The organism is Pseudomonas sp. H26/SER47-MNA-CIBAN-0231 (genome assembly GCF_040310465.1).
GTDB classification, from domain to species: Bacteria; Pseudomonadota; Gammaproteobacteria; order Pseudomonadales; family Pseudomonadaceae; genus Aquipseudomonas; species Aquipseudomonas atacamensis.
Genome location: NZ_JBEOPW010000018.1, coordinates 1 through 113,980 on the forward strand (window position 1 = coordinate 1; position 113,980 = coordinate 113,980).

The window sequence follows — 113,980 nt, forward strand, 5'->3', positions numbered from 1 at the left end:
TGCGCTAACAGTCAGAATCGAGCCTTGTCCCTCCTCCTCCCTTCAAGTCCTACCATACAAGCGAGCCTGCTCGCGAAGGCGTCAGTCGCCTAAAACACAAACCGCCCATCAAACACCGGCTTGTCATCCAGCGCCAACACCCCGCCAGAAAAGATCAGATCCAGGTGATGACTGCCCTTGGCGCCACCGCCCAGTCCGAGATGCAGCCCACAATGCCGCTCCTCAAACCCGGCATTACGGGCATACAGATCCTTGACGCCTTCATTGGTGCCAATCCCCAACTCCTCAATCCGTCGGTTCGACGGGTTGGCATCCAGGTACTTGTTGAAATCATGCTCCAGTCCCGGCACGTCGGTGGCGATGCGGCTGATGGTCGAGTTCTCGATCCACAATTCCAGCGGCGATTCCAGCACGCCGTACTTGCGCGCGAACGGGATGGTGCTGAGGAAGGTGCCCTTGAACTTCACATGGCCGTTGATAGCTTCGCTGTGGGTGGCGATTTCGCCGGGGGCGAGGTCGAAGTTGCCGACGCCATTGATGTCGGTCCACTTCTTGATGCTGCTCATCGGCGTTTCGAACCATGAGCCGTGGTCATCCTTGAAACTCAGCGTGGTCGCTTGGGACATGCGCTGGATCAGGTGACTGTTGAGCCCGGCGATGCGCTGCGGGGTGATGCTGAAAGTGTCGTAGAAATAGTCGCCGTAATCCTTGAACAGCAGCGACTTCTTCCAGTTTTCCGCCATGACCGCTTGCAGTGCGCGGACGAACTCCGGGCCATCGGGACGCGGGTTGGGCAGGGTGGAAGAGTCGTAGAAGAAAATGTACAGATCGCTGTCGGCAATTGCCTCGGACAGCGCTGCGGTACTTTCCAGGTCCAGACGCCGGGCGCTGAACTGAAAGCGCGGATGCTCGCCGGCCTGTTCGGCAATGGCGCCGGTCAGGGCTTCGTAGTCGGCAGTATGGCCGAGCATGACCTTCGCCGAGTCGAGGCCGGCGAGGGCTGGGTGATGTTCGAGGTAGTAAAGGAAATGCGAGATGGCGCGGGGCTTGTCCATGAATCCTCCCTGACTGACCGGGAAATGAAGCGGCAGGCACGACCGGCCGGACCGTGCCTGCCCGGGATGTCTTACAAAGGCCACATCGCCGTGCCGAACGGAACCACTGCGTCGGCTTGCATCATTTCCACAGCGGCCTCATGGGTTGGCGCTTCAAACCATTCGTCCAGTTGCAGTTCGGTATCCAAGTCTTTTTCCAGTGCTTGCATGGTCGATCTCCTAGAGAATTTCACGGTTTATGACTGACCGGTCGAGGTGGCCGGTGAGACGTGAAGAACCTAGTTGAGCGTTTTTGTGAATGCAAAAATTTATCCATTTAATTTTTAAATAGACTTTTTGTTCTGTTTTTCGCGATGAATTTTCTTATTTGAAAACAAAAAACTAGGTCGGCGAAATTGATAGCAAGCTAGCGACCGTCAATATGCAGACGTCCTACAGAAATTTCTGCTTCGGAAAATATTCGTTACAGCTTGTAAAGAAAACCTGACGATATTGGCCCGCCAACGCGGTGATTTCCCGTCTCGCCATCCGTTGTAAGGAAAAGCTTCCGTAACCCGACGGAGCGTGCGCCACGCAGGGCTCTGGCGCGCTTGTTTCCAGCCTTCAGGCAGGGTGTGATGCGCCCCATGCCTGTCGTGCAGGCGAATAACAAGAAGGAGGCGCAATGAACGCCGCGACTGATTTCCACTTCTCTCCGTGGGACGGTTTTCTCCTCGTCCCCGTCGATGGCCTGCAAAGGCCTGACTCATATTTTGCAGCCGCTCGGCACTGTCGAGGCGGACACGCGCAATCCCGGCAACCGACACGCTGATCAGGCGGGTCTGGCAGCAGGGGGTTAGCGGTGTACAATGCGCCGCGTTTTAACTGTGACCCTCTGCGTAATCGCAAAAATCTCGAGGCTATCCGCCTTGTTCACTCCGCCGCGCCACAAGCGTGCCGGGTTCGATTTCGTCACAGATAAAAACAAACAGGTGACGCATGACCGTTGTAAATGAGCTGAACTCCTGGTGCCTGCGCTGGGGTTTGATCGGGGCTGCCTGAAATCGCAACCTTGCAGCAACGTCTACTGAACATCATCAAACCTTGCGTGAGACCTTTTTCATGAGTGGACAACCCTCGCAATCAGGCGAGCTTAAACGCGGCCTGAAAAATCGCCATATTCAACTGATCGCCCTCGGTGGCGCGATCGGTACCGGATTGTTCCTCGGTTCTGCCGGGGTACTGAAATCCGCCGGCCCGTCGATGATCCTCGGCTACGCCATTTGCGGCTTCATCGCCTTCATGATCATGCGCCAGCTCGGCGAAATGATCGTCGAAGAGCCGGTGGCCGGTTCCTTCAGCCACTTCGCCCACAAATACTGGGGCGGTTTCGCCGGGTTCCTGTCGGGCTGGAACTGCTGGATTCTGTACATTCTGGTGGGCATGTCCGAGCTGACAGCGGTCGGCAAGTACATCCATTACTGGGCGCCGGACATCCCGACCTGGGTCTCCGCTGCTGCATTCTTCGTGCTGATCAACGCGATCAACCTGGCCAACGTCAAAGTCTTCGGTGAAGCCGAATTCTGGTTTGCGATCATCAAGGTTGTGGCGATTGTCGGCATGATCGCGCTGGGCAGCTACCTGCTGGTCAGCGGCCATGGCGGCCCGCAAGCCTCGGTCTCCAACCTGTGGTCCCACGGCGGTTTCTTCCCCAATGGGGTAAGCGGTCTGGTGATGGCCATGGCGATCATCATGTTCTCTTTCGGCGGTCTGGAAATGCTCGGTTTCACCGCCGCTGAAGCCGACAAGCCGAAAACCGTGATCCCGAAAGCGATCAACCAGGTGATCTACCGCATCCTGATTTTCTACATTGGCGCACTGGTGATCCTGCTGTCGCTGACCCCGTGGGACAGCCTGCTGGAAACCCTCAACGCCTCGGGTGATTCCTACAGCGGCAGCCCGTTCGTACAAGTGTTCTCGATGCTCGGCAGCAACACCGCCGCGCACATCCTCAACTTCGTTGTGCTGACCGCCGCGCTGTCGGTATACAACAGCGGCACCTACTGCAACAGCCGCATGCTGCTGGGCATGGCCGAGCAGGGCGATGCGCCGAAAGGTCTGGCGAAGATCGACAAGCGCGGTGTGCCGGTGCGTTCGATTCTGGCGTCGGCGGCAGTGACGCTGGTTGCCGTGTTGCTCAACTACCTGATTCCGCAGCACGCGCTGGAACTGCTGATGTCGCTGGTGGTTGCGACGCTGGTGATCAACTGGGCGATGATCAGCTACTCGCACTTCAAGTTCCGCCAGCACATGAACCAGACCAAACAGACGCCACTGTTCAAAGCGCTGTGGTACCCGTACGGCAACTTCGTCTGCCTGGCGTTCGTGGTGTTCATCCTCGGCGTGATGCTGCTGATCCCGGGGATTCAGATCTCGGTGTACGCGATTCCGGTGTGGGTGGTGTTCATGTGGGTCTGCTACCTGATCAAGAACAAGCGCAGTGTGCAGCCGGTGGTGGCTGCGACCGCGAAATAACCTCGCAGGCAGAAACGACAAACCCGGCCAGAGTGCCGGGTTTGTTGTTTTGAAATGGAAAAATCTGACATCACACCGAACCCTGTGGGAGCGAGCCTGCTCGCGAAAGCGGTCCATCAGAAACATCTGCATCGACTGACACACCGCCTTCGCGAGCAGGCTCGCTCCCACAGAGGTTGAGTGAATCAGGTTATCCTGCACGCTCTGATTACGGACGCTTTTCCATGCTGGTGATTTCCAACAATGTGCATCTGCCGGATGCCGAGATCGAACTGACCGCCATCCGCGCGCAAGGCGCCGGAGGGCAGAACGTCAACAAGGTCTCCAGCGCCATGCACTTGCGCTTCGACATTCCCAACTCGTCGTTGCCGGAGTTCTACAAGGAACGCCTGCTGGCACTGCGCGACAGCCGTATCACCAGCGACGGAGTGCTGATCATCAAGGCGCAGCAATATCGCACCCAGGAAGCCAACCGCGCCGATGCGCTGGAGCGGCTGGTCGAGTTGATTCTCAGCGCCACCAAAGTGGAAAAGAAACGCCGCCCGACCAAGCCGACCCTCAGTTCGAAGAAGCGTCGGCTGGAGTCGAAAACCAAGCGCGGCAGCATCAAGGCCGGGCGCGGCAAAGTGGATTTTTAAGCCTCGCGGTATTTTGCCGTGTGCCTGTACAGATACACACTCAAGCCAAGTCCGCTCAACGCCGCGAAGGCTGCGAACAGAAAGATCGAAGCAAAACCGAACCCCGCCGCAATCGCCCCGGCCAGCGGCCCGGTGATCCCCAGCGACAAATCAATGAACAGCGAATAGGCACCGACCGCCGCGCCACGGCTGGAGGCCGGCACAAGATTCACTGCTTCCACGCCCAGCGCCGGGAACACCAGCGAGAAGCCGAAACCGCTCAGCGCCGCACCGGCCAGTGCCCAATGCGCATCCGGCGCAATCCACAGCAACAACAAACCCAACGTTTCCACCGACAGGCAGGCAATCGCCACGCGGAAGCCGCCGAGGCGGTTGATCAGGTTGCCGAACAGCAGCCGCGCGCCGATGAAGCTGGCGCCGAACAGGCTCAGGCACAGCACGGCGTTGTCCCAGTGCTGGGTCGCGTAATACAGGGTAATGAACGTGGCGATGGTGCCAAAACCGATCGAGCCCAGCGCCAGTCCGCAGCCGTGGGGGAAGACTTTGCCCAGCACGTGCATGAACGGCAGACGTTCGCCGGCGACGATTGGCGCAGCGGTTTTTGGCCATGCCAGCGCCAGACCGAGCAAAGCGAGGAGGATGATGCTCACGCCCATGCTCCACAGCCCCAACCTGCTTACCAGCCACACACCGAAGGGCGCGCCGATCGCCAGGGCGCCGTAACTGGCGATGCCGTTCCAGGAAATCACTTTCGCCGTATTCGCCGCGCCAACCCGGCCGATGCCCCAGCCAATCGAACCGGAACCGACCAGGCTTTCCGCGCTGCCCAGCACCAGACGGCCAATTAAAAGGCTGATCAGACTGACCAGCGGCAGGTTCGGCGTCCACGCGGAAACCAGCATGAACACACCGCTCAAGCCGCAACCAGCGAGGCCAATCATCACTGCGCGTTTACTGCCCTGGTTGTCGATGATCTTGCCGGCATATGGACGGCTGAGCAGGGTGGCGAGGTATTGCACGCTGATCACCAGCCCGGCGATCACGGCGCCGAAACCCAGGTCACTGTGGACATAGCCCGGCAGCACGGCCAGCGGGATGCCGATGTTCAGGTAACCGATGAAGGTGAAAAGGACGATGGAGACTACTTGCAGCGTAACCGTCAGCGGACGCTGGGGCTCGGGTATAGACGACATGGGTAACGATCCACGGGAGCAGCAGATTAGATAGGCTGCTCATGATACCGGCGTGAACCGCTCAAGGGCGGGGAAAAGTAAAACTATTTGCCGGGCGGCGTTTTCAGGATTTTGCCGGGGCGACCAGTTGCGTGGTGACGAGGGCGGCGAGGGCGTTTTCTTCGCTGCCGAAACGTTCGAGCAGGGCAGCTTGCTTCTCGGGTGAGAGGCGATTCCAGATCTCGATCATCTTCTCGGTGGCGCCGATCAGCACGGCAGCTTGGCTTTCGGAGAATTCGTCGGTCATGGCGGGCTCGGATTTCAGGCAGTGTGGAAAGCGCATGTTAGCGCTTTCCACACGGTCTGTACGGCGGGTCTTACTCTTCGCTGTCGGCTTTGCGGCTGTCAGCGGCTTCTTGCGGCTCGGGCTTTTCGGCGCCGGCGTGTTGCGGGGTCGTCTGCTCAGGTACGTGCAGGCTTGGGAAGGGGAGATTGGGAATCTCGTGCATGGGTGCGCTCCTCGCTAAGTCTGTTGATAGATCAGGTGCTCCGCGCTTTACAAAGCCTGCGCAGGATACAGCAGGAAAAATGACAATCAGACTTTTAATTCAAATTAATGCGACAGATGGCCGCAGGGGAGGCAAGAGCTGGGTTTGCTGATCGTTCCCACGCTCTGCGTGGGAATGCCTCAATGGACGCTCTGCGTCCGCTGTTGGGACGCGGAGCGTCCCGGGCTGCATTCCCACGCAGAGCGTGGGAGCGATCAGTCGGGCGGGGGGATTATTTGCAGGCGTCGGCGATGGCGTCCGCGAGCAATGCGAGGCGGGTGGCGTCGATCCCGGCAACGTTGGCCCGGCCCGAGCTGACCATGTACACGCTGTGCCGCTCGCGCAGGGTTTTCACCTGTTCCGGCGACAGGCCGGTGTAGGAGAACATCCCACGTTGCACACCGATGTGTGCGAAACGCTCGCGCAAACCATGCGGTTCCAGCGCTTCGACCAGACCGCTGCGCAACTGCGCGATCCGCAAGCGCATCGCTTCCACTTCATCGGCCCAGCGCGCCTTCAGCTCTGGGTCGGCGAGGATGGTCGCGACCACTGCCGCGCCGTGATCCGGCGGCGTCGACCACAGGTGGCGGGCGATATTGGCCAGCTGGCTGCGGATGTCGATGAGCTTGTCGGCGCTGGTCGCGCAGACGATCAGCGCACCGGTACGGTCGCGGTACAGGCCGAAGTTCTTCGAGCAGGAACTGGTGATCAGCAGCTCCGGCACCTGCGCCGCGAACAACCGGGTCGACCAGGCGTCCTGCTCCAGACCATCGCCAAAACCCTGATAAGCGAAGTCGATCAGCGGCAGCAGATCGCGGCTGCGCACCACTTCAAGCACGCGCTTCCAGTCGTCATGGCTCAGGTCGAAACCGGTCGGGTTGTGGCAGCACGCATGCAGCAGCACCACGTCGCCCTTCGGCACTTCCCTGAGCACGGCGAGCATCGCTTCGACGTCGAGGCGGTTGTCACTGCCGACGTACGGGTAGTGGCTGACCTTGACCTTGGCAGCGGCGAAAATGGTTTCGTGGATCGGCCAGGTCGGGTTGCTCAACCACACGCCTTTGCCCGGCAGGCATTGCGCAATGAAGTCGGCCGCCAGACGCAGGGCACCGGTGCCTCCCGGGGTCTGGGTGGCGCCGGCGCGTTGTTCGGCGATCAATGCCGAGTCGCTACCGAGCACAAGCTCATTGATGACCTTGCCGAACAGCGGGTTGCCGTGGCCACCGATGTAAGTCTTGGTGTCCTGACTTTCGACCAGTCGCGCTTCGGCGATTTTCACCGCTTCCGGGATCGGCGTCAGGCCCTGGGCATCCTTGTAGACGCCAACGCCGAGGTCGAACTTGCGCGGATTGGCATCCTGCGCATAGGCCTCCATCAAACCGAGAATCGGGTCGCCGGGGACCCGGCCGATGGCGTCGAAGTGCATTACTTGCGTCCTTCTGCGGTCTTGGCCACTTCGTCAGTGCGCGCAGCCATGATGAAGTCGTTGCGGTGCAGGCCTTTGATCGAATGGCTCCACCAGGTCACGGTGACTTTGCCCCACTCGGTCAGCAGGCCCGGGTGGTGACCTTCGGCCTCGGAGATTTCGCCGACGGCGTTGGTGAACGCCAGCGCGTGTTTGAAGTTCTTGAACAGGAAAACTTTTTCCAGCTGCATGATGCCGTCGCGTACTTCGATGTTCCAGTCAGGGATCTGCTTGATCAGGATCGGCAGTTCTTCATCGCTGACTTGTGGCGCATCGGCGCGGCAGGCTTCGCAGTGGGCTTGGTTCAAAGTCGACATGGTGTATTCCTGAAAACGAGTGTGTTTTTTATTAAAGCGCGTGTGCCGCCAATGCCGTCACGCTAAAGCAAAGTGGCGGCGACGGACAGACGCAATTGTCAGCAAAAGTCGCGGTTCAGGCGGCTTTGGGTTTCGGCGGAAATTTCGGCGCGTGCAAGCCCAACTGCATGCCCTGACGAACCATGGCCATGATGTCTTCATGGGCCACGTCGAACAGGCGCTTGAGATTGGGCAGGACGAAGTACAGCGGCTGCAGGATGTCGATGCGATACGGCGTGCGCATGGCTTCCAGGGGATCGAAAACCTGATGCTCGGGCTCGTCCGACAGGCAGTAAACGGTTTCTTTCGGCGAGGACAGAATCCCGCCACCGTAGATGCGCTTGCCTTGCGGGGTGTCGACCAGACCGAATTCGATGGTCATCCAGTACAGCCGCGCCAGATACACGCGCTCTTCCTTGGTCGCTTGCAGGCCGAGCTTGCCGTAGGTGTGGGTGAATTCAGCGAAGTACGGGTTGGTCAGCAACGGGCAATGACCAAAGATCTCGTGAAAGATGTCCGGCTCTTGCAGGTAGTCGAGTTCTTCGCGGGTACGTATGAAGGTGGCGACGGGGAATTGCTTGCTGGCAAGCAACTCGAAAAACGTCTGGAAAGGAATCAGCGCCGGCACCCGGGCAACTTGCCAGCCGGTGGTCTCGCCGAGGACTTTATTGATCTCGGCCAGTTGCGGGATGCGGTCGTGGGGCAGACCGAGTTTTTCGATACCGTCCAGGTATTCCTGGCACGCGCGACCTTCAATCACCTTCAACTGGCGAGTGATCAGCGTGTTCCACACTGCATGTTCTTCGGCGGGGTAGTCGATAAAACCTTGCGCATCGGGCTCGCGAGCCACGTATTGCGTCTGCTTCATGCTGCTCTCCTGCTAGGAAATTCGTTTTTGTTATGTCCAGCGATGGCTAAAGGAATACCCCAGAGCGCGAAGCTGCGCAGCATGTTGAGCGGTGAATGCGTAGGAAAATTCTGCTGGTTTCGTAAACTTATCGTTACGCCTTGTCGGATAATGCGCATTTACGGTGATTGGCGGGTTTGAAAAGGGCAGGGGCTGTCACATAATCTTGACAACTATCTGCGTGCCCCGACGAAAAACAGTTCGGCGCGCAACGCGTTTCCCTGTGGGAGCGAGCTTGCTCGCGAAAGCGGTGGGCCTGACACATCAATGCAAGATGTGCCGCCGCCTTCGCGAGCAAGCTCGCTCCCACACGGGCATTGGTCAATTTCCCAATCTTGTCGGGCCTTTTTCTATGCGCATCAAAGTCCACTGCCAGAACCGCATCGGCATCCTGCGCGACATTCTCAATCTGCTGGTGGCGTACGGGATCAACGTTGCCCGCGGTGAAGTTGGCGGTGAGCATGGCAATGCGATCTATCTGCACTGCCCGAACCTGATCAACATCCAGTTCCAGGCGTTGCGCCCCAAGTTCGAGGCGATCGGCGGGGTGTTTGGGGTCAAGCGCGTCGGGCTGATGCCCAGCGAACGCCGGCACATGGAACTGAATGCGTTGCTCGGCGCGCTGGAGTTTCCGGTGTTGTCGATCGACATGGGCGGCTCGATCGTTGCGGCCAACCGCGCGGCGGCGCAGTTGCTCGGCGTGCGTGTCGATGAAGTGCCGGGGATTCCGCTGTCGCGCTACGCCGAGGATTTCGACCTGCCGGAACTGGTGCGCGCCAACAAGTCGCGGATCAACGGCATGCGGGTCAAGGTCAAGGGCGACATCTTTCTCGCTGACATCGCGCCGCTGCAATCGGAACACGACGACAGCGAGGCCATGGCCGGCGCCGTATTGACTCTGCACCGCGCCGATCGGGTCGGCGAGCGCATCTACAACGTGCGCAAACAGGAGCTGCGCGGCTTCGACAGTATCTTCCAGAGCTCGAAAGTCATGGCCGCTGTGGTCCGCGAAGCGCGACGCATGGCGCCGCTGGATGCACCGCTATTAATAGAAGGCGAAACCGGCACCGGCAAGGAACTGCTGGCGCGCGCCTGTCACCTCGCCAGCCCGCGTGGACAGTCACCGTTGATGGCGCTCAATTGCGCCGGGTTGCCGGAGTCGATGGCCGAGACCGAGTTGTTCGGCTACGGCCCCGGCGCCTTCGAAGGTGCGCGGGCCGAAGGCAAGCTTGGCCTGCTCGAATTGACCGCTGGCGGCACGCTGTTTCTCGATGGCGTCGGCGAGATGAGCCCGCGTTTGCAGGTCAAATTGCTGCGCTTTCTTCAGGACGGTTGCTTCCGTCGCGTCGGCAGTGATGAAGAGGTGTATCTCGATGTGCGGGTGATCTGCGCGACCCAGGTGGACTTGTCCGAATTGTGCGCGCGCGGCGAGTTTCGCCAGGATCTCTATCACCGCTTGAACGTACTGTCGCTGCACATCCCGCCGCTGCGCGAATGCCTCGACGGTCTGACGCCGCTGGTTGAGCACTTTCTCGACCAGGCCAGTCGGCAGATCGGCTGTCCGCTGCCGAAACTGGCCCCGGCGGCGATGGATCGCCTCAGCCATTACCACTGGCCGGGCAACGTGCGGCAGCTGGAGAACGTGCTGTTCCAGGCGGTTTCCCTGTGCGACGGCGGCACGGTCAAGGCCGAACATATTCGCCTGCCGGATTACGGCGTGCGTCAGCCGCTTGGCGATTTCTCCCTCGACGGAAGTCTGGACGAGATCGTCGGGCGTTTCGAGAAAGCGGTGCTGGAGCGCTTGTATTCCGAGCACCCGAGCAGTCGGCAGTTGGGCAAACGGCTGGGGGTTTCGCACACGACGATTGCCAACAAGTTGCGTGAGTATGAGGTTGGCAAAACCTCCGAAAGCTAAGTAGAGCGTTTGTGGCGAGGGGATTTATCCCCGATGGGCGGCGAAGCCGCCCCGCTTTTCCTTCCCAGCGACCTCATTTGCAGGCTTGGCGACTGCTGCGCAGCCGAACGGGGATAAATCCCCTCGCCACAGGATCGCCATCCCCGCCGAACTCAGGATTGCCACTAACCGGCATGACACCGCCGGTTTTTCGTCTTCGACCCATTTCAGATTCCCCCTCCGATCCCCTCAAGTCCCCTGTTTGCCGGGCCTTCGCCCGCCAATAAAAAGTTGGTCTGCAAATTGCTTATGGCTGAGCAGTACAGCGGTGGGCGGCAAACGTCCGGCATGCAGAGGAAACACAGTGGACAAGTACCTTTATGTGGCAATGACCGGCGCCAGCCAGAACGCACTGGCGCAGCGGGCGCATGCCAACAACCTGGCGAACATCTCCACCAACGGCTTCCAGCGCGACCTCGAGCAGGCGCGTTCGATGCCGGTGTTCGGTGACAGCTTTCCGGCGCGTGCGTTTGCCATGAGCGAACGTCCCGCCACCGACTTCACGCCGGGCTCGCTGGTGCAGACCGGACGTGAACTCGACGTCGCGGTATCCGGCAACGGTTTCATCGCCGTGCAAAACCCCAGCGGTGGCGAAAGCTACGTGCGCACCGGCAGCCTCAACATCGACGCCCTCGGCGTGTTGCGCGCCGGCAACGGCATGCCGGTGATCGGTAATGGCGGCCCGATCGCCGTGCCGCCCGAGCAGCAGGTCGAAGTCGGCGAAGACGGCACCATCAGCATTCGCGCAATGGGCGAAGGTCCGCGCGTCATGGCCGAAGTCGACCGGATCAAGCTGGTCAACCCGGACATCAAGAACATGAACAAAGGCCTCGACGGTTCGATTTACACCAAGGACGGCCAGCCGGCGCAAGCCGACGCCAACGTCAAACTGGTCTCGGGTTTCCTCGAGTCGAGCAACGTCAATGCCGTGGAAGAAATGACTTCGGTGCTGGCCCTGGCCAAGCAGTTCGAGTTGCACGTCAAGATGATGAACACCGCCAAAGACGACGACCAGGCCATGGCTCGGGTCTTGCAGATCAGCTAATTATCAGAACGTCGCGCCGTAAAACAGGCGCACGAGGAGAATCGAATGCTTCCGGCTCTATGGGTTGCCAAAACCGGTCTGTCCGCCCAGGACACCAACCTGACCACCATTTCCAACAACCTGGCGAACGTCTCGACCACGGGTTTCAAACGTGACCGTGCCGAGTTCCAGGACTTGCTCTATCAGATCAAGCGTCAGCCAGGCGCCCAGTCGACCCAGGACAGCGAACTGCCGTCGGGTCTGCAAGTGGGTACCGGTGTGCGCATTGTCGGCACCCAGAAAAACTTCACCGCCGGCAGCCTGCAAACCACCGAGCAGCCGCTGGACATGGCCATCGACGGTCGCGGTTTCTTCCAGATCCTGCAGCCGGACGGCACCACGTCCTACACCCGTGACGGTACTTTCCACCTCGACTCCAATGGCCAGATCGTCAACGCCAGCGGTTTCGCGCTGGAGCCGGCGATCATCATTCCGAACGATGCGCAGACCTTCACTGTCGGCCGTGACGGCACCGTGTCGATCACCATCGCCGGCAACCCGGCCTCGCAAGTGATCGGCAACCTGCAGACCGCCGACTTCATCAACCCGGCCGGCCTGCAAGCCGTGGGCAACAACCTGTTCCTGGAAACCGCTGCTTCCGGCGCGCCGCAGATCGGCACCCCGGGCCTCAACGGTTTCGGTACCACGCTGCAGAACACCCTGGAAACCTCGAACGTCAGCACCGTTGAAGAGATGGTCAACATGATCACCACTCAACGCGCCTACGAGATGAACTCCAAGGTGATCTCCACCGCCGACCAGATGCTCTCGTTCGTAACGCAGAATCTGTAATCCAGTCTTTGGGGCGGCCTGAGGTCGCCAGCAACACCGTGAGGTAGGGTCATGAAGCGCTTTGTATCTGTTCTGGCATTGAGTGGGGTCGTCTCGCTCGCGGGCTGCGTCGCCCCGACGCCCAAGCCCAATGACCCTTACTACGCCCCGGTGTTGCCGCGCACACCGTTGCCGGCGGCTGCCAATAACGGCTCGATCTATCAGGCCGGCTTTGAGCAGAACCTGTACAGCGACCGCAAGGCGTTCCGGGTCGGTGACATCATCACCATCACCCTGAACGAGCGCACCCAGGCGAGTAAGAACGCCAACTCGCAGATGGACAAGAACAGCGATAACTCGATCGGTCTGACCTCGTTGTTCGGCTCCAGCCTGACCACCAACAACCCGATCGGTGGTGGCGACCTGAGTCTCAACGCCGGCTATAGCGCCGACCGTTCGACCAAGGGCGACGCCAAGTCCGGGCAGAGCAACAGCCTGACCGGTTCGATCACCGTGACCGTGGCCGACGTGCTGCCCAACGGCATCATCGCCGTGCGTGGCGAGAAGTGGCTGACGCTCAACACCGGTGACGAACTGGTGCGCATCGCCGGCATGGTCCGCGCCGATGACATCGCGACCGACAACACCGTGTCGTCGACCCGCGTCGCCGATGCGCGCATCACCTACTCGGGTACCGGCGCGTTTGCCGATACGAGTCAGCCAGGCTGGTTCGACCGTTTCTTCCTCAGCCCGCTGTTCCCTTTCTAGGTGGCTACGTTGAATCTGAAAAGCCTTATGGTGGCCGCGTTGTTGATGTCTGCGGCGTTCACCGCACACGCCGAGCGGCTGAAAGACATCGCCAGCATTTCCGGCGTGCGCTCCAACCAGTTGATCGGTTACGGCCTGGTGGTCGGGCTTAACGGCACCGGTGACCAGACGACGCAGACTCCGTTCACCCTGCAGACCTTCAACAACATGCTCTCGCAGTTCGGCATCAAGGTGCCGCCGGGATCAGGCAACGTGCAGTTGAAGAACGTCGCGGCGGTATCGGTGAGCGCCGATCTGCCAGCGTTTGCCAAGCCAGGTCAGCAGGTCGACATCACCGTGTCTTCGATCGGTAACTCCAAGAGCCTGCGCGGCGGCACCTTGCTGCTGACGCCGCTCAAGGGTATCGACGGCAACGTCTATGCGATCGCTCAGGGCAATCTCGTGGTTGGCGGTTTCGACGCTGAAGGCCGCGATGGTTCGAAGATCACCGTCAACGTTCCGTCGGCCGGTCGCATCCCTGGCGGTGCGTCGGTGGAACGTGCGGTGCCGAGCGGTTTCAACCAGGGCAACAGCCTGACGCTGAACCTCAACCGCTCCGACTTCACCACCGCCAAGCGCATCGTCGACAAGGTCAACGACATGCTCGGCCCTGGCGTCGCCCAAGCCATCGACGGCGGATCGGTGCGGGTCACTGCGCCACTGGATCCGAGCCAGCGCGTCGACTACCTGTCGATTCTGGAAAACCTCGAAATCGATCCGGGTCAGGCGGTGGCAAAAGTCATCATCAACTCGCGTACCGGCACCATCGTCATCGGCCAGAACGTGAAAGTGTCGCCAGCCGCCGTGACCCACGGCAGCCTGACCGTGACCATCACCGAAGACCCGATCGTCAGCCAGCCGGGCCCGCTGTCCAACGGCCAGACCGCCGTCGTACCGCGCTCGCGGGTGAATGCCGAACAGGAAGCCAAGCCGATGTTCAAGTTCGGCCCGGGCACCACCCTCGACGAGATCGTCCGTGCGGTGAACCAGGTCGGCGCGGCACCGGGTGACCTGATGGCAATTCTCGAAGCTCTGAAGCAGGCCGGCGCATTGCAAGCCGACCTGATCGTGATCTGAGGCCGGCCACCATGGATATGCGCAAAAGCGGTCTGGTCAGCAGCAGCGATTCGGGTTCCTACTCCGACCTCAATCGTCTGAACCAGCTCAAGGTCGGCGACAAGAACAGCGACGAAAACATGCGCAAGGTGGCGCAGGAATTCGAGTCGCTGTTCCTCGGCGAAATGCTCAAGTCGATGCGTTCGGCCACCGAAGCGCTCGGCCAGGACAACCCGCTGAACACGCCGGCGGCCAAGCAGTATCAGGAAATGTACGACCAGCAGCTGGCGGTTTCCATGTCGCGGGAGGGCGGTGGTATCGGCCTGGCCGACGTGCTGATCCGGCAGATGTCGAAGAACAAACCGATGGCGCCGGGCGAGGCTGCGGCCGCGTCCGCCGCCAAGCAGCAGGAAGCGCTGGCCAAGGCCGCCGCCGTGCCGACGCCGATTGCCGCCGGCACCGTCGCCACCGGTCCGCTGTCCCGCGTCAACGGCGAGCGTCCGTTGTGGGCATCGCGCTCGGTGCATGCGCCGAACAACACCGATATTGCCCATCGCAACGACATGGCGCTGATCAACCAGCGGCGTCTGGCATTGCCGCCGAAACTGGCCGATCGCTTGCTCGCCGGTCTGGTGCCGTCGGCGCCGAGCGTGGCCACTGCGACCACTGCAGCAGCGACCAACGCCTTGCCGCAACGTGCTGCGACTACCGCCGTCACAGGCTCCGGCGCTTTGTACAACGGCGACTGGCTGGCCCGTGCCGAAGAGCAGAAAGCCGCTGGCGGGCAGATGCAGGTTTACGGCCGCGCCATGGCGCAGATTCCGTTGGCACCGGCGAAGAAGGCCTTCAGTTCCGCCGACGAATTCGTCAACACCATGCTGCCGATGGCCAAGGAAGCCGCTGACCGCATCGGCGTCGATCCGCGTTATCTGGTGGCGCAAGCGGCGCTGGAAACCGGTTGGGGCAAATCGGTCATGCGCGCCCAGGATGGCAGCAGCAGCCACAACCTGTTCGGCATCAAGGCGAGCAGCAACTGGAAGGGCGATTCGGCCCGCGCGATCACCAGCGAGTTCCGCAATGGCGCGATGGTCAAGGAGACGGCCGAGTTCCGTTCCTACGCCTCGTACAAGGACAGCTTCCACGATCTGGTGACGTTGCTGCAGAGCAACAATCGCTATCAAGAAGTGCTGAAGTCGGCCGATAACCCAGAACAGTTTGTACGCGAGTTGCAGAAGGCCGGTTACGCCACCGACCCGAACTACGCGACGAAGATTTCGCAAATTGCCAAGCAGATGAACAGTTTTGAAAACTACGCTGCGGCGGGTGTCTCCACCACGCCTTTATAAGGCACCAGGTAATAAGGTCTGAACCATGAGTTTGCTCAATATCGGGATGTCGGGACTGTCGGCCAGCCAGTCCTCTCTGGCTACGACAGGCAACAACATTGCCAACGTCGACACCGCCGGTTATTCACGTCAGCAAACCGTGCAGGGCACCAAGTCCTCGCAGCAGTACGGCAGCGTTTTCATCGGCACGGGCACGACCCTGGCTGACGTGCGCCGGGTGTACAACTCGTACCTGGAATCGCAGCTGCACACCGCGACTTCGCTGGACAGCGAATCGGCTGCGTTTCTCAAGCAGGCGACGCCGCTGGACGCCATGCTGTCGGACACCAACACCGGCCTGACCGGTGTGCTGCAGAAATTCTTCACATCGATGCAGGGCGTATCGACGTCGGCCACCGATGACACTTCGCGTCAGTCGGTGCTGACCGGCGCGCAGGCGCTGACCAGCCGTTTCAATACCCTCGCCAAGCAGCTCAACGATCAGAACACCACCATCAACGGCAGCCTCGGCGACATGACCGCCCAGGTGAACAAGCTCGCCACGGCGATCGCCAATCTCAACCAGAAGATCGGTGAAATCTCCACCAGTGGCGGGGCGCCGAACGACCTGCTCGACAGCCGTAACGAAGCCGTGCGTCAGCTCTCCGAACTGACCGGTGCCCAGGTCGTCGAGCGCGGCACCAGCTTCGACATCTATGTCGGCAGCGGTCAGCCGCTGGTCATCGGCAACACCACCAACAGCCTGAGCATGGTTGCGAGCAAGACCGACCCGTCGCGCATGTCGATCCAGATGGATCGCGGTTCGAGCACCATCGACATCACTTCGGTGATCAGCGGTGGTGAAATCGGCGGTCTGCTGACCTATCGCAAGGAAGTCCTCGACCCGTCGCTCAACGAGCTCGGTCGCGTCGCTCTGGTGATTGCCGATCAGATCAACAGCCAGCAAGCCCAGGGCATCGACAAGAACGGTGACTTCGGCGCGGCGATTTTCAACAACATCAACAGTGCCGCCCTGATCAGTCAGCGCAGCATTGCGAAGGACGGCAACAGCGCCGGTTCGGGCAACCTCGATGTGACCATCAAGGACACCGGCAAGCTGACCACCAGCGATTATCAGGTGACCTTCACCAGTGCCACCGATTACACCGTCAAACGTTCCGACGGCACCGATCTGGGCGCATTCAGCACCACGACCAATCCGCCGCCAGTGATCGACGGTTTCACCCTGGCCTTGAATGGCGGCGCGCTGAGCGCGGGTGACTCGTTCAAGATCACGCCGACCCGCAACGCGGCGGCGAGCATTCAGACGGTCCTGACCGATCCGAAGAAAATCGCTGCGGCAGGTCCGCTGACCGGCGTCGCCAGCGCCAACGGTCTGGGCACTTACACCCAGCCGACGCTCAGCGACAAGATCGACATCTACAACCCGACCGCCCAGGCTGACATGCAGGCGGCGCTGAAGAATTCGACACCGGTCAAATTGGTGTTCGGCGCAGCCAGCGGTGGCAGCCAGTCGTACAACCTGGTCGACGCCAAGGGCGCGACCATCGGCACCGGCACCATCGTGCCTGGCCAATCGAACACGCTGAATTTGAAAGTCGGCATCGTCGATGCCAGCGGCAACCCGGTGATGGACACTACCGTCACGCCGAACGTGCAGAAGACCTTCACCGTACAAACCACCGTGGGCGGCACGCCGAAATCCGGCGAGACCTTCACCATGAACCTGACCGGCGCGGCGTCTTCGGACAACCGCAACGCCCAGGCACTGGTCGCATTGCAAACCAAACAGACCGTGGACACCGGTTCGGCGAGCAAGGGCATCAGCCTGACCGACGCCTACAACACCCTGGTGACCAACGTCGGTACCAAGACCGCCCAAGGCAAGTCCGACAGCGCCGCGACCACGGCGATTCTGGAGAACGCCAAGGGTGCCCGCGATTCGCTTTCCGGGGTCAACCTGGACGAAGAAACCGGCAACCTGGTCAAGTACCAGCAGTACTACACAGCGTCTTCGCAGATCATCAAAGCTGCGCAGGAAACTTTCGCCACGCTGATCAACAGCCTTTAAGGAGTCGTAATTCATGCGCATTTCCACCGCCCAGTATTACGGAACGCAAGCTTCGGATTATCAGCGTAACTTCAACAAGGCCGTTGCCACCGCGAGCGAGGCGAGCAGCCTGCAGCGTATCAACACCGCCGCCGATGATCCGATCGGTGCCGGGCGCTTGCTGCAATTGGGCCAGCAGGCAGCGATGCTCGATCAGTACAAGACCAACGTCAACACCACCAAAAGTGCGTTGAACGTGCAGGAGTCCACGCTGGATTCGATCACCACGGCGTTGGCACGGGCCAAGGAACTTGCGCTGGCCGCGAACAACGGCACGATCACCGACAAGGACCGCCAGGCGTACGCCTCGGAGATGGGCGAGATCCAGCAACAAGTGCTGGGCCTGATGAACGCCAAGGATGCCAACGGCAACTATCTGTTCTCCGGTTCGAAAACCGATACCGCACCGTACTCGAAGAATTCTGACGGCACGTTCAGCTACAACGGCGACCAGACCACCATCGATCTGGGCATCGGCGACGGCATGACCGTGGGTACCAACACCACCGGTTGGGACGCGTTCCAGCAGACCATCAACACCGGCCGCACCAACACCAAAATGACCGCGCCAGCCGTCGATGACGGCCGTGTCGTGCTGTCCAACGGCACCGTCGGCACTGCCGCTACCTACGACGCCAAGTTCACTGCCGGGCAGCCGTATACCATCGATTTCGTCAGCAGCACCCAGCTGAAGATCACCGATGCTTTGGGCAACGACGTGACCGCCGAGGCCAGCCAAAATGGCCTGATCAGCAACAGCAGCGGCGCCAACCAGACTGTCAGTTTCCGCGGCGTCGACCTCAAGCTGAACGTCAACCTGAAGGCCGGCGATACCAATCCGGACGCCGTTATCACAGGGCACAGCTTCCAGCTGTCGGCCTCGCCGGACTCGTTCACCACCACGCGTAATCCGGGTAACCCGTCGACCAGCGTGATCACCGGTTCGACCATCACCGATCAGGCAGCCTACACCGCAGCTTTCCCGCAGGGCGGCGCGGTGCTCAAGTTCACCAGCGCCACCGATTTCGATCTGTATGCCGCGCCAGTGACCGCCGACAGCAAGCCGGTTTCCTCGGGCACGGTGGCCGGCGGTAACGCCACCGCTGCCGGTGTGACCTTCGCGCTGGGCAGCACGCCGGCCGCTGGCGATCAGTTCTCGATCCAGCCGAACAATCACCAGACCCAGAACGTGCTCGACACCCTGGGCCAGATGATCACCGCGCTGAATACGCCGGTTGACGGCGACCCGGTTGCCAAGCAGAAATTGCAGGGCGCGATGGAGGCGGGCCTCGGCAACATCGACGCTGCCGCCAATCAGATCGGCACCGCAGTCACCACCATTGGTGCGCGCGGCCAGGCGCTGGACATGCAGGCCATCACCAACGACAGCCTGACCACGGCGAACAGCACGACCCAGGGTTCGATCCGTGATTCCGATCCGGCTGAAGTCATGACCCGTCTGACCCTGCAACAGACCATGCTGCAAGCCGCGCAACTGGCGTTCAGCAAGATCAGTCAGTTGGGTCTGTTCAACAAGATCTGATGATTGGCGGGCGCGAGCGCGCCCGCCAACGTTGTGCCTCTGTTAATGATTTTTTGCGGTATCAAGGGCTCGTTTTTGCGAGCGGGCTCGTACCGCCTGTGAGCCCGCCGTGAATTCACTTCCTCTCGTCAGCATTGCCATCCCTGCGTTCAATCCGCGCTTTTTCGAGCGCACGCTGAACAGTGCCGTCAGCCAGACTTACAGCAATCTCGACATCGTCGTGTGCGATGACAGTCGTGGTGACGAGATCAAGGACATCGTCAGCCTGGTCATGGAGCAGACCGGGGCCCAAGTGCGCTACGTTCGCAATCCACAGACGCTGGGGCTGGTGGGCAACCTGAAAGCCTGCCTCGAACAGGCGCGCGGCGAGTTCATCAAATTCCTGTGTGACGATGACCTGCTGTATTCGGCCTGTATCGAACAGCAAGCCCATGAGTTACAGCGCGAAGAAGTCAGTCTGGTGATCGCTCAGCGGCTGCTGTGGGACGCCAACGACATCATTCTGCCGGCCCGTTTGGAAAACAGCTCGCTATCACCTGTGAGCGCTTTGCTCAAAGGCGACGATGTCCTCAGTATCTTCGAAAAATTTCCGGTCAACGTACTCGGCGGCTTCAGCAGTGCGTTGTTCCGGCGTGCCGATGTCGCCGAACTGTTGCCCGCTCTGACTGAAGCAGGTGCATGCTTCGTCGCGACCTTGGATTTTGCCTTGTACGTGTGTCTGTTGCGGCGCGGCAACATGGTGACGTCGAACAATGTCCTGAGCGCCGAGCGACTTTACCCTGAGCGCCTGAGCGCGCAGCAACCGATGAAGGATGCTGCCGAGGTTGAGCGCGAGTGGCTTTCGCAAATGCTCAAAGTGCGCAGCGGCGAGTCGGCGCCCGCAAAGGGCTGGGTTCGCTACGTGCGACTGACGAGCGCCGACGAGTCGCCTCGCGTTTGGGAAGAACTGCCGCTGAGCCGTACCCTTGGCACCAAGCAAAGCCGCCAGGAGCTGGGTGTGGGTGTCGACAGCTTCAGTTTCGGCGAGCTCTATGCGCAGTGGCTGGCGTGTCGGGTGCTGACCGAGACGCAGCGCCAATGGTTGCCGGAAACGCTTGCTGGCTGGCCGCAGCAGCCGAGGATCGTGCCGATCGTCATCGATGCGCAGGGTAGCCGCGACGGTCTCGAGCGCACCCTGCAAGCGCTCGCTGCACAGGACTATCCACCGGAGCTGGTGCTGGTACTGTCCGTAGCCTGTACCGAAGCAGTGTTGCAGGATCGCGTGTTCCACATGCCGTTGCAGGGTGACGGTCTGGAGCAGATCAATACGCTGTTGCCACAACTCGAAGGCGCCGACTGGTTCTATCTGCTGCAACCGGGAGACCGCCCGGTGGCACCGGCATTGCTGGTGATGGCCGATCGCATCGCGCATTCGCGGTCGCTGACGTGTCTGTACAGTGATGAAGGCAGCGTGCGCGCCGGCGAATCGGCGGAACCGGCGTTCAAACCGGACTTCAACCTCGACCTCATGCGCAGTTATCCATACGTCGGCCGAGCGCTGGCATTCCAGCGCGAACGCTTCCTCGCCCTCGGTGGATTTGCGCCAACGTTCGCCGAACTGGCGCCACACGACATGCTCTGGCGGATGGTCGAAAGCGATGGCCTGCAGGTTGTCGGTCATATCGCCGAGGTATTGCTGGAGTCGAAATTCGACCTGTCGCAATGGCTCACCGAGCCTGGCGTGGTGGAGCAAAGTCGGCGAATTCTCGAGGCGCATCTGCAGCGCCTCGGCATTGCTCATGAAATCCGCCAGAACGGGCTGCTCAATCGTGTCGACTACCGTCACGCGCAGCGCCCTCTGGTGTCGGTGATCATCGTCACTCAGGACCAGACTGCCGCCTTGCAGCGCTGTGTCGAAACGCTGCTGGAGAAAACCGCCTACACCGAGTACGAATTGCTCCTGGTTGATAACGGCAGCGAAAGCGCTGAAGCGCGGGCGTGGCTGGACGGCATGGCGCAGCTGGGCAGCGACCGGATTCGCGTGCTGCGGTATGCGCAAAAGGGCGATGCCGCCGCTGTGCACAACTTCGCCGCGCGCCAGGCGCGCGGTGAGTACGTGCTGATGCTTAACGCCTTTGCGGTAATCACCCAGGCCGACTGGCTCGATGAGCTGCTCAATCATGCACAACGCCCTGAAGTCGGGGTGGTGGGCGCCAAGCTGTTCAACCCGGACGGTGGGGTGCTGCACGCCGGTCTCATCCTGGGGCTGAATGGGCCGGCGGGACTGCCGTTCTACGGCCAGCCGATGCAGGCGGACGGGTATATGCACCGACTGCAAGCTGTGCATGATCTGAGCGCGGTCGGTGGCGACTGCATGATGATTCGCAAATCGGTATTCGAAGCGGCCGGCGGTCTTGATGAGCAGGATTTCAAGCAAACGCTCAGTGTCGTGGATCTGTGCCTGCGCATTGGTCGCGACGGTTATCTGGTGGTGATGAACCCGCACGCCGTGCTGGCGGTGGGTACGCAGCCAGTTATCGCGGCGACGGAGCAAGAGCAAGCGCAGCACGCCGAGGAGAAGGACACCTTCTATCAACGCTGGCTGCCACTGGTTGCGCGCGACCCGGCCTATAACGTCAACCTGACGTTGCAGGGCGTTGGCGCCAGCAACTTCAGCCTTGAACCGGGCCTGCGTACTGGCTGGAGCGCGTTCTCCAAGGCGCAACTGCCGAACGTGCTCGCGGTTCCGATCAATGCTTCTGCCATCGGTCACTACCGCATGAGTCAGCCAATGATCGAGCTGGAAGCGGCCAACCGGGTGGAGGGACGGGTCTGCTACGGCTTACCGTCGATCATCGATATCGAGCGTCAGTCCCCCGATGTGATCGTCCTGCAAGGGCGCTATTCGGAGCATGCCATTGATGAAATTCCGCCGCTGAAGAAGTTCTTCAATGCCCGACGGATTTTCGAACTCGACGACTATGTCATCGACGTTCCCCATCGCAATGCACATATCCGCAACATGCCGGGCAAGTCGGACATGGAGCGTATGGTGCGCCGAGCGATCGGCCTGTGCGATCGCGTGGTCGTTTCAACCGCGCCACTGGCCAACGCGCTGTCGGACATGCACCACGACATACGCGTGGTGCCGAACATGTTGGCTCAGGATTTGTGGGGACACCTGCGCAGCCAGCGTCGCACCTCGAAAAAGCCCCGTGTCGGCTGGGGGGGCGGCACCAGTCACCATGGCGATCTGGCAGTGATCGCCGACGTGGTGCGCGAACTGGCCAACGAAGTCGACTGGGTTTTCTTCGGCATGTGCCCGGATGATTTGCTGCCGTACATGCATGAGTTTCACGGAGTGATCCCGCTGGATGTCTATCCGGCAAAACTGGCCAGCCTGAACCTCGATCTGGCGCTGGCACCGCTGGAGTTCCACATCTTCAACGACTGCAAGAGCAATCTGCGGTTGCTCGAGTATGGCGCCTGCGGTTTTCCGGTGGTCTGCACCGATACCGAGGCCTATCGCGGCTACTTGCCGTGCACCCGGGTCAAGACCAACACGACCGATGAGTGGCTGCAAGCGATCCGCATGCATCTGGCTGACCCGGATGCCAGTTATCGCATGGGCGATGAACTGCGTGAGGTGGTGCTGCGAGACTATGTTCTGCGCGGCGATAACTTGCGCCATTGGGAGTATGGCTGGCTGGCGGATTGATCTTTCAGATGGGCGACCTATCGGGTCGCCTTTTTTTGGAGCCTTGGCGGCCTTTGGGCCGACCAGGCTTGGGGTTGTTTGGTGTGAATGTTCGGATGTTTCTCTGCGGCGGCTGGCGGTTTCGCCCTTACGGCGAGTCACCTTTTTCAAACGCCGGAGTGCCGGCCCAGCAAAAAGGTAACCCAAAACGCTTGCTCCTGCGTTCGGCCCTCGCAGGCTCGGGTCCCTTCGCTGCGGGATCGATCCGGGCGCAGCGGCTACGGTTTGCTTCGCTGCACCTACGTCCGCTGTGTCTGGCTGCGCCAGACGGTCGCTGCGCTCCCACGCCCGGATCAATCCCTCCACTCAGCCTTCCGATGTAGCCGGTGACGCAAGATCAAGAGCACTCGAGCTGGCGCTCATTGTTGAGTGGTTAGAAGCGTCGCATGGCTTGGGATTTCGGTGGATTTGCCCCTCACCCCAGCCCTCTCCCCCTGGAGAGGGAGCCGATCTTTGGGCTTTTCAGAATTTGTGTTCGACTCGGTATTTCAGGTCGGCATAGCGCTCGCATCCACTGCGGTCAGTCCCCTCTCCCTCCGGGAGAGGGCTAGGGTGAGGGGCTTTTTTTTTTGCTCCGGCCTGTTGTTCCTCGTTGTCAATGATTTTGAAGCTGGCGCGTTTCCTGCAAGTCCCCCTCAAATCGCCATAAAACGAGCGCTTGCGGTCATTGCACTTGCGCCCGGAACGGCAAAAAGTGTCGCCGCAAGGCCCGCAACGCTCAACAAAGCCATGCGCAGCCCGGTGAAGAACAAGAGGGGAGACGATGAAGGCAGTAATTTTGGCGGGTGGCCTCGGCACGCGGATCAGTGAAGAGTCGCACCTCAAGCCCAAGCCGATGATCGAGATCGGCGGCAAGCCAATTCTCTGGCACATCATGAAGCAGTATTCCGCCCATGGAATCCACGACTTCGTCATCTGCCTGGGCTACAAGGGCTATGCGATCAAGGACTTCTTCGCCAACTACTTCCTGCACACCTCCGACGTCACCTTCAACATGCGCGAGAACCGCATGGAGGTGCACCAGAATTACAGCGAGCCGTGGAGCGTCACGCTGGTCGACACCGGCGAAGAAACCATGACCGGTGGCCGGCTCTTGCGCACTGCGCCTTATCTCAAGGACGAGAAAGCCTTTTGTTTTACCTACGGCGACGGCGTCTCGGATATCGATATCGGCGCTTTGATCCGTTTTCATGAAGCGCACGGCAAGCTCGCGACCGTTACGGCCGTGCAGCCTCCAGGCCGTTACGGTGCGTTGCAACGCACAGGCCACCAAGTCATGGGCTTCACCGAGAAGCCGCGAGGTGACGGCGGCTGGATCAATGGCGGTTTTTTCGTCCTGTCACCGCAGGTGCTGCCTTACATCGCCGGCGATGCGACCAGTTGGGAAGCCGAGCCGTTGATGCAACTGGCTGAGTTGGAACAGCTGCATGCCTACGAACATTCCGGCTTTTGGCAGCCGATGGACACCCTGCGTGACAAGAACCATCTCGAAGCGCTGTGGCAGAGCGGGGAGGCCCCATGGAAGCAATGGGCTTGAGTGCGGAGTTCTGGCGTGGCAAACGCGTGCTGGTCACCGGACACACTGGATTCAAAGGCAGTTGGCTGACCCTTTGGCTGCAAAGCCTTGGTGCGCAAGTCAGCGGTTTTTCCCTGGATCCGTCGACTGAACCGAGCCTGTTCGAACTGGCGCGCGTACACGAAGGCATCAACGACCAGCGCGGCGATTTGCGTGACCTCGGCGCCTTGCTGGAAATCATCGCCGAGACCGAACCGGAGATCGTCCTGCATCTGGCGGCGCAGCCGTTGGTGCGCGAAGGCTATCGCGATCCGCTCGGCACCTATTCAAGCAATGTCATGGGCACGCTGAACCTGCTCGAAGCGATTCGTCAGGTCGGCGGCGTGCGGGCCTGCGTGCTGGTCACCACCGACAAGGTCTACGCCAACAAGGAATGGCTGTGGCCGTACCGCGAAGATGAAGCCCTCGGTGGCCACGATCCTTACAGCAGCAGCAAAGCTTGCTGCGAATTGCTCGCGCAGTCCTATGCCGCGTCGTTCTTCCCGGTGGACAAACATGCCGAACACGGTCTGGCCCTGGCTACCGCACGCGCCGGCAATGTGCTGGGCGGTGGTGATTTTGCGCCAGAACGACTGATTCCCGACGTACTGAAAGCCTGGACCGCCGACGAGCCAGTGATCCTGCGTTACCCGCAAGCGGTGCGCCCGTGGCAGCACGCGCTGGAGCCGCTGGCCGGATATCTGCAACTGGCTGCTGCTCTCTACGAGTACGGCCCGGAATACGCCGGTGCGTGGAACTTCGGTCCCGGTGAGGCCGACATGTGCAGCGTCGGTGAAGTGGTCGAACTGCTCGCCAACCGTTGGCCGCAGGCCCGCGGTCTGCGCATCGAACCGAGTGAGCTGCACGAAGCCGGTCTGCTGCGTCTGGACAGCAGCCGCGCGCGGCAGATGCTTGGATGGAAACCGCGCTGGACGCTGGAACAATGCCTGACGCAGACGCTTGGCTGGCATCTGGCGTGGCAACACGGCGATGACATGCGCGCCGTTACCTTGAACCAATTGAATCTGTACAGAGAGCGTTCATGAGCGATTACACCCTGCAGAAAACGCCATTGGAGGGCCTGTACCTCATCCAGCAGAAAGTCTTCTGCGATGAGCGCGGGCGGTTCGCCCGGCTGTTCTGCCAGAGTCGTCTGACCGTCCAGGGGCGTCCTTTTGCGATCCGCCAGATCAATCATTCGCGCACGGTCGGCCAAGGTAGCGTACGCGGTCTGCATTTTCAGAAAGCCGGCTATGCCGAATCCAAGCTGATCACTTGTGTGCGCGGCGCGGTCTGGGATGTGGCGGTCGACCTGCGGCCGCAATCGCCAACGTATTTGCAGTGGCATGCGCAAGAACTGCGCGCCGCTGATGGCCTCAGTTTTTTGATTCCTGCCGGTTTTGCCCACGGCTTCCAGTCACTGACCGATGAATCGGAAGTGCTGTACCTCACCGATGCCGATTACGCACCGGAGCATGAAGCGGGTTTGTCGGCCCTTGATCCGGCACTCGCGATCTCATGGCCGCTGCCCGTCAAGAATTTGTCAGCCAAGGATTCCAGTCATCCGCTGCTCGACAAACAGTTTCAGGGAGTCGAGCTTTGACGGCGACCACCACCACTGTGCTGGTCACTGGCGCCACCGGCTTCGTCGGTCGCCACTTGGTCAGCGCTTTGCTTTCCAAAGGCTTCAAAGTGCGTGCGGTTGCGCGCACCCTCGACTCGGCTCGCAGTTTGCCGTGGTTCGCGCAGGTGGAATTTGTCGCCGCCGATCTGCATGCGCCAGACTTTGATGTCGAGCGCTTGGTTGATGGCGTGGATGTCGTCGCGCATCTGGCCTGGAGCGGCTTGCCTAACTATCAGGCGCTGTTTCATTTCGAACGCAACCTGCCGGCCGATTACGCGTTTCTCAAGCGTGCGGTCGTGGCAGGGGTGAGCCAGGTGCTGGTCACCGGGACTTGCTTTGAATACGGCTTGCAAAGCGGCCCGTTGGCCGAGTCGGTCTTGCCCCAGCCTTGCACGCCTTACGGTCTGGCCAAGCACACCTTGCGCCTGTTCCTTGAAGCATTGCAGCGCGAGCAGGCGTTCACCCTGCAATGGGCGCGGTTGTTTTACCTTTATGGCGAAGGGCAGAACAGCAACAGCCTGCTGGCCAGCCTCGACCGCGCCATCGATGGCGGTGAGGCGCAGTTCAATATGTCGATGGGCGACCAGCTGCGTGATTATCTGCAGATTACCGAGGCGGCCGCGCAATTGGCTTCGCTGATCGGCCGGCCTGATGTCGACGGCGTCACCAACTGCTGCAGCGGCCAGCCGATTTCCGTACGCGCGCTGGTTGAACAGCGTGTCCGCGAACGCCACTCGACGATCAAGTTGAACCTGGGCCATTACGGTTATTCCGCCCATGAGCCCATGGCGTTCTGGGGTGATGCTCAGCGAATCTCGCAACTGAAGGGGCAAGAACATGCTGCATGAGCTTTATCGCGCGACCGGACTGCCGGTATTGCAGAACCGCACGTTTGCCAGCGCCGAAGAGGCGCGGGCCTCTGGGTCTGCAGACATTGTTCTGGTACAGGACAGCCAAAGCGGGTTGATCTTCAACCAGGCCTTCGATGCCGACAAGCTGAGCTATGACGCCGACTATCAGAACGAACAGGCGCACTCGGTGCAGTTTCAGGCGCACCTCAATGCCGTCGAAGCGATCCTCGCCCGGCACTTCAAGGGCCAGACCCTGATTGAGGTCGGCTGCGGCAAAGGTTATTTCCTTGAGATGCTGCGGGGCAAAGATTACGCCATTACCGGGATCGACCCTTCGTATGAAGGTGACAATCCTGACGTGATCAAGGCACCGTTCACCCGCGAGCTGGGGTTGGAAGCGGATGCGATTGTGTTGCGCCATGTGTTGGAGCACATCAGCGATCCGTTGGCATTTCTCGCGCAAATGGCTGCAGCCAATCAGGGCGGGCAGATTTATATCGAAGTGCCGTGCTTTGACTGGATCGTCGAGCACAATGCCTGGTTCGACGTGTTCTATGAGCACGTCAATTACTTCCGTCTCGCCGACTTGCGCGCAATGTTCGGCACCGTGCTCGAGGCCGGGCATCTGTTCGGTGGCCAATACCTGTACATCGTTGCCGATCTCTCGACGCTGCAACGGGCGCCGGTCGAGACGCCGTCGTTGCTGAAGCTGTCGAACACCTTTACCGCCAGTCTCGATCGCGCCGTGCAGATCATTCAATCCGCGCCCGCACAGGGCTCGGCCATTTGGGGCGCTTCGTCCAAGGGCGTGATTTATTCATTGGCCTTGCAGCGCGCCGGCGTGGCGGTAGATCGCGTCGTCGACATCAACCCGGCCAAGCAGGGCCGTTACCTGCCGCTCAGTGGCGTGCGGGTGTCCTCGCCGCAAGAGGCCATGGATGCGCTGCCTGCAGGCGCCCATCTGTTTGTGATGAATTCCAACTACCTCGAAGAAATCAAGCGGATGACTGGCGCACGCTACGTCTATCACGCCGTCGACAGCGCTTCGTTTCAGTGACCCTTGAGATTATTAAGATGACCGAAAACAACATCCACAAAGCCTTCGAAGCCGAATGCCAACAAGAGATCGCGCGCCAGGGTGATGACCAGAAAGTGGTAGCACTGGCCCGGGATTTCTTCAACGAATCGGCCCGCCATAAATACAGCTACCACTTCTCGTGGATGGGCCGTCCGATCATCCAGTTGCCGCAAGACATGATGGCGATGCAGGAGATCATCTGGCAGGTCAAACCGGACCTGGTCATTGAATGCGGCATTGCCCATGGCGGTTCGATCATCTATTACGCCTCGCTGTTGGAGCTGCAGGGCCACGGCGAAGTGCTGGGCATCGACCTCGACATTCGCCCGCACAACCGTGAGGCCATCGAAAGCCACCCGATGGCCAAGCGCATCCAGATGATCGAAGGTTCGAGTATCGACGAGGCGACCGCGCAGAAAGTCCGCGCGATTGCCGAGGGCAAGAAAGTGATTCTGGTCCTCGATTCCAACCATACCCACGACCACGTACTCGAGGAGCTGCGCTTGTACGCGCCGCTGGTTTCGGTGGACAGCTACTGCGTGGTGATGGACACCGTGGTTGAAGACATGCCGGCGGACTTTTTTCCGGATCGCCCGTGGGGTCATGGCGATAACCCGAAAACCGCCGTGTGGAAATACCTCGAAGAGAACAAGGATTTCGAGATCGATCGGCAGATGCAGAACAAACTGCTGATCACCGTGGCGCCGGACGGTTATCTGCGCCGCGTTCGTTAATTCGCAACATTACCCAGCGTTGTTTCGGCGAGTCGCCGGTTGTGGAGAGAAGTTATGCAAGGCAAGTACAGTTCTGAACTGACGCTACCGCTCAACGAGTTGTTGACGGTGGTGCTGATTACTCACAACCGGCCGGCGTTCCTGCGCCGTGCGGTGAAGTATTACAGCAGCTTGCCCTGCCGAATCATGGTGCTGGATTCCACGCCGGAACGTCCGGAAGGCGATTTTTCCGCCGTCGATTATCATCATGTACCGCAATTCGCCTACTGGGGGATGCAGGCCAAACTGGCCTATGGCGTCGAGCAACTGAGCACGCCATACATGGTGCTGGCGGCGGATGACGATTTCATCGTGTTCGATTCGCTCTGCGAGTCTGTCGGCTTTCTTCAGGCCAATCGTGACTATGGCATGTGCCACGGCTATTGCCTGATGTACCTGGCGAAGGCCGATGGCGTGAACTACTACCGCCGGGATAAGAAGGTTCAGGAAGACTATTCGTCCGAGCGGGCGCAGGATCGCGTCATTGACTACATGAGTCAGTACATCCCGCCGTTCTACGCGGTGACCCGTACCGACCTGATGAAAACCTGGCACTCGTCATTGCCGCCGGGGACCAATTTCCAATGGCAGGAAATCGGGCACGTGTATTTCCTGCTGGCGAGCGCCAAGGCACGGATCCTGCCGATTCCCTATGTGGTACGCGAGATCAACTACGGCGTATCCGAACACAATACCGACGTGTATCACTCGCTGACCTATGTTGATGGCAAGTCGGTCGCCGAACGAGAGGCGTTTGCCCAATTCCTCGTCTCGCTGCCGACCGGTATCCAGAACCTCGATGCAGGGCAGGCCAAGGCATTTGTTCTGGAGAGCTTTGCGGCGATGGCCGAGAGTCTGGCGGTCCGCCGGGCGCTGACTGCCGAGTTGATTTTCGAGTCGACCTGGAATCAGCAATTGCGGCGGCCTGATCGGCGCTTCGGCCCACTGCAGTACGTTGAGATGCCGTTCTACAACCAGACGTTTTTCGACCTTCTGGAACAGTTTGAATTCATGATGCACACCCTGCCGGCGGGTCGCCTCCAGTTGGAAGGGCTGGAAGGCATTTGGACGCGTCAGGCGCATCTGCTCCAGGCGCGCAATAACGATACGCCGGAGAGCGTGGTCGACCGGTTGTGGCAGGCGCATGATCTGAATGCGTTCAACCAGGTGGTTGCCAAGCGTCTGGCTGCGCAGCTGCAAGTGCTCGGTGACGAGACGGCGGCACAAGCCATGCATGAATGGGTCGCCCGCCTCGAGGCGCTGACGGTCGACGATCATCAGGTCACGTTCGACAAGATGCAATCGGGACGTTTGTTGAATTGGCTGGCTGCACGTGCGCCTGCCATCGAGCAGCTCGAGTCGATCAGCCAACACGTGGCTGCCGAAGGTGGTGGTCAGCAGTTCGGTATCTTCCTGCTTGATCTGGACAACGACATCGACAAGTTGCAGGTGTCGCTCGACAGCCTGGTCGAGGGGCACTGCAAAGCGTTCAGGATTGTCGTGTTCACCACTGGTGAAGCGCCGGCAGCGACCACTGCGCAGAACACCCTGCACTTTGTCCGTGTCACGCCCGGCAATCTCGTCGACAAACTCAACCAGAGCGCTCAGCAGTCGCCAAGCGACTGGTTGATGTTGGCTCAGGCCGGTGATGAGTTCACCGCTAGCGGCCTGTTGCGCGCCAGCCTTGAACTGATGGGTGCCGAGAGTGTGCGTGCGGTCGCCACCGATGAAATCCAGCGCAAGGAAAACGGCGCACTGGTCGACGTATTCCGCCCCGGTTTCAACCTGGATCTGCTGCAAAGCGTGCCGTCGCTGATGGCGCGGCATTGGTTGATCCGTCGCCAGGTGCTGCTTGACGCTGGCGGTTATCAGGCCGACTTCAGCAAGGCGCTGGAATTCGATCTGTTGCTGCGCATCATCGAACAGGGCGGACTTGACGGTCTCGCGCATCTCGACGAGCCGCTGCTGATCACCGAGCAGGCGCCTCTGGAAGAAAACGCCCACGAGCGTCTGGCATTGCTGCGCCATCTTGGCAACCGCGGCTACAAGGCCAAGGTCACTTCGGCGGCGCCGGGCACCTGGCAGATCGATTATCGCCACACTGAGCAGCCACTGGTTTCGATCATTGTGCCGGTCATCGATGATTTGCCGGCGCTGCGCCGGTGCTTGGAAGGTGTGCTGCTACGAACACGTTACAGCCGCTACGAAGTGCTGCTGGCAGCCAACGGCAAGCAGTCGGCAGCGGTCAACGACTGGCTGGGAACGCTGCGCCACGCCAAGGTCAATGTCCTGCGCGCCGACCAGCCGCTGAGCGAAGTCGCCTTGTTCAACGCCGCCAGTGAGCAGGCGCAAGGTGAATACCTGGTGCTGCTGGCCGCGGACAGCGAAGTGGTCAATCCGAACTGGATCGATTCGCTGCTCAACCATGCCCAGCGTCCTGAAGTCGGCATCGTCGGCGCCAAACTCGTCGATCGCGATGGCAAAGTCGCCAATGCCGGTCTGATTCTTGGTCTGAACGAAGGCGTGGGTTCGCCTTTCATCGGCGAGCAACACAAGGCCGTGGGCTACATGCAGCGGCTGGTTGTCGAGCAGAATTATTCGGCCGTCTCCAGGGTGTGCCTGATGGTTGGCAAAGAGCTGTTCAATGCCCTTGGCGGCCTCGACGAAGCGACCTTCGCTGACGGCTATGCCGATGTCGATCTGTGCCTGAAGGCCGGTCAGGCCGGTTACCTCACCGTGTGGACGCCACTGGTGCAGGTGCTGCACACCGGCGAGCTGCCACAGGCGCCAGCGGCATTGGCGGCATTGCGTGAAAAATGGCCCGACGCCTTTGCCCAGGATCCGGCGTACAACGCCAACCTGGCCCTGAGCGGCAAAGGTTTCACTCTGGGCGAAAACGCCTCGATCAATTGGGCGCAGTTGCTCGCCTGAGCAGGCCGACAGGAACTACAACATGTTCAACGGACAATCGATTTTCATCTCCGGCGGCACCGGCTCGTTCGGCCGCAATTTCATCCGTCGCTTGCTGGAGCAATACCAGCCCAAGCGTGTGGTGGTGTTCTCCCGCGACGAGCTCAAGCAATACGAAATGCAGCAGACCTTCAATGCACCGTGCATGCGTTATTTCATCGGTGACGTGCGTGACGCCGAGCGCTTGCGGCAGGCGATGCGCGGCATCGATTACGTGGTGCATGCCGCCGCGTTGAAGCAGGTGCCGGCGGCGGAATACAACCCGACCGAATGCATTCGCACCAACGTCAACGGCGCGGAAAACATCATCGCTGCGGCGATCGATAACGGTGTGAAAAAAGTCGTGGCGCTGTCCACCGACAAGGCGGCCAGCCCGATCAATCTGTACGGCGCGACCAAGTTGCTTTCGGACAAACTGTTCGTCGCAGCCAACAATATTGCCGGCGAGCAGCAGACCCGTTTCGCCGTGGTGCGCTATGGCAATGTCGCCGGTTCGCGCGGCTCTGTAGTGCCGTTTTTCAGCAAGCTGATTGCTGACGGCGCGCAGGAATTGCCGATCACCGACGAGCGCATGACACGGTTCTGGATCACCCTCGACCACGGCGTGCAGTTCGTCCTCGACAGCTTCGCCCGCATGCACGGCGGTGAAGTGTTCGTGCCGAAGATCCCGTCGATCCGCATCGTCGATCTGGCGCGCGGCATGGCCGAGCATCTGCCGCACAAGAACGTCGGCATTCGTCCCGGCGAGAAGCTGCACGAACTGATGGTGCCGCTGGACGATGCGCGCATGACCCTTGAGTTTGACGACCATTACACGATTCAGCCGTCGATTCGTTTTACCAGCGTCGACGTCGATTTCGCCGTCGATAAACTCGGTGAACGTGGCCGTGCCGTGGGCGAGGATTTCGAGTATCGCTCGGACACCAACCCGCATTTCCTTTCAGTGGGGCAGATCGCCGATCTGCACGCGAAGCTGTCGGTATGATTCCTTACGGTCGGCAGAGCCTCGATCAGGCGGACATCGACGCGGTGGTCGGCGTTTTGCAGTCGGACTGGCTGACCCAGGGGCCGACCATCGAACGCTTCGAGCAGGCCATGGCCGAGCGCTGTCAGGCCGATTTCGCCGTGGCGGTTTGCAATGCCACGGCGGCGCTGCACATTGCTTGTCTGGCCGCTGATCTGGGGCCGGGCGATCGCTTGTGGACCTCGCCGAATACGTTTCTGGCTTCGGCCAACTGCGGGCGCTATTGCGGCGCCGAGGTCGATTTTGTCGACATCGATCCGCTGACCTGGAACCTCGACGCGGTGGCGCTGGCCGCGAAGCTGGAACAGGCCGACCGCGACGGCACGCTGCCGAAAGTCCTGGTCGCCGTCGCGTTCTCCGGGCAGAGCTGTGACATGCGGCGCATCGCCGAACTGGCCGAGCGCTACAACTTCACCGTGATCGAAGACGCCTCGCACGCAGTGGGCTCGAGCTACGCCGGGCGCCCGGTTGGTTGTGGCGAATTCGCGGCGATGACGGTGTTCAGTTTTCACCCGGTGAAAATCATCACCAGCGCCGAGGGCGGCATGGTCCTGACCAATCGCCCGGCGCTGGCCGAACGTCTTCGACGCCTGCGCAGCCACGGCATGACCCGCGATCCGCAGCAGATGACCGAGCCCAGCCACGGACCGTGGTATTACCAGCAGATCGAGCTGGGTTTCAACTACCGGATCACCGATCTGCAGGCAGCGCTGGGTCTGTCGCAATTGCGCAAGCTGGATGAGTTTGTCGCGCGTCGCCGGGAATTGGCGGCGCGCTATGATCGCTTGCTGGCGTATTTGCCGGTGACGTTGCCGAGCCCGCAGGAAGAGGCGGAGTCGGCCTGGCACTTGTATGTGATTCGCTTGCAGACCGAGCGCATCAGCCTCAGTCATCGTCAGGTCTTCGAAGGTTTGCGCGCCGCCGGTATTGGCGTGAATCTGCACTACATTCCCGTGCATTTGCAGCCTTACTATCGGGATCTGGGGTTTGCCGAGGGTGATTTTCCCGAGGCCGAGCGCTATTACGCCGAGGCGATCAGCTTGCCGCTGTTCCCCTTGCTGACTGATGAGCAGCAGGATCATGTAGTCGAGCAACTGCGCCGACTGACCGAACGATGACCGCTGCGGCGGTAGACGAGACTGTGTATGCGCGATCTGAGCGAGCAGGAAAGATTCTGGCAGGGTGAGTTCGGCAACCAATACGTTGAGCGCAATGTCGGCCAGGCGCTGGTGGCGGGCAATCTAGGGTTTTTCGCCAAAGCGCTGAGCCGCGCGGGTCGCGTCGACAGTCTGCTGGAGCTGGGTACTAACGCCGGCAACAATTTGCAGGCATTGCGTCAGTTATTGCCGCGTTGCGAACTGTTCGGTGTCGAGATCAACGAAAGCGCGTGCGCGCAGGCGCAGGCGCTGGACATCGCGCAAATCTGGCACGGCTCGTTGTTCGATTTTCCTGTCGAGCGCCGCTACGATCTGACACTGAGCAAAGGCGTGCTGATCCATCTGGCTCCCGAGCTGTTGCCGCGCGCCTATGCGCAGATGTACGAGCTGAGCCAGCGCTACATCCTGATCGCCGAGTACTACAATCCGGCACCGATGGAAATCGCTTACCGCGGTAACAGCGGCAAGCTGTTCAAGCGCGATTTTGCCGGGGAAATGCTTGATCGCTATGCCGATTTGCAACTGCTCGACTATGGCTTCGTCTATCACCGTGATCGGCAATTTCCGGCCGATGACATCACCTGGTTCCTGTTGGAAAAACGCCCTTGAGCAACGTCGCAATCATCCCTGCCCGTGGCGGCAGCAAGCGTATCCCGCGCAAGAATCTCTTGCCGTTCGTGGGCGTGCCGATGATTGTCCGCTCGATCCGCACAGCGCTGGAATCAGGTTTGTTCGAGCAGGTAGTGGTCAGCACCGACGATGCCGAGATTGCCGAACTGGCACTGGCGCACGGTGCTCAAGTTCCGTTCATGCGCCCGGCCGATCTGGCCGATGATTTCACCGGCACTGCGGCGGTCATCGTGCACGCACTGCAGCAGTTGCCGTCCTTCGATTTCGCTTGCTGCATTTACGCCACTGCGCCGCTGTTGCAGGCACGTTATCTGCGTCAGGGTTTGGAGTTGCTGGAGCAGCATCCGCATCGATCATTTGCATTCTCGGTTTGCGATTTCGCGTTTCCGGTACAGCGGGCACTGACAGTCGACGGGGACGGCGCCTTGACGGCGTTGTATCCCGAGTTTCGCAATACTCGTTCGCAGGACTTGCCCGAGGCGTTTCAGGATGCCGGGCAGTTTTACTGGGGCCGCAGCGCAGCGTGGTTGCGCGGTGATGTGCTGTATTCGCCAGCCAGCCTGCCGGTGATTCTGCCGCGATATCTGGTCCAGGATATCGACACCCCCGAAGACTGGCAGCGCGCCGAATACCTTTACGCGGCGCTCAAGGCCGGCGGAGAACTGCAATGAGGGTGCTGATCCGCGCCGACGCCTCGCCAACCATTGGCAGCGGCCACATCGCCCGTTGCCTGACGCTGGCGCGGGTGCTGCGCGGGCAGGGCAGTCATGTCGCATTTGCCTGTCGGCGTTTGCCCGGGCATCGACTCGAAGCCTTGAATGCCGAGGGCTTCGAGATCTTCGCGCTGCCCGAGCGCTATCGTGATGAAGACCCGCTGCAGGCCATCGAATCGATGTTGCCGTGGCAGTTCGATATTGATGCACTGGGCCTGCTGCTGGACGGGCAGGCACCGTTCGACTGGATCATCGTCGACCATTACGGACTCGATCATCACTGGCAAACCGCTGCCCGGCGCTGGTCGCACCGAATCGCCGCCGTGGATGATCTGGCCACGCGGCGCTACAGCGTCGATCTGCTGCTCAATCAGAACCTCTCTGGCTTGAGTGAAAACTACGCGCCGCTGCTGCCCCCAGGCTGTCGCACCTTGCTCGGCCCGCGCTACGCCATGCTGCGCGAAGAATTCAACTGCGAGGCCATCGAGATCAAACCGAAGGCCCGGCGCGTGCTGGTGAATTTCGGCGGTTTCGACGCGGCGAGGCAGACTCACCACGCGATGCTGGCGCTGGCTGATTTCACTGAGTTGCAGGTGGACTTCGTCGCTGGCGCCGACAACCCGGCGTGGACGCAGATGCAAGCGTTGGCCGAGACGCGACCGAACTGGCGCCTGCACAGTTTCGTCAGTGATTTCCATCAACGCATGACTGAAGCGGATCTGTTTATCGGCGCCGGCGGTGGCACCAGTTGGGAGCGCGCGGCGCTGGGTTTGCCGACCATCTGCATCGCCGTGGCGAATAATCAGCAGGCCAACGGCGAAGTCATGGCCGCTGCCGGTGCGCATGTGTTCATGGGCGCTCGCGAGCAGGTCAGCGTCGAGCAGTTGCGTGATGCGGTCGGCTTCGTCGTGAGCAATCTTTTTTTGCGCCGCAGCCTCGCCGAGCGCTCGCGGCAACTGGTCGACGGGCGCGGTGCCGCACGCGTCGCGGCGGCGCTGGCCGGCGCGGTGCTGAAACTGCGCCCGGCGACGCTGGACGATGCGCAGTTGCTGTTCGATGGGCGCAATGCTGAAGCGGTACGGCGCTGGTCGCTGGAAACCGATGTGATCGATTGGACTCAGCATCTGAACTGGCTGACAGCGACCCTGCGCAATCCGCAACGGTTGCTGTTGATCGCCGAGGCGGATGACGGCCCGGTCGGGGTGCTGCGTTACGACTTGCGCGGGTTCGAAGCCGAAGTGTCGATCTATCTGCTGGAAGGGCGTTTCGGCCTCGGTTGGGGCAGGGCAGTGCTCAGCCGTGGCGAAGCGTTTGTCGCTGCGCACTGGCCGCAACTGACACGCATCACTGCCCGGGTCATGCCCGCCAATCAGTCCTCATTGAAAGTTTTTCGCGACGCCGGGTTCATCCAGGAAACCTGCGCGTTCAGCCGTGTTTTGAAGGATCACCCGCATGTCTAGTTTCAAGATTGGCCAGCACACCATCGGTGCCGATGCGCCGCCGTTCATCATTGCCGAAATGAGCGGCAACCATAACCAGTCCCTCGACGTCGCTCTGCAAATCGTCGAGGCGGCGGCCAAGGCTGGAGCGCATGCCTTGAAGCTGCAAACCTACACCGCCGAAACCATGACCCTGGATTTGGCTGAAGGCGAATTCTTCATCAAGGATCCGGGCAGCCTGTGGGCCGGCACGTCGCTCTACGATCTCTACGAAAAAGCTCACACGCCGTGGGAATGGCACGCGCCGATTTTTGCTCGGGCCAAGGAGTTGGGGATGCTCGCGTTCTCGACGCCGTTCGATGACAGCGCGGTGGATTTTCTCGAAGGCCTCGAGGTGCCGGCGTACAAGATCGCCAGTTTCGAAAACACCGATCTGCCGTTGATCCGTCGAGTGGCAGCGACCGGCAAACCACTGATCATCTCCACCGGCATGGCCAGCATCGCCGAACTGGATGAGACCGTGCGTGCCGCACGCGAGGCCGGGTGCAAGAATCTGGTGTTGCTCAAGTGCACCAGCACCTATCCGGCCACGCCCCTCAACAGCAACGTGCGCACGATCCCGCATCTGCGTGAGTTGTTTGGATGCGAGGTGGGGCTGTCAGATCATTCGATGGGCGTTGGCGTGTCGGTGGCAGCGGTGGCGCTGGGCGCGACCGTGGTGGAGAAGCATTTCACCCTCGACCGTTCCGCCGGTGGCGTGGACGCGAGTTTCTCCCTGGAGCCTGCGGAGCTGGCCAGTCTGGTCGTCGAAACCGAACGTGCCTGGCAGGCCATGGGGCATGTTCAGTACGGTCCGACCGAGGCCGAGCGCAAGTCGCTGGTCTATCGCCGCTCGCTGTATGTCACCGCTGACATGGCTGCCGGTGAGGCCTTTACCGGGGACAATCTGCGCGCCATTCGCCCCGGTCTCGGTCTGCCGCCTAAGCACACCGAAGCCGTCCTCGGACGCCGCGCGCGCACCGCGATCAAGCGCGGTACGCCGCTGGACTGGTCGCTGGTCGAATAGGCCAATCTGCCATCGATTCGGCAAAATAGCGTGACCTGCGAGTCATAACGCGCATCTTCACTGTATTGTATTGACCGGGGAGATGGCGCCTGGCCCGTTTTGCGGTTCCAGTGATAGCCCTTTGCGCTTCCCGTGGCTGCCCGTCGTGGCGGCCGTTTTCTGTTTGTCGGCGCCCCTCGAATCCTTGCGAGCGGTGGTTTTGGGCTGTTTTTTATTGGGAAGCCGTAATGATTGGCATAAAAAGCATTGCGAGCTACGTTCCTGTAGCCGGCGTGGACAATTACGCACAAGGTGCAAAATTCGAAAAGGATGAAGAGTTCATCCTTGGCAAGATCGGTTCGGCGTTCCTGCCGCGCAAAGACGCTGAGCAGGAAACTTCCGACCTGTGCGTGGAAGCGGCGAATGCGCTGTTCGCCAGCAATCCTGAACTGAAGCGTGAATCGATCGACGCGTTGATTGTCGTCACGCAAAACGGTGACGAAGAAGGCCTGCCGCACACAGCAGCAATCGTCCAGGACAAACTCGGCCTGCCGACCAATGTCGCAGCGTTCGATATCTCTTTGGGCTGCTCCGGTTACGTCTACGGCATCTACGCGATCAAGGGCTTCATGGAAGCCGCCGGCCTGAAGAACGGCCTGCTGATCACCGCTGACCCGTATTCGAAAATCGTTGACCCTGAAGACCGCAACACCACCATGCTGTTCGGCGATGCCGCCACCGCTACGTGGATGGGCGAAAATCCGACCTGGGCGCTGGGCAAGGCCAAGTTCGGCACCGACGGTTCCGGCGCACCGCACTTGAAAGTCAGCAACGGCGTGTTCTTCATGAACGGTCGTCAGGTGTTCAACTTCGCATTGCTGAAAGTCCCGGCGCACTTGCACGAGCTGCTCGACGATTCCAATCTCAAGGCCGATGACATCGATGCATTCTGCATTCACCAGGGCAGCGCGGCGATTGTCGACGCCGTGGCGCGACGCTTCGAAGGCGAACCGGAGAAGTTCATCAAGGACATGGTCGAGACCGGCAACACCGTGTCGTCGAGCATTCCGCTGCTGCTGGAAAAACACGTGCTTGATTCCGACTGGCAGCGAGTTGCACTGAGCGGTTTTGGCGTGGGCCTGTCATGGGGCTCGGCGATCATTTATCGCCCGTAAGCGCGAGCAAAAAGCACTGATACAAAAATAGCGTTCAAGGTTAACCTTGAACGCTATTTTTTTGCCCGAGAAGGAGCGCGAGGCGCCATGAGCGAGTTTTTCCAAGCCAATGCCGAGGTGTTGCAACGGCGCTGGCCGGCGCTGTTCGAGCGATTGATGGCTGAAGACAGCGCGTCCGTACAGGCCGAACTCGTGCAAGGGCTGGGCTCGACGCTGAGCGTTGACGGCATTCAGTTGACCAGTCGCCATGATCGTCTGCATGAGGCGCAGGTTCAGGCGGCAAGCCTGCCGGCAAAACCGCATCTGCATGTCTATGGCACCGGCCTGGGCGATTTGCCCGGCGTGCTTCTTGAACGTACGGGGCTGGAGCGTCTGTACGTGCATATCCTCAACGGCGCGCTGTTCGCGCTGGTACTGCAACTGCTCGATCAGCGCCAGTGGCTGCAGGATCCCCGGGTCGAACTGTTTTACGCGGGTGATCACCCGGACTTATTCACGCCGTTCTTTGCCTTGCCAGCCGAGATGCTGCTGGCCGATGACTTCAACGCGAAGATCCGCGACCGGCTGATCAATGAAGTGCACCTGACATTCAACAATCGCGATTTCGATCCGCAGTCGCCAGAAATCCAGCAACGCTTGCAGGAATGTCTGCCGGTGCTGCTTGGCGATGACGATGTCGCGCAGCTGTTCGGCAGTTGCGCTGGACGTGAAATCTACGTGATCGCCACCGGCCCGACGCTGGAGCAGCATTTCGAGCGGCTGGCGGCGATTCGTCAGCGTGCCGAGCGGCCGTTGTTCATCTGTGTTGATACCGCTTATCGACCGTTGCGCGAACACGGCATCGTGCCTGATCTGGTGGTGAGCATCGATCAGCGCATCGGCTTTCGGCATCTGCCCTTCGAGACGTCTGACAGCATTACGCTGGTGTACCTGCCGATGAGCGACCCGCAGGTATTGAAGGCATGGAAGGGCAAGCGCTATGGCGGCTATTCGGCCAGCCCGATCTATGCCGAGCTGAAAGAACAGTATCCACGCGGCGAGCTGCACGTCGGCGGCAGCGTGATCCATCCGGCGGTGGATCTCGCGGTGAAGATGGGCTCCGAGCGAATCACCCTGTTTGGCGCTGACTTCGCTTTCCCGATGAACAAGACCCACGCCGGTTGGGACGACGGCGATCTGGGCCCGCCGCTGGCCCAAGCGCGGCACTGGGTGCGCGATGGCCACGGTCAGCGCGTCAGCACTCAGCTGAATTTTCGTGGCTATCTGTGTGTGCTGGAGCGTTATATCGCCGCGCATCCGCAGGTCGAGTTTCTCAACAGCAGCCGCGCCGGTGCATTGATTGCCGGGACCGCTTTCAATTCGGAGTTCGTGCAATGATTGCGCTGAGTCAGTGTCAGGATCAGTGTCGTCAGTGTGCGGCGTTGTTTCGCCTTGGGCGTGACGTTGAGGCGGCACTGACGATGGTCGATGTATTCGAACAGGCCCAGCAATGTCTGGCGTCTGCCTCAGTGGATATCCAGCAGGCGTGGGCACAGGTGCTCACGCAAATGCTCGACTGTCAGGAGCGCCAGGACTGGTTGGGGCTGGCTGACTATATGGAATACGAACTGGTCGAATTGCTGGAAACTGCCAGGCGCTGAGCCGCTGCGCAGCGCTGGCCCGCGGCTTTGCGTTACAGGCGGTTTTATGACGTCATTTTTTCGCGCTGGATGTGCTGCTAAGTCTTTGTTTTCTCGGGGGTGGCGTGGTGATGGCAAAATTTTTTCAAAAAGCCCTCAAGCAACCTGCAATCCCGACGATAACTATTACGAAGGTTCTCTAGGCCATACCCGGCGGTTGCCAGGGCCGGAAGCCGCAGTACCCAACCAACGAGGAATTCGTCATGGCTTTAACAGTAAACACCAACACCACATCGTTGAACGTTCAGAAAAACCTGAACCGCGCTTCCGACGCTCTGTCCACTTCGATGCAGCGCCTGTCTTCCGGCTTGAAAATCAACAGCGCCAAAGACGACGCCGCTGGCCTGCAGATCTCCAACCGTATGTCTTCGCAGATCCGCGGTAACACTCAGGCCATCCAGAACGCCAACGACGGTATCTCCGTTGCCCAGACCGCTGAAGGCGCTCTGCAAGCTACTACCGACATCCTGCAGCGTATGCGTGAACTGGCTGTTAAAGCCCGTAACGGTACCAACGGCACTGCTGACCAGACCGCTACCAACGCTGAATTCGCTCAGATGTCCGACGAGATCACCCGTATCTCGGCTTCGACCAACCTGAACGGCAAAAACCTGCTGGACGGTTCGGCTGGCACTGTGACCCTGCAAGTGGGCGCAAACACCGGTTCGGCTAACCACATCGACCTGGTACTGAGCTCCAAGTTCGACGCCGTCAGCCTGTCGGTTGGCAGCGGCACTGTTGTACTGACTGGCGCCAGCCCTTCTGACGCTGCCGTCGCCATCGACAGCGCGATCACTGCAATCGACGCAGCTATCGCTAACATCGGTGCAACCCGCGCGAGCCTGGGTGCTTCGCAAAACCGTCTGACCAGCACCATCCAGAACCTGCAGAACATCACTGAAAACACCACCGCTGCTCAGGGTCGTGTACAGGACACCGACTTCGCCGCTGAAACTGCTAACCTGACCAAGCAGCAGACTCTGCAGCAAGCTTCGACCTCCGTACTGGCTCAAGCCAACCAACTGCCTTCCGCTGTACTGAAGCTGCTTCAGTAATTTCGGAATGAGTTTAAGCGGGGGAGTGCGCTTGTCGTGCTCTCTCGCTTTTTTACGTTAAGAGGTGATGGGCATGGACATGAGCGTAAAGCTTAACGTGTCTTATCCGGCTCCCAAGCCAGTGACACCGGTTGCTGACAAACCGTCAGAGCTGCCTAAAGTCCAAAAGACTGAAGCGCCGGTCGCTGCCAAGGATCAGGATGCGGACGGCGCCAAGTTGAAACTGGCGGTGCAAGAGATAGAAAAGTTCGTCCAGTCGATCAAGCGCAATCTGGAGTTCTCGATCGACGAGCATTCCGGCAAGGTCATCGTCAAGGTGATCGCGAGCGAGACGGGTGAAGTCGTTCGACAGATTCCTTCCGCCGAAGCCCTCAAACTGGCCGACAGCCTCGCCAATGCAAGTCATGTATTGTTCGACGCCAAAGTCTGATAAATGGCATGAATAGTGTTTGTTCGTTCTCAGGACGCGTGTAACGGTCAAAAGAATGGCAACAATCTGAAGGGAGATGCACATGGCAAGTCCAATTCTACCGGGTTCCGGACTGGGTTCCGGCCTGGACATCGGCGCGATCGTGACCGCGCTGGTCAACGCCGACAAGTCTGCCAAGCAGACGCAGATCGATACTGCGACCAAAACCAACAGCCTGAAGATCTCCGGTGTCGGTTCGCTGAAAAGTGCACTGGCTGCGTATCAGAAAGCCATGGGCGATCTGAACAAAGCTTCGAGTCCGGCGTTTGCCGGTTTTACCGCAACGTCTGACACCCCATCGGTTGTTGGTGCTACCTCGGATAAAACCGCCGTACCGGGTACTTACAGCGTCGTCGTGAAAAACCTGGCCACCGGCTCGAAAGTTGCCAGTGCCGCCTTTGCCGGCGGGGCCGCCAGTGCCATTCCGAGTGGTACTCTGAAAATCAGTCAGAATGGCATTGATTACAATGTCGCGATTCCGGCCAATGCTACCTTGCAGTCCACGCGCGATGCGATCAACACCGCGCAGTCCAGCAATGGCATTTCCGCGAACATCGTGACTGACAGTACCGGCGCCTCGCGTCTGGTACTGAGCTCCAACAAGACGGGCGCCGGCATGGACCTGCAGGTCAGCGGTATCGCTGGTCTGGAGATCGATGGCACCCAGGAAATGGGCAGCAGCCCGGCGGCCGGTGCGTCCGGAGCCGTCGGTAAGCTGGCGATGGATGCCAGTCTGACCATCGACGGCCTGGCCGTTACCAGCAAGACCAATACCGTGACCGGTGCAATCAGCGGCATGACCCTGAATCTGGTCACCGCAAGTCCTGTCGTCGATGGCGTGGCAACGCCGTCTACCGTGTCGGTCGCCACCAATACCGCCGGCATCCAGACATCGCTGCAATCGTTCATCGATTCCTATAACACCCTGAAGAAAACCATCGACACCTTGTCCAAGGCAACGCCGGATGCCGACGGCAATCTGACCGTTTCGGCGGCGTTCACCGGTGACGCTCTGCCGCGTTCGTTGATGGCGGATGTGCGCGCTCAGTTGACAGATCCAGGGGCGGGCGGAGCGGGGCAATTGTCCGTGCTCTCGCAGATGGGCGTATTGACCGATAGCAAAACCGGTTTGCTGACGCTCGACACTGCAGTGTTCAACAAGCGTATGGAAACTCCCGGCATGGCTGGCCAGGTTCAGCAGCTCTTCAGCGGCACCGATTCCAAGAATGGTCTGTTGGCGCGTATGACTGCGGCGGTTGATCCGTACGTCAAGACTGGTGGGCTGCTCGATCAGCGCAGTTCCAACCTGACTAATCTGACATCGAGCCTGCAAAAGCAGCAGGCGGCGCTGGATCTGCGGGTTGCCAACCTGACTACGACGTTGACCGCCAAGTACAACGCCATGGACTTGCTGGTAGGCCAAATGAAGGCAACGGCGAGCAACATCACGTCGTTCTTCAGCTCGCTGAACGCTCAGCAGTCGGCGAAGTAACAGTCAGTAACGACAAAAACCCGGCTACGCTTTATCGGCGTGCGCCGGGTTTTTGTCTTTTGATCTAAAGTTTTCGGACCGGTTGGCGATACACTGGTTATACGAGTCAACGTGGCAATGAGGTAGAACATGAACCCGATGTTAGCCCTTCGGCAGTACCAGAAAGTCGGCGCCCATGCGCAGACGTCCGAAGCGAGCCCGCACCGCCTGGTGCAAATGTTGATGGAAGGTGGCTTGGCCCGTATTGCTCAGGCCAAGGGCGCCATCGAGCGCAAGGACATTCCCGCCAAATGCACGGCGATCAGCAAGGCCATCGGCATTGTCAGTGGCCTGCGTGAAGGCCTCGATCTTGAGAACAACGCCGAGGCGCTGGCCGATCTGGATGGCCTGTACATCTACATGATGAAGCGCCTTGCCGAGGCGAACATCAGCAGCGACCCACGTGTACTCGACGAAGTCGCCGGCCTGCTGACAACGGTCAAAGAAGGTTGGGACGCCATCGCGCCCGTGCCGGCTCCGCAGTTCTGAAGGAGGTCACCATGAGTCTTGTATTGCAGCGAATAGCCGATACCCGTGAAGCGTTGGTCGGAGCATTGGCCGAACGAAACTGGGAAGCCATTGGTGAGTTGGATCTGGCTTGCCGTTCCTGCATGGAAGACGTCATGGCGGAAGCTTCGCTGGACGAAGTAGCACTGCGCGACAACCTTGAGGAGCTGCTATTCGTCTACAAAGAGCTTCTCGAGGTAGCAATGGGCGAGCGGCAGGCGATAGCCAACGAGATGTCGCAGATCACCCAAGCGCAAAAGGCTGCAAAGGTTTACCATCTGTTTGGTTGATTAACCGTCAGTTAAACCAGAGATGTGCGCCATAAATTTGACTGTGCACGGTTTTTTGACTTAACTAGTGGCTATTATCAGGTTTAGGGCGTCTACAGGCACATGGTGTCCTGCAAGCGTCTCGCTTGCCTTATTTTTCGGGCATTGAGTTGACTAGGGAAGTTGCTATTGCATGTGGCGTGAAACCAAAATTCTGCTGATCGATGACGATAGCGTCCGCCGCCGCGACCTGGCGGTGATTCTGAATTTTCTTGGCGAAGAAAATTTACCCTGCGGCAGCCATGACTGGCAGCAGGCAGTCGGCTCTTTGTCGTCTAGTCGTGAAGTCATTTGCGTACTGATCGGGACGGTTAATGCTCCTGGCGCGCTTTTGGGCTTGCTAAAGACACTCGCAACCTGGGATGAGTTCCTTCCGGTTTTGTTAATGGGCGATAATTCTTCCGTTGACCTGCCTGAAGACCAGCGTCGACGCGTCCTGTCGACCCTGGAAATGCCGCCCAGCTACAGCAAATTGCTCGATTCGCTGCACCGCGCCCAGGTCTATCGCGAGATGTACGATCAGGCCCGCGAACGCGGCCGTCATCGCGAACCCAATCTATTCCGCAGCCTCGTCGGCACCAGCCGTGCGATTCAGCACGTGCGGCAGATGATGCAGCAAGTGGCCGACACCGACGCCAGCGTGCTGATCCTCGGCGAGTCCGGCACCGGCAAGGAAGTGGTCGCGCGCAACCTGCACTATCACTCCAAACGCCGCGACGCGCCATTCGTGCCGGTCAACTGCGGGGCGATCCCTGCAGAGCTGCTCGAAAGCGAACTGTTCGGCCACGAGAAGGGCGCTTTCACTGGCGCGATCACCAGCCGTGCCGGGCGCTTTGAGCTGGCCAACGGCGGCACGCTGTTCCTCGACGAAATCGGCGATATGCCGCTGCCGATGCAGGTCAAGCTGCTGCGCGTATTGCAAGAGCGCACCTTCGAACGCGTGGGCAGCAACAAGACCCAGAGCGTCGACGTGCGCATCATTGCCGCAACGCACAAAAATCTCGAAAGCATGATCGAGATCGGCTCGTTCCGCGAAGACCTCTACTATCGCCTGAACGTGTTCCCGATCGAGATGGCGCCACTGCGTGAGCGCGTCGAAGACATTCCGCTGCTGATGAACGAACTGATCTCGCGCATGGAGCACGAGAAGCGCGGTTCGATCCGTTTCAACTCGGCGGCGATCATGTCGCTGTGCCGTCACGGCTGGCCGGGCAACGTCCGCGAGCTGGCCAACCTGGTCGAGCGCATGGCGATCATGCACCCGTACGGGGTGATCGGCGTGGTCGAGTTGCCGAAAAAATTCCGCTACGTCGACGACGAAGACGAGCAGATGGTCGACAGCCTGCGCAGCGATCTGGAAGAGCGCGTGGCGATCAACGGCCATACGCCGGATTTCAGCGCCAGTGCACTGCTGCCGCCGGAAGGCCTCGATCTCAAGGACTACCTCGGTGGTCTGGAGCAGGGCCTGATTCAGCAAGCGCTGGACGATGCCAATGGCATCGTGGCACGGGCCGCTGAACGTCTGCGCATCCGTCGCACCACCCTGGTCGAAAAGATGCGCAAGTACGGCATGAGCCGGGCTGGAGGAGACGAACAGGCGGATGATTGACGCCTGTTTTTCAAGCGCTTCATTTATAAGCAGTTTTTTTTAGGCACGGGTATTGCTATAGCCCTCGCAACGTTCCGTTTCACTGACGGTCAGCCAAGCGAGAGAGCCCAATGCCCCAAGCCGCCCAGATCTCTTCTGCCTCCAATATCGTGGGGCAACCCTCGTCCGTAGAGCAGGCAAGTCGTCAGGGGCTTGAGCAGGCCTTCCAGCTGTTCAACCAGATGTCGAGCCAGCTGACCGATTCCTACAGCCTGCTCGAAGCGCGCGTCACCGAACTCAAAGGGGAGCTGGCCGTGGTCAGCGCTCAGCGCATGCAGGAGCTGGCGGAAAAAGAACGCCTGGCCAATCGCCTGCAAAACCTTCTCGACCTGTTGCCCGGCGGCGTCATCGTCATCGACGGCCACGGTCTGGTGCGCGAAGCCAATCCTGCCGCCATCGATCTGCTCGGCTCGCCACTCGAGGGCGAACTCTGGCGCCATGTGATCGCACGCTGCTTCGCCCCGCGTGAAGACGACGGTCACGAAATCTCCTTGAAAAACGGTCGACGTCTGTCGATTTCCACCCGCTCGCTGGATGCCGAGCCGGGGCAGTTGGTGCTGCTCAACGACTTGACCGAAACCCGGCATCTTCAGGATCAACTGGCACGGCATGAGCGCTTGTCGTCGCTGGGGCGCATGGTTGCCTCGCTGGCCCACCAGATTCGCACACCGCTGTCCGCCGCTTTGCTCTACGCCAGTCATTTGACTGAACAGCAATTGCCGGTGGAAACCCAGCAACGCTTTGCCGGCCGCCTGAAAGAGCGTCTGCACGAACTCGAACATCAAGTGCGCGACATGCTGGTGTTCGCTCGCGGTGAATTGCCGCTGACCGACCGCATTACGCCCAATGCCTTGATGCAATCGCTGCAGGCAGCGGCGCTGACCCATGTGCAGGATCTGCCGATCCGCTGGCAGTGCGACAGCCATGCCGGTGAGCTGCTGTGCAACCGCGATACGCTGGTCGGCGCGCTGCTGAATCTGATTGAAAACGCCATTCAGGCCAGTGCCGGCGAAGCGCGCCTGAAAGTGCATTGCTACACCAGAGGCAACACCCTGCGTCTGTGTGTCAGCGACAGCGGCAGCGGCATTGAGCCGACAGTTTTGGCGCGCCTCGGCGAGCCTTTTTTTACTACCAAAGTCACCGGCACCGGCCTCGGCCTGACCGTGGTCAAAGCGGTGGCCCGTGCGCATCAGGGAGAATTGACCCTGCGTTCGCGAGTCGGGCGCGGCACTTGCGCGCAGGTCAGTCTGCCGCTGTTTTCCGCTGCACAAGGAGTTGAATAAACGTCATGGGCATGAAGGTGTTGCTGGTCGAGGATGACCGTTCGTTGCGCGAAGCGCTGGCCGATACGCTGCTGCTCGCCGGCCACGACTATCACGCCGTCGGCAGCGCCGAAGAAGCGTTGACGGCCGTCGCGCAGCAAGCCTTCAGCCTGGTGGTCAGCGACGTCAATATGCCAGGCATGGATGGCCACCAATTGCTCGCGTTGCTGCGCGCGCGCCAGCCGCAATTGCCGGTGCTGCTGATGACCGCCCACGGCGCCGTCGAGCGTGCGGTCGATGCGATGCGTCAAGGCGCGGCTGATTATCTGGTCAAGCCGTTCGAACCCAAAGCGCTGCTCGATCTGGTGGCGCGCCATGCGCTGGGCAGCATTGACGCTGGCGAGGCGGATGGCCCCGTCGCGGTAGAGCCGGCCAGTGCGCAACTGCTGGAACTGGCGGCACGGGTCGCGCGCAGTGACTCGACTGTGCTGATCTCCGGCGAGTCCGGTACCGGTAAAGAGGTGCTGGCACGCTACATTCACCAGCAATCGCGGCGGGCGAGCCAGCCATTCATTGCGATTAACTGCGCGGCGATCCCCGACAACATGCTCGAAGCGACATTGTTCGGTCATGAGAAGGGTTCGTTCACCGGCGCCATCGCTTCGCAGGCCGGCAAGTTCGAGCAGGCGGACGGCGGCACCATTCTGCTCGATGAAATTTCCGAAATGCCCCTCGGCCTGCAAGCCAAGCTATTGCGCGTTCTGCAAGAGCGTGAAGTGGAGCGAGTGGGCGCGCGCAAGCCGATCAGTCTGGATATTCGCGTGGTCGCCACGACCAACCGCGATCTGGCGGGCGAAGTGGCGGCGGGGCGTTTTCGCGAAGACCTGTTTTACCGCTTGTCGGTTTTCCCTCTGGCCTGGCGTCCACTTCGCGAACGCACTGCCGATATCCTGCCGCTGGCGGAAAAGTTGCTGGCCAAACACGTCAATAAAATGAAGCACGCAGCAGCGAAGCTGTCCCCCGAAGCTCAAGCATGTCTGACCGCGTACCCGTGGCCGGGCAATGTGCGTGAACTGGACAACGCCATTCAGCGCGCGCTGATCCTGCAGCAGGGCGGCTTGATTCAGCCGCAGGATTTTTGCCTGAGCGGTGCGGTGACATTTGCGCCGCTTCCGATCGCGGCACCGGTGATTCGCGAGGTGGAAATCGAGGCGGACTCCTCCGGCGCCCTGGGCGATGACCTTCGCCGCCGGGAGTTTCAGATGATCATCGACACCCTGCGCGCCGAGCGTGGCCGCCGTAAGGAGGCCGCCGAAAAACTCGGCATCAGCCCGCGCACCCTGCGCTACAAACTGGCGCAAATGCGCGATGCCGGGATGGATGTCGAAGGCTATCTGTTCGCCACCTGACCAATGCTGCAAAACATTCCAGATGCTTTTCTCAGAAGGGTGCCCACTAGCTGGCACCCTTGTTGCTAATACCTGTGTACCCGCCGAGTGAGTGTCAAAAAATTGCGGGCCGCCCAAGAGAGTAGACCATGAGCCAAGGTATTGAATTTAATCGGTTGATGATGGACATGCAGGCCATGAAAGTGGATGCCATGTCTGCGCGTAAATCGACTGCCGCTGTCCCTGAAATCGCGGGCAGCAGCTTTTCCGACATGCTCGGTCAGGCGATCAATAAAGTCAGCGATACCCAGCAGGCGTCGACTCAACTGGCCAACGCGTTCGAGATCGGCAAGAGCGGTGTCGACCTGACTGACGTCATGATTGCGTCGCAAAAAGCCAGCGTGTCGTTCCAGGCTCTGACCCAGGTGCGCAACAAGCTGGTCCAGGCTTACCAAGACATCATGCAGATGCCGGTTTAAGGGCGAAATAAGTCATGGCAGAAGCAGTCGCTGATAACGTTCCGGCCAAGGCCACCCCGATCGACGGCAAACCGCCGCTGTTCGGCCTGTCCTTTCTGGAAAACCTTTCCCAGATGACCGTGCTGCGTCAGGTCGGCCTGTTGGTCGGTCTGGCTGCGAGCGTGGCGATTGGCTTTGCCGTGGTGCTGTGGTCGCAGCAGCCGGATTACCGTCCACTGTACGGCAGCCTTGCCGGCATGGACGCCAAGCAGGTCATGGAAACCCTGGCCGCCGCTGACATCCCTTACAACGTAGAACCCAATTCCGGCGCCTTGCTGGTCAAGGCCGACGACCTGTCCCGTGCGCGGATGAAACTCGCTGCCGCTGGTGTCACTCCCAGCGACGGCAACATCGGTTTCGAAATCCTCGACAAGGAACAGGGGCTGGGCACCAGCCAGTTCATGGAAGCGACCCGTTATCGTCGCGGCCTCGAAGGCGAACTGGCGCGGACCATCTCCAGCCTGAACAACGTCAAGGGTGCCCGCGTGCACCTGGCCATTCCGAAGAGTTCGGTGTTCGTCCGTGACGAGCGCAAGCCGAGCGCTTCGGTACTGGTCGAGCTGTACAGCGGGCGTTCGCTGGAGCCGGGTCAGGTGGTGGCGATCATCAACCTGGTGGCGACTTCCGTGCCCGAGTTGAGCAAATCGCAGATCACCGTCGTCGATCAGAAGGGCAACCTGCTCTCCGATCAGGCGGAGAACTCGGAAATGACCATGGCCGGCAAGCAGTTCGATTACAGCCGCCGCATGGAAAGCATGCTCACCCAGCGCGTGCACAACATTCTGCAACCGGTACTGGGCAACGATCGCTACAAGGCTGAAGTCTCCGCCGACGTCGATTTCAGTGCCGTCGAATCGACCGCCGAGCAGTTCAACCCGGACCAACCGGCGTTGCGCAGCGAGCAGTCGGTCAACGAACAACGCACCGCCAGCAATGGCCCGCAAGGTGTGCCGGGTGCCCTGAGCAACCAGCCACCGGCGCCTGCCTCGGCGCCGCAGACCACCGGTGGCACCGCCGCACCGGCCGGGATGATCCAGCCGGGTCAGCCACTGGTTGACGCCAACGGTCAGCAGATCATGGACCCGGCCACGGGCCAGCCGATGCTCGCACCGTACCCGGCGGACAAGCGTCAACAATCGACCAAGAACTTCGAGCTCGACCGTTCGATCAGCCACACCAAGCAGCAGCAGGGCCGTCTCAATCGCCTGTCGGTGTCGGTGGTGGTCGACGATCAGGTCAAGGTCAACCCGGCCAACGGCGAAACCAGCCGTGCGCCGTGGAGCGCCGACGAATTGGCGCGCTTCACCCGTCTGGTGCAGGACGCCGTCGGTTTCGACGCCAGCCGTGGCGACAGCGTCAGCGTGATCAACATGCCGTTCTCCGCCGAACGCGGCGAAGTGATTGCCGATATTCCGTTCTACTCCCAGCCATGGTTCTGGGACATCGTCAAACAAGTGCTGGGTGTGCTGTTCATCCTCGTACTGGTGTTTGGTGTGCTGCGTCCGGTGCTCAACAACATCACCGGCGGTGGCAAAGGCAAGGAGCTGGCCGGTCTGGGCAGCGACGTGGAACTCGGTGGCATGGGCGGCCTGGACGGCGAACTGGCCAACGACCGCGTGAGCCTCGGTGGTCCGCAGAGCATTCTGTTGCCGAGCCCGAGCGAGGGTTATGACGCGCAGCTGAATGCAATCAAGAGTCTGGTAGCTGAAGACCCGGGTCGCGTGGCTCAGGTCGTGAAAGAGTGGATTAACGCAGATGAGTGATAACCGAGCCGCCACCGTCAAACTGACCAAGGTCGACAAAGCCGCGATTCTGCTGCTGTCCCTGGGTTCGACCGATGCTGCGCAAGTGCTGCGCCACATGGGGCCCAAAGAGGTTCAGCGCGTCGGCGTGGCCATGGCGCAGATGGGCAACGTCCATCGCGAACAGGTCGAGCAGGTGATGAGCGAGTTCGTCGACATCGTCGGCGATCAGACCAGCCTCGGCGTCGGATCCGACGACTACGTACGCAAGATGCTCACCCAGGCCCTGGGCGAAGACAAGGCCAACGGCCTGATCGACCGCATCCTGCTCGGTGGCAACACCAGCGGCCTCGACAGCCTGAAATGGATGGAGCCGCGCGCCGTCGCCGACGTCATCCGTTATGAACACCCGCAGATCCAGGCAATCGTGGTCGCGTACCTCGACCCGGATCAGGCCGGTGAAGTGCTCGGCAACTTCGACCATAAAGTGCGTCTGGACATCATCCTGCGCGTTTCGTCGTTGAACACCGTGCAACCGGCCGCCTTGAAAGAACTCAACCAGATTCTCGAGAAACAGTTCTCCGGCAACTCGAACGCCTCGCGCACCACCCTGGGTGGCATCAAGCGTGCGGCCGACATCATGAACTTCCTCGACAGCTCGATCGAAGGCCAGCTCATGGACTCGATCCGCGAAGTCGACGAAGACCTGTCCGGTCAGATCGAAGACCTCATGTTCGTGTTCAACAACCTTGCCGACGTCGACGACCGTGGCATCCAGGCGCTGTTGCGCGAAGTCTCTTCGGACGTGCTGGTACTGGCCCTCAAGGGTTCGGACGAAGGCGTCAAGGAAAAGATCTTCAAGAACATGTCCAAGCGTGCCGCCGAACTGTTGCGCGACGACCTCGAGGCGAAAGGCCCGGTGCGCGTCAGCGACGTCGAAACCGCGCAGAAGGAAATCCTCACCATTGCCCGTCGTATGGCCGAAGCCGGCGAGATCGTGCTCGGTGGCAAGGGCGGCGAGGAAATGATCTAAGCCCATGGATAAGCCTGACGAGTCTGTGACGGATCTGATCCGCGCCCGCGATGTTCGTGGTTTCGAATCCTGGGCGCTGCCCAGCTTCGACCCGCCGAAACCGGAACCCGAGCCTGAGCCGGAGCCTGAACCGCCGGAAATGGAAGAAGTGCCGCTGGAAGAAGTCCAGCCACTGACCCTGGAAGAACTCGAAAGCATCCGTCAGGAGGCTTACAACGAGGGCTTCGCCATCGGCGAAAAAGAAGGTTTTCACAGCACCACGCTGAAGGTGCGTCAGGAAGCTGAAACAGCGCTGGCGGCGAAAATCGCCAGCCTCGAGCTGTTGATGGCCAACCTGTTCGAACCGATCGCCGAGCAAGACACCCAGATTGAAAAGTCGCTGGTTGACCTCGTGCAACACATCACCAAGCAGGTGATCAAGCGCGAACTGGCCATCGATTCAACGCAGATCGAACACGTCATGCGCGATGCCCTCAAGCTATTGCCGCTGGGCGTGGAAAACGTGCGCCTGTACGTCAATCCGCAGGATTTCGCCCAGGTCAAAGCCCTGCGCGAACGCCACGAAGAAACCTGGCGCATCGTTGAAGACGAGTCGCTATTGCCGGGCGGCTGCCGGGTTGAAACCGAGCACAGCCGCATCGACGCCAGTGTCGAATCGCGGGTGACCCAGGTCATGGCCAAGCTGTTCGACCAGTTGCACGAGCAGGCCTTGCATCCGGCAGCGCCTGACTTGAGTCTGGACATTCCCGAAGACACCCCAGCGGCTGTCGACTCTGACGAGCCGCGCGCGGACGCCAGCGATGCGCCTTGAACGCACCAGCTTCGCCAAGCGCCTGAGCACCTACGCCGAGGCCACCGAGATTGCCGGCGCGCCGATCCTTGAAGGTCGGCTGCTGCGCATGGTCGGCCTGACCCTCGAAGCCGAAGGCTTGCGCGCCGCCATGGGCACCCGTTGCATGGTGATCAATGACGACAGCTACCACCCGTCCCAGGTGGAAGCGGAAGTCATGGGTTTTTCCGGCAGCAAAGTCTTTCTGATGCCGGTCGGCAGCGTCGCCGGGATTGCCCCGGGCGCCCGCGTGGTGCCCCTGGCCGATACCGGTCGTTTACCGATGGGCATGAGCATGCTCGGCCGTGTCCTCGACGGCGCCGGTCGCGCGCTGGACGGCAAGGGCGGCATGAAGGCCGAAGACTGGGTGCCGATGGATGGCCCGACAATCAACCCGCTCAACCGTGATCCGATCAGCGTACCGCTGGACGTCGGCATCCGTTGCATCAACGGTTTGCTGACGGTCGGCCGTGGCCAGCGTCTGGGTCTGTTCGCCGGTACCGGTGTCGGTAAATCGGTGCTGTTGGGCATGATGACCCGCTTCACCGAGGCCGACATCATCGTCGTCGGCCTGATCGGTGAGCGTGGTCGCGAAGTTAAAGAATTCATCGAACACATTCTCGGTGAAGAAGGCCTTAAACGTTCGGTAGTGGTCGCCTCGCCAGCAGACGACGCACCGCTGATGCGTATGCGCGCGGCAATGTATTGCACGCGCATCGCCGAGTATTTCCGCGACAAGGGCAAGAACGTTCTGCTGCTGATGGACTCGCTGACCCGTTTCGCCCAGGCCCAGCGGGAAATCGCTCTGGCCATCGGTGAGCCGCCAGCAACCAAGGGTTATCCGCCCTCGGTGTTCGCCAAACTGCCGAAACTGGTGGAGCGCGCCGGTAACGCGGAGAAGGGCGGTGGCTCGATAACGGCGTTCTACACCGTACTGTCCGAAGGCGATGACCAGCAGGACCCGATTGCCGACTCGGCGCGGGGTGTGCTCGACGGCCACATCGTCCTGTCACGGCGCCTGGCCGAGGAAGGCCACTATCCGGCGATCGACATCGAAGCGTCGATCAGCCGGGTGATGCCGGCGGTGGTTTCGCCGGATCACATGCAGCGCGCGCAGTATTTCAAACAGCTTTGGTCGCGCTATCAGCAGAGCCGTGATTTGATCAGCGTCGGTGCCTACGTAGCCGGTGGCGATCGCGAGACCGATCTGGCGATTTCCCTGCAACCACAACTGGTCAGGTATCAGCGCCAGGGCCTCAACGACAAAATAAATCTGGGTGAGAGCCAGGCCTATCTGGAAACCCTGTTCGCCCCTGCGGCGGGCGGGTAACCGGCCATGGCCGTCAGCCGCGCCGCGCGCCTGGCACCGGTGGTGGACATGGCCGAAAAGGCCGAGAAAGCCGCCGTGCAGCGCCTCGCCTACTTTCAGGGCCAGGTCAAAGTTGCCGAAAGCAAACTGGCCGACCTCAATGCCTTTCGTCTGGATTACTCGCAGCAGTGGATCGTGCGCGGCAGCACCGGCGTGACCGGGCAATGGCTGCTGGGCTTTCAGGGGTTTCTGGCGCAACTCGACACCGCCGTCGACCAGCAACGGCAGAGCCTGGTCTGGCACCAGAACAAGCTCGACAAGGCGCGTGAGGAATGGCAGCAGGCGTTTGCCCGCGTCGAGGGTTTGCGCAAACTGGTGCAGCGCTATCGTGATGAAGCGCAACGCCTGGAAGACAAGCGCGAGCAGAAGCTGCTCGATGAATTGTCCCAGCGCTTGCCACGGCGTGATGCCTTCTAAACCACACCGGCAAACCCTGTGGGAGCGAGCCTGCTCGCGAAAGCGCCGTGTCAGTCAACCCTGTAGTCAACTGCCAGAATGCCTTCGCGAGCAGGCTCGCTTCCACACTTGTTCCACTGTTGCGCCTTGCTCCAACCCTATCCAGGTGCTAAACCTTGTACAGGTTCGTCAATGACAAGGAAGCCAGTCAATGTCAGTCGTTACAGAAGTCTCTCCAGACCAGAAAAAGCTCACCATCGCCGTCAAAGGCCGGTTCGATTTCGGTCGCCATCAGGAATTTCGCGAGTCGTATGAACGGCTCCCACACAAACCCGAATCCATCGTGGTCGACCTCAAAGAGGCTACTTATCTCGACAGCTCAGCGCTGGGCATGCTGCTTTTGCTGCGTGATCACGCCGGTGGCGACGAGTCGGATATCCGTGTCGTCAACAGCAGCTCCGATGTGAAGAAAATCCTCGCGATTTCCAACTTCGACAAACTCTTCGACATCAGTTGACGCCCATGCAGGCGCAAGAGCCGCTGACCATTCTTATCGCCGAAGACAGCGCCGCCGACCGGCTGCTGCTGTCAACCATCGTCCGCCGTCAGGGCCATCAGGTGCTGACGGCGGCCAATGGTGCCGAAGCGGTCGAAACGTTCAAAGAGCAGCAGCCCGATCTGGTGTTGATGGACGCGCTGATGCCGGTGATGGACGGCTTCGAAGCGGCGCGGCGGATCAAGGCGCTGGCGGGTGAAGCGCTGGTGCCGCTCATCTTCCTCACCTCGCTGACCGAGAGTGAAGCGCTGGCTCGGTGTCTGGAGGCTGGCGGCGACGACTTTCTGGCGAAGCCGTACAACCAAGTGATACTCGCCGCCAAAATCAAGGCGATGGATCGCTTGCGCCGCCTTCAGGCGACTGTCCTGCAGCAGCGCGACCTGATCGCCAGACATCACGACTATCTACTCAACGAACAACGCGTGGCCAAAGCGGTGTTCGACAAGGTCGCGCATTCCGGTTGCCTGAGCGCGCCGAACATCCGATATCTGCAATCGCCTTACGCGCTGTTCAATGGTGATCTGTTGCTGGCGGCGTACACGCCGGCCGGTGACATGCACGTCATGCTCGGCGATTTCACCGGGCATGGCTTGCCGGCAGCGGTGGGGGCGATGCCGCTGGCCGAAGTGTTTTACGGGATGACCGCCAAAGGCTACGGCCTGGCCGAAACCCTGCGCGAGATGAACGCCAAGCTCAAGCGCATCCTGCCGGTGGACATGTTCTGCTGTGCCACCTTGCTCAGTCTGAGTTTCCAGAGCCGTTCGGTGGAGGTGTGGAACGGCGGCATGCCCGACGGTTACTTGCACCGCATGGCCAGTGGCGAGCGCGTGCCGTTGCCGGCGCGGCATTTGCCCCTGGGGATTCTCAGCGCGCAAGCCTTCGATGACCGTACGGATGTGTATCCGATGGCCGTCGATGATCGAGTGTTTCTGTTATCGGACGGGGTGATCGATACCTGCGATGCCAATGACCAGCTGTTCGGCGTCGAACGCTTGCAGCAGGTGTTTGCGGCGAACCGCGAGCCGGATCGGTTGTTCGAGGATATCGAACAGGCACTGCGCGATTTTCGCGGGCAGGCCCGTGACGATGTGAGCATGGTCGAGGTCAGTCTGCTCGAGTCGGCGCAGACGCACGGCGCGGCGCCGGTGTATTCCGACAGCGGCCAGTCGTGCCCGCTGGACTGGTCGGCCAGTTTCGAATTTCGCGGCGCCACGCTCAGGCGCTTCAATCCGTTGCCGTTCCTCTTGCAGTTGCTGCTTGAGGTGCATGGCCTGCGCGCGCAAAGCGGAGCGCTGTACAGCGTGCTCGCCGAGTTGTATTCCAATGGCCTGGAGCACGGCGTGCTCGGGCTGGATTCCAGCCTTAAACGCGATGCGGCAGGTTTCGCCCGCTACTATGAAATGCGCGCGGCGCGGCTGGAGGCGCTGCAAGACGGTTTCGTGCGCGTGCATCTGCAGGTCCAGCCGCAAGGCGAGGGCGGGCGACTGGTCATTCGCGTCGAGGACAGCGGCAAGGGCTTTGATGTGGCGCGGGTCATGGAGCGGCCCGTGGATAACGTCCGCTTGTCGGGACGCGGCATCGGGCTGGTCCGGCAACTGGGGCGCAACGCCAGTTGGTCGGACCAGGGTCGTAGTGCCAGCGTGGAGTTTTTCTGGGAGATTGAGGCATAATCCGCCCATTCTTGATCAAGGAGTGAGCAAGTGACAGACCCACATGTAGATCGCGAAGTCCTCGATACTTTGCGCGAGGTGATGGAGGACGGCTATACGGAATTGCTGGAGACTTTTCTGGCAGATTCGCAAAGCCGCCTGCACGAGTTGCAGGACAGCACCAGCGCCAAAGCGCTTTCCGATGTAGCCCATAGCTTCAAGGGCAGCGCCAGCAACATGGGCGCGGTTCGACTGGCTGAGTTGTGCCAGGACCTTGAGTCGAATGCCAAGGACAAAAGTCCGGAAGCGCTCGCTCAACTGGTGGCCGATATCCATTCCGAATTCGCCGAAGTACGCCCGGTGTACGAAAGCGAAAAGCACCACGCCCACATCCACTGAAGCTGCCGCCCGGCGCTTTTCGCAAGTGTCTGGCCAAATTGGCCCGGCACTTGCAGTTATCTTGCTCAACTGTACCTACGATCCCAGTGCAGCGGAGACCGTGTCATGCCTGCGACCCCAAACATTCTTCTTCAGACCGCCGCCCAGGCCAAGGCGCAAGCCGCCTCTGCCAAATCGTCGGCAATGGCCGCAGACGCCGGGGACAAGGCTTCCAGCTTCGCCAGAGTGTTTGCCGATCAGGCGCCGACCAAGCCTGCCGTGAGCGCCGATAATTCAGTCAAGCCGGCACGCGACAAGGTCGCAGACAGCAGCGGCAAAAAGGATATCGGCAAAGATCAGTCTGCCGCGCCCGAGCCAGCAGTTGCCGATAGCGGCAAAGCGTTGCCTGCCGACAAAGCGGCGACGAGCGACGACGCGACTGCCACTGCCGATGACACCGCTGAAACGGTACAAATCCCTGTGGCCGATGCCGCGCCAGTAGACCCGACGCTGGATCCGGCCCTGGCGCAAGTCGTTCAGCCATTGGCGGCGCCTGTCGTGCCGACTCCAACAGTCGCAACGCCAGCCCAGCCGGAAACCGAAGCGCCTGCATTGGCGGTCGTGTCGGGCATGGTCAAAGATCCGGCGGCCACCGATAGCGATTTCGATCCATCGGCCGACCCGCTCGACTCGATGCCGGCCGTACGCATGGCGATGGAGCAGGGTGGGCATATTTCCGCCGCCAGTCAGGCGCAACCGAAAGCCACGCCTGCTCAAGCTCAGGCTGACGGCGAATTGACCGCCGCGCAGAACTTTGCCGCCGGCATGGCCAGCATGCTCGACGTGCAGGCCGACAAGGACAGCACCAGTCAGGGCGGCGAACAAGCTTTCAGCGGGCTGATCGACGATGGTCTGAAGGATCTGAAGTCCGCCACCAGCGACACCCGCGTCGATGACTTCGCCAACCGTCTGGCGGCACTGACCCAGGCCGCTACGCCGAAAACCGCCAATGCGCTGCCGGTGAATCAGCCGATCGCCATGCACCAGAGCGGCTGGACCGAAGAAGTGGTCAACCGCGTCATGTACCTGTCCAGCGTCAATCTGAAGGCCGCCGACATTCAGTTGCAGCCGGCGGAGCTTGGGCGTCTGGATATCCGCGTGAACATGGTTCCCGATCAGCAGACCCAGGTCACCTTCATGAGCGCGCACCCGAGCGTGCGTGAAGCGCTCGACAGCCAGATGCACCGCCTGCGCGACATGTTCAACCAGCAGGGCATGGGCCAGGTCGACGTCAACGTCGCCGACCAGAACCGTGGCTGGCAGGGGCAGCAAGGCCAGGAGCAGGCGCAGCAGGGCCACAGTGGCCGGACCAGCGCTGCGGGTGGCCGCCTGGATTCGGCGGATGAGGAATTGGCACCGGCTACTGTCGCTGAAGTGGCGGCGCAGACTACCAGCGTAATTGGCAGCAGCGCGGTCGACTATTACGCCTGAGCAAATCAAGAGCCCCCTCACCCTAGCCCTCTCCCAGAGGGAGAGGGGACCGATTGGGGAATCTTGAAGAACTACGCCGACCTGAACGAGCATCGCTGAATCCGTTCGACATTCGGCGACCTGTTGATTCTCGCCCTGAACTTGCAATCACCTCGGTTGTGCAGGTCGATGTCCAGCCCCATTACATCTCGGTCGGCCCCCTCTCCCTCCGGGAGAGGGCTGGGGTGAGGGTGCTTTTGACTTTAGCGTCGTTCTCGACCTCCGACAGTTCTGGCATAACACTTGCTCTTGCCTTGCCGTGCGACTGTGAAACCCCCGATTAGTGACGGATTATTGGCATGGCGAAGAGCGAAGCTGCAGCAGTAAAAGACCCCGCAACCAAAGGCAAACTCAAGCTGATCATCGTGATCGTGCTGGCGTTGCTGGTGGCCATTGGTGCATCCGTCGGGGCGACCTGGTTCTTCATGCACGGCGCGCAGAGCAAGCCTGCCGAGGCCGCTGAAGCAGCGCCGGTCGGCAAGCAGGCGGCGATTTTCGAGCCGATGGCGCCGGCCTTCGTTGCCAACTACAACCAGAACGGCCGTCAGCGCTACATGCAGGTGAGCATCACCATGCTGGCGCGTAATCAGGCCGATCTGGACGCGCTCAAAGTGCACATGCCGGTTATCCGCAACAACCTGGTAATGCTCTTCTCCGGTCAGGATTTCGCCACACTGGCGACACCGGTCGGACAAGAGATGTTGCGCCAGAAGGCCACCGCCAGCGTCCAGGAAGTGGCGCAGAAAGAACTGGGCAAAGTGGTCATCGAACAGTTGCTTTTCACTAATTTCGTACTGCAGTAGGAACACGACATGGCCGTGCAGGATCTGCTGTCCCAGGATGAAATCGATGCGCTCTTGCATGGCGTCGATGATGGTCTGGTACAGACCGATAATGCTGCCGAACCCGGCAGTGTCAAAAGCTACGACCTGACCAGCCAGGATCGCATCGTCCGTGGACGCATGCCGACGCTGGAAATGATCAACGAGCGTTTCGCACGCTACACCCGCATCAGCATGTTCAACATGCTGCGCCGCTCGGCGGACGTGGCCGTCGGTGGCGTGCAGGTGATGAAGTTCGGCGAATACGTGCACTCGCTGTACGTGCCGACCAGCCTCAACCTGGTCAAGATCAAACCGCTGCGCGGCACCGCGCTGTTCATCCTCGACGCCAAACTGGTGTTCAAGCTGGTGGACAACTTTTTCGGTGGCGACGGCCGTCACGCCAAGATCGAAGGGCGGGAATTCACCCCGACCGAACTGCGCGTAGTGCGCATGGTGCTCGAGCAGGCTTTCGTCGATCTGAAAGAAGCCTGGCAAGCGATCATGGAAGTCAATTTCGAGTACATCAACTCGGAAGTGAACCCGGCCATGGCCAACATCGTCGGCCCGAGCGAAGCGATTGTGGTCTCCACCTTCCACATCGAACTCGATGGCGGTGGCGGCGATCTGCACGTGACCATGCCGTACTCGATGATCGAGCCGGTGCGCGAGATGCTCGACGCCGGTTTCCAGTCCGACCTCGACGATCAGGACGAGCGCTGGGTCAACGCCCTGCGCCAGGACGTGCTCGATGTCGACGTGCCGATCGGTGCCACCGTGGCCCGCCGCCAGTTGAAGCTGCGCGACATCCTGCACATGCAGCCGGGCGATGTGATCCCGGTCGAGATGCCGGAAGACATGATCATGCGCGCCAACGGCGTGCCGGCCTTCAAGGTCAAGATGGGCTCGCACAAAGGCAACCTCGCGTTGCAGGTGATCGAGCCGATCGAACGTCGCTGAGGCGGCGCTTTTCACCCCCGTATTTAACCGAATTGTTGCCCGCCGAGGACACATGATGAACGACGATATGAACGCGCAGGACGACCAGGCACTGGCCGATGAATGGGCTGCGGCCCTGGAAGAAACCGGTGATGCCGGCCAGGCTGACATCGATGCACTGCTGGCTGCCGACGCCGGCACTTCCAGCTCCAACCGTCTGCCGATGGAAGAGTTCGGCAGCGTGCCGAAGAACAACGATCCGGTGACCCTCGACGGTCCGAACCTGGACGTGATCCTCGACATTCCGGTGTCGATCTCGATGGAAGTCGGCAGCACCGACATCAACATCCGCAACCTGCTGCAACTCAACCAGGGTTCGGTGATCGAGCTCGATCGTCTGGCCGGTGAGCCGCTCGACGTGCTGGTCAACGGCACCTTGATCGCCCACGGCGAAGTAGTGGTGGTCAACGAGAAGTTCGGCATCCGCCTGACTGACGTGATCAGCCCAAGCGAACGCATCAAGAAGCTGCGCTGAGTGAAAAGGTTTCTCTGGGTGCTGCTGGCATGGCCGTTGAGCGTGCTGGCTGCCGAACCGGGCGCAACCACTGCCGCGCCTGCCGCCACCGCGCCGATGGTCAACAGCGGCGTGGCCGGTCAGTTGACGCAACTGGTGTTCGGTTTGCTGCTTGTGCTGGGCTTGATCTTCTTCCTCGCCTGGCTGCTGCGCCGCGTGCAGCAGGCGGGGCCGACGGGCAAGGGCCAGGTGATCGAGTTGATCGGTTCACGCGCGCTTGGCCCGCGTGACCGCTTGATGCTGGTGCAGGTCGGCAACGAGCAGATTCTGCTCGGCCTCAGCCCCGGCACCATCACCGCGCTGCACGTGCTCAAAGAGCCGGTCGAAGTCCCCACCGCCAGTGAAAAAGCGACGCCGGAATTTGCTCAGCATCTGCTGAAGATTCTTGGCAAGGACCAAAAGGATACGAAGTAATGGGTGCGCTCCGCATCGTCTTGACGCTGCTCCTGTTGCTGGCCGCGCCGCTGGCGTTCGCCGCCGATCCGTTGTCGATACCGGCGATCACGCTGGGCACCAATGCCGACGGCGCGCAGGAATATTCGGTCAGTCTGCAGATCCTGCTGATCATGACCGCGCTGAGCTTTATTCCGGCGGCGGTCATCCTGATGACCAGCTTCACGCGGATCATCATCGTCTTCTCGATCCTGCGTCAGGCCCTCGGCCTGCAACAGACGCCGTCGAACCAGATCCTCACCGGCATGGCGCTGTTCCTGACGCTGTTCATCATGGCGCCGGTGTTCGACCGGGTGAACAACGACGCGCTGCAACCGTATCTGGCGGAAACCCTCACCGCCCAGCAGGCGGTGGAAAAGGCTCAGGTGCCGATCAAGGACTTCATGCTCGCGCAGACCCGCACCAGCGATCTGGAGTTGTTCATGCGCCTGTCCAAGCGCACCGACATCGCCAGCCCGGATCAGGCGCCGTTGACCATTCTGGTGCCGGCGTTTGTAACCTCCGAGCTTAAAACCGCCTTCCAGATCGGCTTCATGATCTTCATTCCGTTCCTGATCATCGACCTCGTGGTAGCGAGCGTGCTGATGGCCATGGGTATGATGATGCTCTCGCCGCTGATCATTTCGCTGCCGTTCAAGATCATGCTGTTCGTGCTCGTCGATGGCTGGGCGCTGATCATCGGTACTCTGGCCAGCAGTTTTGGAGGTGTTTCGCCATGACGCCGGAAGTCGCGGTCGATATCTTTCGTGAAGCCCTGTGGCTGACCACCATGATGGTTGCCATTCTGGTGGTGCCGAGCCTTCTGGTCGGCCTGCTGGTGTCGATGTTCCAGGCTGCCACGCAGATCAACGAACAGACCCTGAGCTTCCTGCCGCGTCTGCTGGTGATGCTGGTGACCCTGATCATTGGCGGTCCGTGGATCGTGCAGACGTTCATGGAATACATTATCCAGCTGTACAAAAACATTCCGATGGTCATCGGCTAAGCCATGCAATCGCTGCTTCAGCTGACCGACACCCAGATCAGCACCTGGGTGGCGTCGTTCATGTTGCCGCTGTTTCGCGTCGCCTCGATGCTGATGGTCATGCCGGTGTTCGGCACCACCTTGATTCCGCGGCGCGTGCGCCTGTATTTCGCCGTGGCGATCACCGTGGTCATCATCCCGGCGCTGCCGCCGATGCCCGCCGTCAGCCCGCTGGATCTCAGCGGCCTGCTGCTGATCGGCGAGCAGATTCTGGTCGGCGCCGTGCTCGGCTTTTCCCTGCAACTGTTCTTCCAGGCCTTTGCCGTCGCCGGGCAGATTGTCGCGGTGCAGATGGGCATGGGCTTCGCCTCGATGATCGACCCTACCAACGGCGTTTCGGTGGCGGTGATCGGGCAGTTCTTCACCATGCTGGTGACGTTGCTGTTCCTGTCGATGAACGGCCATCTGGTGGTGTTCGAAGTTCTCACTGAAAGCTTCACCACGCTGCCGGTCGGCGGTGGTTTGATGGTTGCGCATTACTGGGAATTGGCCGGCAAACTCGGTTGGGTCCTCGGCGCCGCATTGCTGCTGGTGTTGCCGGCCGTCACCGCACTGTTGGTAGTCAACATCGCCTTCGGCGTGATGACCCGCGCCGCGCCGCAACTGAACATCTTCTCGATCGGTTTTCCGCTGACCCTGGTGCTCGGCCTGTTCATCGTCTGGGTGGGCCTGGCGGACATTCTCAACCAGTATCAACCGCTGGCCAGCGAGGCCTTGCAGTTGCTACGCGAACTGGCACGGGCGCGCTGAGTCATGGCAGAGAGCGAAAGCGGTCAGGACAAAACGGAAGACCCCACGGAGAAACGCAAAAAGGACTCCCGTGAGAAGGGTGAAATCGCCCGTTCCAAAGAGCTCAATACTCTGGCCGTGATGATGGCCGGTGCCTCTGCGCTGCTGATCTTCGGCGGCATGCTCGCGCAAGAAATGATGGACGTGATGCGCCTGAACTTCACCCTGTCCCGCGAAGTGGTCATGGACCAAGGCGCCATGGGCCGGTTCTTGCTGGAGTCGGGCCTGATCGCCTTGCTGGCGATTCAGCCGGTGATGATCACCCTGTTGCTCGCCGCCATCATCGGGCCGATCTCCCTCGGTGGCTGGCTGTTCGCCGCAAAGTCGCTGGCGCCCAAATTCAGCCGGATGAACCCGGCCGCCGGCCTCAAACGCATGTTCTCGTTCAAGGCTGTGGTCGAACTGCTCAAAGCCCTGGCCAAGTTTCTGATTACTCTGGGTGTGGCACTGTTGGTGCTGTCCGCCGACGTCGATGACTTGCTGCGCATCGCCCACGAACCACTGGACATGGCGATCATCCACAGCGTCTTGCTGGTGGGCTGGAGCACGCTGTGGCTGGCCTGCGGCCTGATCATCATCGCAGCCGTCGACGTGCCGGTGCAGCTCTGGGAAGCGCACAAGAAACTGCTGATGACCAAGCAGGAAGTGCGCGACGAACACAAAGACCAGGAAGGCCGCCCCGAGGTCAAGCAACGCATTCGCCAGACCCAGCGCGAAATGTCGCAACGCCGGATGATGGCCGCCATCCCCGAAGCCGACGTGGTCATCACCAACCCGACCCACTACGCCGTCGCACTCAAATACGACTCGGAAAAGGGCGGCGCACCGGTGCTGCTGGCCAAGGGCAGCGACTTCATCGCCCTGAAAATCCGCGAAATCGCAGTGGCCAACAACGTCATGCTGCTTGAATCGCCGGCGCTGGCGCGCTCGATCTATTACTCAACTGAGCTTGAGCAGGAAATTCCTGGCGGGCTGTATCTGGCAGTGGCGCAGGTGCTGGCCTACGTCTACCAGATCCGCCAACACCAGGCGGGCAAGGGCAAGCGCCCGGATCCGCTGAAGGATGATTTGCCGATTCCGCCGGATTTGCGTCGGGATTCTTGATGGTGCTGCGCAGCCATTGGTCTGAGATCTCCCCTTACTGTCAACTCTGACAGGTGCGCTCGTCGTGATTTTGCAGTTTGATGCAAGGTGCTGCCGCGAACCTGGCGCGGTTATGCGGACGAGTGCAGGGAGCAAGGCAATGAAAGGTATTTTCAGCAGCTATGACGAAAAAACTGGAAGAGGCACCATCACGCCGAAGCAATCGGGACGATCGCTTTCCTTTGCCGAAGCCACGGGGTTTTTTCTGACCGCCAAAGAATACCGATTCAACATTCCATTGACCGATGCCCAGCAGGCGAACGTCAAAGTGGGCGGAGAGGTCGAGTTCGAATTATCCAAGAGCAAGAATGGAAAAGTGAAAATCCTTCGGTATTGAACAATTGATTGCAAAACCGCTGAAAACAGGGCGGCGGTTTTTATTATCGTTCCCACGCTCTGCGTGGGAATGCAGCCCGGGACGCTCCGCGTCCCTTCGAAAGCCGAACGCGGAGCGTCCGTTGAGGCATTCCCACGCAGGAGCGTGGGAACGATCATCGCGTGTCGCTACTGCGGCAACTCCAGATTATCCAGCACCCGATTCACCGCCAGCTCACCCAGCATGATCAGTTGCGCAATCCCCATCAGCGTTCGACGCTGGGATGGTTTGACCAGTCCGGCGAATTCCTGGGCGATGGTTTTGGCGGAGGCGAGGGTTTCGCAGGCGTTGGCCAGCAGGTCTTCGTTTTTCGTGTCGGCGGTGACGGCGTACATCGCGCGGGGGCTGAAGGGCGGTGGGGTGGAGCCGGGTGGACAGAGGTACTGGTCGAGGGCGCGGTCGGCGGCTTGGTGGAGTTTTTTTGAGTCGAGGGATTCGTAGGGGGAGGTGGGGTCGGTTTCGGGTGGGTTGGGTGTTGGTTTGATCATGGTGAAGCTCCTTTGAAATGGAGCCGCGACAACCTGTCGCTAAACAGGAGGGTGGCGGCTGTACGCGGCTTAGCGAACCGGTCAAAGGCACCCGGTAGATATAGGCATCCCCTTTATTTCAGGTTATCCAGCCTCCGGTTCATCGCTTGATACTCATAAATGCGAGCACTTTGTCGCCTAGACTTCCATCAGGCGCAGATTAGTCAGGAAATAGTCATTGCCAGCCCCTGTAGCGATGGCGTTCACAAACTCAAAGATCATTTGACTTGACTGCGCTTCGAAATTGCCAGAGTAGCGTGTCCAGCTAAGATTCGGTGGGGTGAATGTGCTGATAATTGTCCCGTAATTAGATCTGAATGTTAATTGTGCTGCCGGCTGCCAGGTTCCATTAGTCGCCAAAAGAGAGAATTCATAGGTTTGACCTATCACAAGATTGCTGTAGACCTTGCGCAATACTACCCCTGCTGAGCTATTTGTATAAGTGCTGTTCGTCAAAGAGGTATATCCGAGAAATGTACTATAGCTCCAGTCTCTCTGATCAATGATTGCCGGCCCATTTTCCCATCCGTTTCGCTGCAGATTGGCAAAGTTTGTGAAGTCATTGAGACGTTCCGGTGCCTGAACCAAATAACTCCTAGGTGGAAATCGCGTGGCATTCACAAGGGTGGGTTCACCAGCGAAATTGACAATGAAAGTTATGTGCAAAGTTGTTCTGTTTCCCAGTGATTTCAATAATATTAACGGTACGGCTCGAGCAAAGCCGGGAGGTGAGGTGTTAAGTTCTGCTTGGGGGGCATAAAGCTCAACTTTTTTGCCGCTCCTGTCAAACCCTTCGAAATGCAACCATAGCCGCTCCTTGGGGGTGTGTGGCCAAGCTGCCACTGTCGTTTGATCAGCAATTTGAATTTGAGTGATGTTCAGAGAGCTACTGTTATTTCCTGCAAGAATGGGCGTCGGCAAGCGTGTGTCACCATCCGTGATTTTCATAACTTCAAACGTGGCCGCTAGTGATTCGCCGGCCACAACTCCGCTACGAATCAAATCCCACCGAAACTCAATCGCCTTGCCATGCCATGCCGCCAGAAACGCAGCGCTCAATGAAATCTCTGCAATCCCACCAACAAAATCCACCACCGGAAACGGTGGCGCACCGGCCGGCGCGTTTACCTGGACGAATTGGGCTTTATCGTCTTTCTCTGCTGCGAAACCTGTTATCTGAAGCTTCACTCCATCCGGATTTGCCAAAACGTCAATCGGCACAGTGGGCGGGGTCAAGGTTGGGGGTGGCAGGACAAGTTGCAGGCCAATGACGGTATACACCTGATCCGGAAACTGCGTGGCGCTGGTGAAGTCATTGCTTTTGTCCTCCGATACCCAAAATTCCAGTTTCAACAGCGATCCTTCTTTCAATGCTTTCAGAAAAGCTATGAGCAGCGGTTTATCCCAGAATCCCTGACTGACCCAGGTCGCATTCACCTTGTGGGTGTCACCATTCCAGAATTGCAGGACGTGCGCCGAGCCGTCGGATTTCTGGCCGGTGAACTTCAACCACACCTGCTGACCGACCTGGATTCCCGTCCAGTCTCGTGCTCGCAGCGTGGCGTCCTGGCCCTTCAGTGCGGCCACATCCAGCATGCCGTCCACGGCCTCAGCGATTATCGGCGAGTTGTACACCTTCTGATTGGCGGTGATAGTGATCGGGGTCTTCGCCGACTCATTGTTGTTGGTCAATTGATCGCGCACCGTGGCGAAGACCGAATGGGTGCCGTCGCCTATCAACTGCAATTCTGCAGCCGTCAGGGTGTGGTTGATCGGGCTTGTGGGGTTGGGAAATGTGATGCTCCAGGTGCCTATGGTGAGCGTCACCGTGTCGTGAGGCCGTGGGTAACCGACGGTGATCGTGATGACTGCCGTCTGCTCGGGTACGACGCTGGCTGGATGGCTGACGGTGACGGTAGGCGCCGGGTTGTTGTAGAGCAGCTTGAGTGTGGGTGAATCTGCGTTGTTGCCGCCGACTCGGGTCACTCTGTAGCGGACATCGTTGACACCGTTTGTGAACCAGCTCGCCGGCACGTGCAAAAGAATGCGTTCCTGCTCCTCACCGGGATAGATGGTTTTGCTGATGCCGGTGCTGACTCCGTTGACAAAAATAGTCACGACGTCATAAGCCGCCATGACCCAGTTCCGCAAGCCTGTTATGGGGTCGATGACAAGTTCTACGCCAGAAGGAGTGAATGCCGAGAGAGGAAGGCCGCCATCGGCAGTACCTGGAGGCAGCACCGGTGTTATCCATTGCGGGGGGTACACGGGATACAAGGCCAGGGCAGCGTTGGCTTCGGTTGAATGGACTTGAACGCTCATTCCGTTCTCCTCGAACACTGGTGATGAACAATGGCAGGCAAGGTTCATCACAACGCAGAAAGAGGCGTCCGTCACCTGTCAGATCTGACAGGTGAGGACGGTTTTCCGACCAATGGTATCGCTGAAGGGGTGGGCGCTCCTGCGCCGCCGAGAGGCCTAGCTCGCGCAAGCTGCACTCGACAGGATCTTCAGCCGCTGCAAGGTTTGCATCCAAGAAGATCAAAATGTGGGAGCGAGCTTGCTCGCGAAAAGGCCGGCTCTCTCACCCGAATCACTCAGCCGAACCGCGTCACCCAGGCAACTCCAGATTATCCAGCACCCGATTCACTGCCAATTCCCCGAGCATGATCAACTGCGCAATCCCCATCAGCGTCCGGCGCTGGGATGGCTTGACGAGCCCGGCGAGATTACCGGGCGATGGTTTTGGCGCAGGCGAGGGTTTCGTAAGCGTCGGCCAACAGACCTTCGCTTTTAGTGTCGGCTGTAACGGCCTACAGGCCTGCGGATTTTGGCTTGGCTGTAGGAGTGGCGCGAGAATTTGTAAGCTGGAGGGCATGTCTGCAGGTATCTTTTAACGCTATCGCTATTGTACAAAACTCCAAACTGAATCTATTTGTCGTAGCGCTGGGTATCAAGAAAAGTCCGATGCCCAGCGATATATGACGGCGTCAGAGCAATGGATCAATAAATCATTGAGAAGTTATCCAGGAATGAGTCACCTCCCCCGTCAGTTATGTCTATGTACTTTATTTTTTTATTCGGCGTTTCTGTGATCTCGACCCAGACTTGATACTGCCCGCCATATGGGGGCGTGAGTTGGGACTTAATTAGCTGTAGATTTTCATCGTAGCATGTGTAGGTTGATGGGATTTTAGAACTGTCCGCGATGCCGAATCTAATACTTCTTGCTGTATTTTTCAGTGTAAATCTTAAAGTTGCGCGCGGGGCAATATATATGTATTTCAATGTTATGGGTGGGGCGTAAGAACTGCCATTTGCGCCTATAGCAACAGTCCCGGCTACGACCGTAACGGTCATGCTTGGAAAATCCATGATTGTGCCAACAGGCTTGGTTCCCACGATGCCTGTCTCGAAATCTTCCATCACAATCAAGGGGTCTTTCAGTAAGTTCAAATTTAACGTGGGGAAGATAATTGGTGTCGAGTTTATGGTGGCGCTCGGTAACGCTTCGAAGAGAATCTCAAATTTAGTGTCGTGCTTGAGTGTTAAAAGCTTTTCCCTAGAAACGCTTTCCTTTAGTCCTGACGCTTTTTCCGTCTCCGTGATGTTGTGGTCAGTTAATATTGGTATGACGCAGTTATCATCATTGTTATCTTTTCCTGCAATCTTCAGGTTTACGAAGTTTTCAGTGCTAATTCCGATCCAAGGTATCACGGTGATTTCGGCGGCTCCTTCAAATGTACGCAAATCTAGCACTTTGTTATCCGGCGCCTGTGACACTCTCGGAGAAGGTAAACGCTCATCGCCATCTATAATCTTTGACACGTTCAGCTTGACCGATTCTGATTGTCCAGCTCTACCCCCATTGCGATTCAAATTCCAGCGCAGCTCAATCACTTTCCCATGCCGGGCTGCCAGAAATGCCGGACTCAATAACGTGTTCACCCGTTTGTTGGCATTGAATTCCACCAATGGAAATTGCGGCGAGCCCGCCGGTGCATTGACTTCCACCAGTCGTGCACGGTCTCCTTTTAAAGCGCCAAGATACTCGATGCGCACCGTCACGCCGTTCGGATAGGCCAGTACATCAATCGGGTCAACGGCCGGTGCCACCAGAAACGGGGGCAGCAACACAATGGTGCTGCCGCCGATTGCATCGGCCGTGGTGGTCTTGGAGGTCGCAATAGTGATGCCGCCGCGCACCAGTTCATATTTCGCCCGCACCACACTACCGGCGATCACTTTGGCATTGGGCACCATCAGTTTGTAGGTGAACGGAATGCGCCCGACATCGGCCTCAACGATGTGCGTCACCACCGGGGCTTCTGGTTTGGTGGCGGTGTAGGTCACGCGGATTTTGTCGTTGGGCTGCCATGTCGGCGCGAAGGCGTGCACCAGGACGGTGAGATCTTTACTGCCAAGTTTGGCCAGATCGATGGTGCTTGGGTCATCACTCGGATCGTTCGGATCTTCGGCCAGATCGGGGGCGACCAGTCGCGGTTCCTTTAGGTGCACATCGATTTCAACCGTGCCCGAGTATGGCGAGTCAGTATCCGGCCCGTTGCCGAGCTGATCGGTGACAGTGTAGGAAAAGACAAACTTCGGGCTGTCGCCCGCTTGCTGAAACACCTCTTCCCCGACCATTACGCAAATCGTTGTCCGCTCGGCAGACGGAGTGGCAGGCGCTTCACCGGGGGCGACAATGCGCACGACATCCTTGCCGTTGCAGTTCAAGCGGATCACGTCATGCGCCCGGCAGTAGGGGTAGGCGAAACACACTTGCACGCCTTCCTTCGCGCGCTCGGCATCAATGCCGTCGTAGCGCACGTCGTCCGGCAGGATCAAATGCAATTCGGAATGTGCGCGGTCGCCGGGCGTCTGATCCTCCATGCCGGGGCGGATGTCGTTATACAACAGGGTCAGCTCGGGTGTTGACGTGTCCTCGTTCTGGCTACCGCGGGTGATGGTGAAAACAAGCGTGTTGAGGCGATTCGTTAGTAATAAACCTTTGGGCAGATACAGGGTATGGATGTCATTTTCCTCGCCCGGCCCGATGGTTTTTGTGGCTTCGGTACGAGCGTTGTTCAGCCACAGGCGAATCACGTCACCTTCTTCCACTGTCCCGGCCAGCGGGGGGTCGACCTTGATGGTCAGGCCCATGGGTTTGAGGTCGTATACGTGTATGGGCACACCATAATCTGCGCCGATCACCGGCCTGGTAGCTTCAGGTGCTCGGGGTGGGTTTAACGTCAGGACGTTGTTGTGCGGTGTCTGGTTTATGGTCATGGGTGAAACTCCTGCGGGGGGGGAAAGGGCAGGAATCATCAGAGCGTTTAATTAGGGATTGCGCACCTGTCAAACCTGACAGGTGTTAGCGGTATTCAGATGAGTGGTCATTGTGGTTCGGTGCCCATGCTCTGTGCGTAGAAGTGCCTAACGGCGCTCCGCGTTGGGCTCGGGATGGGCCGCAGAGCGTCCCGTGCTGCATTCCCACGCAGAGCGTGGGAACGATCATCATGACGCCGCGCTACTGCGGCAACTCCAGATTATCCAGCACCCGATTCACCGCCAGTTCCCCGAGCATGATCAGTTGCGCGATGCCCATCAGCGTTCGGCGCTGGGATGGTTTCACCAGTCCGGCAAATTCCTGGGCGATGGTTTTAGCCGAGGCGAGGGTTTCGCAGGCGTTGGCCAGCAGGTCTTCGTTTTTGGTGTCGGCGGTGACGGCGTACATGGCGCGGGGGCTGAACGGCGGCGGGGTCGAGCCGGGTGGGCAGAGGTAATGATCGAGGGCGCGGTCGGCGGCTTGGTGGAGTTTTTTTGAGTCGAGGGATTCGTAGGGGGAGGTGGGGCCGGATTCGGGCGGGTTGGGTGTTGGTTTGATCATGGTAAAGCTCCTTGAGAGATGGAGCCGTCAGCCTTCGCTGCTAAACGAAGAGGGTGGCGGCTTTACGCGGGTTAGCAGACCAGGCTCAAGGATCCCGGCGCACCGAAGTGCCCCACGCAAGCCGCCATTAAGAGAGGCGGAGCCAGCGTGCCTTGAAAATTTGCCGGGCTGCTAAACCCGATCACTGAACATTCAGCGACCGGACCACGATAGAACTCGACCCCAAAGCGCACAAGCCGGCGGATTCTGGCTTGGCTGTAGGCAATGACGCAAGGATTTGTAGCCTTGAGACCGTGTCTGCAGGTGTCTTTTAAACAGCTTCGTTTAAATCGAAAAAAATGCGCCGCATTCGATGGCCTCTTCGCGAGCAGGCTCGCTCCCACAGGGGCCGTATTCCAAATGTCCGATTGGGAATGCATTTCAAACTGTGGGAGCGAGCCTGCTCGCGAAGGGGTCAGCCCAATCAGCCAATAATCCCAAGTAAAACCGCTCTATTTCATTCCCCGGCAAAAGTTGGAAAGCTTCTTGCAATAGCCGCCCTGCGCCCGTTCGGGGCGTCAAAAGTTTGCTTTAAAGGAACGGGGAAAACCGGTGGATCGCACTCAGTTATTCAATACAGCACGCACCAACGTTGCCGACCTCAGTCGAGGCAATCTGGGCGTGCCGTTGTTGCTGCTGGTCATGCTGGCGATGATGATGTTGCCGGTACCGCCGTTCCTGCTCGACGTCTTCTTTACCTTCAACATTGCCCTGTCCATCGTCGTCCTGCTGGTCTGCGTGTATGCGCTGCGGCCGCTGGATTTCGCCGTGTTCCCGACCATCCTGCTGGTGGCGACGCTGCTGCGACTGGCGCTGAACGTGGCCTCGACGCGGGTGGTGATGCTCCACGGTCAGGACGGCCACGCCGCCGCCGGTAAGGTGATCCAGGCCTTCGGTGAGGTGGTGATCGGCGGTAACTACGTGGTCGGTATCGTGGTCTTCGCGATTCTGATGATCATCAACTTCGTCGTGGTGACCAAGGGTGCCGGGCGGATTTCCGAGGTGAGCGCGCGTTTCACCCTCGATGCGATGCCCGGCAAACAAATGGCGATCGACGCCGACCTCAACGCCGGCCTGATCGACCAGAATCAAGCCAAGTCGCGCCGTCAGGAAGTCGCCCAGGAGGCTGAGTTCTACGGTTCGATGGACGGTGCCAGCAAGTTTGTCCGTGGTGACGCCATTGCCGGCCTGCTGATTCTGTTCATCAACCTCATTGGCGGCATGGCGGTTGGTATCTTCCAGCACGGCATGAGCTTCGGCGATGCGGGCAAGGTCTACGCCTTGCTGACCATCGGTGACGGTTTAGTGGCGCAATTGCCATCACTGTTGTTATCTACAGCAGCGGCGATCATGGTGACCCGTGCTTCCGGCTCGGAAGACATGGGCAAGCAGATCAACCGCCAGATGTTCGCCTCGCCGAAAGCGCTGGCCGTGGCCGCAGGTTTGATGGCGGTGATGGGCCTGGTGCCGGGCATGCCGCACTTCTCCTTCCTGAGCATGGCGGCGCTGGCTGCGGGCGGCGCGTACCTGTTCTGGAAGAAGCAGAACGTCGCCAAGGTCGTGGCGCTGGAAGAGGTCAAGCGTCAGCAGGAACTGCTGCCGTCGCCGGCACGCGCCATGGAAACCAAAGAGCTGGGCTGGGACGACGTGACGCCGATCGACATGATCGGCCTGGAAGTCGGCTATCGCCTGATTCCGCTGGTGGACCGCAATCAGGGTGGGCAATTGCTCGCGCGGATCAAGGGTGTGCGCAAGAAGCTCTCGCAGGATCTGGGCTTTTTGATGCCGACCGTGCACATCCGCGACAACCTCGATCTGGCGCCGAGCGCGTATCGCTTGACGCTGATGGGCGTGATCCTCGCCGAGGCCGAGATCTACCCGGATCGCGAACTGGCGATCAACCCGGGCCAGGTGTACGGCTCGCTCAACGGGATCAACGCCAAAGATCCGGCTTTCGGCCTGGAGGCGGTGTGGATCGAAATCAGCCAGCGCGCCCAGGCGCAATCGCTCGGCTACACCGTGGTCGACGCCAGCACCGTGGTTGCCACCCACTTGAACCAGATTCTGTACAAGCACTCCAGTGAGCTGATCGGCCACGAGGAAGTGCAGCAACTCATGCAATTGCTGGCCAAGAGCTCGCCGAAACTGGCGGAAGAGCTGGTGCCGGGCGTGGTTTCGCTGTCGCAGTTGCTCAAGGTTCTGCAAGCGCTGCTCGCCGAGCACGTGCCGGTGCGCGACATTCGCAGCATTGCCGAGGCGATCGCGAACAACGCTGCCAAGAGTCAAGATACCGCCGCGCTGGTCGCCGCTGTGCGGGTCGGCGTATCCCGTGCAATCGTCCAAAGCATTGTAGGCACTGAGTCCGAGCTGCCTGTAATCACATTGGAACCAAGGTTGGAACAGATATTGCTCAATAGTCTGCAGAAGGCAGGACAAGGCTCGGAAGAGGGCGTTCTGCTGGAGCCGAGCATGGCCGAGAAGCTGCAGCGTTCGTTGATCGAAGCGGCCCAGCGTCAGGAAATGCAAGGCCAACCGGTGATCCTGCTGGTAGCAGGCCCGATTCGCGCGATGCTCTCGCGCTTCGGCCGCCTCGCGGTGCCAGGCCTGCATGTGCTGGCCTACCAGGAAGTACCGGACAACAAGCAAGTGACCATCGTTGCGACAGTAGGGCCCAACGGCTGAGGTAGTGGTTTATGCAAGTTAAGCGTTTTTTCGCCGCCGATATGCGTCAGGCCATGAAGCTGGTTCGCGATGAGCTGGGCGCTGATGCCGCCATCATCGGCAACCGCCGCATTGCCGGCGGCGTCGAGTTGACGGCGGCTCTGGATTACAAATTGTCGGCGCTGGCGCCACGGGTTCCGAACATGGAACTCGAAGACGAGCTGCGCAAGACCCAGTCGCGCATCGTCACCGCCCAGGCCGAGCTGAGCCTGCGGGGCGAAGCCGACGGCAACACCAATCAGCAGTTGTTCGCCGGGCTGCCGTTGACCGCAGGCCTGCCGCTGACCGCTGCCGAACCGTTGAGCGAGCCGACTTACGCCGCACCGACGCGCCCGGCCGCAGCGCCTGCGCAGGCCTCGGCGGGCGTCGATCCGCGTGCGCTGGATTCGATGCGTTTTGAATTGAACAGCCTGCGCGAGCTGATGGAAGTTCAGCTCGGCACCCTGGCCTGGAATCAGCTGCAAGGCAGCCGTCCGGCCCAGGCCAATCTGTATCGCCGTCTGCAGCGCATCGGCCTGTCCGGCCCGCTGTCGCGCGATCTGCTGGCGATGATCACCGATATCGAAGAACCCCGTCAGGCCTGGCGCATGCTGCTGGCGCACCTGGCGCGGATGATTGCCGTACCGGAAGTCGAGCCGCTAGAAGAGGGCGGTGTGATTGCCATGGTCGGCCCCGCCGGCATGGGCAAGACCACCACGCTGGCCAAGCTCGCCGCGCGTTACGTGCTCAAGTACGGCGCGCAGAACGTCGCACTGGTGAGCATGGACAGCTTCCGCATCGGCGCGCAGGAACAACTGAAAACCCTCGGACGCATCCTCAACGTGCCGGTAACGCACGTCGATCCAGGTCAGTCGCTGGTGCAGGCATTGGATCCACTGCTACGCAAACGCGTGGTTTTGATCGATACTGCCGGCCTGCAAGCCAGTGATCCGGCGTTGCGCATGCAGCTTGAGAGCCTGGCCGGGCGTGGCATTCGCTCAAAAAATTATCTGGTCCTGGCAACCACCAGCCAGAAACAGGTTCTAACCGCCGCTTACCACAGTTACAAGCGTTGCGGGCTGGCCGGCTGCATCCTGACTAAACTGGATGAAACGGCCAGTCTCGGCGAAGTGTTGAGCCTGGCGATCAGTCATGAATTGCCGGTCGCGTATCTGACCGATGGCCCACGGATTCCGGATGATCTGCATCTGCCGCGCCGTCATCAACTGGTCAGCCGCGCCGTCAGCGTGCAAATGCAGGAAGAACCCAGCGAAGAAGCCATGGCTGACATGTTCGCTGATATCTATCACAGCCCGACCAAGCAGGTTGGCTGAGGTAATCATGAACAGTTTTTGTACCTACATCGATGGTCTGCCACGCATTGTTCCGATCAGGAACGCGCAGCCAGTAATGTGGCCTCCGTCTATGCAAGACAAGGTAAAGAAATAACATGGGCAGCATGCATCCCGTACAGGTGATCGCGGTGACCGGCGGCAAAGGTGGCGTCGGCAAGACTAACGTGTCAGTGAACTTGTCGCTGGCGCTGGCAGAGCTTGGCCGTCGGGTCATGCTGCTGGACGCCGACCTGGGCCTGGCGAACGTCGACGTTCTGCTGGGGCTGACACCCAAGCGCACACTGGCCGACGTTATCGAAGGCCGTTGCGAACTGCGCGACGTGCTGTTGCAAGGCCCGGGCGGGATTCGCATCGTGCCGGCGGCCTCCGGCACGCAGAGCATGGTGCACCTGAGCCCGGCGCAGCACGCCGGCCTGATCCAGGCGTTCAGCGACATCGGCGACAATCTCGACGTGCTGGTGATCGACACCGCTGCGGGTATTGGTGACTCGGTAGTCAGTTTCGTTCGTGCCGCCCAGGAAGTGTTGCTGGTGGTCTGCGACGAGCCGACTTCGATCACCGATGCTTACGCGCTGATCAAGTTGCTCAACCGCGACTACGGCATGAACCGCTTCCGCGTACTGGCCAACATGGCGCAGAGCCCGCAGGAAGGGCGCAACCTGTTCGCCAAGTTGACCAAGGTCACGGATCGCTTCCTCGACGTCGCCCTACAATACGTCGGCGCCGTGCCGTACGACGAAAGCGTGCGCAAGGCGGTGCAGAAGCAGCGCGCCGTCTACGAAGCCTTTCCCCGTTCCAAGTGCGCGCTGGCCTTCAAGGCCATCGCCCAGAAGGTCGACACCTGGCCGCTGCCCGCCAACCCGCGCGGGCATCTGGAATTTTTCGTCGAGCGTCTCGTGCAGCAAACCGCAGGGCCTGTGATATGACCGCCAGTGGCATGAATCTTTACAAAAAGTCGGCGCGTGACGCGCAATACGAATTGATCGAGCGCTACGCGCCACTGGTCAAGCGCATTGCCTATCACTTGTTGGCGCGCCTGCCGGCCAGCGTGCAGGTCGAAGACCTGATCCAGGCCGGGATGATCGGTTTGCTCGAAGTCTCGACCAAATACGACGCCAGCAAAGGCGCCAGTTTCGAAACGTACGCGGGCATTCGAATCCGCGGCGCGATGCTCGATGAAGTGCGCAAAGGGGATTGGGCGCCACGCTCGGTTCACCGTAATACCAGGATGGTCAGCGACGCGATTCGCTCGATTGAAGCTAAAACCGGCCGTGACGCTAAAGATCACGAGGTTGCGGCCGAACTCCAATTGAGTCTCGACGATTACTACGGGATTCTGAATGACACCTTGGGCAGTCGCCTGTTCAGTTTCGACGACCTGTTGCAGGACGGCGAACACGAAGGGCTGCACGAGGATGGCGCCAGTGCTCATATGGAGCCGTCACGCGATCTGGAAGATGAACGCTTCCAGGCGGCGCTGGCGGACGCGATTGCCAATTTGCCGGAGCGTGAGCGACTGGTGTTGGCGCTGTACTACGACGAAGAGCTGAACCTCAAGGAAATCGGTGAAGTCCTTGGCGTCAGTGAATCGCGGGTCAGCCAGTTACACAGCCAGTGCGCGGCCCGTCTGCGGGGGCGTTTGGGGGAGTGGCGAGCGCGCTGAAGGCAGTGTGGGGACACTGCGAAACGAGGCTGGTGCGGTGATGAACGGCGCCGGTCTCGATCCGTTGTGCTCCAGACAAACTTTAAGTGCTGCGCCGATTGATTGAAGTGGCGCGTCCAGGTGCTGGGCGCGTTTAAGACTGCTTGGAGGTCGAATTGAACAAAGACATGAAAATCCTCATCGTTGATGACTTCTCAACGATGCGGCGGATCATCAAGAACCTGCTGCGCGATCTTGGGTTCACCAACACCGTCGAGGCCGACGATGGCACCACTGCCATTCCGGTGCTCAACAGCGGCAGCATCGACTTTCTGGTAACGGACTGGAACATGCCGGGCATGACCGGTATCGACCTGCTGCGTCACGTGCGCGCCGATGAAAAACTCAAGCACCTCCCGGTGTTGATGGTGACTGCTGAAGCCAAGCGCGAGCAGATCATCGAGGCCGCTCAGGCCGGTGTGAACGGTTACGTGGTCAAACCTTTCACGGCTCAAGCGTTGAAAGACAAAATCGAGAAGATTTTCGAACGCATCGGCTGATGAATGCGCGGGGGAGCTATGGAGCATAACGAATCATCACAGGGCGATTTCGAATCGACCTTGAAAAAACACGCGGTCGAACTGGTCGAGAGCCTTGAAAAAGGCAAGTTCGGCGACGCGGTGCAACTGATCCATGAGCTCAATCAGACCCGTGACCGCGGCCTGTATCAGGAAGTGGGCAAGCTCACACGTGAACTGCACAGTGCGATCGTCAATTTCCAGATCGATCCGCACATGCCGCAGGCCGAGGAAGTGTCGCAAATCACCGACGCCACCGAACGCCTGGGCTATGTGGTCAAGCTGACGGAAGCCGCGGCCAACCGCACCATGGATCTGGTGGAAAGCGCCACGCCGGTGGTCAACAGTCTGGCTGATGAAGCGCAGACGTTGAGCGCCGATTGGGGCCGCTTCATGCGTCGCGAGGTCGGGGCTGAAGAGTTCCGCGAACTGGCGCGCCGGGTCGACGGTTTTCTGTCACGCAGCAGCACGGACAACCGTGCGGTGTCGAGCAACCTCAACGACATCCTGCTCGCTCAGGATTACCAGGACCTCACAGGTCAAGTGATCAAGCGTGTGACCCAACTGGTCACCGAAGTCGAAAGCAATCTGCTCAAACTCGTGCTCATGGCCAGTCAGGTCGACCGCTTTGCGGGCATCGAACATGACCGCGCCGCAATGCTTGCTGAAAAAGATCCACAAAAACATCTCTCGCAGGGTGAAGGTCCGCAGATTCATGCCGATAAACGAGAAGACGTTGTGTCCGGTCAGGACGATGTGGACGATTTGTTATCCAGCCTTGGATTCTAGAGTTTCGGAATTCGGGTTTTTTGGGTTTTTAGACCTGTAGGAGCACCCCATTAATGAGCTTCGGCGCCGATGAAGAGATCCTTCAGGATTTCCTGGTTGAGGCCGGCGAGATTCTTGAGCAACTGTCCGAACAACTGGTCGAGCTGGAAAGCCGTCCGGATGATGCAGATCTGCTCAATGCAATTTTTCGCGGTTTCCACACTGTAAAAGGGGGCGCCGGCTTCCTTCAGCTCAATGAGCTGGTGGAGTGCTGTCACATCGCCGAAAACGTGTTCGACATCCTGCGCAAGGGTGAGCGTCGCGTTGATGCAGAACTGATGGACGTGGTGCTCGAAGCACTGGACGCGGTGAACAGCATGTTCAGCGAAGTCCGTGAACGTGCACCGATCACCGCTGCGACGCCGGAACTGCTGGCCGCGCTGGCGCGTCTGGCCGAACCGCAATCGGCGGATGAAGCCGTTGCCGCACCGGTAGAAGCGGTGGAAGAACCGGTCGCCGAAAGCGCATCGGACGACATCACCGATAACGAATTCGAACAACTGCTGAACTCGCTGAATGCCGTCAAGGCCCAGGCCGAGGCTCCGGCCGCTGTCGCTGCTCCCGCGCAGGTTGCCGATACGGCGGCCAGCGATGAAATCACCGACGCCGAATTTGAATCGCTGCTCGATCAACTGCATGGCAAAGGCCAGTTTGCTGTCGATGCGGTCGCTCCGGCGGCACCAGCAGCGCCGGCCGCACCTGCTGCGGGCGACAGCTCGGACATCACCGACGACGAATTCGAAGCCTTGCTCGATCAGTTGCACGGCAAGGGCAACTTCGCCGTTGACGCGCTCGAATCGGCCATCGCTTCGGCCCCGGCCGCACCTGCTGCACCGGCAGCCGCTGCGGCGGGCAGCGACCTGATCAGCGATCACGAATTCGAATCGCTGCTCGACGAATTGCACGGCAAAGGCAAGTTTGACGCTAGCGCTGCGACTGCCGGCTCTGCGTCGAGCGTCGCCACGCCAGCGGCGAAAGCTGCGGCTGCCGCTGCTGCGCCGAAACCTGCCGCCAAGCCTGAACCGAAAGCCGAGGCGCCGAAACCGGCCGCCGCTGCTGCACCGGCTCCGGCCCGTGCGCCAGCCGCTGCTCCGGCGGAAAAACCGGCCAGCGAAGCGGAAACCACCGTGCGCGTCGATACCGCGCGGCTCGACGAGATCATGAACATGGTCGGCGAGCTGGTGCTGGTGCGTAACCGTCTGGTGCGCCTGGGCCTCAACAGCGGCGACGAAGCCATGTCCAAGGCCGTGTCGAACCTCGACGTGGTCACCGCTGACCTGCAGACCGCCGTGATGAAGACGCGGATGCAGCCGATCAAGAAGGTCTTCGGGCGCTTCCCGCGTCTGGTTCGCGACCTCGCGCGGCAGCTCAAGAAAGAAATCAACCTGGAACTGGTGGGTGAAGAAACCGACCTCGACAAAAACCTTGTCGAGGCTCTGGCCGACCCGCTGGTCCACTTGGTGCGCAACGCTGTCGACCACGGCATCGAGTCGCCGGAAGAACGCGAAGCATCGGGCAAGGCCCGTGGCGGTCGCGTGGTGCTGGCGGCCGAGCAGGAAGGCGACCATATCCTGCTGTCGATCTCCGACGACGGCAAAGGCATGGACCCGAACGTCCTGCGTTCGATCGCGGTAAAACGCGGTGTGATGGACAAGGACGCCGCCGATCGCCTGAGCGATACCGAGTGCTACAACCTGATCTTCGCCCCGGGTTTCTCGACCAAGACCGAGATCTCCGACGTGTCCGGCCGTGGTGTCGGCATGGACGTGGTGAAGACCAAGATTTCCCAGCTCAACGGTTCGATCAACATCTACTCGACCAAGGGCCAGGGTTCGAAGATCGTCATCAAGGTGCCGCTGACCCTGGCGATCATGCCGACGCTGATGGTCATGCTCGGCAATCAGGCGTTTGCGTTCCCGCTGGTCAACGTCAACGAAATCTTCCACCTCGACCTGTCGACCACCAACGTCGTCGACGGTCAGGAAGTGGTGATCGTGCGCGACAAGGCGCTGCCATTGTTCTACCTCAAGCGCTGGCTGGTCAGCTCCGCCGCTCACGAAGAGCAGCGCGAAGGCCATGTGGTGATTCTTTCGGTGGGCACTCAGCGGATCGGCTTCGTCGTCGATCAACTGGTCGGCCAGGAAGAAGTGGTCATCAAGCCATTGGGCAAAATGCTCCAGGGAACTCCGGGCATGTCCGGCGCCACCATCACCGGTGACGGCCGCATTGCGCTGATTCTCGATGTTCCAAGCATGCTCAAGCGTTACGCCACAAAGCGTATTTGAATCCGGGGTGGCGGCGCGATGACGCGCCGCTGCACCTAATGGAGTGTTTATGGCAGTCAAAGTCCTGGTGGTGGACGATTCGGGTTTTTTCCGCCGCCGCGTCTCGGAAATTCTTTCGGCGGATCCGAGCATCCAGGTGGTCGGCACGGCCACCAACGGTAAAGAGGCGATCGATCAGGCCATGGCCCTCAAGCCTGACGTGATCACCATGGACTACGAGATGCCAATGATGGACGGCATCACGGCAGTGCGGCACATCATGCAGCGCTGCCCGACCCCGGTGTTGATGTTCTCCTCGCTGACCCACGAAGGCGCGCGGGTAACCCTCGATGCGCTGGACGCCGGCGCGGTGGATTTCCTGCCGAAGAATTTCGAAGACATTTCGCGCAATCCCGAGAAGGTCAAGCAACTGCTGTGCGAGAAAGTCCACAGCATCTCGCGCAGCAATCGTCGTTTCAGTGCCTACAGCGCGCCGGCTCCCGCCGCTGCGCCAGCGCCGACGCCTGCTCCGGCAGCGTCCAGCTACGGCAGCCACACGAGCCACAGCAGCCCTGTCCCGGCACGTCCGGCGCCTGCGCCAGCGCCTGCCCGTGCAACCGCTGCCAGCGCTTCGTCGCCAGCACCGAAACGCAAAGCCTACAAACTGGTTGCCATCGGCACTTCGACGGGCGGCCCGGTCGCGCTGCAACGCGTACTGACGCAGTTGCCGGCGAACTTCCCGGCGCCGATCGTGCTGATCCAGCACATGCCGGCGGCGTTCACCAAAGCGTTTGCCGAACGTCTCGACAAGCTCTGCCGTATCAGCGTCAAGGAAGCCGAGGATGGCGACATCCTGCGTCCGGGCCTGGCGCTGCTGGCGCCGGGTGGCAAGCAGATGATGATCGACGGCCGTGGCGCGGTGAAGATTTTGCCGGGTGACGAACGTCTGAATTACAAGCCGTGCGTGGACATCACTTTCGGTTCTGCAGCCAAGTCCTACGGCGACAAAGTTCTGGCAGTGGTGCTGACCGGCATGGGCGCCGACGGCCGCGAAGGCGCGCGTCTGCTCAAGCAGGGCGGCAGCTCGGTGTGGGCGCAGGACGAAGCAAGCTGCGTGATCTACGGCATGCCGATGGCCATCGTCAAAGCCGATCTGGCTGACGCGGTGTACGGTCTGGACGACATCGGCAAGCACATCGTCGAGGCGTGTATCTGATGGATGTTCTCAGCCTTATCGGCCTCATCATGGCGTTCGTCGCCATCATCGGCGGCAACTACCTTGAAGGCGGTCACCTCGGCGCGCTGGCCAACGGCCCGGCAGCGCTGATCGTGCTGGGCGGCACGGTCGGTGCTGCGCTGCTGCAATCGCCGATGAGCGCGTTCAAGCGCGCCATGCAGATTCTCGGCTGGATCTTCTTTCCGCCGCGTGTCGACCTGGCCGGCGGCATCGACCGCGTGGTCAATTGGAGCCTGACGGCGCGCAAGGAAGGCTTGCTCGGCCTCGAAGGCGTGGCCGACGCCGAACCTGACAGCTATTCGCGCAAGGGGCTGCAACTGCTGGTCGACGGCGCCGAGCCGGAAGCCATTCGCAGCATTCTCGAAGTGGATTTCTACACTCAGGAATCCCGCGATATCGAAGCGGCCAAGGTGTTCGAAAGCATGGGCGGCTACGCGCCGACCATCGGCATCATCGGTGCGGTGATGGGCCTGATTCACGTGATGGGCAACCTCGCTGATCCGTCGCAATTGGGTAATGGTATCGCCGTGGCGTTTGTCGCGACCATCTATGGCGTGGCCAGTGCCAACCTGATCCTCTTGCCGGTCGCGGCCAAGCTCAAGTCCATCGCGTTGCGGCAGTCGCGTTATCGCGAAATGTTGCTGGAAGGAATTCTGTCGATCGCCGAAGGTGAAAACCCTCGTTCCATTGAGTTGAAGCTGCAAGGCTTCATGGACTAAGGGAATAACCTCATGGCTCGTCGTCGCCACCAGGAAGAACACGTCAATCACGAGCGCTGGCTCGTGTCCTACGCGGATTTCATCACTTTGCTGTTCGCGTTTTTCGTGGTGATGTACTCGATCTCGTCGATCAACGAAGGCAAGTACAAAGTCATTTCCGAAGCGCTGATCGGCGTGTTTACCGACTCCGACCGCTCGCTCAAACCGATTCCGATCGGCGACGAGCGACCGAAAACCGTGACCCCGGCCAAGCCGCTGGTCAAGGATGCCGAGCAGGTCGACGCCGGTATATCCGGGGCCAGCGATCCGCTGAAAAGCATCGCCGATGACATCAGCGCCGCCTTCGGTGATTTGATCAGCTCCAACCAGATGACCGTGCGCGGCAACGAGTTGTGGGTCGAGATCGAGCTCAATTCCAGCCTGTTGTTTGGCAGCGGCGACGCCATGCCGAGCGACATCGCGTTCAACATCATCGACAAGGTCGCGGCGATCCTCAAACCGTTCGACAACCCGATCCACGTCGAAGGCTTCACCGACGATCAACCGATCCGCACCGCGCAGTACCCGACCAACTGGGAACTGTCCTCGGCGCGCTCGGCGAGCATCGTGCGCATGCTCGCCATGCAGGGTGTGAACCCTGGACGACTGGCGTCGGTGGGCTACGGCGAATTCCAGCCAGTGGCCAACAACGCCACGGTCGAAGGCCGGGCGAAGAACCGTCGTGTGGTGCTGGTGGTGTCGCGCAATCTCGATGTGCGCCGCAGCCTCACCGGCACCGGAACCGCCAATGCGCAACCGGACGCGGCGTTGAAGCGCGCTGGCACACAAACTGCACCGACCCCGGTCAAGACGCCGGGACGCGAGAGTGCCGTCAATTCTCCGTCGCCCGCATTAACACGCTGAAGCATGTCTCGGCCAATCAACCTGGCCGGGAGGAACGAACTGAATGAGAGTCTGGGCAGTCGCCAATCAAAAGGGTGGTGTCGGTAAAACCACATCCTCCATCGCTTTAGCCGGATTGCTGGCCGAGGCGGGCAAGCGCGTGGTTGTGGTCGATCTCGACCCGCACGGCTCGATGACCAGCTATTTCGGCTACGACCCCGACAGCCTGGAACACAGCAACTACGACCTGTTTCTGCACAAGGGCAGCGTGCCGCAAGGCCTGCCGGGGCAGTTGCTGTTGTCGACCAGCGACGAACGGATTTCCCTGCTGCCATCGAGCACCGCACTGGCCACCCTTGAGCGGCAGTCGCCGGGGCAGAGTGGCTTGGGTCTGGTGATCGCCAAGAGTCTGGCGCAACTGTGGCAGGACTTCGATTACGCGATCATCGACAGCCCGCCGTTGCTCGGTGTGCTGATGGTCAACGCCCTCGCGGCGAGCCAGCAACTGGTGATTCCGGTGCAGACCGAGCACCTCGCCGTGAAAGGTCTGGAGCGCATGGTCAACACCCTGGCGATGATCAATCGTTCGCGCAAACAGCCGTTGCCGTTCAGCATCGTGCCGACTTTGTTCGACCGCCGCACGCAGGCCTCGATGGGCACCTTGCGCGTGCTGCGTGACAAATTCCCCGACGACATCTGGCACGGCTATATCCCGGTCGATACTCGTCTGCGCGACGCCAGCCGGGCGGGCGTCACGCCTTCGCAATTCGACGGCAAGAGCCGTGGCGTGCTGGCCTACCGCGCGCTGCTCAAGCACCTGCTCGCGCAGCAACTTGTTCCGCAGGTGGCCTGAGATGATTTCGATCTGCTTGCCCGAACCCTGTGGGAGCGAGCCTGCTCGCGAAGCAGACAACGCGGTTTCCCTGTCAGGCGCTGATCACCGATGAACCGCCCAGTGAAACTCACGTCACGTCCGCAACAGGCCTTGCAGTCCTATCTGGAAGACCTGTTGCTCGACCTGCCCGAGGACTTGCCTGCGCCGGTCGAAGCGCCGCCGCCAGTCGTCGAACAGGCGCAGCCTGAAGTGGTGGAAAGCACCGAGGCCATGGACGAGTTCCAGGCAGCGGTGCTGGAGGAGCAGGCCCGCGACGCGCAGAAATCCGTCGCTCCAATTGCCGCGCCCGCTGCTGCCCCCGTGGCCAAAGCGCCAGTTGCGCTGATCGACGAACCGCGCGCGCCGCTGTCGACCTTGGCGCCGCTGCTGCAAACGCAATTATTGACCGTGCCGGAACCCGAGCCGGAGCCAGAACCCGCGCCGCAGATTGCGGAGCCGAAGGTGCTGGTCCCGCCGCTGGTCGAAGTGCACCTGCCACCGAACAACCCGCCGCCACCGGTCGAACCCGATGGCCGTCCGGCCTGGGCCGCCGAAGCCTTCGAATGCTTGCTGTTCGATGTTGCCGGGCTGACCCTGGCGGTGCCGCTGGTGTGCCTTGGCTCGATCTATTCGCTGGCCGGCCACGAGCTGACGCCGCTGTTTGGTCAGCCGGAGTGGTTCCTTGGAATCCTGCCGAGCCAGGCCGGTAATCTGAAAGTCTTGGACACCGCGCGCTGGGTCATGCCGGATCGCTACCGCGATGACTTCCGTCAGGGCCTGCAATACGTGATTTCGGTTCAAGGTTACGAGTGGGGGCTGGCGGTGCATCAGGTCAGCCGCTCGTTGCGCCTGGACCCGAATGAAATCAAATGGAGAAGTCACCGGGGTCAGCGGCCATGGCTCGCCGGCACCGTGATCGAGCACATGTGTGCATTGCTTGACGTATCCGCACTGGCCGAGTTGATCGCCAGCGGCGGGGCAAAGCACTTGAGTGGCAACAAGCCGCTACATAAACCGACATAGCAGCCGACATAACTATCAGGCGATGGCATTTTCCAGTGCCACCACACAGAACACACACCGCCCGGGGCGGTTTTTTCGAGGGGTCAGGGTATGAGTAGTCAGGCGTCGAATGCAAAAGGTTCTGAAGATCCGATCCTGCAATGGGTGACCTTCAAACTGGATAACGAAACCTACGGCATCAACGTGATGCGTGTGCAGGAAGTGCTGCGCTACACCGAGATCGCGCCGGTGCCGGGTGCACCGAGCTACGTGCTGGGCATCATCAACCTGCGCGGCAACGTGGTCACCGTGATCGACACCCGTCAGCGCTTCGGCCTGCACAGCGGTGAGATCAGCGACAACACCCGTATCGTCATCATCGAAGCCGACAAGCAAGTCGTCGGCATCATGGTCGACAGCGTCGCCGAAGTGGTTTACCTGCGTCAGTCGGAAATCGAAACCGCACCGAACGTCGGTAACGAAGAATCGGCCAAGTTCATTCAGGGCGTGTGCAACAAGAACAACGAACTGCTGATTCTGGTCGAGCTGGACAAGATGATGAGCGAAGAAGAATGGTCGGAACTGGAGAGCATCTGATTTGATTCTCGAGGTTGCGGTAATTGTTCTGTTCCTGTTCTGGGCGGGCACGCTGGCGATGTTCGTCTCGTACATCAAGGCGCAGCGAGTGATCGCTGCACAGCAGGCCCAGGGTGATGCGCTGCGTGATCAGCGCATCAAGGAACTGGCCAAACGCGTCGACGATTACCAGAACGGCAACGTGCGCATGGGCGAGGCCCTGCACGAGTTGCGCGCGGTGGTGAGTCCGTTGCCGGACAAGATTGTTGCTCTGGAACAACGCGACCCGTCGAGCCTGTCATTCGCCCAGGCGGCGAAACTGGTGGGCATGGGCGCCAGCGTCGATGAACTGACTCAGTCGTGCGGGTTGACCCAGGCTGAGGCGGAGTTGATGCGCAAGTTGCACAAGGGCAGCTAGGAGCTATCGTTCCCACGCTCTGCGTGGGAACGCATCCTGGGACGCTCCGCGTTCCGCCTGTGAAATGTGACGCGGAGCGTCACCGGCGGCATTCCCACGCGGAGCGTGGGAACGATCAAATCAAAAGCGCTATTCGCGAGCAGGCTCACTCCCACATTTGATCACGGTCGAATGTGGGAGCGAGCTTGCTCGCGAAGGCGTCTTCGAAGTCTCAGTAATCATCCCCGCGATCAGTGACGTCCTTCTCGACCATCGGCGCGTTCGGGTCCTGTCCCTCGGGGAATTTGCCTTTCAGGTTCCAGGCAAACGCGATGATCTCGGCGATGGTGCGATAGAGCTCTTCGGGAATGCTGTCGCCCAGTTCCATCCGCGCCAGCAGGCGCACCAGTTCGGCGTTCTCGTAGATCGGCACTTCGTAATCGCGAGCGATGCGCAGGATTTCTTCGGCCAGTTCTTCGTCGCCCTTGGCGGTGAGGGTCGGGGCGTGGTTGCCGTCGTATTTGAGGGCGATGGCCTGGCGTGGGGCAGTGGAATCGTTCATGCGGTTTCGTCGACCCAGCGGTGTTCGAGGCGGGTTTGGTTGCCTTGCGGCGGGGTGCCGTGGTGGCAGTCGAGGTCGCCGACGTTGAGCCCGGAATCGAGCAAGCGCTGGCGCAGGGCGAACAGGTTGTTTTCGATCAGGTCAGCGGTGTACGGCCGCTCGGCCCACAGCTGACTGGACAGGCTGCCGGCGATCAGTTGCGCCTGAATCTGCATCGGCCCGAGTGGTTCCAGATCGAAGGCCAGATCGACGCGCCACAGTTGCTGTTTGGCTTCGCGCTCATCGCGGCGTTCGTGCGGCTGCGGTTCGCGCTCCGGCGCTTCTTCACGCTGGAATTTGACCTGCAACGGTACGATGTCTTGCAGGTTGCGCATGGGGATTTCCAGCTGCCAAGTGCTGAGCAAGCGGCCATCGTCGGTGACGCCTGTCTGCTCCAGGCTCGACAGCTGGTGGCTCTGCAGACGCGACACCGCAGCGGCGGCGAGGCGCAACAGTTGTTCGAGATCACCTTCGCCTTCCAGTTTCGCCAGCAGTCGTTCGGGCAACGGGAAGCTGCTCGGCACCGGTTTGGCGCTGACCTGGCCGAGGGTGCCGAGGGCGTTCCGGACGAAACTCGGCAGTGCCTGCGCCAGGGTATTGGCGGCGATGATCGCATTGAAATTGGTGTTGCTTGGCAGGCCCGGGGTCAGTTGCGCGATCAGCTTGAGCAGGTCGGCTTTCATGTCCGGGGCGAGAGTCGGGTTTTGTCCGCCGAGCAATTTCGCTTCGAGGAACGCGCCGCTGTTGGCCAAGGCCAGCGCCACGCCTTTGGCGGTGCTCATTTGCTGCACGTCCGGCAGGCTGGCGAGCAACTTGTCGACCACCGCGCGCAGATCGGCCGAAGTCTGATCGCTGGATGGCGGGAGGCTCTGCAACAACTTCAGCAAGCCATCGAGCGAGCCCTGACGACTTTGCTGACCGAGCAATTGCTGACTCACCGCCAGTTGTTCCTGACGGCTGCTCAGCGGCACGAATTTGAGGGTCTGCGCATCCTGCACCTGCGCCGACAACAGGGTGCCGATGCGCAGCGGTTGCGGGCTGTCGACGGTCAAAGTGCTGCCGCTCAATGCGGTGTTGAGCAGGGTGACCATCGAGCGAAATACCGCCGCTTGCCCCGGCGTCTGCGGCAGGGCCTGCGAGGTCACGACTTTGCCTTGCAGCAAGGTGCCGGCGGGCAATTGCGCGGTATCGATGCGGGTCAGGGTGGCGACGCTGCTGGCGATCGCTTGCTGCACGGTGATCGCCAGATTGCCGGCCGAGGGCTGAGTGATCGCCAGGTTGGTGCCCTGTGGCAACGGCAGGTTGCTGCTGGCCTGCACGGTGGTCTGACGGCCGCTGTCGAGGGTCACTTTGAGCAACAATTCAAAGGTCTGATCGGCCTGCTTGAGCGACAACACCTCGGCCTTGGCGCTTTGCCCCGCGCCGATCAAGCCCTCCACCGGCGTCAGCAGCTTGAGCAGCTCACCCATCTGCGGGCGAGCGCTCGCCGGCACGGTGGGCGGCAGCGGAAGGATGTTCATTTCGCCTGTCATACGCGGACACAACCTGAGGAAATTGCGCTCTTGAGAGTAAGGCACGGCATGTATAATGCCGCGCGTCGTGCGCTTCGTTCAAAAAACCTGGCAATTGTTTGATCCAGCTCGCCAGATCGAGCGATCAAAGCATCTATGCTGCATCTCTTTAACGGCCGCTCTAGAGCCGACTTGAACCGTATAAGGCCCGTGATCCCTTGACCAGTCCTGTCCTGCAAACCGTTGCCCTGGCGTGTGAACGCGATCTCAGGCTGCTTTTCGAAAACCTCGAATTGCGTCTGGCCAGTGGCGACATGGTGCAGATCAGCGGCCCCAACGGCAGCGGCAAGACCAGTCTTTTACGTCTGCTCGCCGGTTTGATGCAACCCACCGATGGCCAGGTGCTGCTCAACGGTCAGCCGCTGGCCGAGCAACGCAGCGAACTGGCGCGAAACCTGTTGTGGATCGGCCACGCCGCCGGGATCAAGGATCTGCTCACTCCCGAAGAAAACCTGTCGTGGCTGTGCGCCCTGCATCATCCCGCCGAACGCGAGGCGATCTGGCAGGCGCTGGCAGCGGTAGGATTGCGCGGTTTCGAAGACGTTCCCTGCCACAGTCTTTCCGCCGGCCAACAGCGCCGTGTGGCGCTGGCGCGGTTGTATCTGGACAGCCCGCCGTTGTGGATTCTCGACGAACCTTTCACCGCGCTGGACAAGCAGGGTGTCGGTCAGTTGGAAGAGCATCTGGCCGGCCACTGCGAACGCGGCGGTCTGGTGGTGCTGACCACCCACCACACCCTGAGCCGTATGCCGGCCGGTTATCGCGACATCGATCTGGGGAAATGGGCGGTATGAGTGTCTTCGGCCTGCTGCTTGCCCGCGAATCGCGATTGCTGTTCCGCCGCCCGGCGGAGCTGGCCAATCCGCTGATTTTCTTTGCCATCGTCATTGCCCTTTTTCCGCTGGCCGTCGGCCCGGAAACTCAAGTCTTGCAAAACCTGTCCCCGGGGTTAGTCTGGGTGGCGGCGTTGTTGTCGGTCCTGCTGTCGCTGGACGGATTGTTTCGCAGTGATTTTGAAGATGGCTCGCTGGAGCAGTGGGTCCTTTCGTCGCACCCGTTGCCGCTTCTGGTCCTGGCCAAGGTGCTGGCACACTGGCTGTTCTCCGGTCTGGCACTGGTGCTGCTGTCGCCGTTGCTGGCGTTGATGCTCGGCTTGCCCGCTGCGTGTCTGCCGGTGCTGCTGCTGTCGTTGCTGCTGGGAACGCCGGTGTTGAGTCTGCTCGGTGCAGTCGGCGCGGCGCTGACGGTCGGCCTGAAGCGCGGCGGCCTGTTGCTGGCGTTGCTGATTCTGCCGCTGTACATCCCGGTGTTGATCCTTGGCAGCGGCGCGTTGCAAGCGGCGCTGCAAGGCATGCCGGCGACCGGATACCTGTTGTGGATGGCCAGCCTCACAGCGCTGGCGATCACCCTGACACCCTTTGCAATAGCCGCTGGCCTGAAGATCAGCGTCGGCGAATAATAATGAGGCCTGGTCAAAAATTGACCACTTCTATCAGAAGAAAGGCATGACCCTCTGCCAGCTCGCGATGATGAGCGGCAACCGTGATGGAAACAGTATGAACTGGACCTGGTTTCACAAGCTCGGCTCGCCCAAGTGGTTCTACGGCATCAGCGGCAAGTTCCTGCCGTGGTTGAGCATTGCAGCGTTGCTGCTGATCGGCGTTGGCGCGGTCTGGGGCCTGGCCTTCGCGCCGCCGGATTACCAGCAAGGCAACAGCTTTCGCATCATCTATATCCACGTGCCAGCGGCGATGCTCGCCCAGTCGATCTACGTGATGCTCGCGGTGTGCGGCGTGGTCGGGCTGGTGTGGAAAATGAAGCTGGCCGACGTTGCCCTGCAATGCGCCGCACCGATCGGTGCGTGGATGACTGCCGTGGCGCTGGTTACCGGGGCCATCTGGGGCAAGCCGACCTGGGGCTCGTGGTGGGTGTGGGATGCGCGCCTGACCTCGATGCTGATTCTGCTGTTTCTGTATTTCGGCGTGATCGCGCTGGGCAATGCCATCAGCAACCGCGACAGCGCCGCCAAGGCCTGCGCGGTGCTGGCGATTGTTGGCGTGATCAACATTCCGATCATCAAATATTCGGTGGAGTGGTGGAACACCCTGCACCAGGGCGCGACGTTCACCCTCACGGAAAAACCGGCGATGCCAGCAGAAATGTGGCTGCCGCTGCTGCTGACGGTGCTGGGTTTCTACTGCTTCTTCGGCGCCGTGCTGTTGCTGCGCATGCGTCTGGAAGTACTCAAGCGCGAGGCCCGCGCCAGTTGGGTGAAGACCGAAGTGCAGCAGAGTCTGGAGGCGGCGCGATGAGTTTTGCTTCATTCGGCGATTTTCTCGCCATGGGCCATCACGGCCTGTATGTCTGGTCGGCCTACGGCATCTGCCTGACGGTGCTGGCCCTCAACGTGGTGGCGCCGATTGCGGCGCGCAAGCGTTATCTGCAACAAGAGGCGCGTCGTCTGCGCCGGGAGAACGGCAAGTGAATGCGCTGCGCAAAAAACGTCTGATCATCATTCTGGCGATTCTGGTCGGAGTGGGCGCTGCTGTTGGCCTGGCCCTGAGCGCGCTGCAGGAAAACATCAATCTGTTTTACACGCCGACGCAGATCGCCAACGGCGAAGCGCCGCAGGACACGCGCATCCGCGCCGGTGGCATGGTCGAGGCCGGTTCGCTGCAACGCTCCAAGGATTCGCTGGACGTCAAATTCGTCGTCACCGATTTCAACAAATCCGTGACCATCGCCTATCGCGGCATCCTCCCGGATCTGTTCCGCGAAGGGCAGGGCATCGTCGCCCTCGGCAAGCTCAATGCTGATGGCGTAGTGGTCGCCGATGAAGTGCTGGCCAAGCACGACGAGAAGTACATGCCGCCGGAAGTGACCAAAGCGCTGAAGGACAGCGGTCAATCCGCACCGACGCCTGTGAAGGAGGGTTGATCGATGGCCGCCGCACTGTTTATTCCCGAGCTGGGCCATCTGGCGATGATCCTCGCGCTGTGTTTTGCACTGGTCCAAGCGCTGGTGCCGATGCTCGGCGCGTGGCGCGGCGACCGCTTGTGGATGAGCCTGGCGCAACCGGCGGCGTGGGGCCAGTTTGCCTTTCTGCTGTTTGCCTTTGGCTGCCTGACCTACGCGTTCATGACCGACGATTTCTCGGTCGGCTACGTGGCGATGAACTCCAACAGCGCGCTGCCGTGGTACTACAAATTCAGCGCAGTGTGGGGCGCCCACGAAGGTTCGCTGCTGCTGTGGGCGTTGATCCTCGGCGGCTGGACCTTCGCCGTGTCGGTGTTCTCCCGGCAGTTGCCGCAAGTCATGCTCGCCCGCGTCCTGGCCGTGATGGGCATGATCAGCACCGGTTTCCTGCTGTTTCTGATTCTCACATCGAACCCGTTCTCGCGGATCCTGCCGCAGATTCCGGCGGACGGTCGCGACCTCAACCCGTTGCTGCAAGACATTGGCCTGATCGTGCATCCGCCGATGCTGTACATGGGCTACGTCGGTTTCTCGGTAGCGTTCGCGTTCGCTATCGCCGCGCTGCTCGGCGGGCGTCTCGATGCGGCGTGGGCGCGCTGGTCGCGGCCATGGACCATCGTCGCCTGGGCCTTCCTCGGCATCGGCATCACCCTCGGGTCGTGGTGGGCGTATTACGAACTCGGCTGGGGCGGCTGGTGGTTCTGGGACCCGGTGGAAAACGCCTCGTTCATGCCGTGGCTGGTCGGCACCGCGTTGATTCACTCGCTGGCCGTTACCGAAAAGCGTGGCGTGTTCAAGAGCTGGACGGTGTTGCTGGCGATCGCCGCGTTCTCGTTGAGCCTGCTCGGCACGTTCCTCGTACGCTCGGGCGTGCTGACTTCGGTGCATGCCTTCGCTTCGGATCCCGAGCGCGGCGTGTTCATCCTGATTTTCCTGCTGTTCGTGGTGGGCGGTTCACTGACGCTGTTTGCGCTGCGTGCGCCGGTGGTGAAAAGTCAGGTTGGCTTCAACCTGTGGTCGCGGGAAACCTTGCTGCTGGGCAACAACCTGGTACTGGTCGTGGCCGCGTCGATGATCCTCCTTGGCACCTTGTATCCGCTGATTCTTGATGCCATCAGCGGCGCCAAGCTGTCGGTCGGCCCGCCATACTTCAACGCGTTGTTCATTCCGTTGATGGCGTTGCTGATGCTGGTCATGGCGATCGGTGTAATCGTGCGCTGGAAGGACACGCCGGTGAAATGGCTGGTGAGCATGCTCACTCCGGTGCTGCTCGGCAGCGTCGCATTGGCCGTGGTGGCCGGCGTGGCGTACGGCGATTTCAACTGGGCAGTGATCGCGACGTTCCTGCTGGCGGCGTGGGTGTTACTCGCCGGCGTGCGCGATCTGTTCGACAAGACCCGGCACAAAGGCCTGATCAAAGGTTTGCCGACGCTGACCCGCAGTTATTGGGGCATGCAGATCGCCCACCTCGGCATCGCCGTGTGCGCGTTGGGCGTGGTGTTGTCGAGCCAGAACAGTGCCGAGCGCGACCTGCGTCTGGCGCCGGGCGAGTCGATGGATCTGGCCGGCTATCAGTTCGTCTTCGAAGGCGCCAAGCATTTCGAGGGGCCGAATTTTACCTCCGACAAAGGCACCATCCGCGTCATTCGCGACGGCAAGGAAATCAGCGTGCTGCATCCGGAAAAACGTCTGTACACCGTGCAGAACTCGGTGATGACCGAAGCCGGCATCGATGCCGGTTTCACCCGCGATCTCTACGTCGCCCTCGGCGAGCCGCTGGATAACGGCGCCTGGGCCGTGCGCGTACACGTCAAACCGTTCGTGCGCTGGATCTGGTTCGGCGGCTTGCTCACCGGATTGGGTGGTTTGCTGGCGGCGCTGGATCGGCGTTATCGGGTCAAGGTGAAAAGCAAAGTGCGCGAAGCGCTGGGCATGACGGGAGCGGCGGCATGAGGCGTTGGTTGATGTTGTTGCCGCTGGCGATATTTCTGCTGGTGGCGGTGTTTCTTTATCGTGGGCTGTATCTGGATCCGGCGGAGCTGCCGTCGGCGATGATCGACAAGCCGTTCCCGGAGTTTTCCCTGCCGAGTGTGCAGGGTGACAAGACGCTGACCAAGGCCGACATTCTCGGCAAACCGGCGCTGGTCAATGTCTGGGGCACCTGGTGCATCTCCTGCCGCGTCGAGCACCCGGTGCTGAACAAACTCGCCGAGCGCGGCGTGGTGATCTACGGCATCAACTACAAGGACACCAATGCCGACGCCTTGAAGTGGCTGGCCGAGTTTCACAATCCGTATGCGCTGGATATTCGTGACGACGAGGGTTCGCTGGGCTTGAATCTTGGTGTCTACGGCGCGCCGGAAACTTTCTTCATCGACGCCAAAGGCATCATCCGCGACAAGTTCGTCGGGGTGATCGACGAGCAGGTCTGGCGCGAAAAACTCGCGGCCAAGTATCAGGCGCTGGTCGATGAGGCCAAGCCATGAAGCGTTTTCTCGCAGCGGTGGTGCTGGGTTTGAGCCTGGCCGGTGTCGCCCACGCGGCCATCGACACCTACGAATTTGCCAACGAGGGCGACCGCGAGCGTTTCCGCGAACTGACCAAGGAACTGCGCTGCCCCAAATGCCAGAACCAGGACATCGCCGACTCCAACGCACCGATTGCCGCCGACCTGCGCAAAGAGATTTTCCGCATGCTCGGCGAGGGCAAGGACAATCAGCAGATCATCGACTTCATGGTCGATCGCTACGGTGATTTCGTCCGCTACAAACCGGCGCTCAATGCCAAGACCGCGCTGCTGTGGTTCGGCCCGGCCGGGCTGCTGCTCGGTGGATTCGTGGTGATCGCGCTGATCGTGCGCAGGCGTCGCGGGCAACGCGCCGAAACGCCGTCATCGCTGTCTGCCGAAGAACGTCAGCGCCTCGACCAACTGTTGGATAAAAACCAAGAATGATTGATTTCTGGCTCGCCGCAGGGCTGTTGCTTCTGGTCGCCCTGAGTTTTCTGCTGATCCCGGTACTGCGCGAACGCCGCGCCCAGCGGGAAGAAGATCGCACCGCGTTGAACGTCGCGCTGTACCAGGAACGGGTGGCCGAGCTGCAAGCGCAGCAGGCCGAGGGCGTGCTCGACGCCGCGCAACTGGACAGCGGCCGCGCGGAAGCTGCGCGTGAACTGCTCGCCGACACCGAAGGCGCCGCCGCGCCGCGTGTCTCGCGCCTGGGTAAACCGTTGCCGCTGCTGGCCGCTGTGCTGGTACCGGTGCTGGGCCTCGGTCTGTACCTGCATTTCGGCGCCGCCGACAAGGTCGAACTGACCCGCGAATTCGCTCAGGCACCGCAGTCGATGGAAGAGATGACCCAGCGTCTGGAACGTGCGGTGGCCGCACAACCGGATTCCGCCGAAGGTCTGTATTTCCTCGGTCGTACCTACATGGCTCAAGACCGCCCGGCAGACGCGGCGAAGATGTTCGAACGCGCCGCCAACCTCGCCGGTCGCCAGCCGGAGTTGCTCGGCCAGTGGGCGCAGGCGCAGTATTTTGCCGACGGTAAAAAGTGGTCGGAGCAGATTCAGAAACTGACCGACGAAGCGCTGAAGGCCGATCCGAAGGAAGTTACCAGCCTCGGCCTGCTCGGCATCGCCGCGTTCGAAGGCGAGCGTTATCAGGAGGCCATCGACTACTGGAATCGCCTGCTCGCGCAACTGCCGCCGGATGACAACTCTCGCGCTGCGCTGCAAGGCGGCATCGAGCGTGCCGCCGAACGCCTGAAAGCCAGCGGTGGCAAGGTTGCCGAGGCTCCGGTGCCGAAAGCTGCATTGCTGACAGTCAGCGTGGATCTGGCCAGCGACCTCAAGAGCAAGGTGCAACCGGGCGACAGCGTGTTCATCTTCGCCCGCGCCACTTCTGGCCCACCGGCGCCGCTGGCGGCCAAACGCCTGACCGTGGCTGACCTGCCGGTGACCGTCGAACTGGGCGATGCCGATGCAATGATGCCGCAGTTGAAACTGTCCAACTTCCCTGAAGTCCAACTGGTTGCGCGCATCTCACGAGCCGGTCAACCGACTGCCGGTGAGTGGATCGGTCGCAGCGGCCCAGTGGCCAGCAGCACCACCGCGCCACAAAAACTGACTATCGACAGCCCGGACAAGTAACCGGACCCAACAGGAAAGCACCGCCATGCACACCATCGCCCGCATCACAGTCCTCACACTGGCCCTGGGCTTGAGTGCATGTGCGGTACAACGCCCGGAACCGACCACCAGCCTGCCGCCGATCCCGCCGTCCCAGCCAAGTCCAACTCCGTCGACCTCGCCAAGCCCCGGCAAGAGCATCCCGGCCAAACCCGCCAAGCCCGTGCCACGTACCTCGGCCAGCTTCGCCCCGCCACCGGGCGGCAACAGCCACTGGGACCAGAAACTCGGCGTCTACGTGCTCGACGACCAGACCAACACCTTCTACCGCCAGCGCACCTACTACCGCTGGAACAACGGCTGGAGCCGCTCGGTCAGCCCCAACGGCCCGTGGGAAGACACCAACATCCACGGCGTCCCGCCGGGGTTGGGCAAGAAGTTCGGGCAGTAAGAGAAACGGCGATCTTGGGATCGCCGTTTTTTTTGCCGTTTGAATCACACCTTGTAAAACAACCAACCGTCACCCCGTCCCATTCTGCGCTTGAGTAAAGATAACTCTAGAGTTACTTTTAATGGGCCAGGCCAAGGAGGCGGTTGGTGCAGAGCAGGCTATTGATGAAGGAGCTGGAGGAGGCGGGCTGGACGCTGGATCGGGTTGCGGGCAGTCATCACATCTTCACTCATCGTTACAACCCGAACACGATTGCCGTCCCGCATCCGAAAAAGGATTTACCGCTGGGGACAATCAAAAGCATTCGGCGGCGCGCGGGGTTTCAGCCCGCCAACCCGTCATGAAGGAGATCCGTAATGCAATATCCCATCTGCATCGAGTGGGGTGACGAGAACACTGCCATCGGCATTCAGATCCCCGATATTCCCGGCGCAGTCACGGCCGGGGACAGCTTTGAGGAGGCCTACAACGCGGCCGTGGAAGTGGCTCACCTCATGCTGCAGGAGATCGCGGCGGCCGGTCAGGCGATTCCGATGCCGACCTCGGCAGCGGCGCATCGCAATCGTCCGGATTTTGCCGAGATGGGCTGGGGCATGCTGGAGCTGGATATCTCGCCGTACCTGGGCAAGACCGAAAAGGTCAACGTTACGCTGCCCGGCTATGTGATTCAGCGTATTGATCGCTATGTACGCGAGCATAACGTCAAAAGCCGCTCTTCGTTTCTGGCGGATGCGGCGATGGAGAAACTGGTTCGGTATTGAAGGTACGTCCAATTGTGGGAGCGAGCCTGCTCGCGAAAGCGGTGTGTCAGTCGGTGCAAACATGATCTGAACTGACGCCTTCGCGAGCAGGCTCGCTCCCCCACTAGTTTTGTGCATTGCAGTGATTCGAAGGTCACCCAAAACCTGTGGGAGCGAGCTTGCTCGCGAAGCTTTTGAAGCCTTAAGCCGTGGCCAATGAAGCGCGTCGTGAAACACTCAGAAACCGCACCAACGCCAACAACGGAAACACGCTACCAACAATCACGATCCACAACCAGCCGCCATGCTCGTACACCGCGCTGGCCACCGAGGAGCCGAAAGCGCCGCCGATAAAGATGCTGGTCATGTACAGCGCGTTCAAACGGCCACGACTTTTCGCGTCCAGCGAGTACACCGCGCGTTGGCCGAGGACCATGTTCATCTGCACGCAGAAGTCCAGCACCACGCCGGTCACGGCCAGGCCGATGACGCTGTAGGCCGGGTGAATGAAGGCGGGGAGAAAGCTCAGGCTGGCGAAGAGCATGGCCAGCAGCGAGGCGATGCGTGTGTGACCGGCATCGGCGAGGCGGCCGCTGATTGGCGCGGCGATGGCACCGATGGCGCCCACCAGAGCGAAGATCGCGATTTCGCTTTGCGACAGGCCATGGTTGCGCGCCAGTTCCAGTGGCACGGCGGTCCAGAACAGGCTGAACGTGGCAAACATGCAACCCTGGTAAAACGCCCGCTGACGCAGCACCGGTTGCTGGCGCAGCAGTGTCCACAGCGAGCCGATCAATTGGCCATAAGTTGCGCTGTGATCCGGCTGGCGCTTGGGCACGGTCAGCGCCAGCACCACGCTGATTGCCGCCATCAACGCTGCGGCGATCATGAACATGGCGCGCCAGCCGAGGTGATCGGCGACCACACTCGACACCGGTCGCGCCAACAGAATGCCCAGCAGCAAACCGCCCATGATCCCGCCCACCACGCGACCACGGGACTCTTCCGGCGCCAGATGCGCGGCCAGCGGAATCAGGATCTGCACTGACACCGAGCTGAACCCGACCAGAAGCGAGATCAGCAGAAATACGTTCGGCTGCTCGGTAAACGCTGCGCCAAGCAGACTGGCAATCGCCACGACCGTGGTGATGATCATCAGCCGCCGGTTCTCCAGCAGATCCCCCAGCGGCACCAGAAAGAACAGGCCCAACGCATAGCCGATCTGCGTCAGCGAGACGATGAAACTGGCCATGGTGTCGGAGAGGCCGATGTCCGGCGCGATCAGGCCAATAATCGGTTGTGCGTAGTAGATGTTGGCAACGATGGCGCCGCAGCAGAACGCGAACAGCAGGACCATGCCTCGGGTCATTGCGTGAGGAGTGGTGGTCATAGGGGATCTCGGGTCGGGCACAGGAAAGGGCTGAGGCTAATGGACAACCTGGACTGGCAGAAGACGTTTTCGGATGATAACTGTTATTACGCCGTGTAATGACCAGTATTCCCACGCAACAAAAAGGCGACCCGGTGGGTCGCCTTTTGATTTTTCAGATCAAGCCTTACTGCCCGCTGTAAATCTGATCAAACACGCCACCATCATTGAAGTGGGTTTTCTGCACCGTGCGCCAGTCACCAAACGTCTTCTCCACCGAAAGGAAATCGACTCTCGGGAAACGGTCGGTGTACTTCGCCAGCACCGCCGGGTCACGCGGGCGCAGGTAGTTGGCCGCCGCAATTTCCTGTCCTTCCGGCGACCACAGGTACTTCAGATACTCGTCAGCCGCAGCGCGCGAGCCTTTTTTGTCGACGACTTTGTCGACCACCGAAACCGGTGGCTCGGCTTCGGCGGAGACGCTTGGATAAATCACTTCGAACTGATCGCGGCCGAACTCGCGAGCGATCATTTCCGCTTCGTTTTCAAAGGTCACCAGCACGTCGCCGATCTGGTTGGTCATGAACGTGGTGGTAGCGGCGCGGCCACCGGTGTCGAGTACCGGCGCCTGCTTGAACAGCTTGCCGACGAAGTCCTTGGCCTTGTTCTCGTCACCACCGTTTTTCAGCACATAGCCCCAGGCTGACAGGTAGGTGTAGCGGCCGTTACCCGAGGTTTTCGGGTTCGGCACAATCACCTGTACGCCGTCCTTGAGCAGATCGGGCCAGTCTTTCAAGGCTTTCGGGTTGCCCTTGCGGACGATGAACACCGTGGCCGAGGTAAACGGTGCGCTGTTGTTCGGCAGGCGCGTGACCCAGTTGTCCGGGACCAGTTTGCCGTTGTCGGCGAGGGCGTTGATGTCGGTGGCCATGTTCATGGTGATGACGTCAGCCGGCAGGCCGTCGATCACCGAACGCGCCTGCTTGCTCGAGCCGCCGAAGGACATCTGCACGGTGATGTTTTCGTTGTGCTCGGCTTGCCAGTGCTTCTGGAACGCAGTGTTGTAGTCCTTGTAGAAATCGCGCATCACGTCGTAGGAAACGTTGAGCAGCGTCGGTGCTGCCTGAGCGATGTTGGCCAAGGCCAGGCCGGCGGCGAGAAGTGAGGCGCCAAAGAGTTTTTTCACTGCGCATTCCTTGTTCTGTGGGGGTGTTGTGTCAAAAGTGAGGCGATTTGCCAGCGACTATAGCGGGCCACGCATAGTCGCTTAAAGATTAAAAAGCTCTGTGCTTATTCCACTTTCTTGAACAGCTGACTGCCGCAGCGCGAACAGAACGCTGCGCTCTGCTCGTGGGTCTTTTTCTGGCAGCCCGGGCAGTCATGTTGCAGCTGCTCGCCGCGCATCGCGTTGGCCAGCTCTGCGGTAAAAATCCCCGTGGGCACGGCGATGATCGAGTAACCGGTGATCATCACCAGCGAGGAAATCACCTGGCCCAGCGGCGTCTTCGGCACGATGTCGCCGAAGCCCACAGTGGTCAAGGTCACGATCGCCCAATAGATGCCTTTGGGAATGCTGGTGAAGCCATGTTCCGGGCCTTCGATCACGTACATCAGCGTGCCGAACACCGTCACCAGCGTGCACACGCTGACCAGAAACACGACGATTTTCTGCTTGCTGCCACGCAGCGCCGACATCAAATAGTTGGCTTGCTTGAGATACGGGCTGAGCTTGAGCACACGGAAAATCCGCAGCATCCGAATGATGCGGATGATCAGCAGATACTGCGCATCGCTGTAATACAGCGCGAGGATGCCCGGCACGATCGCCAGCAGATCCACCAGGCCATAAAAGCTGAAGGCATAGCGCAGCGGCTTGGGCGAGCAGTACAGACGCAGGATGTATTCGCCGAGGAAAATCGCCGTGAAGCCCCACTCGATATAGGCCAGAACATCGGCGTAATTACGGTGAATGCTGTCGATACTGTCGAGCATCACGATCACCAGGCTGGCGAGGATGATCACCAGCAGGATGCCGTCGAAGCGACGCCCGGCCGGGGTGTCGCTCTGGAAGATCATGACGTAAAGCCGTTCGCGCCAATTGTTGCTGCTGTCCATGGATAACGCCTGAATCGAAGATCAGCGCAGCCTAGGGTGATTCTCCTCGTGAGCGCAAGACTCATGCGCAAGCGACGCTTTGCCAAGCATTTGAATACCGGCACGAATCAACCAGCAGGCGAGGATGAACGGCGCGGTCAGCGTCGCCAATCCAAGGGCGGCAAACAGCGGCGTCACCAGCAGTGCCAGGACAATTGCCAGCAGCGGCAGCCACGGATGTTGCCGTTGAGCGCTGAAGGCGAGGGCGGCGAGTACGGCGTTGTAGCCACCGAGTCCGAGCAGTGCGGCGGACGTTTCGTGGTGCAGCAGACTCGAGCCGAGGCCGATCGCCGACGCCAGCAGCGCCCAGCAGAACGCGCGGCGATCGGCGAGCAGCAAACCGCTGACGATCAACGCCCCGGCCAATGGATGGTCGAGGAACATCACCTGGCCGAATCCGCGCAGTTCAGCGGCCAGCAGATTCGTCGTGTTCAGGTCGACCGATGCCGCCGGTGTGGACGGCTCGGCGAACACCAGCAGCACCCAGCTGAGCGCCACGAACGGCGAGGTATACGCCGGTATGGCGCGACTGCGGTACACGTGTTTGAGCCATTGCTGAGTGAGCATCGCACTCAAGCCGCCCGCTGCAAGAATCAACGGCGGCAGCAGTGGCGACCAAGGGAAATACAGGCTCAGCAGCAGGCCGAGCAGCACGCCGTTGTAGCTGAACAACCCGGCCTGGCGATCGGCCTTGGCGTAGTTGCGCCGCTGCGCGGTGAGCAGACCGGCAACGCCACCGAGCAGCGCCCCGGCGAACAGTACCGGCGCGGTCAGCAGAATCGCCAACAGACACAGCAGGCCGCACAGCGGATGGCGCTGAAAGAAAATCTGACTGAAACCGTTGAGCAAAGCCTCGGCCCAGTCGGGGCAGTGGGTGTTGAAGTGATTGGCAGGCATGTTGAGAAAATCTGGGCAGTTGGAACATCAAAAGGTCTTGCAAGTGACTGTGGCGAGGGGATTTAGCGAAACGTCGCACCGCCCCGTTCGGCTGCGCAGCAGTCGTCGCTTTTGAGGGTGTGACGGTTTCCACAGAGAAACCGCATTCTCCGATGGGGGGCCGCTTCGCAGCCCAACGGGGATAAATCCCCTCGCCACAAGGTTATGCACCCACTTTTAGGGTGGGTCAGATCAACGTCTCGATGCGCAGCGAATTGGTCGACCCCGGCTGCCCGAACGGCACGCCAGCGGTGATCAGCAGCGTGTCGCCACGCTCGGCCATGCCTTGCGCCTGAGCAATCTCCAGTGCCGTCGAGCAGACTTCGTCGACCTGCCGCAGGCGATCGTTGACCACCGAATGAATGCCCCACGCCACGCTCAAGCGCCGCGCGGTTTGCAGGTTCGGCGTCAGATTGAGGATCGGTGCTTTCGGCCGTTCCCGGGATGCGCGCAACGTCGAGGCGCCGGACTCGCTGTAATTGACCAGCACCGCCACCGGCAGCACGTTGCTGATCCGGCGGATCGCACAGCTGATCGCATCGGAAACCGTCGCCTCGGCTTTCGGTCGACTGACGTCGAGCTGGGTCTGATAATCCGGGCCGTTCTCAACCTGACGGATGATCTTGCTCATCATCTGCACGGCTTCCAGCGGGTACTCACCGGACGCGGTTTCCGCCGAGAGCATCACCGCATCGGCGCCTTCGGCCACGGCGTTGGCGACGTCAGTCACCTCGGCACGGGTTGGGGCAGGGGAGAAACGCATCGACTCGAGCATCTGCGTCGCCACCACCACCGGTTTGCCCAGCGCACGGCAGGTGGTGATGATGTTTTTCTGAATCTGCGGCACGCTTTCCGCCGGCACTTCAACACCCAGATCCCCGCGAGCGACCATGATGGCGTCGCTCAACTCAGCAATCTCACGCAGTTGCTCGACCGCCGAAGGCTTCTCGATTTTCGCCATCAGAAACGCCTTGTCGCCGATCAATGCGCGGGCTTCGACAATGTCCTGCGGGCGCTGTACGAACGACAGCGCGACCCAGTCCACACCCAATTCCAGGCCGAAGCTCAGATCGCGGCGATCCTTGGCGGTCAGCGGGCTCAGGTCGAGCACCGCTTGCGGCACGTTCACACCTTTGCGATCAGACAGTTCGCCGCCGTTGAGCACGCTGGTGTCGATCGCATCGTTGTACTTGGTGACCACGCGCAGGCGCAGCTTGCCGTCGTCGAGCAGCAGATCCATGCCGGCTTCCAGCGCGGCAATGATCTCTGGATGCGGCAGGTTGACCCGGCGTTCATCGCCCGGTGTCGTATCAAGATCCAAGCGGAACGCCTGACCGCGATGCAGCTGCACCTTGCCATCAGCGAACTTGCCCACACGCAGTTTCGGCCCCTGCAGATCCATCAGAATGCCGAGCGGGTAGTTGAGCTGACGCTCGACTTCGCGGATCCACTGATAGCGCTTGGCGTGGTCGGCGTGATCGCCGTGGCTGAAGTTCAGGCGGAAAATGTTGACCCCGGCTTCGACCAGCTCGCGGATGTCGTCGATACCGTCGACCGCAGGGCCGAGGGTGGCGAGGATTTTGACCTTTTTATCAGGCGTCATGATTTGCAGTTCTCAAGGATCAGAATGGCGCGGAAGTCGTTGACGTTAGTGCGGGTCGGCTCGGTGACGATCAGCGCATCGAGCGCCTGGAAGTAGCCGTAGCCGTTGTTGTTATCCAGCTCGTCGCTGGCGCTCAGACCCAGTGCGGCGGCGCGGGCGTAGCTGTCCGGGGTCATGATCGCGCCGGCGTTGTCTTCCGAGCCGTCGATGCCATCGGTGTCGCCGGCCAGCGCGTAGACGCCGGGCTGGCCCTTGAGGCTGTCGGTCAGGCTGAGGAGGAATTCGGCGTTGCGTCCGCCACGGCCATTGCCGCGCACGGTTACCGTGGTTTCACCGCCGGAGAGAATCACGCACGGCGCCGCCAGTGGCTGGCCGTGATTGATGATCTGTCGGGCGATGCCGGCGTGGACTTTCGCCACTTCACGGGATTCGCCTTCGAGGTCGCCGAGAATCAAGGTGCTGAAACCGGCCTGCCGGCATTTCACCGCCGCCGCGTCCAGCGATTGCTGCGGGCGGGCGATCAACTGGAAATGACTGCGCGCCAGGCTTGGGTCGCCGGGTTTGACCGTTTCCGATTCCGGACTTTGCAGCCAGGTACGCACGGAGGCGGGAATGTCGATGCCGTAGCGCTTGATGATCGCCAGCGCCTCGGCCGAAGTGCTCGGATCGGCCACGGTCGGGCCGGAGGCAATGACGGTGGCGAGGTCGCCGGGCACATCGGAAATCGCGTAGGTATAAACCGTCGCCGGCCAGCAGGCCTTGCCGAGGCGGCCACCCTTGATCGCCGAGAGGTGCTTGCGCACGCAGTTCATCTCGCCGATGGTCGCGCCGGATTTGAGCAGGGCTTTGTTGATCGCCTGCTTGTCGGCGAGGGTGATGCCTTCGGCCGGCAGGGCGAGCAGGGCAGAGCCGCCGCCGGAGAGCAGGAAGATCACGCGGTCGTCTTCAGTCAGGTTGCTGACCAGTTCCAGCACACGTTTGGCCACGGCCAGACCGGCGGCGTCCGGCACCGGGTGCGCGGCTTCGACCACCTCGATTTTTTCGCACGGAGCGCCGTGGCCGTAGCGGGTCACCACCAGGCCGGTGACTTCACCCTCCCAGCAGCGCTCGACCACTTGCGCCATGGCAGCAGCGGCTTTGCCGGCGCCGATGACGATCACCCGACCCGTGCGATCAGCAGGCAAATGGGCTTCGAGGACTTGGTTCGGATGGGCCGCGTCGATGGCTGTGGCAAACAGCTCGCGCAGCAGTTGTTGCGGATCGACCGACATGGCGGGCTCCCAATCTTATTGTTCTTGGTTAATGCTGATGATCGTTCCCACGCGCCGCAAAGGAATGCCTCAATGGACGCTCTGCGTCCGCTTCGGCAGGGACGCGGAGCGTCCCAGGCTGCATTCCCACGCGGAGCGTGGGAACGAGCGACGGGGCAGGCTTTATTTATTGTCGCGAATCGAGAAATTGGCCATGTGTTCCAGGCCCTTGATCAGCGCCGAGTGGTCCCAGTTGCTGCCACCGATGGCCGCGCAGGTGCTGAATACCTGCTGGGCATTGGCGGTGTTCGGCAGATTGATGTTCAGCTCCTTGGCGCCTTGCAGGGCCAGGTTCAGGTCCTTCTGGTGCAGGCTGATGCGGAAGCCCGGGTCGAAGGTGCCTTTGATCATGCGCTCGCCGTGCACTTCGAGAATCTTCGAAGAAGCGAAACCGCCCATCAGCGCTTCACGCACCTTGGCTGGATCTGCACCGTTTTTCGAGGCGAACAGCAGGGCTTCGGCTACGGCCTGGATGTTCAGCGCGACGATGATCTGGTTCGCCACTTTGGCGGTCTGGCCGTCGCCATTACCGCCGACCAGGGTGATGTTCTTGCCCATGGCCTGGAACAGCGGCAGGGCGCGCTCGAAGGCATCGGTGTCGCCACCGACCATGATGCTCAGGGTCGCGGCCTTGGCGCCGACTTCACCGCCGGACACTGGCGCGTCAAGGTATTGCGCGCCTTTCTCGTTGATCTTGGCGGCGAAGGCTTTGGTCGCGGTCGGCGAGATCGAGCTCATGTCGATGACCACTTTGCCTTTGCCGATGCCAGCGGCAACACCGTCGGCGCGGAACAGCACGTCGTCTACCTGCGGGGTATCCGGAACCATGACGATGATGAATTCGGCTTCCTGCGCCACTTCGCGCGGATTTGCCAGGGCGACGGCGCCAGCGGCGACCAGATCGGCCGGGGCCGCGTCGTGGTGTTGCGACAGGAACAGGCTGTGACCGGCTTTCTGCAGGTTCGCCGCCATTGGGTGGCCCATGATGCCGGTGCCGATGAATCCGATTTTAGCCATGAGAAAATCCTCTTGTTTTTGTCGTGCCCCCAACCCATGGCTGGTGAGCTTTTGTGGCGAGGGGATTTATCCCCGTTGGGCAGCGCAGCTGCCCCAGATTTTTTGCAATGCGTGGTCAATCAGATTGCGTTGTGTGATTTCAACCAACCCAGGCCCGCTTCGGTGGTGGTCAGCGGTTTGTATTCGCAGCCGACCCAACCCTGATAACCGATGCGATCAAGGTGTTCGAACAGGAAGCGGTAGTTGATCTCACCGGTGCCCGGCTCGTTGCGCCCCGGGTTGTCCGCGAGCTGCACATGGTTGATCTCGCCCAGGTGTGATTGCAGGGTGCGGGCCAGATCGCCTTCCATGATTTGCATGTGGTAGATGTCGTATTGCAGGAACAGATTGGCGCTGCCGACCTGCTCGCGAATCGACAGGGCTTGCGCCGTGTTGTTCAGGTAGAAACCGGGAATGTCGCGGGTGTTGATCGCTTCCATCACCAGTTTGATGCCCGCCGCTTGCAGCTTGTCGGCGGCGTATTTGAGGTTGGCGACGAAGGTCTTCTCCACGGTGGCATCGTCAACGCCTTGCGGGCGGATGCCGGACAGGCAGTTGACCTGGGTGTTGCCCAGCACTTGTGCGTAAGCGATCGCCAGATCGACCCCGGCGCGGAACTCTTCGACCCGATCCGGCAGGCAGGCAATACCGCGCTCGCCCTTGGCCCAGTCACCGGCCGGCAGGTTGAACAGCACTTGGGTCAGCCCGTTGGCCTCGAGTTTTGCCTTGATTTCAGCCGAGCTGAAGTCGTACGGGAACAGGTATTCCACGCCACTGAAACCGGCCTTGGCGGCGGCGTCGAATCGGGCAAGGAAATCCTGTTCGGTGAACAGCATGGACAGGTTGGCTGCGAAACGCGGCATGGTGGTCTCCCGTAAATCTTGTGAGAATCCCCTGGGGGAGCGAGCTGTGGCGAGGGGATTTATCCCCGTTCGGCTGCGAAGCAGTCGTAAACCATTGTATGCGGTGTACCTGATACGCCGCGGTTTCAGGTTTTGAGGCCGCTTCGCGCCCTAACGGGGATAAATCCCCTCACCACACAGGCTCGCTCCCGCAGGGAGAGCGGTCAGCAGTTAGTCAAGCAACGAAATCGCCGTCGGCGCGTCATTGCCGACCAGTGCCAGGTCTTCGAACTCGTTGACCGCGTTGATCTCGGTACCCATGGAGATGTTGGTCACACGCTCCAGAATGATCTCGACGATCACCGGCACCTTGAACTCTTCGATCATCTGTTCGGCCTTGCGCAGGGCAGGGGCGATTTCCGACGGTTCGAACACACGCAGCGCCTTGCAGCCGAGGCCCTCGGCGACTGCGATGTGGTCAACCCCGTAACCGTTGAGTTCCGGCGCATTCAGGTTATCGAAGGACAGCTGCACGCAGTAGTCCATTTCGAACCCGCGCTGGGCCTGACGGATCAGACCCAGGTACGAGTTGTTCACCACGACGTGGATGTAAGCCAGTTTGAACTGAGCGCCGACCGCCAGTTCTTCGATCATGAACTGAAAATCATAGTCCCCAGACAGGGCCACGACTTTGCGGTTCGGATCGGCCTTCACCACGCCCAGCGCCGCCGGAATGGTCCAGCCCAACGGGCCGGCCTGACCACAGTTGATCCAGTGACGCGGTTTGTAGACGTGCAGGAACTGCGCGCCGGCAATCTGCGACAGACCAATGGTGCTGACGTAGCAGGTGTCCTTGCCGAACACCTGGTTCATTTCTTCATAAACGCGCTGCGGCTTGACCGGCACGTTGTCGAAGTGGGTCTTGCGATGCAGGCTGGCCTTGCGCTGCTGGCAATCCTGCAGCCAGGCGCTGCGGTTTTTCAGCTTGCCGGCGGCTTGCCATTCACGGGCGACTTCGATGAACACGGTCAGCGCTGCGGCGGCGTCGGAAACGATGCCCAGATCCGGGGTGAACACGCGGCCGATCTGCGTGCCTTCGATGTCGACGTGAATGAACTTGCGACCTTCGGTGTACACGTCAACCGAACCGGTGTGGCGGTTGGCCCAACGGTTACCAATGCCCAGCACCACGTCGGATTTCAGCATGGTGGCGTTGCCGTAACGGTGCGAAGTCTGCAGACCGACCATGCCGACCATCAGCGGGTGATCGTCAGGGATGGTGCCCCAGCCCATCAGGGTCGGGATGACCGGAATACCTGTCAGCTCGGCGAATTCAACCAGCAGATCGCTGGCGTCGGCGTTGATGATGCCGCCGCCTGCGACCAGCAATGGACGCTCGGCCTGATCCAGCAGTGCCAGAGCCTTCTCGACCTGTACGCGAGTCGCAGTCGGCTTGGCCAATGGCAGCGGCTGGTAAGCGTCGATGTCGAATTCGATTTCGGCCATCTGCACGTCGAACGGCAGGTCGATCAGTACAGGGCCTGGACGGCCGGAGCGCATTTCATAGAAAGCTTTCTGGAACGCGTAAGGCACCTGGCCCGGTTCCAGAACCGTGGTCGCCCACTTGGTCACTGGCTTGACGATGCTGGTGATGTCGACTGCCTGGAAGTCTTCTTTATGCATACGGGCGCGGGGTGCCTGGCCGGTGATGCAGAGGATTGGAATCGAGTCGGCCGAGGCGCTGTAGAGCCCGGTGACCATGTCGGTACCGGCAGGGCCGGACGTGCCGATGCACACGCCGATGTTGCCGGCCTTGGTGCGGGTGTAGCCCTCGGCCATGTGCGAGGCGCCTTCAACGTGGCGAGCAAGGACGTGATCGATGCCGCCGACCTTCTGCAAGGCGGAGTACAGCGGGTTGATCGCTGCGCCCGGGATGCCAAAAGCGGTATCAACCCCTTCGCGGCGCATCACCAGAACGGCGGCTTCGATTGCTCTCATTTTGCTCATGGTTTTGTGCCTCTTTACGTTTTGTAATTGTATACAAGTGGCTTTGCGCAGAGTGTATTCACGGCGGACGGCGCAGGTCAATCCATTTTCTCAAGCGCCTGTTTCATTCGTCGGAAGCCCGCTGTGCTGTGGCTTTTCGTCGCATGTGACGCTTTTTGAGAATTATTGTATACAAAAAAATAACCCATTGTGTTCTATTTGTGTCATCGGACTGCGGCACAAACGCGCAGTCCCACGACTTTCCCTATAACAAAATGAGGACGGCACCATGAGCGCTTTAACCTTGAAAGTCGCAGTCAACCTGGTCAGCGAAGCCATCAACGCAGGACGCGGCATGAACGCCGCACCGCTGACTGTCGCGGTACTCGATACCGGCGGCCACCTGATCACCCTGCAACGTGAAGACGGCGCCAGCCTGCTGCGCCCCGACATCGCCATTGGCAAAGCCTGGGGCGCCATCGCCCTGGGTAAAGGCTCCCGCCTGCTCGCCCAGGACGCGCAACAACGCCCGGCGTTTTTTTCTTCGTTGAACAGCATGGGGCAGGGCAGCGTAGTGCCGGCACCGGGTGGCGTATTGATTCGCAACCAGGCCGGTGAAGTGCTCGGCGCGATCGGGATCAGTGGGGATTTGTCGGACGTGGATGAGCAGGTGGCAATCAGAGCGGTGGAGGCGCTGGATTTGCGGGCGGATGGTGGGGTGGCTGTTTGAATGTCAGTGTCTGAATAACCGCTTTCGCGAGCAGGCTCGCTCCCACATGGAGTTTGGGTTGGACACAAAATGTTCGAGTGTTCGAAAGCCCCTGTGGGAGCGAGCCTGCTCGCGAATACGATCTGCGCTACACATCTTGCTAAAAGTCTGACGCTCCCTTTGCCATCTCCACGGCTAGCCTTCTCATGATCAACCTATGAGAAGGCAACGGAATGCCGGGTTTATCTGCTTCACATCGCTTGCGCATCGGACGCTATTCAGAACACAACCGCATTTACCTTCTGACCGCCAATACCGCCGGGAGAGAACCCGTATTCAGCGATTTCTTCCTTGGCAGAATGCTTGTAAGCCAATTCCGAGCAGCTGAGGAAACGGGATTGGCCAATTCTCTGGCTTGGGTCGTAATGCCAGATCATTTTCACTGGCTGATTGAATTGAAGAGTGGCTCGCTCGGCGAATTGATGCAGCGAACCAAATCCCTCAGCACCAAAGCGGTAAAGCTTTCGACCGGTCGAAAGACCAGCCTTTGGCAACCTGGCTTCCATGACCGTGCACTGCGTAAAGAGGAGAATCTGGTGAAGATGGCGCGGTATGTCATTGCCAACCCATTGCGGGCAGGGCTGGTCAAAAGCCTTGGCGACTATCCGTTGTGGGATTCGATCTGGTTATGAGTTGAGATCTGCGGTGCGGCTATTCGCGAGCAGGCTCGCTCCCACAGGAGAATGCATTCCAAATGTGGGAGCGAGCCTGCTCGCGAAGCGGTTCCCCCGATCTCACCGATCCGGCTCACACCCCTTCAACACCAACCGGATAATCGTCTGCGCCGCCGCTTCATAATCGGCTTCATCAAGCTTGTCCTTCCCGGTCACCGCGGAAATCTGCCAGTCGAAGTCGGCGTAGGTCTGGGTCGCGGCCCAGATGCTGAACATCAGGTGGTTGGGGTCGATCGGGGCGATCTGGCCGCGGTCGATCCAGCTCTGGATGCAGGCGATGTTGTGTTTGGCCTGGGCGTTGAGCTGCTCGACCAGGTCGGCGCTCAGGTGCGGGGCGCCGTGCATGATTTCGCTGGCGAACACCTTGGAGGCGTAGGGCAGGTCGCGGGAGATGCGGATCTTCGAGCGGATGTAGCCGCTCAGCACTTCGCTCGGCACACCGTCCGGGTTGAACGGGGTCGAGGCCTGCAGAATCGGCTCGATGATGCTTTCCAGCACCTCGCGGTAGAGGTTTTCCTTGGATTTGAAGTAGTAGTAGACGTTGGGCTTGGGCAATCCCGCCTTGGCGGCGATGTCGCTGGTTTTGGTCGCCGCGAAGCCCTTGTCGGCAAACTCTTCGCTGGCGGCGCGCAGGATCAGTTCTTTGTTACGCTCGCGGATTGTGCTCATAAACCCGGTGGTTCCTTGCCTGTTCTGGCGGTGGCGCATGGTAGCACCGGCCTTGAGCGGCGCTCAACAATGCAGCCTGTGGCCGGCGGTCGCGTTATGCTTGGCAACATTCATACACAGAAGGAAACAGGATTCATGGCAGGAAGCAGTTTGCTGGTGCTGATCGATGACATCGCCACCGTTCTGGATGACGTTGCATTGATGACCAAGATGGCCGCGAAGAAGACCGCCGGGGTGCTCGGTGATGATCTGGCGCTCAATGCCCAGCAGGTTTCGGGCGTGCGCGCCGAGCGGGAAATTCCCGTGGTGTGGGCGGTGGCCAAGGGCTCGTTCGTCAACAAACTGATCCTCGTGCCGTCGGCGCTGGCAATCAGCGCCTTTGTGCCTTGGCTGGTGACGCCGCTGTTGATGGTCGGCGGCGCGTACCTGTGTTTCGAGGGTTTTGAAAAACTCGCGCACAAGTTTCTGCACAGCAAAGAGGAAGACGAGGCAGAACACACACAGTTGACCGAAGCAGTGGCCGATCCGGCGACCGATCTGGTGGCGTTTGAGAAGGACAAGATCAAAGGCGCAATCCGCACTGACTTCATTCTTTCGGCAGAAATCATTGCCATCACTCTCGGCACCGTGGCAGATGCCTCGCTGACGCAGCAAGTGGTGGTCATGTCCGGCATCGCCATTGTCATGACCGTGGGCGTTTACGGTTTGGTGGCAGGCATCGTCAAACTCGACGATCTGGGGCTGTGGCTGACGCAGAAGCCAGGGCAGATGGCGAAAAAGATCGGCGGCGGCATTCTCAGCGCCGCGCCGTACATGATGAAAACCCTGTCGGTGGTCGGCACGGCGGCGATGTTCCTGGTCGGCGGCGGCATCCTGACCCATGGCGTGCCGGTGCTGCATCACTGGATCGAAGGCGTTGGCGCAGCGGCAGGGAGCGCCGGGTTCGCCGTGCCGATGCTGCTCAATGGTGTCGCGGGGATTATTGCTGGCGCAGCGGTGTTGGCGGTGGTTTCGGTCGTAGGCAAGCTCTGGAAAGCGCTGAAGGGTTAATCAGCAACACATAACAAATGTGGGAGCGAGCCTGCTCGCGAATGCGGTAGTTCAGTCAATATCGATGTTGACTGAAACTCCGCGTTCGCGAGCAGGCTCGCTCCCACAGTGTTTTGCGGCAGCCGATTTACTCGGCGATCTGCAACTTGCGCGCTTCGGTGTACACGTACCGCACTTTCTCGTACTCGAACGGCGAGTTCATCTGACCATAGCGGAAGCTGGTCTGGTAGCGCTTGTCGATCGCACGCAAGGCCCAGACTTCCGGATGATTCGAGCTGACTTCCGCGACATTGAGGAAGTTGATCGCAGTGTCGGCGGTGTAATCCACGGCCAGACCTGCGGTGTCGCGGATGTTTGACGGACCGAAGATCGGCAGTACGAAGTAGGCGCCGCCCGGTACGCCGTAGAAGCCCAGGGTCTGACCGAAGTCTTCGTTCTGGCGCGGCAGGCCCATGGCGGTCGCCGGGTCCCACAGACCGGCGATGCCAATCGTGGTGTTGAGCAGCAGGCGGGCGGTGGTTTCCATCGAGCGCTGGCCCTTGAACTGCAACAGGCTGTTGACCAGGTTCGGCACGTCACCAATGTTGTTGAAGAAGTTGCTCACCCCGGTACGCACAAAGCTTGGCGTGATGTAGCGATAGCCATCGACTACCGGCAGGAACACCCACTGGTCGAAGCGATAGTTGAAGTGGTAGACCCGGCGGTTCCACGATTCCAGCGGGTCATAGACGTTCAGCGCGTTGAGCGTCGAACGTTCGAACTCGCGTTGGTCCAGGCCCGGGTTGAACTTGAGTTTGGTCAGCGGTTCCTTGAAGCCGTCGCTGTCGACCACTACCGGTGCGTCGGCTTTACTGTTGTCGGCCTGGGCCACGCCTGCACAGAGGAACGCTGCAATCAGCAGGAGATATTTAGCCACGGAAGAACTCCAGCATGGCGTCGCTGTTGACGCGGTAGTTAAGGTTGCCGCAGTGGCCGCCCAGTGGATAAACGGTCAGGCGATCACCGAAGGTTTTACGCAGGAAACCCAGGTCGCCAGGGCCGAGGATGACGTCGTCGGCGTTGTGCATGACGGCGATTTTCGGGCTGTCGTGCAGGTAATCCTTGAGCGCATACAGGCTGACCTGATCGATCAGTTGCAGCAGGCTGCCGCCGTCGGTGCGCGCGCGCCACATCGGAATGACCTGCTCGGTGATGTAGCAGTCGAAATCGCATTGCAGCGCACGCTTGAGGAACGGCGTGAGGCTGGTGCCTTCGGTGATCGGGAATTTCGGCGGGGTAATCAGACCGCGACGGTTGACCAGGTCCGAGGTATAGGCAATGTCGGCTGCCGAGAAGCGGAACGACGTGCCAATCAGCATGGCCATCTGTTCGTTGGTCAGGTGCTGCTTGGACTGCTGGAAGTCATACAGCAGCGCATCGTTGAGGTCGATGTAGCCTTTCTGCTGGAAGTAGCGGGTCAGCTTGGTCAGTACCAGTTCGTAGAAGGTGGTGCTGTTGTTGATGCCTTTCACCTCGGTCTGTACCAGCTTGTCGAGGTTGGTCACCGAGGTATAGAGGTTGACCGGCGGGTTCAGCAACAGGACTTTCTTGAAATTGAAGCTGCGGCGGGTCTCGTCCAGATGCGCGACGAACGCGGCATCAAGGGCGCCGAGGCTGTAACCGGTCAGATAGTACTCGGTGACCGGCAGTTTCGGGTTCTGCGCCCGCACGGCCTGCATCACCCGATACATGTCTTCGGCATCTTCCTTGGTCACGCCCGGGGTGGCGAAACGCGAGGCGGCGCTGATGAAGTCGAAGCTGGTCGGCGACGACAACTGCACGACGTGGTAGCCGGCCTTGTAATACAACTTCTTCAGGTATTCGTTGAGCGTGCTGTCAAAGCGCGCACCGGTGCCGGCGATCAGGAAGATCAGCGGCGCTGGCTTGTCCTGCGTGGCGATGCGGTAAGTGAGCTTCTTGACTGCCCAGAAATTGTCCGGCAGCTGGAATTCACGCTCCGGGCGCAGGGTGAGGCTGCGGTCCGTTTGATTGATGTCGTCGTCCAGCGGCAACTCCGGACGCAGATCCGGCGGTGTCGTGGCGATCGTCGCCTCGAACGGGTTGGTCAGCGGGTAGCCATAGCTGGCGGCGTCGATATCCACCGCCAGCGCGGACGCACTCAAGATAAGGCCGCTGAACAGCGCGGCGAAGCGCAAGGAACGGAGCATGACTAGATCCCTTAGAGGAAGGTGCCGATTGAAGTTCGCAGGCTATGACCACCGGCCGTGCGCCAAAGTGCCATGCTGCGGCACCAAACAGGCGGAATTCGGGGTAATAGTAGCTGGACGATACACGTTGCGAGGGCTTGCTGAACAGTTAACAGTTGTTAGTGCTTGCGAATGCCGGTCGGCAGATTAAGCTGGCCGCCGATTTCCGCAGATTGGAGTGCCCCATGTCCCGCCGCTTGCCCGTGATTGTGCTGCTTGTTTTGTTGCCGCTGTGGCTGGCCGCCAGTTATGCCGC

109 protein-coding genes and 2 pseudogenes (1 of these 111 cut by a window edge) are annotated in these 113,980 nt (G+C 60.4%); 84 read left to right on the forward strand and 27 right to left on the reverse strand.

All coding sequences use genetic code 11. The features are described 5' to 3' along the window. Positions 1-89: 89 nt before the first annotated feature. Together AAEZ10_RS22155 and AAEZ10_RS22160 are read right to left on the reverse strand one after the other, a co-directional pair. Entirely contained in the window at positions 90-1,055 is a 966-nt protein-coding gene (locus AAEZ10_RS22155) for a M29 family metallopeptidase (RefSeq protein ID WP_024012077.1), read from the reverse strand. A gap of 71 nt (positions 1,056-1,126) precedes the next feature. Further along, positions 1,127-1,264, reverse strand: coding sequence for a hypothetical protein (locus AAEZ10_RS22160; RefSeq protein WP_003222780.1), 138 nt, complete (start codon positions 1,262-1,264; stop codon positions 1,127-1,129). Positions 1,265-2,156: 892 nt separating this feature from the next. Here AAEZ10_RS22160 and AAEZ10_RS22165 point away from each other — a divergent pair. Both AAEZ10_RS22165 and arfB read left to right on the forward strand, forming a co-directional pair. Continuing rightward, on the forward strand, positions 2,157-3,569 hold the full coding sequence (locus tag AAEZ10_RS22165; RefSeq protein ID WP_039761099.1) for an amino acid permease: 1,413 nt from the start codon (positions 2,157-2,159) through the stop codon (positions 3,567-3,569). A gap of 224 nt (positions 3,570-3,793) precedes the next feature. After that, entirely contained in the window at positions 3,794-4,207 is a 414-nt protein-coding gene (gene arfB, locus AAEZ10_RS22170) for an alternative ribosome rescue aminoacyl-tRNA hydrolase ArfB (protein ID WP_350571019.1), read from the forward strand. Here the strand turns inward: arfB and AAEZ10_RS22175 are convergent. From AAEZ10_RS22175 to phhA, 6 genes are all read right to left on the reverse strand, one after another. Continuing rightward, positions 4,204-5,391: an MFS transporter gene (locus AAEZ10_RS22175; RefSeq protein ID WP_350571095.1), complete on the reverse strand. Its 1,188-nt coding sequence runs from the start codon at positions 5,389-5,391 to the stop codon at positions 4,204-4,206. The genes arfB and AAEZ10_RS22175 overlap by 4 nt on opposite strands. Positions 5,392-5,503: 112 nt before the next feature. Further along, positions 5,504-5,686: a hypothetical protein gene (locus AAEZ10_RS22180; protein WP_039761215.1), complete on the reverse strand. Its 183-nt coding sequence runs from the start codon at positions 5,684-5,686 to the stop codon at positions 5,504-5,506. A gap of 70 nt (positions 5,687-5,756) precedes the next feature. After that, positions 5,757-5,888, reverse strand: a complete 132-nt coding sequence (locus AAEZ10_RS22185; protein ID WP_016771117.1) for a hypothetical protein — start codon at positions 5,886-5,888, stop codon at positions 5,757-5,759. Between the two features lie 271 nt (positions 5,889-6,159). Beyond that, a complete protein-coding gene (locus AAEZ10_RS22190) occupies positions 6,160-7,353 on the reverse strand; it encodes an amino acid aminotransferase (protein WP_350571021.1) in 1,194 nt (397 codons plus the stop codon). Beyond that, positions 7,353-7,709: a 4a-hydroxytetrahydrobiopterin dehydratase gene (locus AAEZ10_RS22195; protein WP_016771115.1), complete on the reverse strand. Its 357-nt coding sequence runs from the start codon at positions 7,707-7,709 to the stop codon at positions 7,353-7,355. Before AAEZ10_RS22195 ends, AAEZ10_RS22190 begins: the two co-directional genes overlap by 1 nt. Positions 7,710-7,824: 115 nt before the next feature. Continuing rightward, on the reverse strand, positions 7,825-8,616 hold the full coding sequence (gene phhA / locus AAEZ10_RS22200; protein WP_056783748.1) for a phenylalanine 4-monooxygenase: 792 nt from the start codon (positions 8,614-8,616) through the stop codon (positions 7,825-7,827). Between the two features lie 391 nt (positions 8,617-9,007). On the opposite strand from phhA, the gene AAEZ10_RS22205 reads away from it, so the two are divergent. The 52 genes from AAEZ10_RS22205 to AAEZ10_RS22460 all read left to right on the forward strand — a co-directional run bounded on the left by AAEZ10_RS22205 (position 9,008) and on the right by AAEZ10_RS22460 (position 65,044). After that, complete coding sequence (locus tag AAEZ10_RS22205) at positions 9,008-10,570, forward strand: sigma-54-dependent phenylalanine hydroxylase transcriptional regulator PhhR (protein ID WP_016771113.1); 1,563 nt, start codon at positions 9,008-9,010, stop codon at positions 10,568-10,570. 343 nt (positions 10,571-10,913) lie between these two features. After that, on the forward strand, positions 10,914-11,654 hold the full coding sequence (locus tag AAEZ10_RS22210) for a flagellar basal body rod protein FlgF (RefSeq protein WP_016771112.1): 741 nt from the start codon (positions 10,914-10,916) through the stop codon (positions 11,652-11,654). 45 nt (positions 11,655-11,699) lie between these two features. Next, on the forward strand, positions 11,700-12,485 hold the full coding sequence (gene flgG / locus AAEZ10_RS22215) for a flagellar basal-body rod protein FlgG (protein ID WP_016771111.1): 786 nt from the start codon (positions 11,700-11,702) through the stop codon (positions 12,483-12,485). Positions 12,486-12,536: 51 nt separating this feature from the next. Further along, complete coding sequence (gene flgH, locus AAEZ10_RS22220) at positions 12,537-13,232, forward strand: flagellar basal body L-ring protein FlgH (RefSeq protein WP_016771110.1); 696 nt, start codon at positions 12,537-12,539, stop codon at positions 13,230-13,232. A gap of 27 nt (positions 13,233-13,259) precedes the next feature. Further along, a complete protein-coding gene (locus tag AAEZ10_RS22225; RefSeq protein ID WP_024012083.1) occupies positions 13,260-14,348 on the forward strand; it encodes a flagellar basal body P-ring protein FlgI in 1,089 nt (362 codons plus the stop codon). An 11-nt stretch (positions 14,349-14,359) separates the two neighbouring features. Beyond that, a complete protein-coding gene (flgJ, locus tag AAEZ10_RS22230; protein ID WP_071171414.1) occupies positions 14,360-15,673 on the forward strand; it encodes a flagellar assembly peptidoglycan hydrolase FlgJ in 1,314 nt (437 codons plus the stop codon). 25 nt (positions 15,674-15,698) lie between these two features. Beyond that, a complete protein-coding gene (gene flgK / locus AAEZ10_RS22235; RefSeq protein ID WP_073472814.1) occupies positions 15,699-17,744 on the forward strand; it encodes a flagellar hook-associated protein FlgK in 2,046 nt (681 codons plus the stop codon). Between the two features lie 13 nt (positions 17,745-17,757). Further along, the gene (locus tag AAEZ10_RS22240) at positions 17,758-19,326 is read left to right on the forward strand and encodes a flagellar hook-associated protein 3 (RefSeq protein ID WP_130929577.1); all 1,569 of its coding nucleotides are present in this window, start codon (positions 17,758-17,760) and stop codon (positions 19,324-19,326) included. 109 nt (positions 19,327-19,435) lie between these two features. Continuing rightward, positions 19,436-23,023, forward strand: a complete 3,588-nt coding sequence (locus AAEZ10_RS22245; RefSeq protein WP_323167816.1) for a glycosyltransferase — start codon at positions 19,436-19,438, stop codon at positions 23,021-23,023. A gap of 802 nt (positions 23,024-23,825) precedes the next feature. Continuing rightward, positions 23,826-24,599: a glucose-1-phosphate cytidylyltransferase gene (gene rfbF, locus AAEZ10_RS22250; protein ID WP_039761130.1), complete on the forward strand. Its 774-nt coding sequence runs from the start codon at positions 23,826-23,828 to the stop codon at positions 24,597-24,599. Further along, complete coding sequence (rfbG, locus tag AAEZ10_RS22255) at positions 24,581-25,663, forward strand: CDP-glucose 4,6-dehydratase (protein ID WP_350571027.1); 1,083 nt, start codon at positions 24,581-24,583, stop codon at positions 25,661-25,663. Before rfbF ends, rfbG begins: the two co-directional genes overlap by 19 nt. After that, entirely contained in the window at positions 25,660-26,220 is a 561-nt protein-coding gene (gene rfbC / locus AAEZ10_RS22260; RefSeq protein WP_350571029.1) for a dTDP-4-dehydrorhamnose 3,5-epimerase, read from the forward strand. The genes rfbG and rfbC overlap by 4 nt, the downstream gene beginning before the upstream one ends. Then, positions 26,217-27,089 carry an NAD-dependent epimerase/dehydratase family protein gene (locus AAEZ10_RS22265; RefSeq protein WP_350571031.1) on the forward strand — a complete coding sequence of 291 codons (873 nt, stop codon included), beginning with the start codon at positions 26,217-26,219 and terminating at the stop codon, positions 27,087-27,089. Before rfbC ends, AAEZ10_RS22265 begins: the two co-directional genes overlap by 4 nt. Continuing rightward, positions 27,079-28,149: a class I SAM-dependent methyltransferase gene (locus AAEZ10_RS22270; protein ID WP_350571033.1), complete on the forward strand. Its 1,071-nt coding sequence runs from the start codon at positions 27,079-27,081 to the stop codon at positions 28,147-28,149. The genes AAEZ10_RS22265 and AAEZ10_RS22270 overlap by 11 nt, the downstream gene beginning before the upstream one ends. Before the next feature lie 17 nt (positions 28,150-28,166). Next, positions 28,167-28,904, forward strand: coding sequence for a cephalosporin hydroxylase family protein (locus AAEZ10_RS22275; RefSeq protein ID WP_273527179.1), 738 nt, complete (start codon positions 28,167-28,169; stop codon positions 28,902-28,904). A gap of 54 nt (positions 28,905-28,958) precedes the next feature. Beyond that, complete coding sequence (locus AAEZ10_RS22280; protein WP_350571035.1) at positions 28,959-31,874, forward strand: glycosyltransferase family 2 protein; 2,916 nt, start codon at positions 28,959-28,961, stop codon at positions 31,872-31,874. A 22-nt stretch (positions 31,875-31,896) separates the two neighbouring features. Beyond that, positions 31,897-32,898, forward strand: coding sequence for a UDP-N-acetylglucosamine 4,6-dehydratase (inverting) (gene pseB, locus AAEZ10_RS22285; protein ID WP_064362069.1), 1,002 nt, complete (start codon positions 31,897-31,899; stop codon positions 32,896-32,898). Then, positions 32,895-34,055, forward strand: coding sequence for a UDP-4-amino-4,6-dideoxy-N-acetyl-beta-L-altrosamine transaminase (gene pseC / locus AAEZ10_RS22290; RefSeq protein WP_350571037.1), 1,161 nt, complete (start codon positions 32,895-32,897; stop codon positions 34,053-34,055). The genes pseB and pseC overlap by 4 nt, the downstream gene beginning before the upstream one ends. 27 nt (positions 34,056-34,082) lie before the next feature. Then, entirely contained in the window at positions 34,083-34,703 is a 621-nt protein-coding gene (locus AAEZ10_RS22295; RefSeq protein ID WP_073472797.1) for a pseudaminic acid biosynthesis-associated methylase, read from the forward strand. Then, entirely contained in the window at positions 34,700-35,395 is a 696-nt protein-coding gene (pseF, locus tag AAEZ10_RS22300) for a pseudaminic acid cytidylyltransferase (RefSeq protein ID WP_350571039.1), read from the forward strand. Before AAEZ10_RS22295 ends, pseF begins: the two co-directional genes overlap by 4 nt. Beyond that, positions 35,392-36,897: a UDP-2,4-diacetamido-2,4,6-trideoxy-beta-L-altropyranose hydrolase gene (gene pseG / locus AAEZ10_RS22305; RefSeq protein ID WP_350571041.1), complete on the forward strand. Its 1,506-nt coding sequence runs from the start codon at positions 35,392-35,394 to the stop codon at positions 36,895-36,897. Before pseF ends, pseG begins: the two co-directional genes overlap by 4 nt. After that, positions 36,890-37,942 carry a pseudaminic acid synthase gene (gene pseI, locus AAEZ10_RS22310; RefSeq protein ID WP_350571043.1) on the forward strand — a complete coding sequence of 351 codons (1,053 nt, stop codon included), beginning with the start codon at positions 36,890-36,892 and terminating at the stop codon, positions 37,940-37,942. Before pseG ends, pseI begins: the two co-directional genes overlap by 8 nt. Positions 37,943-38,169: 227 nt before the next feature. Further along, the gene (locus AAEZ10_RS22315; protein ID WP_016771093.1) at positions 38,170-39,096 is read left to right on the forward strand and encodes a ketoacyl-ACP synthase III; all 927 of its coding nucleotides are present in this window, start codon (positions 38,170-38,172) and stop codon (positions 39,094-39,096) included. 87 nt (positions 39,097-39,183) lie between these two features. Then, the gene (locus tag AAEZ10_RS22320; protein ID WP_350571045.1) at positions 39,184-40,473 is read left to right on the forward strand and encodes a motility associated factor glycosyltransferase family protein; all 1,290 of its coding nucleotides are present in this window, start codon (positions 39,184-39,186) and stop codon (positions 40,471-40,473) included. Next, a complete protein-coding gene (locus AAEZ10_RS22325) occupies positions 40,470-40,736 on the forward strand; it encodes a DUF8042 domain-containing protein (protein WP_273527187.1) in 267 nt (88 codons plus the stop codon). Before AAEZ10_RS22320 ends, AAEZ10_RS22325 begins: the two co-directional genes overlap by 4 nt. Before the next feature lie 242 nt (positions 40,737-40,978). Continuing rightward, positions 40,979-41,830 (forward strand): flagellin domain-containing protein, encoded by an 852-nt coding sequence (locus tag AAEZ10_RS22330; RefSeq protein WP_073472782.1) that lies wholly within the window; start codon positions 40,979-40,981, stop codon positions 41,828-41,830. A gap of 73 nt (positions 41,831-41,903) precedes the next feature. Beyond that, entirely contained in the window at positions 41,904-42,260 is a 357-nt protein-coding gene (locus AAEZ10_RS22335; protein WP_039761159.1) for a flagellar protein FlaG, read from the forward strand. Positions 42,261-42,342: 82 nt separating this feature from the next. After that, positions 42,343-43,791, forward strand: coding sequence for a flagellar filament capping protein FliD (gene fliD / locus AAEZ10_RS22340; RefSeq protein ID WP_122704717.1), 1,449 nt, complete (start codon positions 42,343-42,345; stop codon positions 43,789-43,791). Between the two features lie 129 nt (positions 43,792-43,920). Further along, positions 43,921-44,319, forward strand: a complete 399-nt coding sequence (fliS, locus tag AAEZ10_RS22345) for a flagellar export chaperone FliS (protein ID WP_024012101.1) — start codon at positions 43,921-43,923, stop codon at positions 44,317-44,319. Between the two features lie 11 nt (positions 44,320-44,330). Next, complete coding sequence (fliT, locus tag AAEZ10_RS22350) at positions 44,331-44,627, forward strand: flagellar protein FliT (protein ID WP_016771085.1); 297 nt, start codon at positions 44,331-44,333, stop codon at positions 44,625-44,627. A gap of 172 nt (positions 44,628-44,799) precedes the next feature. Beyond that, on the forward strand, positions 44,800-46,275 hold the full coding sequence (locus AAEZ10_RS22355; RefSeq protein ID WP_016771084.1) for a sigma-54 dependent transcriptional regulator: 1,476 nt from the start codon (positions 44,800-44,802) through the stop codon (positions 46,273-46,275). Positions 46,276-46,385: 110 nt separating this feature from the next. Beyond that, the gene (locus AAEZ10_RS22360) at positions 46,386-47,597 is read left to right on the forward strand and encodes a sensor histidine kinase (protein WP_024012102.1); all 1,212 of its coding nucleotides are present in this window, start codon (positions 46,386-46,388) and stop codon (positions 47,595-47,597) included. Positions 47,598-47,602: 5 nt separating this feature from the next. Continuing rightward, a complete protein-coding gene (locus AAEZ10_RS22365; RefSeq protein ID WP_350571050.1) occupies positions 47,603-48,985 on the forward strand; it encodes a sigma-54-dependent transcriptional regulator in 1,383 nt (460 codons plus the stop codon). A 128-nt stretch (positions 48,986-49,113) separates the two neighbouring features. After that, complete coding sequence (fliE, locus tag AAEZ10_RS22370) at positions 49,114-49,443, forward strand: flagellar hook-basal body complex protein FliE (protein ID WP_016771081.1); 330 nt, start codon at positions 49,114-49,116, stop codon at positions 49,441-49,443. 14 nt (positions 49,444-49,457) lie between these two features. Beyond that, positions 49,458-51,245 (forward strand): flagellar basal-body MS-ring/collar protein FliF, encoded by a 1,788-nt coding sequence (fliF, locus tag AAEZ10_RS22375; RefSeq protein ID WP_016771080.1) that lies wholly within the window; start codon positions 49,458-49,460, stop codon positions 51,243-51,245. Continuing rightward, positions 51,238-52,257, forward strand: a complete 1,020-nt coding sequence (gene fliG, locus AAEZ10_RS22380) for a flagellar motor switch protein FliG (RefSeq protein WP_016771079.1) — start codon at positions 51,238-51,240, stop codon at positions 52,255-52,257. Before fliF ends, fliG begins: the two co-directional genes overlap by 8 nt. Positions 52,258-52,261: 4 nt before the next feature. Beyond that, positions 52,262-53,068, forward strand: coding sequence for a flagellar assembly protein FliH (gene fliH / locus AAEZ10_RS22385; RefSeq protein ID WP_041479018.1), 807 nt, complete (start codon positions 52,262-52,264; stop codon positions 53,066-53,068). Further along, positions 53,058-54,416 (forward strand): flagellar protein export ATPase FliI, encoded by a 1,359-nt coding sequence (gene fliI, locus AAEZ10_RS22390; RefSeq protein ID WP_016771077.1) that lies wholly within the window; start codon positions 53,058-53,060, stop codon positions 54,414-54,416. The genes fliH and fliI overlap by 11 nt, the downstream gene beginning before the upstream one ends. A gap of 6 nt (positions 54,417-54,422) precedes the next feature. Next, complete coding sequence (fliJ, locus tag AAEZ10_RS22395) at positions 54,423-54,872, forward strand: flagellar export protein FliJ (RefSeq protein ID WP_016771076.1); 450 nt, start codon at positions 54,423-54,425, stop codon at positions 54,870-54,872. Positions 54,873-55,062: 190 nt separating this feature from the next. Next, positions 55,063-55,368 carry an STAS domain-containing protein gene (locus tag AAEZ10_RS22400; RefSeq protein ID WP_016771075.1) on the forward strand — a complete coding sequence of 102 codons (306 nt, stop codon included), beginning with the start codon at positions 55,063-55,065 and terminating at the stop codon, positions 55,366-55,368. A 5-nt stretch (positions 55,369-55,373) separates the two neighbouring features. Beyond that, positions 55,374-57,077 carry an ATP-binding SpoIIE family protein phosphatase gene (locus AAEZ10_RS22405; protein ID WP_350571054.1) on the forward strand — a complete coding sequence of 568 codons (1,704 nt, stop codon included), beginning with the start codon at positions 55,374-55,376 and terminating at the stop codon, positions 57,075-57,077. Between the two features lie 30 nt (positions 57,078-57,107). Continuing rightward, complete coding sequence (locus AAEZ10_RS22410; RefSeq protein ID WP_016771073.1) at positions 57,108-57,455, forward strand: Hpt domain-containing protein; 348 nt, start codon at positions 57,108-57,110, stop codon at positions 57,453-57,455. Between the two features lie 105 nt (positions 57,456-57,560). After that, positions 57,561-58,925, forward strand: coding sequence for a flagellar hook-length control protein FliK (locus AAEZ10_RS22415; RefSeq protein WP_350571056.1), 1,365 nt, complete (start codon positions 57,561-57,563; stop codon positions 58,923-58,925). A 338-nt stretch (positions 58,926-59,263) separates the two neighbouring features. Beyond that, complete coding sequence (gene fliL / locus AAEZ10_RS22420) at positions 59,264-59,767, forward strand: flagellar basal body-associated protein FliL (RefSeq protein ID WP_016771071.1); 504 nt, start codon at positions 59,264-59,266, stop codon at positions 59,765-59,767. Positions 59,768-59,776: 9 nt separating this feature from the next. Further along, a complete protein-coding gene (fliM, locus tag AAEZ10_RS22425; RefSeq protein ID WP_003222890.1) occupies positions 59,777-60,745 on the forward strand; it encodes a flagellar motor switch protein FliM in 969 nt (322 codons plus the stop codon). A gap of 55 nt (positions 60,746-60,800) precedes the next feature. Then, on the forward strand, positions 60,801-61,259 hold the full coding sequence (gene fliN, locus AAEZ10_RS22430) for a flagellar motor switch protein FliN (RefSeq protein ID WP_016771070.1): 459 nt from the start codon (positions 60,801-60,803) through the stop codon (positions 61,257-61,259). Next, complete coding sequence (gene fliO / locus AAEZ10_RS22435; protein ID WP_350571059.1) at positions 61,260-61,712, forward strand: flagellar biosynthetic protein FliO; 453 nt, start codon at positions 61,260-61,262, stop codon at positions 61,710-61,712. Beyond that, positions 61,712-62,470 (forward strand): flagellar type III secretion system pore protein FliP, encoded by a 759-nt coding sequence (gene fliP / locus AAEZ10_RS22440; RefSeq protein ID WP_071171446.1) that lies wholly within the window; start codon positions 61,712-61,714, stop codon positions 62,468-62,470. Before fliO ends, fliP begins: the two co-directional genes overlap by 1 nt. After that, positions 62,467-62,736, forward strand: a complete 270-nt coding sequence (gene fliQ / locus AAEZ10_RS22445; protein WP_016771067.1) for a flagellar biosynthesis protein FliQ — start codon at positions 62,467-62,469, stop codon at positions 62,734-62,736. The genes fliP and fliQ overlap by 4 nt, the downstream gene beginning before the upstream one ends. 3 nt (positions 62,737-62,739) lie before the next feature. After that, complete coding sequence (gene fliR, locus AAEZ10_RS22450) at positions 62,740-63,525, forward strand: flagellar biosynthetic protein FliR (RefSeq protein ID WP_350571062.1); 786 nt, start codon at positions 62,740-62,742, stop codon at positions 63,523-63,525. Positions 63,526-63,528: 3 nt separating this feature from the next. Next, the gene (flhB, locus tag AAEZ10_RS22455) at positions 63,529-64,668 is read left to right on the forward strand and encodes a flagellar biosynthesis protein FlhB (RefSeq protein WP_076566597.1); all 1,140 of its coding nucleotides are present in this window, start codon (positions 63,529-63,531) and stop codon (positions 64,666-64,668) included. Between the two features lie 139 nt (positions 64,669-64,807). Beyond that, on the forward strand, positions 64,808-65,044 hold the full coding sequence (locus AAEZ10_RS22460) for a hypothetical protein (RefSeq protein ID WP_110645073.1): 237 nt from the start codon (positions 64,808-64,810) through the stop codon (positions 65,042-65,044). Positions 65,045-65,211: 167 nt separating this feature from the next. Here AAEZ10_RS22460 and AAEZ10_RS22465 read toward each other — a convergent pair whose 3' ends face one another. The 5 genes and pseudogenes from AAEZ10_RS22465 to AAEZ10_RS22485 form a co-directional block, all read right to left on the reverse strand. Then, the gene (locus AAEZ10_RS22465; RefSeq protein WP_122704710.1) at positions 65,212-65,571 is read right to left on the reverse strand and encodes a DUF6124 family protein; all 360 of its coding nucleotides are present in this window, start codon (positions 65,569-65,571) and stop codon (positions 65,212-65,214) included. A gap of 177 nt (positions 65,572-65,748) precedes the next feature. Beyond that, a complete protein-coding gene (locus tag AAEZ10_RS22470) occupies positions 65,749-67,932 on the reverse strand; it encodes an Ig-like domain-containing protein (protein WP_350571065.1) in 2,184 nt (727 codons plus the stop codon). A gap of 289 nt (positions 67,933-68,221) precedes the next feature. After that, positions 68,222-68,423 (reverse strand): annotated as a pseudogene (locus AAEZ10_RS22475) (DUF6124 family protein); the annotation flags it as partial. A gap of 190 nt (positions 68,424-68,613) precedes the next feature. After that, positions 68,614-70,899, reverse strand: coding sequence for a hypothetical protein (locus AAEZ10_RS22480; RefSeq protein ID WP_350571067.1), 2,286 nt, complete (start codon positions 70,897-70,899; stop codon positions 68,614-68,616). A gap of 241 nt (positions 70,900-71,140) precedes the next feature. Then, the gene (locus tag AAEZ10_RS22485; protein ID WP_282385834.1) at positions 71,141-71,500 is read right to left on the reverse strand and encodes a DUF6124 family protein; all 360 of its coding nucleotides are present in this window, start codon (positions 71,498-71,500) and stop codon (positions 71,141-71,143) included. 591 nt (positions 71,501-72,091) lie between these two features. On the opposite strand from AAEZ10_RS22485, the gene flhA reads away from it, so the two are divergent. The 14 genes from flhA to AAEZ10_RS22555 all read left to right on the forward strand — a co-directional run bounded on the left by flhA (position 72,092) and on the right by AAEZ10_RS22555 (position 86,614). Next, positions 72,092-74,221, forward strand: a complete 2,130-nt coding sequence (gene flhA / locus AAEZ10_RS22490) for a flagellar biosynthesis protein FlhA (RefSeq protein WP_016771062.1) — start codon at positions 72,092-72,094, stop codon at positions 74,219-74,221. Positions 74,222-74,232: 11 nt separating this feature from the next. Continuing rightward, complete coding sequence (gene flhF / locus AAEZ10_RS22495; protein ID WP_024012117.1) at positions 74,233-75,573, forward strand: flagellar biosynthesis GTPase FlhF; 1,341 nt, start codon at positions 74,233-74,235, stop codon at positions 75,571-75,573. Between the two features lie 116 nt (positions 75,574-75,689). Further along, positions 75,690-76,520: a flagellar synthesis regulator FleN gene (gene fleN, locus AAEZ10_RS22500; protein WP_016771060.1), complete on the forward strand. Its 831-nt coding sequence runs from the start codon at positions 75,690-75,692 to the stop codon at positions 76,518-76,520. After that, a complete protein-coding gene (gene fliA, locus AAEZ10_RS22505) occupies positions 76,517-77,257 on the forward strand; it encodes an RNA polymerase sigma factor FliA (protein WP_016771059.1) in 741 nt (246 codons plus the stop codon). Before fleN ends, fliA begins: the two co-directional genes overlap by 4 nt. A gap of 167 nt (positions 77,258-77,424) precedes the next feature. Next, a complete protein-coding gene (locus tag AAEZ10_RS22510; RefSeq protein WP_024012118.1) occupies positions 77,425-77,796 on the forward strand; it encodes a chemotaxis response regulator CheY in 372 nt (123 codons plus the stop codon). A gap of 18 nt (positions 77,797-77,814) precedes the next feature. Beyond that, entirely contained in the window at positions 77,815-78,603 is a 789-nt protein-coding gene (locus tag AAEZ10_RS22515; RefSeq protein ID WP_016771058.1) for a protein phosphatase CheZ, read from the forward strand. 53 nt (positions 78,604-78,656) lie between these two features. Continuing rightward, positions 78,657-80,927 carry a chemotaxis protein CheA gene (locus AAEZ10_RS22520; RefSeq protein WP_350571072.1) on the forward strand — a complete coding sequence of 757 codons (2,271 nt, stop codon included), beginning with the start codon at positions 78,657-78,659 and terminating at the stop codon, positions 80,925-80,927. A 49-nt stretch (positions 80,928-80,976) separates the two neighbouring features. Further along, positions 80,977-82,122: a protein-glutamate methylesterase/protein-glutamine glutaminase gene (locus tag AAEZ10_RS22525; RefSeq protein WP_258711232.1), complete on the forward strand. Its 1,146-nt coding sequence runs from the start codon at positions 80,977-80,979 to the stop codon at positions 82,120-82,122. Beyond that, positions 82,122-82,862: a flagellar motor protein gene (locus tag AAEZ10_RS22530; RefSeq protein ID WP_016771055.1), complete on the forward strand. Its 741-nt coding sequence runs from the start codon at positions 82,122-82,124 to the stop codon at positions 82,860-82,862. Before AAEZ10_RS22525 ends, AAEZ10_RS22530 begins: the two co-directional genes overlap by 1 nt. A 12-nt stretch (positions 82,863-82,874) precedes the next feature. Further along, complete coding sequence (gene motD / locus AAEZ10_RS22535; protein ID WP_016771054.1) at positions 82,875-83,765, forward strand: flagellar motor protein MotD; 891 nt, start codon at positions 82,875-82,877, stop codon at positions 83,763-83,765. Positions 83,766-83,808: 43 nt separating this feature from the next. Then, positions 83,809-84,597: a ParA family protein gene (locus AAEZ10_RS22540; RefSeq protein ID WP_024012121.1), complete on the forward strand. Its 789-nt coding sequence runs from the start codon at positions 83,809-83,811 to the stop codon at positions 84,595-84,597. 90 nt (positions 84,598-84,687) lie between these two features. After that, the gene (locus AAEZ10_RS22545) at positions 84,688-85,641 is read left to right on the forward strand and encodes a CheW domain-containing protein (RefSeq protein ID WP_041479626.1); all 954 of its coding nucleotides are present in this window, start codon (positions 84,688-84,690) and stop codon (positions 85,639-85,641) included. 90 nt (positions 85,642-85,731) lie between these two features. Then, positions 85,732-86,217, forward strand: coding sequence for a chemotaxis protein CheW (locus AAEZ10_RS22550; protein ID WP_016771050.1), 486 nt, complete (start codon positions 85,732-85,734; stop codon positions 86,215-86,217). A gap of 1 nt (position 86,218) precedes the next feature. After that, positions 86,219-86,614 (forward strand): DUF2802 domain-containing protein, encoded by a 396-nt coding sequence (locus tag AAEZ10_RS22555; protein ID WP_016771049.1) that lies wholly within the window; start codon positions 86,219-86,221, stop codon positions 86,612-86,614. Positions 86,615-86,825: 211 nt separating this feature from the next. Here the strand turns inward: AAEZ10_RS22555 and AAEZ10_RS22560 are convergent, their stop codons facing one another. Together AAEZ10_RS22560 and fliK are read right to left on the reverse strand one after the other, a co-directional pair. Beyond that, positions 86,826-87,155, reverse strand: coding sequence for an EscU/YscU/HrcU family type III secretion system export apparatus switch protein (locus AAEZ10_RS22560; RefSeq protein WP_071171454.1), 330 nt, complete (start codon positions 87,153-87,155; stop codon positions 86,826-86,828). Further along, positions 87,152-88,726 carry a flagellar hook-length control protein FliK gene (fliK, locus tag AAEZ10_RS22565; RefSeq protein WP_350571076.1) on the reverse strand — a complete coding sequence of 525 codons (1,575 nt, stop codon included), beginning with the start codon at positions 88,724-88,726 and terminating at the stop codon, positions 87,152-87,154. Before fliK ends, AAEZ10_RS22560 begins: the two co-directional genes overlap by 4 nt. Positions 88,727-88,923: 197 nt before the next feature. On the opposite strand from fliK, the gene ccmA reads away from it, so the two are divergent. From ccmA to AAEZ10_RS22625, 12 genes and pseudogenes are all read left to right on the forward strand, one after another. Then, positions 88,924-89,559 (forward strand): cytochrome c biogenesis heme-transporting ATPase CcmA, encoded by a 636-nt coding sequence (gene ccmA, locus AAEZ10_RS22570; RefSeq protein WP_350571078.1) that lies wholly within the window; start codon positions 88,924-88,926, stop codon positions 89,557-89,559. Continuing rightward, positions 89,556-90,224 (forward strand): heme exporter protein CcmB, encoded by a 669-nt coding sequence (gene ccmB / locus AAEZ10_RS22575; protein WP_039763615.1) that lies wholly within the window; start codon positions 89,556-89,558, stop codon positions 90,222-90,224. Before ccmA ends, ccmB begins: the two co-directional genes overlap by 4 nt. 97 nt (positions 90,225-90,321) lie before the next feature. Continuing rightward, the gene (locus AAEZ10_RS22580; protein ID WP_350571081.1) at positions 90,322-91,077 is read left to right on the forward strand and encodes a heme ABC transporter permease; all 756 of its coding nucleotides are present in this window, start codon (positions 90,322-90,324) and stop codon (positions 91,075-91,077) included. Continuing rightward, entirely contained in the window at positions 91,074-91,250 is a 177-nt protein-coding gene (ccmD, locus tag AAEZ10_RS22585) for a heme exporter protein CcmD (RefSeq protein WP_071171457.1), read from the forward strand. Before AAEZ10_RS22580 ends, ccmD begins: the two co-directional genes overlap by 4 nt. Then, entirely contained in the window at positions 91,247-91,702 is a 456-nt protein-coding gene (gene ccmE, locus AAEZ10_RS22590) for a cytochrome c maturation protein CcmE (RefSeq protein WP_016771044.1), read from the forward strand. Before ccmD ends, ccmE begins: the two co-directional genes overlap by 4 nt. Before the next feature lie 3 nt (positions 91,703-91,705). Then, positions 91,706-93,694 (forward strand): heme lyase CcmF/NrfE family subunit, encoded by a 1,989-nt coding sequence (locus AAEZ10_RS22595; RefSeq protein ID WP_258605559.1) that lies wholly within the window; start codon positions 91,706-91,708, stop codon positions 93,692-93,694. Continuing rightward, positions 93,691-94,227: a DsbE family thiol:disulfide interchange protein gene (locus AAEZ10_RS22600; RefSeq protein ID WP_024012128.1), complete on the forward strand. Its 537-nt coding sequence runs from the start codon at positions 93,691-93,693 to the stop codon at positions 94,225-94,227. The genes AAEZ10_RS22595 and AAEZ10_RS22600 overlap by 4 nt, the downstream gene beginning before the upstream one ends. After that, the gene (locus tag AAEZ10_RS22605) at positions 94,224-94,694 is read left to right on the forward strand and encodes a cytochrome c-type biogenesis protein (RefSeq protein WP_122747440.1); all 471 of its coding nucleotides are present in this window, start codon (positions 94,224-94,226) and stop codon (positions 94,692-94,694) included. The genes AAEZ10_RS22600 and AAEZ10_RS22605 overlap by 4 nt, the downstream gene beginning before the upstream one ends. Then, a complete protein-coding gene (gene ccmI, locus AAEZ10_RS22610; protein ID WP_273528580.1) occupies positions 94,691-95,890 on the forward strand; it encodes a c-type cytochrome biogenesis protein CcmI in 1,200 nt (399 codons plus the stop codon). Before AAEZ10_RS22605 ends, ccmI begins: the two co-directional genes overlap by 4 nt. Positions 95,891-95,915: 25 nt before the next feature. After that, on the forward strand, positions 95,916-96,320 hold the full coding sequence (locus AAEZ10_RS22615) for a hypothetical protein (protein WP_016771039.1): 405 nt from the start codon (positions 95,916-95,918) through the stop codon (positions 96,318-96,320). A gap of 146 nt (positions 96,321-96,466) precedes the next feature. Further along, a pseudogene (locus AAEZ10_RS22620) lies at positions 96,467-96,677 on the forward strand (type II toxin-antitoxin system HicA family toxin). Continuing rightward, a complete protein-coding gene (locus tag AAEZ10_RS22625) occupies positions 96,677-97,081 on the forward strand; it encodes a type II toxin-antitoxin system HicB family antitoxin (protein ID WP_130930092.1) in 405 nt (134 codons plus the stop codon). The pseudogene AAEZ10_RS22620 and the gene AAEZ10_RS22625 overlap by 1 nt, the downstream one beginning before the upstream one ends. Before the next feature lie 181 nt (positions 97,082-97,262). Here the strand turns inward: AAEZ10_RS22625 and AAEZ10_RS22630 are convergent, their stop codons facing one another. The 9 genes from AAEZ10_RS22630 to gcl form a co-directional block, all read right to left on the reverse strand. Then, the gene (locus AAEZ10_RS22630) at positions 97,263-98,450 is read right to left on the reverse strand and encodes an MFS transporter (protein WP_110645084.1); all 1,188 of its coding nucleotides are present in this window, start codon (positions 98,448-98,450) and stop codon (positions 97,263-97,265) included. A gap of 166 nt (positions 98,451-98,616) precedes the next feature. Further along, entirely contained in the window at positions 98,617-99,615 is a 999-nt protein-coding gene (locus tag AAEZ10_RS22635) for a sulfate ABC transporter substrate-binding protein (protein WP_122602247.1), read from the reverse strand. Positions 99,616-99,719: 104 nt separating this feature from the next. Next, on the reverse strand, positions 99,720-100,544 hold the full coding sequence (locus AAEZ10_RS22640) for an ion transporter (protein WP_016771032.1): 825 nt from the start codon (positions 100,542-100,544) through the stop codon (positions 99,720-99,722). 21 nt (positions 100,545-100,565) lie between these two features. Then, positions 100,566-101,480: an urea transporter gene (locus tag AAEZ10_RS22645; protein WP_073472726.1), complete on the reverse strand. Its 915-nt coding sequence runs from the start codon at positions 101,478-101,480 to the stop codon at positions 100,566-100,568. 226 nt (positions 101,481-101,706) lie between these two features. Continuing rightward, entirely contained in the window at positions 101,707-103,122 is a 1,416-nt protein-coding gene (pyk, locus tag AAEZ10_RS22650) for a pyruvate kinase (protein ID WP_252885578.1), read from the reverse strand. Further along, on the reverse strand, positions 103,119-104,393 hold the full coding sequence (locus AAEZ10_RS22655) for a glycerate kinase type-2 family protein (protein ID WP_122698940.1): 1,275 nt from the start codon (positions 104,391-104,393) through the stop codon (positions 103,119-103,121). Before AAEZ10_RS22655 ends, pyk begins: the two co-directional genes overlap by 4 nt. A gap of 162 nt (positions 104,394-104,555) precedes the next feature. Beyond that, complete coding sequence (locus AAEZ10_RS22660; protein ID WP_323167800.1) at positions 104,556-105,449, reverse strand: 2-hydroxy-3-oxopropionate reductase; 894 nt, start codon at positions 105,447-105,449, stop codon at positions 104,556-104,558. 119 nt (positions 105,450-105,568) lie between these two features. Then, positions 105,569-106,351, reverse strand: a complete 783-nt coding sequence (gene hyi, locus AAEZ10_RS22665) for a hydroxypyruvate isomerase (protein ID WP_282383615.1) — start codon at positions 106,349-106,351, stop codon at positions 105,569-105,571. Between the two features lie 210 nt (positions 106,352-106,561). Continuing rightward, positions 106,562-108,337, reverse strand: a complete 1,776-nt coding sequence (gene gcl, locus AAEZ10_RS22670; RefSeq protein ID WP_350571091.1) for a glyoxylate carboligase — start codon at positions 108,335-108,337, stop codon at positions 106,562-106,564. 268 nt (positions 108,338-108,605) lie between these two features. Here gcl and AAEZ10_RS22675 point away from each other — a divergent pair, with 268 nt between their 5' ends. Together AAEZ10_RS22675 and AAEZ10_RS22680 are read left to right on the forward strand one after the other, a co-directional pair. Then, complete coding sequence (locus AAEZ10_RS22675) at positions 108,606-109,046, forward strand: GlcG/HbpS family heme-binding protein (RefSeq protein ID WP_073472717.1); 441 nt, start codon at positions 108,606-108,608, stop codon at positions 109,044-109,046. A 212-nt stretch (positions 109,047-109,258) separates the two neighbouring features. Further along, the gene (locus AAEZ10_RS22680; RefSeq protein WP_073472715.1) at positions 109,259-109,717 is read left to right on the forward strand and encodes an REP-associated tyrosine transposase; all 459 of its coding nucleotides are present in this window, start codon (positions 109,259-109,261) and stop codon (positions 109,715-109,717) included. Positions 109,718-109,819: 102 nt separating this feature from the next. On the opposite strand, the gene AAEZ10_RS22685 is transcribed toward AAEZ10_RS22680, so the two are convergent. Continuing rightward, positions 109,820-110,428: a TetR/AcrR family transcriptional regulator gene (locus AAEZ10_RS22685; RefSeq protein WP_041479604.1), complete on the reverse strand. Its 609-nt coding sequence runs from the start codon at positions 110,426-110,428 to the stop codon at positions 109,820-109,822. Positions 110,429-110,563: 135 nt separating this feature from the next. Here AAEZ10_RS22685 and AAEZ10_RS22690 point away from each other — a divergent pair, with 135 nt between their 5' ends. Further along, positions 110,564-111,478, forward strand: a complete 915-nt coding sequence (locus AAEZ10_RS22690; protein WP_073472713.1) for a DUF808 domain-containing protein — start codon at positions 110,564-110,566, stop codon at positions 111,476-111,478. Positions 111,479-111,605: 127 nt separating this feature from the next. Here AAEZ10_RS22690 and AAEZ10_RS22695 read toward each other — a convergent pair whose 3' ends face one another. Both AAEZ10_RS22695 and mlaY read right to left on the reverse strand, forming a co-directional pair. After that, the gene (locus AAEZ10_RS22695) at positions 111,606-112,394 is read right to left on the reverse strand and encodes an MlaA family lipoprotein (RefSeq protein ID WP_024012144.1); all 789 of its coding nucleotides are present in this window, start codon (positions 112,392-112,394) and stop codon (positions 111,606-111,608) included. Then, the gene (gene mlaY, locus AAEZ10_RS22700) at positions 112,387-113,685 is read right to left on the reverse strand and encodes a lipid asymmetry maintenance lipase MlaY (protein ID WP_024012145.1); all 1,299 of its coding nucleotides are present in this window, start codon (positions 113,683-113,685) and stop codon (positions 112,387-112,389) included. Before mlaY ends, AAEZ10_RS22695 begins: the two co-directional genes overlap by 8 nt. A gap of 224 nt (positions 113,686-113,909) precedes the next feature. Between mlaY and AAEZ10_RS22705 the strand changes: the two genes are divergently transcribed. Continuing rightward, positions 113,910-113,980, forward strand: the beginning of a protein-coding gene (locus AAEZ10_RS22705) for a hypothetical protein (protein ID WP_122602251.1). The gene runs 298 nt beyond the window's last position; 71 of the gene's 369 nt are visible here — the first part of the coding sequence; its start codon is at positions 113,910-113,912; the stop codon falls past the right edge of the window.

Excerpts from the sequence above, each read along its gene's own strand:
- AAEZ10_RS22155 (WP_024012077.1), bottom strand. The coding sequence starts at position 1,055 with ATGGACAAGCCCCGCGCCATCTCGCATTTCCTTTACTACCTCGAACAT.
- AAEZ10_RS22160 (WP_003222780.1), bottom strand. The coding sequence starts at position 1,264 with ATGCAAGCACTGGAAAAAGACTTGGATACCGAACTGCAACTGGACGAA.
- AAEZ10_RS22165 (WP_039761099.1), top strand. The coding sequence starts at position 2,157 with ATGAGTGGACAACCCTCGCAATCAGGCGAGCTTAAACGCGGCCTGAAA.
- arfB (WP_350571019.1), top strand. The coding sequence starts at position 3,794 with ATGCTGGTGATTTCCAACAATGTGCATCTGCCGGATGCCGAGATCGAA.
- AAEZ10_RS22180 (WP_039761215.1), bottom strand. The coding sequence starts at position 5,686 with ATGACCGACGAATTCTCCGAAAGCCAAGCTGCCGTGCTGATCGGCGCC.
- AAEZ10_RS22185 (WP_016771117.1), bottom strand. The coding sequence starts at position 5,888 with ATGCACGAGATTCCCAATCTCCCCTTCCCAAGCCTGCACGTACCTGAG.
- AAEZ10_RS22190 (WP_350571021.1), bottom strand. The coding sequence starts at position 7,353 with ATGCACTTCGACGCCATCGGCCGGGTCCCCGGCGACCCGATTCTCGGT.
- AAEZ10_RS22195 (WP_016771115.1), bottom strand. The coding sequence starts at position 7,709 with ATGTCGACTTTGAACCAAGCCCACTGCGAAGCCTGCCGCGCCGATGCG.
- phhA (WP_056783748.1), bottom strand. The coding sequence starts at position 8,616 with ATGAAGCAGACGCAATACGTGGCTCGCGAGCCCGATGCGCAAGGTTTT.
- AAEZ10_RS22205 (WP_016771113.1), top strand. The coding sequence starts at position 9,008 with ATGCGCATCAAAGTCCACTGCCAGAACCGCATCGGCATCCTGCGCGAC.
- flgG (WP_016771111.1), top strand. The coding sequence starts at position 11,700 with ATGCTTCCGGCTCTATGGGTTGCCAAAACCGGTCTGTCCGCCCAGGAC.
- flgH (WP_016771110.1), top strand. The coding sequence starts at position 12,537 with ATGAAGCGCTTTGTATCTGTTCTGGCATTGAGTGGGGTCGTCTCGCTC.
- AAEZ10_RS22225 (WP_024012083.1), top strand. The coding sequence starts at position 13,260 with ATGGTGGCCGCGTTGTTGATGTCTGCGGCGTTCACCGCACACGCCGAG.
- flgJ (WP_071171414.1), top strand. The coding sequence starts at position 14,360 with ATGGATATGCGCAAAAGCGGTCTGGTCAGCAGCAGCGATTCGGGTTCC.
- flgK (WP_073472814.1), top strand. The coding sequence starts at position 15,699 with ATGAGTTTGCTCAATATCGGGATGTCGGGACTGTCGGCCAGCCAGTCC.
- AAEZ10_RS22240 (WP_130929577.1), top strand. The coding sequence starts at position 17,758 with ATGCGCATTTCCACCGCCCAGTATTACGGAACGCAAGCTTCGGATTAT.
- rfbF (WP_039761130.1), top strand. The coding sequence starts at position 23,826 with ATGAAGGCAGTAATTTTGGCGGGTGGCCTCGGCACGCGGATCAGTGAA.
- rfbG (WP_350571027.1), top strand. The coding sequence starts at position 24,581 with ATGGAAGCAATGGGCTTGAGTGCGGAGTTCTGGCGTGGCAAACGCGTG.
- rfbC (WP_350571029.1), top strand. The coding sequence starts at position 25,660 with ATGAGCGATTACACCCTGCAGAAAACGCCATTGGAGGGCCTGTACCTC.
- AAEZ10_RS22270 (WP_350571033.1), top strand. The coding sequence starts at position 27,079 with ATGCTGCATGAGCTTTATCGCGCGACCGGACTGCCGGTATTGCAGAAC.
- AAEZ10_RS22275 (WP_273527179.1), top strand. The coding sequence starts at position 28,167 with ATGACCGAAAACAACATCCACAAAGCCTTCGAAGCCGAATGCCAACAA.
- AAEZ10_RS22280 (WP_350571035.1), top strand. The coding sequence starts at position 28,959 with ATGCAAGGCAAGTACAGTTCTGAACTGACGCTACCGCTCAACGAGTTG.
- pseB (WP_064362069.1), top strand. The coding sequence starts at position 31,897 with ATGTTCAACGGACAATCGATTTTCATCTCCGGCGGCACCGGCTCGTTC.
- pseC (WP_350571037.1), top strand. The coding sequence starts at position 32,895 with ATGATTCCTTACGGTCGGCAGAGCCTCGATCAGGCGGACATCGACGCG.
- AAEZ10_RS22295 (WP_073472797.1), top strand. The coding sequence starts at position 34,083 with ATGCGCGATCTGAGCGAGCAGGAAAGATTCTGGCAGGGTGAGTTCGGC.
- pseG (WP_350571041.1), top strand. The coding sequence starts at position 35,392 with ATGAGGGTGCTGATCCGCGCCGACGCCTCGCCAACCATTGGCAGCGGC.
- pseI (WP_350571043.1), top strand. The coding sequence starts at position 36,890 with ATGTCTAGTTTCAAGATTGGCCAGCACACCATCGGTGCCGATGCGCCG.
- AAEZ10_RS22315 (WP_016771093.1), top strand. The coding sequence starts at position 38,170 with ATGATTGGCATAAAAAGCATTGCGAGCTACGTTCCTGTAGCCGGCGTG.
- AAEZ10_RS22320 (WP_350571045.1), top strand. The coding sequence starts at position 39,184 with ATGAGCGAGTTTTTCCAAGCCAATGCCGAGGTGTTGCAACGGCGCTGG.
- AAEZ10_RS22325 (WP_273527187.1), top strand. The coding sequence starts at position 40,470 with ATGATTGCGCTGAGTCAGTGTCAGGATCAGTGTCGTCAGTGTGCGGCG.
- AAEZ10_RS22330 (WP_073472782.1), top strand. The coding sequence starts at position 40,979 with ATGGCTTTAACAGTAAACACCAACACCACATCGTTGAACGTTCAGAAA.
- AAEZ10_RS22335 (WP_039761159.1), top strand. The coding sequence starts at position 41,904 with ATGGACATGAGCGTAAAGCTTAACGTGTCTTATCCGGCTCCCAAGCCA.
- fliD (WP_122704717.1), top strand. The coding sequence starts at position 42,343 with ATGGCAAGTCCAATTCTACCGGGTTCCGGACTGGGTTCCGGCCTGGAC.
- fliS (WP_024012101.1), top strand. The coding sequence starts at position 43,921 with ATGAACCCGATGTTAGCCCTTCGGCAGTACCAGAAAGTCGGCGCCCAT.
- fliT (WP_016771085.1), top strand. The coding sequence starts at position 44,331 with ATGAGTCTTGTATTGCAGCGAATAGCCGATACCCGTGAAGCGTTGGTC.
- AAEZ10_RS22355 (WP_016771084.1), top strand. The coding sequence starts at position 44,800 with ATGTGGCGTGAAACCAAAATTCTGCTGATCGATGACGATAGCGTCCGC.
- AAEZ10_RS22360 (WP_024012102.1), top strand. The coding sequence starts at position 46,386 with ATGCCCCAAGCCGCCCAGATCTCTTCTGCCTCCAATATCGTGGGGCAA.
- AAEZ10_RS22365 (WP_350571050.1), top strand. The coding sequence starts at position 47,603 with ATGGGCATGAAGGTGTTGCTGGTCGAGGATGACCGTTCGTTGCGCGAA.
- fliE (WP_016771081.1), top strand. The coding sequence starts at position 49,114 with ATGAGCCAAGGTATTGAATTTAATCGGTTGATGATGGACATGCAGGCC.
- fliF (WP_016771080.1), top strand. The coding sequence starts at position 49,458 with ATGGCAGAAGCAGTCGCTGATAACGTTCCGGCCAAGGCCACCCCGATC.
- fliG (WP_016771079.1), top strand. The coding sequence starts at position 51,238 with ATGAGTGATAACCGAGCCGCCACCGTCAAACTGACCAAGGTCGACAAA.
- fliH (WP_041479018.1), top strand. The coding sequence starts at position 52,262 with ATGGATAAGCCTGACGAGTCTGTGACGGATCTGATCCGCGCCCGCGAT.
- fliI (WP_016771077.1), top strand. The coding sequence starts at position 53,058 with ATGCGCCTTGAACGCACCAGCTTCGCCAAGCGCCTGAGCACCTACGCC.
- fliJ (WP_016771076.1), top strand. The coding sequence starts at position 54,423 with ATGGCCGTCAGCCGCGCCGCGCGCCTGGCACCGGTGGTGGACATGGCC.
- AAEZ10_RS22400 (WP_016771075.1), top strand. The coding sequence starts at position 55,063 with ATGTCAGTCGTTACAGAAGTCTCTCCAGACCAGAAAAAGCTCACCATC.
- AAEZ10_RS22405 (WP_350571054.1), top strand. The coding sequence starts at position 55,374 with ATGCAGGCGCAAGAGCCGCTGACCATTCTTATCGCCGAAGACAGCGCC.
- AAEZ10_RS22415 (WP_350571056.1), top strand. The coding sequence starts at position 57,561 with ATGCCTGCGACCCCAAACATTCTTCTTCAGACCGCCGCCCAGGCCAAG.
- fliL (WP_016771071.1), top strand. The coding sequence starts at position 59,264 with ATGGCGAAGAGCGAAGCTGCAGCAGTAAAAGACCCCGCAACCAAAGGC.
- fliM (WP_003222890.1), top strand. The coding sequence starts at position 59,777 with ATGGCCGTGCAGGATCTGCTGTCCCAGGATGAAATCGATGCGCTCTTG.
- fliN (WP_016771070.1), top strand. The coding sequence starts at position 60,801 with ATGAACGACGATATGAACGCGCAGGACGACCAGGCACTGGCCGATGAA.
- fliP (WP_071171446.1), top strand. The coding sequence starts at position 61,712 with ATGGGTGCGCTCCGCATCGTCTTGACGCTGCTCCTGTTGCTGGCCGCG.
- fliQ (WP_016771067.1), top strand. The coding sequence starts at position 62,467 with ATGACGCCGGAAGTCGCGGTCGATATCTTTCGTGAAGCCCTGTGGCTG.
- fliR (WP_350571062.1), top strand. The coding sequence starts at position 62,740 with ATGCAATCGCTGCTTCAGCTGACCGACACCCAGATCAGCACCTGGGTG.
- flhB (WP_076566597.1), top strand. The coding sequence starts at position 63,529 with ATGGCAGAGAGCGAAAGCGGTCAGGACAAAACGGAAGACCCCACGGAG.
- AAEZ10_RS22460 (WP_110645073.1), top strand. The coding sequence starts at position 64,808 with ATGAAAGGTATTTTCAGCAGCTATGACGAAAAAACTGGAAGAGGCACC.
- AAEZ10_RS22465 (WP_122704710.1), bottom strand. The coding sequence starts at position 65,571 with ATGATCAAACCAACACCCAACCCACCCGAAACCGACCCCACCTCCCCC.
- AAEZ10_RS22470 (WP_350571065.1), bottom strand. The coding sequence starts at position 67,932 with ATGAGCGTTCAAGTCCATTCAACCGAAGCCAACGCTGCCCTGGCCTTG.
- AAEZ10_RS22480 (WP_350571067.1), bottom strand. The coding sequence starts at position 70,899 with ATGACCATAAACCAGACACCGCACAACAACGTCCTGACGTTAAACCCA.
- AAEZ10_RS22485 (WP_282385834.1), bottom strand. The coding sequence starts at position 71,500 with ATGATCAAACCAACACCCAACCCGCCCGAATCCGGCCCCACCTCCCCC.
- flhF (WP_024012117.1), top strand. The coding sequence starts at position 74,233 with ATGCAAGTTAAGCGTTTTTTCGCCGCCGATATGCGTCAGGCCATGAAG.
- fleN (WP_016771060.1), top strand. The coding sequence starts at position 75,690 with ATGGGCAGCATGCATCCCGTACAGGTGATCGCGGTGACCGGCGGCAAA.
- fliA (WP_016771059.1), top strand. The coding sequence starts at position 76,517 with ATGACCGCCAGTGGCATGAATCTTTACAAAAAGTCGGCGCGTGACGCG.
- AAEZ10_RS22510 (WP_024012118.1), top strand. The coding sequence starts at position 77,425 with ATGAAAATCCTCATCGTTGATGACTTCTCAACGATGCGGCGGATCATC.
- AAEZ10_RS22515 (WP_016771058.1), top strand. The coding sequence starts at position 77,815 with ATGGAGCATAACGAATCATCACAGGGCGATTTCGAATCGACCTTGAAA.
- AAEZ10_RS22520 (WP_350571072.1), top strand. The coding sequence starts at position 78,657 with ATGAGCTTCGGCGCCGATGAAGAGATCCTTCAGGATTTCCTGGTTGAG.
- AAEZ10_RS22525 (WP_258711232.1), top strand. The coding sequence starts at position 80,977 with ATGGCAGTCAAAGTCCTGGTGGTGGACGATTCGGGTTTTTTCCGCCGC.
- AAEZ10_RS22530 (WP_016771055.1), top strand. The coding sequence starts at position 82,122 with ATGGATGTTCTCAGCCTTATCGGCCTCATCATGGCGTTCGTCGCCATC.
- motD (WP_016771054.1), top strand. The coding sequence starts at position 82,875 with ATGGCTCGTCGTCGCCACCAGGAAGAACACGTCAATCACGAGCGCTGG.
- AAEZ10_RS22540 (WP_024012121.1), top strand. The coding sequence starts at position 83,809 with ATGAGAGTCTGGGCAGTCGCCAATCAAAAGGGTGGTGTCGGTAAAACC.
- AAEZ10_RS22545 (WP_041479626.1), top strand. The coding sequence starts at position 84,688 with ATGAACCGCCCAGTGAAACTCACGTCACGTCCGCAACAGGCCTTGCAG.
- AAEZ10_RS22550 (WP_016771050.1), top strand. The coding sequence starts at position 85,732 with ATGAGTAGTCAGGCGTCGAATGCAAAAGGTTCTGAAGATCCGATCCTG.
- AAEZ10_RS22560 (WP_071171454.1), bottom strand. The coding sequence starts at position 87,155 with ATGAACGATTCCACTGCCCCACGCCAGGCCATCGCCCTCAAATACGAC.
- fliK (WP_350571076.1), bottom strand. The coding sequence starts at position 88,726 with ATGACAGGCGAAATGAACATCCTTCCGCTGCCGCCCACCGTGCCGGCG.
- ccmB (WP_039763615.1), top strand. The coding sequence starts at position 89,556 with ATGAGTGTCTTCGGCCTGCTGCTTGCCCGCGAATCGCGATTGCTGTTC.
- AAEZ10_RS22580 (WP_350571081.1), top strand. The coding sequence starts at position 90,322 with ATGAACTGGACCTGGTTTCACAAGCTCGGCTCGCCCAAGTGGTTCTAC.
- ccmD (WP_071171457.1), top strand. The coding sequence starts at position 91,074 with ATGAGTTTTGCTTCATTCGGCGATTTTCTCGCCATGGGCCATCACGGC.
- AAEZ10_RS22595 (WP_258605559.1), top strand. The coding sequence starts at position 91,706 with ATGGCCGCCGCACTGTTTATTCCCGAGCTGGGCCATCTGGCGATGATC.
- AAEZ10_RS22600 (WP_024012128.1), top strand. The coding sequence starts at position 93,691 with ATGAGGCGTTGGTTGATGTTGTTGCCGCTGGCGATATTTCTGCTGGTG.
- AAEZ10_RS22605 (WP_122747440.1), top strand. The coding sequence starts at position 94,224 with ATGAAGCGTTTTCTCGCAGCGGTGGTGCTGGGTTTGAGCCTGGCCGGT.
- ccmI (WP_273528580.1), top strand. The coding sequence starts at position 94,691 with ATGATTGATTTCTGGCTCGCCGCAGGGCTGTTGCTTCTGGTCGCCCTG.
- AAEZ10_RS22615 (WP_016771039.1), top strand. The coding sequence starts at position 95,916 with ATGCACACCATCGCCCGCATCACAGTCCTCACACTGGCCCTGGGCTTG.
- AAEZ10_RS22625 (WP_130930092.1), top strand. The coding sequence starts at position 96,677 with ATGCAATATCCCATCTGCATCGAGTGGGGTGACGAGAACACTGCCATC.
- AAEZ10_RS22630 (WP_110645084.1), bottom strand. The coding sequence starts at position 98,450 with ATGACCACCACTCCTCACGCAATGACCCGAGGCATGGTCCTGCTGTTC.
- AAEZ10_RS22640 (WP_016771032.1), bottom strand. The coding sequence starts at position 100,544 with ATGGACAGCAGCAACAATTGGCGCGAACGGCTTTACGTCATGATCTTC.
- AAEZ10_RS22645 (WP_073472726.1), bottom strand. The coding sequence starts at position 101,480 with ATGCCTGCCAATCACTTCAACACCCACTGCCCCGACTGGGCCGAGGCT.
- pyk (WP_252885578.1), bottom strand. The coding sequence starts at position 103,122 with ATGACGCCTGATAAAAAGGTCAAAATCCTCGCCACCCTCGGCCCTGCG.
- AAEZ10_RS22655 (WP_122698940.1), bottom strand. The coding sequence starts at position 104,393 with ATGTCGGTCGATCCGCAACAACTGCTGCGCGAGCTGTTTGCCACAGCC.
- AAEZ10_RS22660 (WP_323167800.1), bottom strand. The coding sequence starts at position 105,449 with ATGGCTAAAATCGGATTCATCGGCACCGGCATCATGGGCCACCCAATG.
- hyi (WP_282383615.1), bottom strand. The coding sequence starts at position 106,351 with ATGCCGCGTTTCGCAGCCAACCTGTCCATGCTGTTCACCGAACAGGAT.
- gcl (WP_350571091.1), bottom strand. The coding sequence starts at position 108,337 with ATGAGCAAAATGAGAGCAATCGAAGCCGCCGTTCTGGTGATGCGCCGC.
- AAEZ10_RS22675 (WP_073472717.1), top strand. The coding sequence starts at position 108,606 with ATGAGCGCTTTAACCTTGAAAGTCGCAGTCAACCTGGTCAGCGAAGCC.
- AAEZ10_RS22680 (WP_073472715.1), top strand. The coding sequence starts at position 109,259 with ATGCCGGGTTTATCTGCTTCACATCGCTTGCGCATCGGACGCTATTCA.
- AAEZ10_RS22685 (WP_041479604.1), bottom strand. The coding sequence starts at position 110,428 with ATGAGCACAATCCGCGAGCGTAACAAAGAACTGATCCTGCGCGCCGCC.
- AAEZ10_RS22690 (WP_073472713.1), top strand. The coding sequence starts at position 110,564 with ATGGCAGGAAGCAGTTTGCTGGTGCTGATCGATGACATCGCCACCGTT.
- mlaY (WP_024012145.1), bottom strand. The coding sequence starts at position 113,685 with ATGCTCCGTTCCTTGCGCTTCGCCGCGCTGTTCAGCGGCCTTATCTTG.